The sequence below is a fragment of the Mycobacterium sp. NGS69 genome (assembly GCF_059812165.1).
The window spans coordinates 727,216-824,948 of sequence record NZ_JCALCD010000002.1 but is presented as its reverse complement, the minus strand read 5'-3'; the positions used below and the strand labels follow the sequence as shown (position 1 = coordinate 824,948).

Sequence of the window (97,733 nt, the reverse complement as noted above, 5' to 3'; positions counted from 1 at the left end):
CGCGTGGCCGATCACCTACGACCAGCTGAGCCCGTGGTACGCCGAGGCCGAAAAACTGCTGGGGGTGCGCGGCGCGCCCGATCCGCTGCGCCCCGAGTCCGCCGACGTCGGTTTGCCTGCGGCCCCACCGTTCTCATCCGACAACCAGCCGCTGGTCAACTATCTGAGCGGCCGCGGCCTGCACCCCTACCACCTGCCGATGGCCTGCGACTACACCGAGGGCTGCACCACCTGCCAGGCCCACCTCTGCGAGCGGTCGTGCAAGAACGACGCCGGCCGCAACGGCGTGCTGCCCGCGGTTACCGAGCACGGCGCGCACCTCCTGGACCAGTGCCGGGTCGTGCGCCTGGAGGCCGACCGCACCCGGGTGCAGCGGGTGATCGCCCAACACCACTCCGACATGCTGGCCTTGCAAGGCAAAGTCGTGGTGCTCGCCGCCGGCGCTCTGGCCACCCCCGTCTTGTTGCTCAACTCCCGGTCCGGCGACTGGCCGCGCGGGCTGGCCAACGGCTCAGATGTTGTGGGGCGCAACCTGATGCGCCACCTGATGGATTGGATCGAGGTCTGGCCGCAACCCGGCTGCAAGATCACGGCCGAGAACAAGGAAATCGGTTTCAACGATTTCTATTTCTGGGAGGGCCAGAAATACGGCACGGTGCAGTCGGCGGGCGCGATGGCCAATTTGGCATCCATGGACATGTTCACCAACCAGCCCGGTTGGCAGCCAAAGGCACTGCGCTTGATCAGCCCGGCGGTGCGGCCGATCTACGATCGCTTCTTCAACGGCGGGCTGGTGCTGGCCCCGATCATGGAGGACCTGCCGTATCTGGACAACCGCGTCCTGCCAAGCGACCGACCCGACGAGGATGGGCGCCAGCGGCTGCGACTTCAATACCGTTTGCACCCAAGCGAGGTCGAACGCCGCGCAGTGTTCATTCGGCAGATAAAAGAGGTGTTGAAGCCGTATCGCACCCTCACCCTGCGAACCGGCGCAAACAACTCGACCCTCGGCCACGTCTGCGGCACCTGCCGCTTCGGCACCGATCCCAAGACCAGCGTGCTCGACCCGCAGAACCGCGCGCACGAAGTGGAAAACCTTTACGTGGCGGACGCGTCGTTCTTCCCGTCGAGCAGCGGTTTGAACCCCAGTCTGACCGTCGCGGCCAACGCCCTGCGGGTGGCCGCGCACGTGGACCAGGCGCATTTCACCAGCTGACGCCCGTTGGATTCGCTTGTGCGCGAACCGATCCCCCTATGTCGGTCAGCCGGCGCGCTTGCGTCGGCCGAAGTCTTCCGCGAAATCGGCGGCGGCCGCGACGCTTTGGGCGGGTTTGGTCATTCGCGCGGCGACCTCGCGGGCCCGGGCGGCATATTGCGGGGCGAGGATGGTCCGCAGGTCCGCGACCAATGTTTTCTCGGTCGCGGTCGAAAAGCGCCGGGCGGTACCCACCTTCAGCCGTTTCACCGCGGCACCCCAGATCAGCTGAACGTCGGCCATCCAGAGGATCAAAGTCGGGACTCCCGCGCGCAGCCCCGCGGCGGTGGTGCCCGCCCCTCCGTGGTGCACGAGCGCGCGGCAGGCCGGAAAGATCGCCGCGTAATTCATCGCGCCCACCACTTTGACGTGCTCGAAACCGGGGGCGTCGCCGAAATCGGTCGCAGCGGCGCAAACCAGCGCCCGTTCGCCCAACTGCGCGCAAGCCCTGCCGATCATGGCGATCGTGCTGGCAGCGGATTCGACCGGAATGCTGCCGAACCCGAAGAAGATCGGCGGTGTTCCCTGGGCGATCCACGCGGCGACCTCGTCGTCGGCATCCGTCGGTGACTCCAGCGTCAGCGTGCCGACGAAGGGCCGCTGGCCATCGAATTTCGCCCATTCGGCCGCCAACCCGGGAAAGCACACTTCGTCATAGGCCTGGATTTCCAGCGATCCTCGTTCGGCAATCCGCCGCGGCGCGGGGCTGGTGACCTTCGGAAGGCCCAGTTCGTGGCGCTGCGCATCCTCGACTTTCTTCACCCCGCGCCACACCAGCCAGTCGTAGACCCGCATCGCCGAGCGGATGAGCGACGGCGGCAGCGTCGGAACGAGGCGGCCGTTGACGCGTATCGGGAACCACAGCAGCGTGGCCAACGGAATGTCGCGGTACTCAGCGACGTTGGTGGCCAGCTCCTGGTAACTCATGCCGGTCAACAGCAGGTCGGCCCCCTCCGTCAACGAGGTCAGCATCCTGCTCATCTCCGCCCACCGCTGCATGCCGGGCTCCCGAGACTCACGCAAAAACGCGCGCACGTCCCGAATCCTCCAGAAGTTCCGGAAGAAATAGGCCCAGAAGTTGCGCGTCGATTCCAGCCACGTCTGAATATCCGGCCCGTAGGCGGTCGCGGCGAGCCCGACCGCCTCGGCGAACCCGACCAGGTCCGGCGGGACGGCCATGCACACGTCGTGCCCGCGGCGCCGCAACTCACGGCCGACGGCGACGCCGGGCTCGACATCGCCGCGAGTCCCATAGAACGCCAGCACAAACTTCATCGCGTGATCCTGGTCCTTCACTTCCCGTGCGCGTTCTGCGAAATGAAAGCGGCAGACCCGGTGCCCAGCTCAGCCGCCCAGCAGCATAACCCCAATGCCGGCGCCATCAACCGGCTATCTGAAACTTTTGGCAGCCCCGCCGGCGGCGTCGTCAACGACGGCGATTTAGCCTCGCGCAGACCGCATTTCAGGCATCGGGCGGCAACTTGAGTTTCTGCCCCGCGGCAGCGAACACGGAAAAGTCTTTGCCAATGCTCGGCCGCGAGGATGCGCCCGAGGCTAATCTGCTGTGATGAATCGGCTCGCCCGCATGAACGCCGCCGCCGTGATGCGCGGCCGGTTCCCGGCGAATCGTCTGTCATAGGAGGCTAATCAGTGCCAACCCGGATACGCCGCGCGCGCGCATCCTCTGACGACCGCGCGTCCAACGGCGAGGCGCCGCCGGACAATCTGCTGACGTTGGTGGACCAAGGCTTCGTTGCCGGACAGCGCGCCATCGGTCAGACGGAAGTCATGCAGGTCGTGTGGGTTTATGAGCACCCGATCGATTTCGACGGCCTGAAACGTTTTCACCACAATCTCGGCTACGGGTTGTCCGGCCGGCTCATCGAGCGGTCGCCGCTGCCGTTCGGCCGGCACCGGTGGGTGGTCGACCGGGGGCCGTCGGAGATTCACTTCGCCGACCGCGCCCGTCCCCGCGCCGACCTCAGCGCATGGGCCGATGAACGCTCACAAGTTCCCGTCGATCCGGAAGCCGGGCCCGGCTGGCATCTCAGCGTCCTTCCCCTGACGAACGGCTCGACGGCGGTCACCTGGGTGATTTCGCACTACATAATCGACGGTGTCGGGGGTCTCGTCGCGGTGGCCGAGGCGATCATGGGGACCAACCGCGACCTCGGCTACCCGCCGCCGCGCTCGAGGACCCGACTGCGCGCGGCGGCCCAGGATCTGCGCCAAACCGCTCGGGACGCGCCCGACGTTGCCCGGGCGTTCGTCGCGTTGGCACAACTGACCCGCCGTCAGCGCCGCGATGCCGACCGATCGACGCCGGCGTCACGACCCGTCGCGCGCCGCGACGACGGCGGCGCCGACCCCGTCATCGTGCCGGGCATCGCAATCCTCGTCGACCTGGATCAATGGGATGCGCGTGCGAAGGCTCTCGGCGGGACGAGCACGACGCTGGCCGCCGTGATGGCCGCAAAACTCGCAGAGCACCTGGGCCGCCGACGGGCCTCCGACGGCGCCGTGACCCTGCAAATCGTCATGACCGACCGCGGCGAGGAAGATACGCGTGCGCTCGCGGTGTCCTTCGCCCGTGTCAGCCTCGACCCGACCGGGTTGACGGCCGATCTGCGCGACACCCGGGCCGCCATCAAGCAGGCGCTGAAGTCTCTGCAGAGCGCGCCGGATGAATCCTCGCAACTGGCCGCACTGTCCCCCTTCACCCCGAAGCGGATCTGGAAACGGGGGGTCGAGGCGCAGCTCAACGACCCCGACATGCCGGTCATCTATTCCAACCTCGGCGACGCCGGTTCGGTGGTGAGCCGCGCCGACGGCACCCAGTGCGAGTACGCCTGGGCGCGCGGGACGAGGCAGCACGCGACGCGGCAGCAACTCGAGCGGACGGGCGGCCACATGCAGGTGGTGTCGTGCCGCACACCGGGGATCGGCAAGATCTACCTCACCGTCGTGGCCTACCACCCGGGCGCGGAGAACACCAAGCCCGCACTGCGCGAACTGGCCGCGCGCACGCTGGCCGAGTTCGGCCTGACCGGCGACATCGAGTAAGAATTCGTTGCCTGCGCCCGCTTCGGGACGCCATGCTGAGAAGTTCCTTAAATCCTGGTCAGGCGCTGTTGTACTCCATTATGGTTTGCATCCGTAATTAAACTCGTGTCAGTTAGGGTGGTGCGGTGGTCTGGGGCAGTGTGCGCGATGTTGAGCCGACGCGGTCCGATATCGCCGTCGAGACCGGCCAGGATGCCGGCCCACCGCCCGGACCCCGACGGGCCCTCTTCCGAAGCTCCCGCCAACCATCGTCGGCCCCCCGGGCACAAGGTGGATCTGGAGCCGGTCGTCGGCGTGCGGGGCCCGCGATCTTCCGTGGCCTGCGGCGGCTTTGGATACCGCTGGTCGTACTGGTCGTGATCGCGGTTGGCGGATTCACCGTGTCTCGACTGCACGGCCTGTTCGGCTCCGAGAAGCGCCTCTCGTACGCCGATACCAGGGTCGACAACAAGCCATACAACCCCCAGCACCTGAGGTACGAGGTCTTCGGACCACCCGGGACCGTGGCGTTGATCAGCTATTACGACGAAACCGGTTCGCCGCAGCATGTCGACGCGGCGAGCCTGCCATGGTCAGTGGAATTCCCGGTCACCGCGGCGACGGGCATCGGAAGCGTCGCGGCGCAGGGTGACACCGACAGCATCGGTTGCCGCATCCTGCTCGACGGCGTGGTCAAGTCCGAGAAGGTCACCAACGAGGTGAGCGCCTTTACGTCCTGCATGCTCAAGGGCTCATGACCAACCACCAGCTACAGCACAGTCGGCTATTCGTAGCGCGAACGATCCGTCGGTTTTCGGTCGCCATCATCCTGGGGTGGTTGGCGATCATCGCGGTCTTGAATTTCTTCGTTCCCCCACTGGAGCAGGTCGAGAACCAGCATTCGGTCTCCCCGACGCTCACCAATGCGCCGTCCGCCACCGCGTCACAGCGGCTCAACGAAGACTTCAAGGCGGCTGACCAATCCGGACAATCGGGGTCCACAAGTGTGGCGACGATTGTTTTGGAGGGCCAGCAACCCCTCGGCGACGACGCCCACAGGTTTTACGATCGGTTGATTTCTCAGCTAAAAGACGATCCGAAACATGTGATACATGTCAACGATTTCTGGGGTGATGAATTAACGCGGCAGGCCGCTCAAAGCGCCGATGGTAAGGCCGCGTATGTGCTGGTGATTATCGCCGCGGGCAACGACTCGATCGAGGCCGTTCAGCATATCGTCGCGCGGACGCCGGCGCCGCCGGGAGTCAAGGCGTTTGTCACCGGGCCCGCGGCGATCATTTCGGATATGAGCCACAGCGGTGACAGAACGGTTGCCACAATTACTCTGGTAAGCATCGCGGTGATCTTCATTACGCTGCTTATCGTCTACCGGTCGGTCGTCACCGTAATTCTTTTGTTGCTGGTGGTCGGCATCGAATTAATGGTTGCCCGGGGAATTGTCGCATTTATCGGCTATCACGGGATCATCGGTCTCAGCACCCTCGCGGTCAATCTGCTGGTATCCCTCGTGATCGCGGCCGGAACCGACTACGGGATATTTTTCATCGGGCGGTATCAGGAGGCGCGTCAGGCCGGCGCGGACCGGGAAACGGCCTACTACACCACCTACCACGGGGTCACCAAGGTCGTCGTGGCCTCGGGTTTGACCATCGCCGGGGCGCTTTACTGTCTGGTCTTCACGCGGCTGCCCTCGTTCTACGTGCTGGCCGTCCCCTGCGCGGTGGCCGTGGTGGTCGCCGTCGCGGTCGCGATCACGCTGATCCCGGCCGTCCTCACGGTCGGAAGCCGCTTCGGCCTGTTCGAACCGAAGCGCAAAATCAGCTTTCGCGTCTGGCGGCGGGTGGGCACGGCGATCGTTCGCTGGCCCGCACCCATTCTCGCCGCGGCGTTGGCGGTAACGCTGGTCGGGTTGTTGACGCTGCCGGGCTACAGCCCCAGCTACAACGACCAGAAATTCATCCCCAAAGACATCCCCGGCAATTTGGGGTACGAGGCCGCGGCGCGCCATTTCCCCCCATCGGCGATGATGGCGCCCGAAATCCTGTTGGTCGAGGCCAACCACGATTTGCGCGATTCGGCCGATTTCCTGGTGCTGGATAAACTGGCCAAGGCCGTCCTGGCCGTGCCGGGCATTTCGACGGTCCAGGCCGTAACACGGCCCGAGGGAACCCCGATCAAGCACACGACGATCCCGTATCTGCTCAGCATGCAAGCCGCCGGGCAGCAACAATTCCTCACTTTCCAGCGGGCGCGCATGAACGACCTGCTCAAGCAGGCCGACCTGATTTCGGAAGCGATCAGCATCACGCAGCGCATGTATGACGTGATGAAGCAATTGGTCGCCACGACGCATGATGTCGTCGCGAACACGCATGAAATGCAGGCCCTCACCAGCGAGCTGCGAGACCACATCGCCGATTTCGAGGATTTCTTCAGGCCCATCCGCAGCTACTTCTATTGGGAAAAGCACTGCTACGACATTCCGATCTGCAACGCGATCAGAAGCATCTTCGATTCCCTCGACGGCGTTGACGCGGTCAGCGACAAGCTGATCCTGCTGGTGGCGGACCTCGACCAGGTTGACGCGCTGCTGCCGCAGATCCTCGCCCAGCTGCCGGCGACGATCGAGATCATGCAGCAGTCGCGGACCATGCTGCTCACCATGCACAGCACCATGTCGGGCGTCCTCGGCAACATGGGCGACAACAGCAACAACGCAACCGCAATGGGCAGGGCGTTCGACACCGCCCAGAACGACGATTCCTTCTACCTGCCGCCGGAAACGTTGAAGAACAAAGACTTCCAGCGAATCATGAACATCTTCGTGTCGCCGGACGGCAAAGACGTCCGCATGCTCATCCTGCAGAAGGGCGACCCGTCGTCGTCCGAGGGCCTGTCGCGGGTCGACGCGATCAAGAGCGCGGCCGAGGAGGCGCTCAAGGGAACGCCGCTGGAAGACGCGAAGATTTATCTCTCCGGCACCGCGGCGTCGGTGCGCGACCAGGTGCGGGCTTCGACAATCGACCTCATGATCGCGGGAATCGCCGCGCTCTGCCTGATTTTCATTGTCATGCTGATCATGACGCGAAGCTTTATTGCCGCCCTCGTTATCGTCGGCACGGTATTGCTGTCGCTCGGCGCCTCTTTCGGGCTCTCCATATTCGCCTGGCAGGATTTGCTGGGCATACAAATACACTGGTCAGTGCTCGTGATGTCGGTGATCGTCCTTTTGGCGGTGGGCTCTGACTATAATTTGCTGCTCGTCGCCCGCATGAAAGAGGAAATCGGCGCCGGTATAAATACCGGCATCATCCGCGCGATGGGCGGCACCGGAAAAGTCGTGACGAACGCGGGGCTGGTCTTCGCGTTCACCATGGGGTCCATGCTGGTCAGCGATCTGCGCACCATCGGTCAGGTCGGCACCACGATCGGTCTGGGTTTGCTGTTCGACACGCTGGTCGTGCGCGCGTTCATGACGCCGTCCATCGCCGCGCTGCTCGGGCGGTGGTTCTGGTGGCCGCAACAGGTTCGCCCCCGTCCCGCGAGTTCCCTGCTTCGGCCCACGGGACCCCGTCCGCTGGTACGCGCCTTGTTGCTGAGATAGCGGCAGCCATGGCGCATTTCCAGTTCAGGACCAGACCGGCAACCGTGGGGAGCATCGTGGCACAGGGTGACAGCGGGAGCAGTGGCCGCCGCTTCGACGTGTGCGACGCCGCCGCCTTCGCCGTCTGCCCGGTGCAGGCCCCATGAGCAACGAACCGCCCCGGCGCCCCTTCTTTGCGCGGATCATCCGCAGGCTTTCGCTCGTCGTCATCCTGGCGTGGCTGGCGTTGACGCTGCTTGTGACGTTCGGGGTTCCGCCTTTGGAGCGGGTCGGCGAAGAACACTCCGTGCCGCTGGCTCCCCAAGACGCGCCGTCGGTCCGCGCCATGACGAGCATGGGCAAGGCCTTCAAAGAGTCCGATTCGGACAGTTTCGCGATGATCGTGCTGGAGGGGCAGCAACCGCTCGGGGAAGACGCTCGCGCGTATTACCGAGGATTGGTTCGTGAGTTAAGAAACGACCCGCGGCACGTCGAACACGTGCAGGATCTCTGGGGAGATCGGCTCACGGCGACGGGCGTGGAAAGTCCCGACGGCAAGGCCGCATACGTGCAGCTGAATCTGGCCGGCAACCAAGGGACCACCCTGGCGCAGGAATCGGTGACGGCGGTCCGGCACATCATCAAACAGACGCCACCACCGCCCGGTGTCGAAGTCCATCTCACCGGCCCGGCAGCGCTCATCCCGGACATGGTGCGCAGCGGCAATGACTCGCTGCTGAAGATGACCCTGATAGCCGGGGCGATCATTTTCGTGGTGCTGCTACTCGTCTACCGTTCGGTCACCACCGTGATCCTGGTGGTGATCGGGGTCGGGGTCGAAGTCGGTACGGCCCGAGGGATTATCGCGTTTCTCGCCGATCACGACGTCGTCGTGCTCTCGACATTCGCGATCAATCTGCTGGTGGCGCTGTCCATGGCGGCCGGAACCGACTACGGGATCTTCTTCTTCGGCCGATATCAGGAGGCCCGGCAGGCCGGCGAGGACCCCGAATCGGCCTACTACACCACCTACCGCGGCGTCGCTCCCGTCGTCCTGGGTTCCGGTCTGACGATCGCCGGGGCGATGTTGTGCCTGAGCTTCACCCGGATGCCCATTTTCCAGACCATCGGCGTGCCCTGCGCCGTGGGCATGCTCGTCGCGGTCGCGGTGGCGGTCACGCTGGTTCCCGCCGTCCTGACGGCCGGAAGTCGCTTCGGGCTGTGCGACCCCAAGCGCCGGATCGCGCAAAAACGATGGCGAGGCATCGGCACGGCGATTGTCCGCTGGCCCGCGCCCATTCTGGTGGCGACACTGGCGGTCGCCCTGGTCGGCCTGGTGACGTTGCCGGGCTACAAAACCAGCTACGACGACCGGTCTTACCTGCCCAAAGACCTGCCGGCCAACTTGGGCTACGCGGCCGCCGATCGCCATTTCTCGCAATCGCGGATGTTGCCCGACATTCTGATGATCCAGGCCGACCACGACATGCGCAATCCGGCCGACTTTCTCGTGCTGCATAAAATAGCCAAGGCCATTTTCCGGGTTCCGGGAATTTCTCGGGTGCAGGGCATAACCCGGCCTGAGGGAACGCCGATCGAGCACACCTCGATACCTTTCCTGATCAGCCTGCAAAACGCATCCATGCTGCAGAACATGTCATTCATGAAGGCCCGCATGAATGACATGCTCACGGAGGCCGACTCGCTCGCCAGACAGATCGCGATATTGAAGCACCTGTACGAGTTGCAGAAGCAGCTCACCGCCGTCGCTCACGAGACGGTCGGCGTGGCGAAAGAGATGGAAACCATCGTGGACGAGCTAGAGGACCACGTGGCGGATTTCGACGACTTCTTCAGGCCAATTCGAAGTTACTTCTACTGGGAAAAGCATTGCTTCGATATCCCGATATGTTTTGCGATCAGGTCGATATTCCAGCTATTCGACAGCGTCGACGCGCTTCGTGACAGATTGCACATGGTCGTCAAAGACGCGGTGCAGGCGGACGAGCTGGCGGCTCAGCTACTGCAGCTCACTCCCCCACTGATCGCGATCGCGGAGGCCACGCGCGTGACGCTGTTGACGAACCACAGCACGACGTCCGGGCTTTTCGGCCAGCTGGATGACGCGAGCCGTAGCGCGACCGAAATGGGGCAGGCGTTCGACTCGGCCAAGAACGACGACTCTTTCTATCTGCCGCCCGATGTCTTCCAGAACCAGGACTTCCAGCGCGCGATGGCTTCCTTCGTGTCTCCGGACGGGAAGGCGGCGCGATTCATCATTTCGCACCGGGGCGACGCCGCGACACCCGAAGGCATATCGCGGATCAACCCGATCAGGGCGGCGGCCGAAGAGGCGCTGAAAACGACTCCGCTGGAGAGCGCCAAGATTTCCATTGCCGGAGCCGCGGCCACCTATAAGGACTTCGACGACGGCTCGAAATACGACCTGTGGATCGCCCTCGTCGGCGCGCTTTGCCTCATTTTCGTCATCATGCTCGCCCTTACCCGAAGCTTCGTGGCCGCCCTGGTTATCGTTGGGACGGTGGTGCTTTCGCTGGGAGCATCGTTCGGGCTGTCGGTTTTGGTGTGGCAGTACGTTCTGGGCGTCAAATTGCACTGGATGGTACTGCCGATGTCGGTCATCGTCCTGTTGGCGGTGGGATCCGACTACAACCTGCTCCTGGTGGCCCGCATGAAAGAGGAGATCGCCGCCGGCATAAATACCGGCATCATCCGCGCCATGGGCGGCACCGGGAAGGTCGTGACGAACGCCGGCCTGGTGTTCGCCTTCACCATGGCGTCGATGATCTTCAGTGACCTGCGGATCATCGGCCAGCTGGGCACCACCATCGGCCTGGGGCTGTTGTTCGACACGCTGGTGGTGCGCTCGTTCATGACCCCGTCCATCGCCGCGCTGCTCGGGCGCTGGTTCTGGTGGCCGCAGACGGTCCGCCCGCGCCCGGCCAGCTTCATGCTTCGATCCGAGGCGCCGCGCGCGGTGGTGCGGTCCTTGCTGCTGCACGAGGAGCGCCGCGACGACGACGCGGCCACGCTCGAACTCCCCCGGCTAACCGTGTAGGTCGCACGCAATAACGCCCGAAAATTACGGAATCGGAATCGTTGACCCAGTCAGTAATTTGGCCAAGAATTGCTCTAATTCGATCAATCCGGCCAGCGTCAAATATGTCAAAACCAGTGCCTCGTAAGCGATATAGACAGGTAGCTCGAAGAAGCTCAAGAAGAACTTCAAAACGCCCGTCGTGCTGTTATAGAGACTGTTAAACGCTGCGAGGAACTGGGCCGGCGCGTCGATGAGCTCTTGAATAATCGAATTCGAATCGGCGGCCACCGACGCGGCGTTGACGGCCTCCGCGGCCGCATAGGCGCCTCCACCCGCGGTCAACTGCTGCGCGAACTGCGCGCCATACGTCGACGCCTTCCCGACCAGCCCCTGGAAGCTCTGCGCGGCCTGGGAGAACACCTGTGCGATGGCCGCCGACACCTCGTCGGCGGCCGCGGGTATCACCCCGACGGTGGGGGCCGCCGCCGCCAGGTGTGCCGCGCTGAGCGTCGAACCAATAGCAGCCAAATCCCTCGCCGCGGCCGCCATCAACTCCGGCGTCGCCATCACATACGACATATCTATCCTCCAGCCGGTCACCGCACGACCCAGCGGCAAAGCAAGAATCACGGCTGGATCACGCCCGTCACGGAGATTACACACAAGTACAACGGCGCGCTGCAGCTTCGGCTGATCCCTAAGAACAAAACTCGGCGGCACCCCAAACTGGCTGCTAGTGCCGCTTCAGACCTAATGGCGTAGGCCCCAAAACCATGCGGTCCCCCGGGTCGTTGCGTCGCAACCGGGACGCGCGGACGGAGTCACTCCCTAAACCGTCCCGGTCGGCTTCGATGAGCCGCTACTCCATCGTCGACGGTCGGCCTCCCCGGCCCGCCACGGCCGACGGGATTGCGGGGGCCCGGCGCGTCAAAATCTCAGCTCGCGTCCCGCAGCATCGGCTGCGCGGTCGAGGGCAGCTCGACGGCCACCGTCGCCTCAGCAAACAAATCGACCGACGCCGCGATGGTGCGGTCGACGAAAGCGGCGAACTCCTCGAAGGAGATGTCGTCCTGGATCCAGCGGGACCTGCGAGCCACGAGGCCCACGCGTTGCGGATCTGAGCAACCGTGCACGATCGCGGTGACTTTGCGGTTTTGCTTGTTCCATTTGTCAGCTAACCGGGTCAGCCAGGGGCGGTCGGCGGCGCGGAACGAGCACGCGGGAGCGACCCCGATGACCAACATGTCGCCGAACGACGGCGAGACCTCGAGGTGGATGTGCAGCCGCCCGGCATCGGCGTTGGCGACACAGAAGTATTCGCCGTCGTGCTCGCCCTTGAGGAACTGCAGCCCGCAGGTGCGTACGTAGCGTTCGATCAACTTGGCGCAGAGCGACTCACTCATCATGGGATTGATCATGGGCCCCGCGGCTTTGGGGATCCTTTGAGCCGAGCTAGCCGCGGCCGAAGAATCTGCTGAGAATTTGCTGAGCCGCTGGGCCGGATGCGCGCGGCCCGGCTCAGCCCACGCGCCGCGCGACCTCGACCATCGCCGATGTGATCTGTGCGATCTCGGCGCCGGTGCAGATGTAGGGCGGCATCGCGTAGACCAGGTTGCGGAACGGGCGCAGCCAGACGCCGTGGTCCAGCGCGGCCGGGGTGGCGACGGCAAGGTCGACGGGCCGCTCGCATTCGATGACCCCGATGGCCCCGCACACCCGGACGTCGGCCACGCCGGGCAGCGCCCGGGCCGGCCCGAGCCCGTCCGCCAGTCCCGCGGCGATCTCCCCCACCCTGGATCGCCAGTCCTGGCCGAGCAGCAGCTCGACGCTGGCCACCGACACCGCGCAGGCCAGCGGGTTGGCCATGAACGTGGGCCCGTGCATCAGCGCGCCGGCCTCTCCCAAGCTGATGGTGTGCGCAATCTCGGTGGTGCACAGGGTGGCGGCCAGGCTGAGGTATCCGCCGGTCAGTGCCTTTCCGACGCACATGATGTCCGGGCTCACCCCGGCGTGGTCGGCGGCGAACAGCTCACCGGTGCGACCGAACCCGGTCGCGATCTCGTCGAAGATCAGCAGCACGTTGTGCCGGCTGCACGCCTCGCGCAGGTCCCGCAGGTACGCCGGGTCGTGGAAGCGCATCCCGCCCGCACCCTGCACGACCGGCTCGACGACGACGGCCGCCAGCTCGGGGGCGTGTTGCGCCAGTTGCGCCTCGAACGCCGCCGCGTAGGCCGGGTCGTAGTCGCGGGGTACCTGCGGGGCGAACACCTGCGGGACCAGCACGTCGGACCACAGCGAGTGCATGCCGCCGTCGGGATCACAGACGCTCATCGGAGTGAAGGTGTCGCCGTGGTAGCCGCCCCGCCACGTCATCAGCCGGTGCTTGGCGGGCCGGCCTCGGCTGCGCCAATACTGCAGCGCCATCTTCACCGCGACCTCCACCGACACCGATCCCGAGTCGCTGAAGAACACCGTCTCCAAGCCCGCCGGCGTGATCTCCACCAGCAGCTGCGCCAGCCGGGCCGCGGGCTCGTGGGTCAGCCCGCCGAACATGACGTGGTTCATCGTGGCCAGCTGCGCGGCGAGCGCGGCGTCCAGGTCGGGGTGGCCGTGCCCGTGGATCGCGGTCCACCAGGAGCTCATCGCGTCGAGCGCCTCGATGGGTTCGCCGTCGCGGATCAGCGTCAGCCGGGCGCCGCGGGCGGCGACGGCCACGACGGGCGCCACCGATTCGCTGCCGATGGTGCTGTAGGGATGCCACAGGTGCGCCGCGTCGATCGCGCTGATCTCCGCGGGCGTCAACCCGGCCCTCGTCGCAGGCATAGAGATCGAGCGTAGAGGCAGCCGGTTCGCACAATTCGCGGCCATCGGGGACCATCTATGGCCATGGCTTCGCCGCACCAGCCCGAGGGCCCCCACCCGGGCGACCACATCGCCGCCCCGCCGGCGCTCGAGCAATCCGACCACCAGGCACCCCGGGTGCTTCGCCTGCGGCTAGCGGCCTGGGACGTCATCTGCACCGTCACGTTGCTGGTGCTGCTCTTGGTCCTCGCCACGGCGACGGACTGGCCGGCGCGGCTCTTCGGCTACCTCGGGAAGGTGTGCGAGGGGGACACCTGCGGACCGGTCCCGTTCGGGATCGATTACTACATTCATCCGGTGGTGTGGGGCGGCATCGGCGCGGCGATCACCGCGGCCGGAATCGGCCCGTTCGTTTCCCTCCTGAAGGGCTGGTACATGTCCTTCTGGCCGGTGCTGGCGCTCGTCCTGCTCCTGGTCGCGTCCGCGGCGGGGTTCATCCTGACCACCTTCAGCGAGCGCTATTGGCTGTGACGGCCCCGGCCCGCGGTGTTCGCCGAGATCGACGGCAGCGCGGAAAAGTGCGAGTACGCATGACGATAACGTCAATCTCGGCGATATCCGCGGCGGACGAGGGCCTCGCGCACACGGCGGACGATCTCGTCGGGTCGATGCTCGGCGACGACCCGGATCACGATCCAGCCCAACTCGGCGAACTTGTCCAGTCGCGAAATGTCCTTCACGTATTGCCTTCGGTCGGCGCGGTGTTGGTCGCCGTCGTATTCGGCGGCGACCATGTGGTCCTCCCAGCCCATGTCCAGCACGCCGACTAATCGCCAGCCGTCGGCGACCGGTATCTGCGTTGTCGGTTTCGGCAGTCCGGCATCGATGAGAAGCAGCCGCAACCAGCTTTCCTTCGGCGAGGCCGCGCCTCCGTCAACCAGAGGCAGCACCTCCGCGAGACGTCGCAGACCGCGAGCGCCGCGATACCGCTTAGCCACGACGCAGACATCCTCGAATGAGAAGGACGTGGCACGCATGAGGGCGTCGAGCCGGGCCAGCGCCTGACCACGCGCCGGGTGGCGGCCGAGGTCGAACGCGGTGCGGGCGACCGATGTCACCGGCAGCCGCTTGACGGCGGTCACTTCGTCGGCGCCGAGCATTTCGTTGCGGACGATCAACCCGCGCTGCGGCCGGGCGTTTTTCCCCACGAGCTCGATCGGCGTGTCCGCGTCGACCCACCGCGCCCCGTGCAGCGCAGACGCCGCCGCCCCCGCGATGACGGCCCGCCGGCCCGACCACAGCCACGCGCCAAGCATGCGATCATCCAGCGAGGGCTCGTGCCACTTCGGGATGTAGACGTCACGAAAGATCGTCCGGTACCACCGGCGCAGCTGATACTCGGTCAACGCGGCGGCCCCGACCGCTTCGCTGCCCAAGAACACCTCCCCCATGGGGAGATGATGGGCGGGACTACCGACATGCTCATCGAAATCGACGCCAGCGCGGAAAAGTGCGAGTCGAGACCGCGCTAACGTCGATTTCGGCGCAGTGACGGCCAGCCCCTCGGCGCGACTCGGTCACTGAGACCCAAATCACAACTGCGCCCACGCGACTGGGGCGGCCAGTCACCGTCCGGTCACGTTACGACAAAAAATCATTCGTGGAGCTCAGCAGGCATTTTCCGCGGGCAACTTCTGTTGTAAAAGTGTCTGTAGTGACTGGTGTGAATTCGGGCAGGCCGGCCGGGTTCCGCCAAGCGTCATGCAGCGGCGTAGGGCCCCGACGGGGAGGCCTTCGCCTCCTGCAGTAGCGGCCGACGCGCGAAGTCACCGCGACGGAGGCCCAGGACCCAAGAAGGTGGGAACCCCATGAAACGCATCTCGGCTTTCGCGATCGGTCTCGCGATGCTGGTGGCCCCGTTGGCCACCGCCGGCATCGCGGCCGCCGACCCCGGCACCCGTTCGATGGACTACCAGCAGGCCACCGACGTCGTCGTCATGCGCGGCCTTTCGCAGCGTGGCGTGCCGTTCTCCTGGGCCGGCGGCGGCATCACCGGCCCCTCGCGCGGCAAGGGCACCGGCGCCATGACCGTCGGTTTCGACGCGTCGGGGCTTATGCAGTATGCGTACGCCGGCGCGGGGATCAAGCTGCCGCGTTCCTCCGGCGAGATGTACCGGCTCGGGCAGAAGGTGCTGCCGCAGCAAGCCCAACGCGGCGACCTGATCTTCTACGGTCCCGGGGGCACGGAAAGCGTCGCCATGTACCTCGGCAACAACCAGATGCTCGAGGTGGGCGACGTGGTTCAGGTATCGCCGGTGCGCGCCAATGGCATGACGCCCTACCTGGTCCGGGTTCTCGGGGCCCAGCAGACGCCGTTCCAGCAGGCGCCGCTGCAGCAAGTGCCGGTCCAGCAAGTCCCGACGCAACAGGCACCGCTGCAACAAGCGCCGGTCCAGCAGGTCCCGACGCAACAGGCACCGCTGCAACAGGCTCCGGCCCAGCAGGCTCCGCTGCAGCAGCAGGTGCAGCAGGCGCCGGTGCAGCAGCTGCCGCTGCTGCAGCAGCCGGCGCAGGCACCGGTGCAGCAGGCGCCCTACGGCATCACCCGGTAGCCGTAGACGGGGCCGTTTCTCCCCGCCCAACAGCCGCCACTTGCTCCCCTGAGCTGGCTCGCCGCAAGGCCGGCCGGCAGGAGCGGGTGGCGGTTTTCGGATAAGTTGGCGGTTGACCATGCAGACCCTGTCGCCGCCTCGCCCACCGGTTGCCGCCAAACCGGCGGCGGCGCGCGCGGCCGGGTTCTATCGCTACGACCTCGACGGCCTGCGCGGCATCGCGATCGCGCTCGTCGCCGTCTTCCACGTCTGGTTCGGGCGGGTCTCCGGCGGAGTGGACGTGTTTCTCGCGTTGTCCGGGTTCTTCTTCGGCGGCAAGATCCTGCGCGCCGCCCTCAACCCGGACCTTCCGCTGTCCCCGGTGGCCGAGGTGATCCGGCTGGTCCGCCGCCTGCTTCCCGCGCTGGTGGTGGTCCTGGCCGGCTGTGGGCTGCTGACCGTCCTGGTCCAACCGGAAACCCGCTGGGAGACGTTCGCCGACCAGAGCCTGGCGAGCCTCGGCTACTACCAGAACTGGGAGCTGGCCAACTCCGCGGCGGACTACCTGCGGGCGGGTGAGGCCGTCACCCCGCTGCAGCACATCTGGTCCATGTCGGTGCAGGGCCAGTTCTACGTCGCCTTCCTGCTGCTGGTCGCCGGGTGCGCCTACGCGTTGCGGGGCCGGCTGAGGGCCCACCTGCGCACCGTCTTCCTGGTACTGCTCGTCGCGCTGACGGTGGCCTCGTTCGTCTACGCCACCGTCGCCCATCAGGACGACCAGGCGATCGCCTACTACAACAGCTTCGCGCGGGCCTGGGAGCTGCTGCTGGGCGCGCTGGCCGGCGCCGTCGTGCCCTACATCCGCTGGCCGATGTGGCTGCGCACCGCCCTCGCCACCGTCGCGCTGGCGGCGATCGTGTCGTGCGGGGCCCTGATCGACGGGGTCAAGGAATTCCCCGGTCCCTGGGCGCTGGTCCCGGTCGGGGCCACCATGCTGATGGTCCTGGCCGGGGCCAACCTACCGGCCGGCGCGGACAACCGGTTGCCGCTGCCGAACCGGATGCTGGCGACGGGGCCGCTGGTGGCGCTGGGCGCGATGGCCTACTCGCTGTACTTGTGGCACTGGCCGCTGCTCATCTTCTGGCTGTCCTACAGCGGCCACCGCCACGCCGGTTTCGTCGACGGCGCGGCGGTGCTGCTGATTTCCGGCGCCCTGGCCTACCTGACCACCCGGCTGGTCGAGGACCCGCTGCGGTACCGGGCATCCGCCGGCGCCGCCTCGCCCGCGCCCATGCCGAATTTCCCCTCGGTCCCCTGGTCGCTGCGTCTGCGCAGGCCCACGATGGCGCTGGGGTCGATGGTGGTGCTGCTCGCCGTCACGCTCACGGCAACGTCGTTCACCTGGCGTCAGCACGTCACGGTGCTGCGCGCCGCGGGCAAGGAGCTCAGCGTCCTCAACCCGCAGGACTACCCGGGCGCGCGCGCCCTCACCGAACACGTGCGGGTCCCGGCGCTGCCGATGCGGCCCAGCGTCCTCGAGGTCAAGGACGACCTGCCGATTTCGACCCGGGACGGCTGCATCAGCGACTTCGTCAACCCCGCGCTGGTCAACTGCACCTACGGCGACGTCGCGGCCAGCCGCAGCATCGCCCTGGCCGGCGGATCGCACGCGGAGCACTGGCTGCCCGCGCTGGACCTGCTCGGCCAACTGCACCACTTCAAGGTGGTGACGTATCTCAAGATGGGCTGCCCACTGTCCACGGAGGAAGTCCCGCTGATCATGGGCAACAACGCCCCATACATGCAGTGCCGCGAGTGGGTGCAGCGGACCATGACCAAGCTCGTCACCGACCGGCCCGACTTCGTGTTCACGACGACGACCCGGCCGTGGAATATCAAGAGCGGTGACGTGATGCCGGCGACCTACATCGGCATCTGGCAAACGTTGTCGGACAACAACATTCCCATCCTCGGCATGCGGGACACCCCGTGGCTGGTCAAGAACGGCAAGCCGTTCGACCCCGCGGACTGCCTGGCCAAGAAGGGCGGCAACCCCGAGTCCTGCTCGGTCAAGCGCTCCGACGTGCTGTCCGATCGCAACCAGACGCTCGACTTCGTCACACAGTTCCCGTTGCTGAAGGTCCTCGACATGTCCGACGCGATCTGCCGCGCCGACGTCTGCCGCCCCGTCGAAGGAAACGTGCTGATCTACCACGGCGCGCACCACCTGTCGCCCACCTACGTGCGCACCATGACGGCCGAGCTGGGCCGCCAGATCGGGGCCGGCACCGGTTGGTGGTGACAGGCCGCCGGTCCCGGCCGCGGATAAGGTCAGATGATGCCGACGAAGAAACCAGCCTCGGACGAAGGCGCCGCCGCGCGGGATGCCGGCAGGTCTCAGCCCCGACTGGCCACCGTTTGGCCGGGAAATCCCTATCCGCTCGGTGCCTCGTATGACGGGGCGGGCACCAACTTTTCGCTGTTCTCCGAGATCGCCGACAAGGTCGACTTGTGTCTGATCGACGACGACGGCAGCGAATCGCGCGTCCCGCTGGACGAGGTCGACGGGTTCGTCTGGCACGCCTATCTGCCGAACATCGTCCCGGGTCAGCGTTACGGCTTTCGCGTCCACGGCCCCTTCGACCCGGCGGCCGGGCACCGGTGTGACCCCAGCAAGCTGCTGCTGGACCCGTACGGCAAGGCCTTCCACGGCGACTTCGACTTCGGCCAGGCCCTGTTCTCCTACGACCTCGCGGCCGTCACCCCGGACGGCCCGAACGCCGACGGGCTCGACCCCGGCACGCCGCCCATGGTGGACTCGCTCGGCCACACCATGACCAGCGTGGTGAGCAACCCGTTCTTCGACTGGGGCTCCGACCGCGCCCCGCTCACCCCGTACCACGAGACCGTCATCTACGAGGCCCACGTCAAGGGCATGACGCAGACCCATCCCGGCGTCCCCGAGCAGCTTCGGGGCACATACGCCGGGCTCGCCCACCCGGTGGTCATCGAACACCTCAAATCGCTCAACGTCACCGCCATCGAGCTGATGCCCGTCCACCAGTTCATGCACGACCACCGACTTCTGGACTTAGGGCTGCGAAATTACTGGGGCTACAACACCTTTGGCTTTTTCGCCCCGCACAACCAATACGCGGCCAACCGCACGGCCAGCGTCGCCGAGTTCAAATCCATGGTGCGCAGCTTCCACGACGCCGGCATCGAGGTGATCCTCGACGTGGTGTACAACCACACCGCCGAAGGCAATCACCTCGGCCCGACGATCAACTTCCGCGGCATCGACAACGCCGCCTATTACCGGCTCGTCGACACGGACCTGCGGCTGTACAAGGACTACACGGGCACCGGCAACAGCCTGAACCCCCGCCACCCGCACGTGCTGCAGCTGATCATGGACTCGCTGCGCTACTGGGTGCTCGAGATGCACGTCGACGGGTTCCGCTTCGACCTGGCCGCCACGCTGGCCCGCGAGCTGCACGACGTCGACCGGCTGAGCGCGTTCTTCGACCTGGTGCAGCAGGATCCGATCGTCAGCCAGGTCAAATTGATCGCCGAGCCGTGGGACGTCGGCGAGGGGGGCTACCAGGTCGGAAACTTCCCGGGTTTGTGGACCGAGTGGAACGGGAAGTATCGCGATACTGTGCGCGACTACTGGCGGGGCGAACCCGCGACCCTGGGCGAGTTCGCCTCCCGGCTGACCGGGTCGTCGGACCTGTATGAGGCGACCGGCCGGCGCCCCAGCGCCAGCATCAACTTCGTCACCGCCCACGACGGGTTCACGCTCAACGACCTGGTCTCCTACAACGAGAAGCACAACATGGCCAACGGCGAGGACAACCGCGACGGCGAAAGCCACAACCGGTCGTGGAACTGCGGCGTCGAAGGCCCCACCGACGACCCCGACATCCTGGAACTGCGCTGCCGGCAAATGCGCAACTTCTGGGCGACGCTGCTGGTCAGCCAGGGCACGCCGATGATCGCGCACGGCGACGAGTTCGGCCGCACCCAGAACGGCAACAACAACGTTTACTGCCAGGACTCCGAACTGTCTTGGATGGACTGGTCATTGGTCGAAAAGAACGCGGATCTACTGGCGTTCGCGCGCAAGGTGACCACGCTACGCAAGAATCATCCGGTGTTTCGCCGGCGCCGCTTCTTCGAGGGCGAGCCGATCCGAAGCGGCGAAGAGGTCCGCGACATCGCCTGGCTGAATCCGAGTAGCCGCGAGATGACGCACGAGGACTGGGGCGAGAGCATTCACAAGTGCGTGGCGGTGTTCCTCAACGGCGACGCCATCACCGCACCGAACGCCCGCGGCGAGCGGGTCGTCGACGACTCGTTCCTGTTGTGCTTCAACGCCGGTGAAGACCCGATCGAGTTCGTGATGCCGCCCGACGACTACGCCCAGGAGTGGACCGTGGAGCTGGACACGAACCATCCCGCCGGCGAGGCGGACCAGGTGGTCAGCGCCGAGGAGAAGGTCTCGCTGCCCGCACGTTCGCTGCTGATCCTGCGTAAGACCTTGTGACGCATGGCTTCACCCGTCCTGTCCACCTACCGGCTGCAGCTGCGTGGTGAATCCAGCGGGTTCGGGTTCACCTTCGAAGACGCCGAGCGCCTGCTGGATTACCTCAACGACCTCGGGGTGACCCATCTCTACCTCTCCCCCGTGCTGACCGCGGCCCGGGGATCGAACCACGGCTACGACGTCACCGATCCCACGACAGTCGCACCGGAGCTGGGCGGGGCCGACGGCCTGGCGCGGCTGTCGGCGGCGGCCCGGGCACGCGGCATGGGCCTGATCGTCGACATCGTGCCCAATCACGTCGGCATCGACGACCCCGAACAGAACGCGTGGTGGTGGGACGTGCTGCGGCACGGCCGGGCTTCGCGCTTTGCGGGGTTCTTCGACATCGACTGGGACCTCGACGAGGACGGCCGAATTGTGCTGCCAATACTGGGTTCCGACGACGACGCGGGCGACCTGAAGGTCGACGGCGACCGGCTGCGGCTCGGCGACCTCGCCCTGCCCATCGCCCCCGGCACCGGGGACGGCAGCGGCCCGCAGGTCCACGACCGCCAGCACTACCGGCTGGTGGGCTGGCGAAACGGAGTCACCGGCTACCGGCGCTTCTTCTCGATCACCTCGCTGGCCGGGCTGCGGCAGGAAGACCGCGCGGTGTTCGACGCCAGCCACGCCGAAGTCGCCCGCTGGTTCGACGAGGGACTGGTGGACGGCGTGCGCATCGACCACCCCGACGGATTGTCCGATCCCTGCGGCTATTTGGCCCGGCTGCGCGAGCTGCTCGGGCCGGACGCGTGGATCGTGATCGAGAAGATCCTCGCCGTCGACGAGGCCCTCGAGCCGACGCTGCCGGTGGCCGGCACCACCGGCTACGACGTGCTCCGTCAGGTGGGCGGCGTCTTCGTCGACCCGGCCGGCGAAGAGGCGCTCACCGCGCTGGCCGACTCGGCGGGGCTGGATTACGACGCCATGCCGGGCCTGCTCGCCGAGCTGAAGATCCGCGCCGCCACCGAAACCCTGGCCAGCGAGCTGGCCCGACTGCGGCGGGTGGTCGCGGCGACGGCGGGCACCGATCACCCGCTGCTGCCCGAGGCGGTCGCCGCCCTGCTCACGCACGTCGGCGTCTACCGCAGCGACTACCCCGGCCTGGCCGCGCTGCTGCCCACCGCGCTGGCCGAAACCCAGGCGCAGTCACCGCAATTGGGGCCCGCGCTGCAGGTGCTGGCCGCGGCGCTGGCCGAGGGCGGCGAGCCGGCCACCCGGCTGCAGCAGCTCTGCGGCGCGGTGACCGCCAAGGCCGTCGAGGACTGCCTGTTCTACCGCGACGCCCGGCTGGTCTCGCTCAACGAGGTGGGCGGCGAACCGCACCGCTTCGGCGTCGGCCTCGCGGAATTCCACCACAGCGCCGCCACCCGCGCGCGGTTGTGGCCGCACACGATGACGACGCTGACCACCCATGACACCAAGCGCGGCGAGGACGTGCGGGCCCGCATCGGCGTGCTGTCCCAGGTGCCGTCGCTGTGGACCGAGTTCCTGGCCCGCTGGGAGATCCGGGCCCCCTCGCCCGATCCCGCGACCGGACGGTTCCTGTGGCAGAACATCTTCGGGGTGTGGCCAGTGAACGGTCAGGTGACCGGGGAACTGCGCGCCCGGCTGCACGCCTACGCCGAGAAGGCCGTCCGGGAAGCGGCCTGGCACACCTCGTGGAACGATCCAAACGCCGCCTTCGAGGACGCGGTGCACCGCTGGCTGGATACCATCCTCGACGGCCCGGTGGCCGGCCAGCTGACCGAGCTTGTGGCCCAACTCAATCCGCACGCCGCGAGCGACGCGCTGGGCCAGAAGCTGCTCGCCCTCACCGTGCCCGGCACCCCCGACATCTACCAGGGCACCGAGCTGTGGGACGACAGCCTGGTCGACCCCGACAACCGGCGCGCCGTCGACTACGGCGCCCGCCGGACCGCCCTGAAAGACTTGCAGCACCCGAAGATTCGCGTCGTCGCCACGGCGCTCCGGCTGCGGCGCGCCCGCCCGGACACGTTCCTGCGAGGCGGCTACCGACCGGTGCTCGCCGACGGCGAGGCCAGCGACCACGTCGTGGCGTTTCGCCGCGCGGACGACGTGCTGGTCGCGGTGACCCGCTGGACCGTGCGGCTGGCGGAAACGGGGTGGGGCAACACCGTGCTGCCGCTGCCCGAGGGCACCTGGACCGACGCCCTGTCCGGCGCCGTGGCCAGCGGCGCGACCTCGGCGGCCCAGTTGTTCTCGGACCTGCCGGTCGTGCTGTTGGGGCGCCGGCATGACTGAGTTCCGGGTCTGGGCGCCCAAACCCGCGCTGGTGCGGCTCGACCTGGACGGCACGGTGCACCCGATGAGGCGCTCCGACGACGGCTGGTGGCACGCGGACGTCGATGCGCCGCCGGGGGCCCGGTACGGATACCTGCTCGACGACGACCCCACCGTGCTGCCCGACCCCCGCTCGCCCCGCCAGCCCGACGGCGTGCACGCCCGGTCGCAGCGCTGGGACCCCGCCGCCGCGGCCTGGACCGACGGCGACTGGGCGGGCCGGTCGGTCGAAGGGGCGGTGATCTACGAATTGCACCTGGGCACGTTCACCGCCGCCGGCACATTCGATTCGGCCGTCGAAAAGCTGGACCACTTGGTCGATCTCGGCGTCGACTTCGTCGAGCTGATGCCGGTGAACTCCTTCGCCGGCACCCACGGCTGGGGGTACGACGGCGTGCTGTGGTACAGCGTGCACGAACCCTACGGCGGCCCCGACGGCCTGGTCCGGTTCGTCGACGCTTGCCACGCGCGTGGCCTGGGGGTGCTGATCGACGCCGTGTTCAACCATCTCGGCCCGTCGGGGAACTACCTGCCGCGCTTCGGCCCCTACCTGTCGTCGGCGAGCAACCCGTGGGGCGAAGGCATCAACATCGCCGACGCCGACTCCGACGAGGTGCGCCGCTACATCATCGGCTGCGCGCTGCGCTGGATGCGCGACTTCCACGCCGACGGGCTGCGGCTCGACGCCGTGCACGCGCTGGTGGACACCACCGCCATCCACATTCTCGAGGAGCTCGCCGCCGAAACCGACCTACTGTCAAGCCAACTGGGCCGCCCACTGTCGCTGATCGCCGAAAGCGACCTCAACGACCCGCGGTTGATCACCCCGCGCGAGAGCAACGGCTACGGGCTGACCGCGCAGTGGGCCGACGACATCCACCACGCCATCCACACCGCCGTATCCGGCGAACGCCAGGGCTACTACGCCGACTTCGGTTCGCTGGCCACGCTGGCGGAAACGTTGCGGCGCGGCTACTTCCACGCCGGCACCTACTCGTCGTTCCGGCACCGCCGCCACGGGCGCCCGCTGGACACCACGGCGATCCCCGCCACCCGGCTGGTCGCCTATACCTGTACCCACGACCAGGTCGGCAACCGGGCGCTCGGAGATCGGCCCTCGCAGAACCTGACCGGCGGCCAGCTGGCGGTCAAGGCCGCCCTCGTCTTCGGGTCGCCCTACACCGCAATGCTTTTCATGGGCGAGGAATGGGCTGCGTCGACGCCGTTTCAGTTCTTCAGCTCGCATCCCGAACCGGAGTTGGCGCGGGCCACGGCCGAGGGCCGCAAGGCCGAATTCGCCGATCACGGCTGGAACGCCGACGACATCCCCGACCCCCAGGATCCCCAGACATTCCAGCGCTCCAAACTGCGCTGGGACGAGGTCGGCGCCGGCGAGCACGCCCGCCTGCTCGACACCTACCGCGAGCTGATCGCGCTGCGCCGCCGCGATGCCGATCTGGCCGACCCGTGGCTGGAGCACCTGATCGTCGAATACGACGAGGCCGAGCGCTGGATCACCATGCACCGCGGCCGGTTTCGCATCGCCTGCAACCTGGGCGCCGAGCCGGTCACGGTGCCGGTGACGGGCGAGCTGGTCCTCGCCTGGGGCGAACCGACGCTCGACGCCGAGTCCACCAAGCTGCCCGCGCATTCGTTCGCCATCCTGTCGGTGCGCGAGCCGACCTGAGCGCTCTCAGCGCACCGACGTGGCGTCGAGGCTGGTCATTTGCGCGATGACATCGAAGTCTGCATCGCGGTGGACGATGCGGGCACCATGGCGGATCGCGACCGACGCGATGAGACAGTCGTTGATGCTCCGAATCGTTTTCCCCGCGCGCCGGGCAGCCCGATAGATGTCGGCGGCCGCCCGAAAGTCGATCGCGTTGTCCAGGCCCAACGAGGGCAACCCGTTCACGAGCCGCTCGAGCATCACGTACGCGTTGTCGTTGGTCGCGCCGCTCAGGATTTCCATCGCGATGGGTTCGCACATCGCGATTTGACGCTCCTCCTCGGAGATCAGTCGGCGCACTTCGGCGGCGGCGGCAGAGCCGGTAGCGCGGAAGTATTCGATCCAAGCCGATGTGTCAACGAGGATCATCAGAACGTGGCGGGCCGTTCACTCCGCACGTCATCGAGGTCTCCGTCCCAGCCGACCCCTTCCAGCCCCAGCAGGAATTCGCGGGTCAACGGCTGACCAACCAACCGTCGCAGGGCGAGGTCAACGGCCGCTTTTTTGGTGGAGAGGCCGAACCTTCGCATTACCTCGGCGGCGAGTTCGTCGTCGATGTCGATGTTGGTGCGCGACATACACCAAGCGTACACATCGGACCGCGGACGGCCGATCACACCGCAGGCCGGTCCCTCGTGCCCGCGGCGCCAAGAGAGCTGCCTGTCAACGACGGTTTTGCCAATCGAATGGTAATGTAGTGCCATGAACGTGACCGTGGACCGACTGGGGCGGTTGGTCATTCCGAAGGCATTACGGGTCGCGCTGGGGATCACGCCCGACACACAGCTCGAATTGATTCCGGACGGATCTGGTCTGCGGATCGAGCCTGTGCAGCAGCGCGTCCGCCCGATCGAGACGCAAGACGGCCTTCCACTCCTCGGCCATGTGGAGGGTGCGGTGCTGACGGACGACGACGTGCGCCGGCTTCGCGATGACATCCAACGGTGAACTTTGGGCGTGCGACACCAGCGTCGCGGTCGCCGCTCTCGATTCGACCCACGAGGCGCACTCGGCGTGCCGTCGAGTGCTCGTTCAACGTCGCCCCGCGCTCGCGGGTCATGCGATGTTCGAGACGTATTCGGTGCTCACCCGACTTCCACTTCCGCTACGTCTGAATGCGGCCCAAGCGTCCTCGGTACTGGTGAGAGCGTTTCCAGCAGCGTGCTGGCTCGAGGCGAGTGCTACCAGCGATCTTTTCGAGCGACTTGACCACTTCGGCATCGTCGGCGGATCGGTCTATGACGCTCTCGTCGGCCATGCCGCGTCGACGAACCGACGCACACTACTCACCCGCGATCGTCGGGCAGAGCGCACCTACCGCTCACTCAACGTGCAATACGAGTTCGTTGACTGACCGTTTCGCCGCACGGCCCGGCGTGCCTGCCCCAGGGTGTCGGACCCGTTCGGAAGACTGCGGAACATGAGCAGACGCAACCGTGAGATGCGCACGGCCAAGCACAAGAACCGGCGCCGGGCAGCGTCCGCGCAAGAGCGCGTCGGCCCCAATCCGGGACCCGACCGCGCGCTGCTTCTCGAAAGCCTTGTCGTCGCGTTGAGCACGGCCGCCTCGTGCGCTCCCGAGCACGCGCCGCGTCACGCCGGAGAGCTGTTACGCGAGTTCGCGGCCTTCGCACGTGAGCTCGACGTTGCGGCTGACCTCGCCATTAACGAGGCCATCAGCGCAGCATGGGAGCACGGATGGCAACCATCCGACTTGCATGAAATCGCACGACGCAAACTCAAGCCGGCCGACGTCCGCTACCTCGATGAGGCCATCGTCGGTGAATGCCGGCGCTACGCCGCAGCGACATTGCACCCGGCCTGGCGCGCCGATCTCGCCCGTCTCGCACCCACAGCCGATTCAAGCGCACAACCGCCCCTTATGCGGCGGTGGGTCGCGTCGCACACGGTCGACCGGCGCGCGGCTGTCGCGGTCGTCCTCAAACTCCTGAATCTTCTCGGCAGACTCCCAGTGCTGGAAGTGCTCGTGCCGCCGCCAGGTACGCACCGGCACGTGACAACAGCGGTGAGTGATGCTGACGAAAGGGCTCTCGGCAAGGTGCGTGCACTATTGGCCAAAGCCGAAGCCACCGAGTTCGCGGACGAGGCGGAGGCACTTTCGGCCAAGGCCCAAGATCTCATGAGCAGGTACGCGCTGAGTGAAGCGCTGGCCCGTCACGACCGCGGCCGGAAGCCGGCCGCGACCGCGCGACGGATCTGGATCGACAACCCGTACGCCGCCGCCAAGGCGGCGTTGGTGCAAGTGGTGAGTAGGTCCAATCGTTGCCGCGCGGTGTGGGCCGAGCGCCTCGGATTCGTCACTGTCATCGGCTGCGAAACCGATCTCAACCTGGTCGAGCTGCTCAGCACGTCGCTGCTCGTACAAGCCAACCGAGCCATGCTCGGCGCGGGGCGCAACGCAAGTGCGCAAACACGTTCCAGGACATTTCGCCACTCGTTTCTTGTCGCCTACGCCCAACGCATTGGCGAACGGCTCGAGGGCGCGAGCGCATCGGTTGCCGCGGAGGCCAAAGGGGACGGTCGACTGCTTCCGGTGCTGGCGGCCAATAGCCTGGCGGCCGACGAACTCCTTTGTCGACTGTTCCCGTCGACGCTTCCTCGCGCGGTGTCAGTCTCCAACGGTGCCGGCTGGGGCGCAGGCCGCGCCGCGGCGAACATGGCCGTGTTCGACACGCGCGGTTCGATCGCGGGCTAGGTGGACGAGGCCCGGTTCACCCGCGACCAGCTGAAGCGGTTCGCCGGTGCAACCCTGCCGGACTTGATTTCCGATCGGGTCCGGCTGCTGTTCGTCGGGATCAATCCGGGCCTGAGAAGCGTTGCCGTGCAAGCCCATTTCGCTCCGCGCGGCAATCGGTTCTGGCCGGCGCTGTTCCGGGCCGGCGTCACCGATCATCTGATCGACGCGTCGTCCGGGTTTACCCCGGCCGATCGAGAATATTTGCTGGATCTCGGGATCGGCATCACGAGCCTCGTCGAGCGGGCCACCGCGGGCGCGGACGAGCTCACGGTCGCCGAATTCGTCGAGGGCAGGAACCGACTGGACAACACGGTTCGCGAGTACGCCCCGCGGGTTGTCGCTGTCCTGGGGGTCACCGCCTACCGCGACGCCTTCGGCGACCGACTGGCGAAGCCGGGCATTCAGGTGTCGCCCTACCCCGCCGCCGAGCTGTGGGTACTGCCGAATCCGAGCGGGCGCAACGCCCACGCGTCGTTGCCCAGCCTCGCGGCCGCCTACGGCGAGGTAGCCCGGGCCGCCGGCATCCCTACACGCTCGGCCGACCGGTAGCCAGTACCGCCTCGGCGATCGCGTCGGCCAGCGGATCGATCTCGCGCGCGCCCAGATCGGCGACGGTGACGCGGATTCCGGGTGCGGTGCGGATCCGGAACCGCGCCCCCGGCGCCGCGGCCCAACCCGCGCCGAGTAGCCGGGTGATCGCGACCGTCTCGTCGGGCACCGGGACCCATACGTTGAGCCCGGAGCGCCCGTGGGCGGCGACGTCGCGCCGGGCCAGCGCGGCGCGCAGTTGCGTCCGGTTATCGGCGTATTGCCTCTGGGCCCGGCCGACGAGGCGCGCTGCGGCCTCGTCGGACCACAGGCCCACGGCGAGATCCTGCAACAGGTGGCTCACCCAGCCCGGGCCGAGGCGCAGGCGGCCGTGCACGCGCTCGACGGTGCGGCGGTCCCCGGCGAGGACGGCGACCCGCAGGTCCGGGCCGTAGGCCTTGGACGCCGAGCGCACGAACGCCCAGTGGCCGGTCGATCCGGCCAGCGTCTGCAGCGGCGCCCCGGCGATGCCCGCGCAGTGGTCGTCCTCGACGAGCAGCACGTCGTCGGCGCGGGCGGTCAGCAATTCGCGCAGCGCGTCCGCGCGATCCGCGGACAGCGACGCACCGGTCGGGTTGTGCGCGCGGGTGGTGACGACCACGGCCCGCGCGCCGCGTCCGAGCGCCCGGGACAGGTCGGCAACCAGCGGGCCGTCGTCGTCGACGCGCACCGGCTCCGCCGAAAGGCCAAGGGCGGCAAGCAGATCTAGCAGGTTGGCCCAGCCCGGGTCCTCCACGGCCACCCGGTCGCCGGGCCGCAGGTGCGCGCTCAGCGCCCGCTCGATGCCATCGAGCGCGCCGCTGGTCACCGCCAGGTGATCGGCCGGGACGCCGTCCGCGGCGAGCGCCGCACGGGCGTGGTCGACCAACGCGGGCGACATCGCCGGCTCGCCGTACAGCAGCGGCCGGGGGCGCGGGACCCGGGCGGAGGCGATCGGGAGCAGCGCCGGGTCGGGGTTGCCGGTCGACAGGTCGCGCACGCCCGCGGGAACGTCGAGGCCCAGCAGCGAGCGGGGCGTCGTTGCCGGGCGGTGCCGCACCCGGGTGCCGCGCCGCCCCGCGGTCTCGACGGCCCCGCGATCGCGCAGCAGTCGGTAGGCCGCGGCCACGGTGTTGGCGTTCACGCCGAGCCGGCCCGCCAGGTCGCGGATCGGCGGCAACGCCTCACCCGGCGCCAGGGAGCCGTGCGAGATGGCCTCCTCGACGTTGGCGGCTATGGATTCCGCGCCCGTCCCCGTATATTGTACTGGCACGAGAGTAATTATGTACTAGGACAAACTAAAAGGCAATCCGTTGGAAACCGCATACCGCCCCACGCCCCGAACGACGCCCACCCGCTACCGCGAGCGCGCGCACTACGACCGCCCCACGGTCCACGCGATCCTGGACGAGGCCCTGATCTGTCACCTGGGCTACCCGGGCGCCGGCGGGCCGGTGGTGTTGCCGACGACGCACGCCCGCCTCGACGAGACCCTCTACATGCACGGTTCGACCGGCGGCGGCCCGGTGCTGGCCGCCCGGGCGGCCGCGGCATCGGGATCGGGCCTGCCGGTGTGCGTCACCGTCACCCTCGTCGACGGGCTGGTGCTGGCGCGCTCGGCCATGCACCATTCGGTGAACTTCCGCTCGGTGGTCGTGCTGGGCTCCGCGCGGGTGGTCGACGATCCCGCGGAGAAGTTGCGCGCGCTGCGCGGCCTGCTCGACCACATCCGGCCCGGGCGTGCCGACGACTGCCGCAATCCCAACGCACGCGAACTGGCCGCGACCGGCGTGCTCGCGCTGGACCTGGCCGAGGTCTCGGCCAAGGTGCGCGCCGACGGCCCGGCCGACGATCCGGAGGACCGCGCGTTGCCGCACTGGGCCGGCGTGGTGCCGCTGACCCTGACCACCGGAACCCCGGTGCCCGCCGACGACCTCGACCCCGCTATCCCGGTGCCGTCGTACCTGACATAACCACCCGCCGAGCGTGCGTGTTTGTGCGGCGGCACGCCGCGTTACGCGTGCAACTGCGCACGCTCGCGGCCTACAGGAGGTAGCGGTAGGCCGGCGAGCCGGGCTCGAGGGCCTCGACGTGAATTTCCGTCGCCCGCATCCGCGCCATCAGCCCGTCCAGGCCCGCGGCCGATCCCAGTTCGATCCCCACCAGCGCCTCACCGGTCTCCCGGTTGTTGCGCTTGACGTACTCGAACAGGGTGATGTCGTCGTTGGGCCCCAGCACCTCGTCGAGGAACCGGCGCAGCGCGCCCGGCTCCTGCGGGAAGTCCACCAGGAAGTAATGCTTGAGGCCGAGGTGCACCAGCGAGCGCTCCAGCACCTCGCCGTAGCGCGACACGTCGTTGTTGCCGCCCGAGATGAGGCACACCACCGTGGACCCGGGCTCGACGTTGGCCTCCAGCAGGCCCGCGACCGACAGCGCGCCCGCCGGTTCGGCGATGATGCCCTCGTTCTGGTAGAGGTCCAGCATGGCGGTGCACACCGCGCCCTCGTCGACCGCGGTGATCGACACCATGTCACCGGCGGCGGCCAGCGCGGCGTAGGTCAGCGTGCCCGCCCGCTTCACCGCGGCGCCGTCGACGAACTGGTCGACGTGGTCCAGCGTCACCGGCTCGCCGGCGGCCAGCGCGGCCATCATGGCCGCGGCCCCGGCCGGCTCGACGCCGAGCACCGCGGTGTTCGTGGTCCGTTCGGCCAGGTAGGTGGTGATGCCCGAGATGCAGCCGCCGCCGCCCACCGGGACCACGACCAGGTCGGGCTCGGCATCGAGTTGGTCGAGCAGCTCCAGGGCGATGGTGCCCTGCCCGGCCATGGTGCGCGGGTCGTCGTAGGGCGGCACCAGCGTGGCGCCGGTGCGCTGGACGTCGTCGAGCGCCGCCTCGGCGGCCAGGTCGTAGGTCGACCCGCCCACGATCAGCTCGATGAACTCCCCGCCGTGGTAGCGGATCCGGTCGCGCTTTTGCTTGGGCGTCTTGGCCGGCACGTAGACGCGGCCGTGCACCCCGAGCGCGCGGCAGGCGTAGGCGAAGCCCTGCGCGTGGTTGCCCGCCGACGAGCACACGACGCCCGCGGCCAGCTCCTCTTCGGACAGCTGCACCAGCAGGTTGTAGGCGCCGCGCAGCTTGTAGGAGCGCACCACCTGCAGGTCTTCGCGCTTGAGGTAGACCTGCGCGCCGGTGATCGCCGACAGCCGGTCGCTCGGCTGCAACGGGGTCGGCGTGACCACCGGGGCGATTCGCTGGGCCGCCGCGTCGATGTCGGCCGCTGAAATTACAGGCAGCGGTGACCTACTCTGGCTCAGTTCAGCGGACACCGATCAATGGTCCCATGCCGCCTTCAGCTGACCGGGCTGAGCACGAACACCGGGATCTGGCGGTCGGTCTTTTTCTGGTATTCGGCGTAGTCCGGGAAGGCCTCGACGGCGCGCTCCCACCAGGTGGCCTTCTCGTCGCCGGACACCTCGCGGGCGTCGTAGTCACGGGTGACGCCGCCGTCCTGCAGTTCGACGCGCGGGTTCTTCTTGATGTTGTGGTACCAGACCGGATTCTGCGGGGCCCCGCCGAGCGAGGCGACGACGGCGTACTCGCCGTCGTGCTCGACGCGCATGAGCGGGGTTTTGCGGATTTTGCCGGTCTTGGCCCCGACCGTGGTCAGCAGGATGATGGGTTTCCCCTTCATGTCCGCGGCCTCGGTCCCACCGGACGCGGCGTATTTGTCGGCCTGCTCGCGCGACCAATCCCAGGGCGACGGCACGTATTCACCTGTAAGCGGCATGTCACCAACTCTAGGCGGCGCTCCCGGCTAGGGCGCCGGGCCCGTGAGATAGCGCGCGAGCACCGGGCGCACCCATTCGGTCAGCGTCGCGTCGTCCATATCCGCCAGCGCCGGCACCCCAACGACGTTGCGGGCCATCGCAATTCCCAGCACCTGGGAGCCCACCAGCGCGGCCCGCTCGGCGGCGCGGTCGGGGGTGACGACCGCCAGCGCCGGAGCCACCTGCTCGACGAACACCTCGAGCAGCGCGTCGGCGGCAGCCCGGTTCGTCGCGGCCGCGCGCAGCAGCGGCAGGAAAGACCCGTGCGGGTCCCATACCCTGACGAACAGCGGCACCAGGACATCGGCCATCCGCTCGGGCGCGACGCCGGAGAGGTCGGGAAAGGTGACCTCGAGCCGGGAAACGGCGGCGAACAGGTCCGCCTTGCTGCCGAAGTAGTGCATGACCAGCGCGGGATCGACGCCGGCCTCCGACGCGATCGAGCGGATGGTGGTCCGCTCGAAGCCGTGGGCGGAGAACTGGGCGCGCGCGACGCGCTGGATCGTCGCGCGGGTGACCTTCCCGTCGCGCGTCTTAGCCGGCATGGGCGAATTGTATTCAACAACTGTTGACACCGCCAGCACCGAGGCCTACCGTCGAGTTCAACAACTGTTGAAGTCATCGAGGAGGCCCCGCTATGACCGTGACCGTCATCCAGATCGGACTCGATCCCGAGGTGATCGACTACTCGTCACCGGATTTCGCCCAATTCCCGGGGCTGTCCAGGGAGACGCTGCGGGCGGCCAACGACGACAACGTCGCGGGACTGCGGGCCGCCGGCTACGACGTGGACAACTGCCTGATCGACTTCGGTGCGGCGGGCGCCGACAAGGCCCGACATTGGCTGGAGGCCAAGCCCTACGACGCGGTGCTGATCGGAGCCGGGATTCGCCTCGTCCCCGGCAACACCCTGCTGTTCGAGTCGATCGTCAACGCCGCGCACGCGACGCAGCCCGGCTGCCGCTTCGTCTTCAACCGCGCGGCGGTCTCCACCCCTTGCGACATTCGCCGCTGGTTCCCCGCGCCGGAAGGAGCGGCCCGATGACCACCGTGCACACCGTCGACGTCCTGGTGGTTGGCGCGGGCCCGACGGGCCTGACCGCGGCCGGCGACCTGGCCCGCGCCGGGCGATCGGTGGCGGTGCTGGACCGCTGGCCCACCGCAAACCCATCGAGCCGCGCGTTCGCCACCATGGCCCGCACCCTCGAGGTCCTCGACGCCCGGGGGCTCGCCGACGACCTGTTGGCGCTCGGACACCGCGCCCCGGGCGTGAAACTGTTCGCCGGGGCCCGCATCGACCTGACCCATCTCGACTCGCCGTACCCGTTCGTGTTGGTGACCCCGCAGACCAACGTCGACGCGGCGCTGCACCGCTACGCGGCGGGCGAGGGCGCCGACATCCGTCGCGGCATCGAGGTGATCGCGCTCGGCCAGGACGCCGACGGCGTCACCGTCACCGCCCGGCCCAAAGACGACGGCGATCCGGCGCATCGGCAGACCTGGCGGTCGCGGTACGTGGTCGGTGCCGACGGCGCCCACAGCACCGTTAGAGCGTTGCTGGGCGCGGATTTTCCCGGCAAGACCGTGCTGACGTCGATCGTGCTGGCCGACGTCAAGCTCGCCGACGGCCCCACCGGCGGCGGCTTGACGGTCGGAGCCACCGGCGACGTCCTGGGGTTCCTGGCGCCCTACGACCGCCATGACGCGGACGGCTCGTGGTATCGGGCCATGGTGTGGGACCGCGACCACCAGGTGCCCGACAGTGAGCCCGTCGACAACAGCGAGATCGTCGACGTCCTTGCCCGGGCCATGCGCACCGATTTCGGCGTGATCGATGTCAGCTGGAGGTCCCGATTCCATTGCGACGAAAGACAAGTCGACCAATACCGGCACGGCCGGGTGTTCCTGGCCGGCGATGCCGCGCACGTGCACTCCCCGATGGGCGGCCAGGGCATGAACACCGGCATCCAGGACGCCGCCAACTTGGCCTGGAAGTTGGATGCCGTGCTGGGCGGCGCCGACGACCGATTGCTGGACTCCTACCACGACGAGCGACACCCGATCGGCAAACGCGTGCTGTTCCAGTCCGGATTGATGGCCCGCGCCGCCACACTGCACCCGCGGCCGGCGCGGTTGCTGCGTAACCTGTTGGCTCCCAGTCTGCTTCGGATCCCTGCGGTGCGAGACCGGGTGGCGGGCAGTTTCGCGGGCACGACGCTGCGTTACGGCCGCCGCGGGCTGGTCGGCACCCGCGCCACTCAGATACCCCTGGTCGAGGGACGGTTGACCGAGTTGCAACGCACGGGGGGATTTGTCTTGGTGCGCGAACACGGTGTCGCGCTCCTCGAGGCACCCGGGATGCTGCAGGCCGAGCGGGCCGACCGGGGTCCGGCCGTGCTGGTGCGCCCCGACGGGTACATCGCGTGGGCGGGACCGTCGGCCGAAACGCATCGGCTCCCTCGGGTGCCGGTCAAACGAGACAGCGCCTCTACTGAGGCACCTGTGGCGTGATCTTCCGCGGTCGCCGCGGCTAGGTCGCCGCCGTCCGGGCCAGCTCCGCGATGGTGTTGACGCGCCTGATTGCGGTGGCGATCTCGTCGGCGAACTCGCGCCGTCGCTGGGCGAGTTGCGGGTCCTCGAACGCGTCCACCAGCTCGCGGTGCCGGGCCAGCCGCAGCGCGGTCTTGAACAGCTCCATCGACCGCGACTCGGCGTTGGCGATCCTGCGCTGCAACTCCCACTGCTTGCCCACCTCGAGGCATTCGGTGAGAAAGACGTCCTCGTCAAACGATTCGTCGTCGTAGGCGGCCAGCCGGTCGGCGACGATGTGGTAGGCGTCCAGGAACGGACGCAACACCAGGTGCGCCAGCAGCAGGTCGGCCTTTTCCAGCAGCCCGCGCACGTCGGCGGCGGGGGCGGCCTTGCTGGTGTCCTCCACCCGCCCGATCAGGCGCACCTCGTCGGCCAGTTCCTTCTCGAACTGCGCCCGCGCGGAGAACAGGAACTCGAACTTCAGCAATTCGCGCAGGGCCAAGGCCTCGTCGCGAACGGCCGCCGGTGACACCAGCCGGTCCACCGAGTTCTCGGCGGCTTCGATGGCGGCCAGCAACGCGGTCTCGGCGATGGCGCGATCGACCATGATGTGGATGGCGGTGTTGCGGTAAAACGCCGCCACCAGGTGCTGGTCGGCGCCGATGCCCCAGACCGGTTCCGTGCCGGCGTCGTAGACGCTGACCACGCCCGAGGCGACGAGCTGGTGCAGGGTCCAGCGGATCGTCGAGCGGTTCGTCAGGTCGGCGGCGCCGGCCACGGTCCAATTCCGCGCCGCGATGTAGCTCGCCAGCGGGCGCACGGTGGCCAGCACCTCGCTGATGGACAACGACCGGTCCGCGCCGAGCAGCGCGAGGCTGACCACCGCGGTGGGGGTCACGGGGGTCGCGCGGTTGATCCGGTGCTCGACGTCCAGTGCGATGCGCTCGATCTCGGTGCCGGTCCCGGGCGCCGAGGTATCCAGGGCGCGCAACTCCTCGAGCCGCTTGCGCAGCGGCAGCGGTTCGCCGAAGTCCAGGTAGGCGCGCCCGAGTCGCTCGCCCTGCTGGCGCGCCAGCCGGACCAGGAACCGGAAATCCTCCGGCCGTTTGGCCGCACCATAGGCCTCGGTGGTCATCGCCTCCACCTCGTGCAGCTGGTCGTACACGATGGAGGTCGGCACCAAATAGACCTCGGGCCCGTCGATTTCGTCGACCGCGTCGCTGATGTAGCGCAGGATGCCGTACACCGGTGGCCGCAGCTTGCCGGTCCGGGTGCGGCCCCCTTCGATCGACCACGTGAGGTTGGCGTGGTTCTGCACCAGCTGGGCGGCGTAGGCGCGCAACACGAACCGGTACACCGGAATGTCCTTGGTCTGACGCCGGATGAAGATCGTGCCGGTGCGCTTGGCCCAGGCGCCCATCGGGAAGAAGTTCAGGTTCGCGCCGCCGAAGGTGAGCGCGGGCGAAAGCCGGTTGGCCTGGATCGACTCGGGCAGCAGCAGGCCGTCCAGGTAGGAGCGATGCGAAAAGGCAAACGCCAGAGTCGCTTTGCGGTCCAGCCTACGCAGTTGGGCGATCTGATCCTCGTCGACCAGGATGTCGTAGGCCCGCGTCAGCCAGCAACTGAAGCTGCGCCAGGCCCTGACGGCCCGCTCGTCCAGCGAGGGTGCCATCTCGCGCAGGTAGCCGGCGGCCTCGGCGCGCACGTCGTCCCGGTCGCGTCCGAGTTCCTCCGCCAACTTGGCCAGCCGCTCGTCGTACCACGGCGCCGCCAACAGCTCGACCACCTCGTCGGGGTCGGTCGGCAGCGGCATCGTCGACTCGTCCACCATGCCGGTTCGCTGCAGCAGCTTTCGCACCCCCGTGCGCCCGATTTCGCGCGCTGACACCGCCGGTCCCCCGCTCACGCCGGCTGCGCCGTCGCGGCTTCGGCCGGCTCGTGGACGTCGGGGTGCAGATCAGGAGAATAGAGTTCCTCGATCTCGCCCGCGTACTTCGCCATGATCGGCTTGCGCTTGAGCTTCATCGTGAGCGTGATCTCGTCCCCGCCCGGCTCCCACACGGTGGGCAGCACCCGGAAGCGCTTGATCTGTTCCACCCGGGACAGTTTGGCGTTGCCCTCGGCCACACCCGCGGCGATCTGCGCGATGACCTCCGGATGGGTGGCCAGCGCCGCCGGCGAGGCGTCCGAGAGGCCGCACTGTGCCGCGTACGGTCCGACCGAGTCGGCGTCGAAGACCATCAGGGCGGCGTTGTACGGTCGGCCGTCCCCAATAGTGATCATCACGCCGACCATCGGGCAGGCGGCCAGCACGGTGGTCTCAATGTTGGCCGGCGACATGTTCTTTCCGGCCGCGTTGATGATCAACTCCTTCTTGCGGTCGACCACCCGCAGATAGCCCTCGGCGTCGACCTCGAAGATGTCACCGGTGTGCAGCCAGCCGTCCTCGTCGATCGCCTCGGCGGTCTTGGCGGGTTCCTTGCGGTAGCCCCTCATCACCAGCGGACCGCGGACCAGAAACTCGCCGTCGTCGGCGATCTTGCCCTCCAGACCGGGCAGCAATTTGCCGACGGTGCCCAGGCGCGCGTCACCCGGATTGCTCACGGTGGCCACGCAACTCAGCTCCGACATCCCCCAGACCTCGGCGATCGGGATGCCGATGCTGAGGAAGAAGGCCAGTGTCTCGATGGGAATCGGCGCCGCACCGGAAACCGCCCAGCGCAGTTCCCCGAAGCCGAGCCGCTCCCGCAGCTTCGACAGCACCAGTTCGTCGGCCTTGGCCCACTCATCGGCCAGCTCGTCCGACATCTCCTCGCCGGCCACCAGGGCTTCGGCGCGTTTGGCGGCCACCGACATCGCCCACTGCAAGGCCTGCCGCTTGACTTCGTCAGTCTCGTGGGTCACGGCGAATTCGATTGCGGCCTTGAGCTTTTCCCATACCCGCGGGACGGCGCCCCACACCGTGGGCCGCACGTCGGGCAGCGCGGCGGCGATGGCGCGCGCGTCCGAGACCACCGTGACCTGGGTGCCGAACACCTCCAGGCCGTAGAGCGCCATCACCCGGTCGGCGATGTGCGCCGTCGGGAGGAACGACGTGCCCCGGTCGCCGAACCGGGCCGGCAAGACCGAGTTGAGGGCGAACATCTCGAACAGCAGGTTGGCATGCGTCATCTCCACGCCCTTGGGGTTCCCGGTCGTCCCGGACGTGTAGATGAGCGTGACGACGTCGTCGGGTTGCACCGCCCGCCAGGTGGATTCAAAGTCGAAGTCGTCGCGTGCGGCGGCATAGAGGTCCTCGACCGAGATGGTGCCCGGCGGCGAGCCGTCGATGCAGACGATGTGCTCGATGGGCGCGCCGCTGGCGCGGATGCGGTCGACGTACTGCTCCTCGCAGATCGCGACCTTGGTGCCGGCGTTGTCGAACAGGTAGGTCAGCTGCTCGGCGGGCAGCGTGTTGTAGACCGAAAACGAAACGGCGCCAAGGTGTTGGGCGCCGATCTCGAACGGGTAGAACTCGATCCGGTTGGCCATCATCAGCGACACCGTGTCGCCCCGCCCCACCCCCAGGCCCGCCAGGCCCGCGGCGACCTTGCGTACCTGCTCCGCGAGTTCGCGCCACGTCAGCGTCTGGGTGCCGCCGGGCGTCCGGAGCGCTACGGCATCGGGGTCGATGGACGCGGTGCGCTGGAAGGCCTCACAGAGGGTGGCCGGACCGTCGGTTGTCGTCATTCCGTGAGCGTACGTCGGCGGGTTGTGGCGCGGAACACATCACCTGGCATCCGGCCGCCAGAGCTGCACGGTGCTCGACGCGCCGCCGGGCAATTCGAGCAGTTCGATGGGGGTGCCGTCGGGATCGTGGATGAAGAACATCCGCACGCCGCCGATGTCGACGGGCGGCTCGGCCCGGACGTCGGGGTGGTGGCGCCGAACGATGTCGTAGGCCGCGTCGAGATCGTCGACCCGGAACGACATGTTGGTGTAGCCCAGGTGCGGGCCGCTCGGGGACTCCGGGACCGCGCCCAACGACAGCAGCTCGACCATGGCGGCGCCGATCAGCCCGCCCACCATGCGGCCCTGTTGCGCCGCCCCACCGGTCACCGAGTCCAACCCGGCCCCGGCCAGCTCGACGTCGAACACCACGTCCATGCCCAGGACCGCGGTGTAGAACGCCACGGACGCCTCGATGTCGGAGACGCCGATGCAGATGTGCGAGAAGTTCTGGACGGCGATCGGGTGGGTCATTGCTGCTCCTTAAGTTGCTAGATGGCGTACGGCACCGACGGCGCGGTGTGAATCCCGCAGGTGCAGGCGTTAATCGACGGACACGTGCAGCGCATCCCCCACTCGATGACGGCCCGCGCTCGGGCCAGCGACTCCAGCTGCGCGTCGATCTCCGCCAGCTTTGCCTCGGCCAGGGCCCGGCTGGTGGGACGTCCGGGCGCGTCGTCGGCGAACAGCAGCTGGATCTCTTCCAGGGCGAAGCCGGCGGACTTGCACAGGCGGATCACCTCGAGCCGGGTGAGCACCGAATCGTCGTAGCGGCGCTGACCGCCCAGCCGCGCCGGCGCCGAAACCAGGCCGATCTGCTCGTAGTAGCGCAGCGTCGTGGCCGCGACCCCGGCCCGGCGCGCCACCTCCCCGATCGTCAGGCTTGGGGCCATCGCCGCCTCCCGAGAACTCGATGCTTGACTTAGAGCTAACTCTAAGTCGTTGACTGGGATCATGCACCCTTCAGCGCTCGACGAACTGAGCCACGCCCGCTACGCCCTGCTCCGGTCCTTCCGCCGCGACGGAACCCCGGTCGACACCCCGATCTGGTTCGGGCTGGACGGCGACGGCCTGGTGTTCCGGACCAAGGTGGGGCCGAAGACGCGGCGGCTGGCCGCGCGCCGCGACGTCGAACTCGCCGCCTGCGACTACCGGGGCCGGGTGCGCCCGGGCGCGGCGACGCTCGCCGGGCGGGCGACGATCCTGTCGGGCGCCGACGCCGAGCGGGCCAACCGCGTGCTGCACCGGCGCTACGGCTGGCAGTGGAACGTCGTCCCGCTGATCAAGGTTCCGGGCGTGACCAACGTCCACCAGGACCTGTGCGTCCGCGAAAAGCTGCACCGCGCCCGCGACCGCCGCGTCTGGGCCGACAGCGCCATCGTGCGGGTGGAGCTGCCATGACCGCCACGAAGGCCGGACTGCCCGACCCCGTCCGCTCCCCCACCGTCCTCGAATGCTGCAGCGCCGCAGCCGGACTCGTTCGCGGCCTGGTGCGGCCCAGGCGCCTCGACCGGCGGCTCGTCCGCAGCATCGCCGACGCGGGGCTGCCCGATCCCCGCGGCACCGTCGCGGTGACCGCGCTGCCACAGGTGCCCCGCTCGGTGCCGACCGCCGCGATCGTCGAGGGCACGTTCCGCCCTGCGCGCGTGGAGAACTCGCTGACGTCGTTCATCGTCACGCACCCGAAAGCCACGTTCATCGTCGACCCCGCCGTGTGCACCGACGTCGAGCAGCGGGCGATCGCCCAACTGCCCGCGGTGCTGCGCGTCGCGGTCCGCCCGCCCGCGGACACCATTCCCACCGTCACCGCGCTGGCGCGGCTGCCCGAAACACCGCGCCTGGATTTCGCGTTGCCCACCCACGCGCATTGGGACCACGTGTCGGGGCTGCTGGACCTGCCCCAGCTTCCAGTTTTACTGCACCGCAAGGAAAACGAGTGGATCGGCGCCGGCGCGGTCGCGCCCGTGGGCGGTGTCCGCGATGCCCTGCGCGACCGGCCCCGCACCGAATACGACCTGGACGGTCCGCCGGTGCTGACCTTCGCCGCAAGCCACGACCTCTTCGGCGACAACTCCGTCCTGCTGGTGGACCTGGCCGGGCACACCCCGGGCAGCGTCGGGGTGCTCGCGCACACCCGCCGGGGGTGGATCCTGATCGCCGGCGACGCCGCCTGGCACCAACTGCAGATCGAGAAGGTCCGCCAAAAGTCAAGCTTCCCAGGGGCTTTGGTAGATGTCGATCGCGACGAGACCTTCCGGACGCTGCACCGCCTGCACCTGGCGCGGCACGCGGTGACGATCATCCCGACCCACGACCATCAGGCGGCGCAGCAGCTGCCGGCCTAAAGACCCAGGCAGCCCGGGCCCAGCAGCTCCTTGAGGTCGCCCATCAGCGCCGGCGACGGCGTCACCCGCAGCGAGGCATCCAGCTCGAGCGTGGTGATCCGGTCCCCACTGATCAGTCGCAGGTGCACCTGCGACGTCCCGGGATGGCGCGCCAGCACCTGCTTGAGCGCGCTCACCTTGTCGATGGTGCACTGGCGCGTCGGCATGCTGACCGCCAGCGGCCGGTCCGGCTGGGCGTTGGAAAAGTCCGGCACCACAAGCTCGTTGGCGATCAACGCGATCCGGTCGTCGCGGATCGCGACCTTGGCGTTGATCAACACCACCGCGTCGTCGACGATCTCGGCGCCGAAGGTGGAGTACGCGTGCGGGAAGAACATCACCTCGATGCCACCCGTGAGGTCCTCCAATTGCGCCGAGGCCCAGGGCATTCCGTTCTTGTTGACCCGCCGGTTCACCGACGCAAGGATGCCGCCAACGCGCACCTGGGTGTCGTTGGGGACGTCGCCGTCGAGGATCGCCGGGATCGCGGTGTCGACCTGCGCGGTCAGCAGGTGCGCCACCCGGTTGAGGGGGTGCCCGGACACGTACAGCCCCAGCATCTCCCGCTCGAGGGCCAGCTTGTGCTTGTCCTCCCACTCGTCGTCGGGCACCTTGATGGTGAACACGGAGTCGGTGGTGCCGGCCTCGCCGCCGCCGAAGAGGTCGAACTGCCCCATCGCCTCGGCCTTCTTGGTGCCCAGCACGGAGTCGACGGCGTCGGTGTGGACCAGGAACAGGCCCTTGCGGGCGTGGCCCAGCGAGTCGAACGCGCCGGCCTTGATCAGCGACTCGGTGACCTTCTTGTTGCACGCCGAGACGTCGATCTTGTTGAGGTAGTCCGAGAAGTCGGTGAACTTGCCCTTCTCGCCGCGGGTGCTGATCAGCGAGCTCACCACGTTCGCGCCGACGTTGCGCACCGCGCCCAACCCGTAGCGGATGTCGGCGCCCACCGACGCGAAGTTCAGGCCGGACTCGTTGACGTCCGGCGGCAGCACCGTGATGCCCAGCTTGCGGCAGTCGGCGAGGTAGACGGCGGCCTTGTCCTTGTCGTCGCCGACCGACGTCAGCAGGCCGGCCATGTACTCGGCGGCGTAGTTGGCCTTGAGGTAGGCGGTCCAGTAGGAGACCAGGCCGTAGCCCGCGGCGTGCGACTTGTTGAATGCGTAGTCGGCGAACGGAAGGATGGTGTCCCACAACGCCTTGATGGCGCCGGCGGAGAACCCGTTGGCCTTCATGCCGTCGGAGAAGCCCTCGAACTCCTTCTCCAGGACCTCGCGTTTCTTCTTGCCCATGGCCTTGCGCAGAATGTCGGCTCGGGCCAGCGAGTAGCTGGCCACCTTCTGCGCGATGCGCATGATCTGCTCCTGATACACGATCAGGCCGTAGGTCTCGGCGAGGATCTCGCGCAGCGGTTCCTCGAGCTCGGGGTGGATGGGTTTGATCGCCTGGCGCCCGTTCTTGCGGTCGGCGTAGTCGTTGTGGGCGTTCATGCCCATCGGCCCGGGCCGGTACAGCGCGAGCACCGCGACGATGTCCTCGAACCCGGTCGGTTGCATGCGGCGCAGCAGGTCGCGCATGGGCCCGCCGTCGAGCTGGAACACCCCGAGCGTGTCGCCGCGGCCCAGCAGCTCGTAGGTGGCCTTGTCGTCCAGCGGCACGGACTCCAGGTCGAGGTCAATTCCCTTGTTGGCCTTGATGTTCTCGATCGCGTCGCCGATGATCGTCAGGTTGCGCAGGCCCAGGAAGTCCATCTTCAGCAGGCCGATGGCCTCGCACGACGGGTAGTCCCAGCCGGTGATGATGGCCCCGTCCTGCGGGCGCTTCCACAGCGGGATCGCCTCGGTCAGGGGCTCGCTGCTCATGATCACCGCGCAGGCGTGCACGCCCGCGTTACGGATCAGGCCCTCCAGGCCGCGCGCTGTCTGGTAGATGGTGCGCACGTCCGGGTCGGTTTCGATCAGGCCGCGGACCTCGGCGGCCTCCTTGTAGCGCTCGTGGTTCGGGTCGGTGATGCCGGACAGCGGGATGTCCTTGGCCATGATCGCCGGCGGCAGCGCCTTGGTGATCCGGTCGGCGATGGCGAAGCCCGGCTGGCCGTAGTGGATGCGCGCCGAATCCTTCAGCGCCGCCTTGGTTTTGATGGTGCCGAACGTGATCACCTGGGCCACCCGGTCGGAGCCCCACTTGTCGGCGGCGTAGCGCACCATCTCGCCGCGGCGGCGGTCGTCGAAGTCGATGTCGATGTCGGGCATCGACGTGCGCTCGGGGTTGAGGAACCGCTCGAACAGCAGCCCGTGCGGGATCGGGTCGATGTCGGTGATGCCCAGCGCGTAGGCCACCAGGGATCCGGCGGCCGAGCCGCGGCCGGGCCCGACCCGGATGCCCACCGACCGCGCGTAGTTGATCAGGTCGGCGACGATCAGGAAGTACGACGGGAAGCCCTTGTCGCAGATGACCCCGATCTCGTAGGCCGCCCGCTGTGCGTAGCCGTCCGGCGGGCCCGCGGGAAACCGCCGGGCCAGCCCGGCGTCCACCTCGTGGCGCAGCCAGGACGCCTGGTCGTGCCCGTCGGGCACCGGAAAGACCGGCATCCGGTCGCGCGGCTGCCACACCTCGTCGTAGGGCTGGACGCGCTCGGCGATCAACAGCGTCGAATCGCAGGCGCCGGGCACCTCGTCGTCCCAGATCTGGCGCATCTCGGCGGCCGACTTCAGGTAATAGCCGTCGCCGTCGAATTTGAACCGGTTGGGATCCGACAGCGTCTTGCCCGTCTGCACGCACAACAGCGCCTCGTGGTTGTGGGCGGCGTCGCGGGTCACGTAGTGGCAGTCGTTCGTCGCCAACGGGGGAATCCCGAGCTTCCGGCCGATCTCGAGCAGCCCCTCGCGGACCCGGCGTTCGATGGACAGCCCGTGGTCCATCAGCTCGAGGAAGTAGTTGTCCGGCCCGACGATCTCGCGCCACTTGGCGGCCGACTCCAGCGCCTCGCGGTCGTGTCCCAGCCGCAGCCGGGTCTGCACCTCGCCCGACGGGCAGCCGGTGGTGATGATGATGCCCTCGGCGTGTTCGGCGATCAGCTCGGCGTCCATCCGCGACCACTTGCTGAGCTGGCCCTCGAAGGAGGCGAGGGAGGACAGCTTGAACAGGTTGCGCAGGCCGGTGGCGTTCTCGGCCACCATCGTCAGGTGCGTGTAGGAGCCGCTGCCGGAGACGTCGTCGGACTTCTGGCTGGGATCTCCCCAGGTGACGCGGCGGGTGTCGAAGCGTGAGCCCGGCGCGATGTACGCCTCCACCCCGATGATGGGCTTGATCCCGGCCCTGGTCGCCTCGTTGTAGAACTCGCTGGCCCCAAACATGTTGCCGTGGTCAGTCATCCCGACCGCGGGCATCTGCAGCCGATCGACCTCGGCGAGCATCGGCGCGATCTTCGCGGCACCGTCCAGCATCGAGTACTCGGTGTGGTTGTGCAGGTGCACGAACGACGACTGGTCCATAGGGACGCCAGTGTATGACCGACTACCGACGCTTCCCCGGCGTGTCGCGTCGTGTGTCTCTTAACTCCGCTGTTTGGCACCTGCGGATTTAAGGTGGGCGCTATGACCCAGGCCGCCGACCCGTTCGCGGGGCCGCCGTGGTCACCGCGGGAGGCCGAGCTGCTCGCGGTGACGCTGCGCCTGTTGCAGGAGCACGGGTACGACGGGTTGACGGTCGACGCCGTGGCCAGCGAAGCCCGCGCCAGCAAGGCCACGGTGTACCGGCGCTGGCCCTCGAAGGCCGAGTTGGTGCTGGCCGCCTTCATCGAGGGCGTCCGCCAGGTCGCGGTCCCGCCGGAAACCGGCACGTTGCGCGGGGACCTGCTGCAAGTCGGGGAGAAGATCTGCCACCAGGGCCCGCAGCTCGCCAGCACCGTCCGCGCGGTGTTGGTGGAGGCGTCGCGCGACCCCGCCCTCAGCGACGCGCTGCAGCACCAGTTCCTCGATCAGCGCAAGGCCCTGCTCCTGCACGTGCTGCGCCAGGCGGTCGACCGCGGCGAGATCCCCGAGGACGCGGCCGCCGACGAGCTCTGGGACGTGTTGCCCGGCTACCTGATTTACCGCTCGATCATCCCTGGGAAACCGCCCACCCGCCGCACCGTGCAAGCCCTCGTCGACGGCTTCATCATTCCCGGACTCACCCGCCACCACGGATATCAGGCCAGTTGATAGATGAGGCGCAAAGTGTACGTTCACGTCTCTTGTGCAGTACTCATCAGTACCGTAAGGTCATACCCGACGATGGCGCTCGCAGGAGCCGCGTGACCGTGGCGCCCGAGCATCGAAAGGCCGACGGATGAAGGGGATTTCGATCATGTCCCTCGTCAGACGGGGATGGATTCCACTGGTCGCGGTGCTCGTCCTCGCGCTCACCGGATTCGCCATCTACCGGCTGCACGGGATCTTCGGCTCCCACTCCAACGTCTCGGCCAACAGCGGCCTGGCCAACGAAATAGTCCCGTTCAACCCCAAGAAGGTGGTCCTCGAGGTCTTCGGCGCGCCGGGCGCCGTGGCGACCATCAACTACCTGGACGTCAACGCTCAACCGCAGCAAGTCAAGAACGCGCCCCTGCCCTGGTCGTACACCATCACGACGACGGAGCCCGCGGTGATCGGCAACGTGGTCGCGCAGGGCACCGGGAACACCCTCGGCTGCCGGATCACCGTCAACGGTGAGGTAAAGGACGAACGCACCGTGAACCAAGTCGACGCCTACACCTTCTGCCTGGATAAGTCGGGATGAGCAATCACACAGAGAGACGGCCCCGCGTGCCGCACATCATCCGGCGGCTCTCGCTGCCGATCCTGCTGTTCTGGATCGCGCTCGCCGCCATCACCAACATCGCGGTGCCACAGCTGGAAGAGGTGGGCAAAACCCACAACGTGGCACTGAACTCCCCCGACGCGCCGTCGCTGAAGGCGATCAAGCGCATCGGCCAGAAGTTTCAGGAATTCAATACCGACAGCCAGGCCATGATCGTCCTGGAGGGCGACAAGCCGCTCGGCGCGGACGCGCACAAGTTCTACGACGCGATGATCCGCAAGCTCGAGCAGGACAAGAAGCACGTCGAGCACGTCCAGGACTTCTGGGGCGACACGTTGACCGCGGCGGGGTCACAAAGCAACGACGGCAAGGCCGCCTACGTCCAGCTGTTCCTGGCGGGCAATCAGGGCTCGGCGTTGGCCAACGAGGGCGTCGGCGCCGTCCGCGACATCGTCGAGCACATGCAGCCCCCGCCCGGCGTCAAGGTCTACGTGACCGGAGCGGCGCCGCTCATCTCCGACCAGTTCGACGTCGGCAGCAAGGGCACCGCGAAGGTCACGGCGATCACCGTCGGGGTGATCGCGGTGATGTTGCTGTTCGTCTACCGTTCCCTCTTCACGATGCTGCTCGTGCTTTTCACCGTCCTCATCGAAATGTCCGCGGCCCGAGGGATAGTCGCGTTTCTGGGCAACGCCGGCATCATCGGGTTGTCGACGTACGCGACGAACATCCTCACGCTGCTGGTGATCGCCGCCGGAACCGACTATGCGATATTTTTCGTCGGCCGCTATCAGGAGGCGCGCGGGACCGGCGAGGACAGGGAAACCGCCTACCACACCATGTACCGCGGAACGGCCCATATCGTCTTGGGCTCGGGGCTGACCGTGGCCGGCGCGGTCTTCTGTCTGAGCTTCACCCGGTTGCCCTACTTCCAAAGCCTGGGCATCCCAGCCGCTCTCGGCATCCTCGTCGCACTCATCGCCTCGCTCACCCTGGGCCCGGCGGTGCTCACCCTGGGTTCCGCCCTGGGCGTCTTCGAGCCGAAACGCGCGATGCGGACCCGCGGTTGGCGACGGATCGGCACCGCCATCGTGCGCTGGCCCGCCCCCGTGCTCACCGCCGCGTGCGCGCTGGCACTCGTTGGCCTGCTCGCGCTGCCCGGATACAAGACGAGCTACGACACCCGGCCCTACATGCCCGCCAGCGCGCCGGCCAACATCGGTTACACCGCGGCCGAGCGGCACTTCTCGCGCGCCCGGCTCGAGCCCGAATTGCTCATGGTCGAAACGGATCACGACATGCGTGACCCGGCCGACATGCTGATCCTGGACCGGGTGGCCAAGGCGGTGTTCCACGTCCCCGGCGTCGCGCAGGTGCAGACCATCACTAGGCCGCTGGGGACCCCGCTCGTCCACAGCTCGCTCGCTTTCGTGATCAGCAATCAGAGCGCCGCCCAACAGGAAAACCTGTCGTACCAACGGGATCGAGCGAATGACCTGCTGACGCAGGCCGGCGAGCTGGCGAAGACGATCAACATCCTCAAGGAGCAATACACCCTTCAGCAACAGCTTGCCGCCGCCACCCACAGCGAGACTCAGAGCTTTCACGACACGGTCGACACGATCCGGGACCTGCGCGACAAGATCGCGAACTTCGATGACTTCTTCCGCCCGATTCGCAGCTATTTCTATTGGGAGAGACACTGCTTCGACATCCCCGCCTGCTGGGCGATCCGCTCGGTCCTGGACGCGCTCGACGGCGTCGACCAGCTCACGGAGAAGTTCGAGAACCTCACGGCCACTTTGGACAAGCTCGACGCGCTGCAGCCGAAACTGGTGGCACTGATACCGCCCCAGATCGACAGCCAGGAGACCAACCGCCAACTGGCGCTGGCGAGCCACGCCACCCAGGCCGGCATCAACGCCCAGACGCAGGACGCGATCGACAACGCGACGGCGCTGGGGCAGGCCTTCGACACCGCGAAGAACGACGACAGCTTCTACCTGCCCCCCGAGGTGTTCAAGAACCCCGACTTCAAGCGGGGGCTGAAACTGTTCCTCTCCCCCGATGGCAAGGCGGCCCGGATGATCGTCACCCATGACGGCGATCCGGCTACGCCGCAAGGCATCTCGCACATCGACCCGATCGTCAACGCCGCGCACGAGGCGCTGAAGGGCACGCCGATGGCCGACGCCAAAATCTATGTCGGCGGCACGGCGGCGACATACAAGGACATCCAGGACGGCGCCAAGTACGACCTGTTCATCGTGGGATTCGCCGCCCTGGCCCTCATCCTGCTGATCATGATGATCATCACGCGCAGCCTGGTCGCGGCACTGGTAATCGTTGGGACGGTGGCCCTTTCGCTCGGCGCCTCGTTCGGGCTGTCGGTGCTGGTGTGGCAGTACCTGTTCGGCATCAAGCTGTACTGGGTCGTGCTCGCACTGGCCATCATCCTGCTGCTGGCCGTGGGATCGGACTACAACTTGCTGTTGATCTCCCGATTCAAGGAAGAAATCCCCGCCGGCATAAAGACCGGCATCATCCGCTCGATGGCCGGCACCGGCTCGGTGGTCACCTCCGCCGGGCTGGTCTTCGCGATCACCATGTGCGCGTTCGTGTTCAGCGGTTTCCAAGTGCTCGGCCAGATCGGGACCACGATCGGACTGGGGCTCTTGTTCGACACACTGATCGTGCGTTCCTTCATGACGCCTTCCGTCGCAACGCTTCTCGGGCGCTGGTTCTGGTGGCCCCTAAGCGTGCGCCCACGCCCGGCCAGCACGATGCTGCAGCCCTACGGGTCGCGCGCCTCGGTGCGTCAGCTGCTGCTGTGGGAGGACGACGACACCGCGGTGATGCCTAGCCGTACAGCTCCACAAACTGCTTCAGCGACTTCTCCACGTCTCCCCTGACCGCGCGGGCCGCGGCCGAGCCCACCGGGCCGAACAACGCGCGCCCGCCCAGCTCGAGACGCAGGCCCAGCGTCGACCCGCCGCCGGCCGCCCGCACCGAGAGCGTGACGGCGTACTTCGCTCCGCCCTTGCCCGCTCCCGACATCGCCACCTCGTGCGGAGGATCCCACTTGGTCACCGTCCAGGTCACCCGGTTGCGCAGGCCCTTGGAACGCGCCACGCCGACGATCTGAGTTCCCTCCGTGATCTCGTCGGGCAGCTCGCTGCGCCACGCCTCGTGCATCACCAGCCATTCGCCCAATTCCGAGAGGTCCGAAACGTGGTCCCACATCTCGTGCGGGGTCATCGGCATGTCGGCGGTCATCTCTACGGCGGCCATGGTTCTCTCCTACGTCAAGCCGCTGCCGGTTTGCAAGGGCAATTGGCGCTGCAAGGATTTCGCAAAGAGTCGTCCTTAACATTCCGACCGGCGATTTTGGCACGAACGGGGATTCGCATGACTAAGGCATGGCTGATGATGGCCGGCGGTTTTCTGCTCTTTTGCGCCGGATTCCCCGCGATGCTCGATTGGTCGCGCTACTGGTGGTGTCTGGCGTTCTACATCGGTGGGTTCGCCCTGCTCATCGCCGGCAGGAGGCAACACGATTTGCTGGTGGCCGCCCGGGCCCGCCAAGAGGCACTCGCGCCGGTTGCGGATCTACCCCCGTCGCGTCGCAAGCGCGCCGGCGTCCTGGCCTGGGTCGGCGTCGCCTTCGCGATGCTGGTTGGGTTGGCCGGGTTGCGCGTGGCCGAGCAGGGCGTGTTGCCCGAGGCCTTGGATCCCGGCACGCCGGCGAGGGCGACGGTCGTCAACTGCGTCACGCACGGGGTCGACGGATACCGCTGCGACGCCACGTGGACCGCGGGCGGAACACCGCAGACCGGCCAGCTATACGCGCTGGCGAAGTGGGGCGGAAGCTGGAACACGACTTACAAAGATCCCCCGCCGGTCGGATCGCAGCTGGACGTTCATGTGCGTGGCCGCCGCGCCTACCAACCGCCGAACCTGGCCCTCGATATCTGTTTCATCGCCGGGGGGTTGGCGCTGATCGCGGCGGCTGGCTTTCTGTATTGGTATCTGCGGCGCAGATACAGCAGGCGCTAGCTCGCCCGCGCGTTCGCGCTAATGAGTGGGCCCGCCCCGGAATCGGTTGCCGATCCGGAGTCCGGGCAGCAGCAAGGTGCGCGGCACGAACCTGCCGCCGGTGCTGACGACCTTGGGCACGATGCCCGGCACCACGCTGCGCTTGCCGGCGAGCATCCCGCCGATGGCCGCCTCGGCGACGTCGCGCGGTGAGACCTGCGCCACCGGGATGCTGAACCGCTCGGCGTTGGCGATCTCGGCCCACTCGGTGGGCACCGGCCCCGGACACAGGACGGTGACCGACACCCCCGTTCCGTGTAGTTCCTCGTGGATGGCCTCGGAGAAGGTCTGCACGAAGGCCTTGGTGGCCGAATACACCGCCATGTACGGCAACGGCTGGAAGCCGGCGATCGAGGCGATGTTCATCACGGCGCCGGCGCCGCGCTCCACCATGCCCGGCAGGACGGCGTGGGTGAGTTCCATCAAGGCGAGCGCGTTGAGGGTGATCTCTTCGCTTTCGCGTTCCAGCGGCAGCTCGTGAAAGACCCCGCTGGTGCCGAAACCGGCGCTGTTGCACAGGCCGGCGATCGGCTCGTTGCGCAGCCGGTCCGCGAGCTTGCCGCGGCCCTTGGCGTCGCTGAGGTCCAGCGGCAGAACCTCGACGGCCACCGAGTACTCCTGGCCCACCTCGTTGGCGAGGTCGTCCAGGCGGTCGCGGCGCCGCGCCACCAGCAATAGCGGGAAGCCGCGGCGGGCCAGGCCGCGGGCCAGTTCGGCGCCGATGCCGGAGGAGGCGCCGGTGATGACGACGGTGGTGTCGGTGTCGGGTTTCGGAAGGCTCATGATTTCACCAATGTATCCCTCGGGTCGCGCGAACAAACGTCTCGCTCCGCCTGTCGAAAGACTCTGCCTCACTGGATGATTCGCCACCCCTGGCCGCGTCGGAATCTTTGAACATGGCGAACGCGCGGTTGCGCACTCGGTCCATCACCGCCGGGTTGACGGCGTCGGCGACGGCGGCGAATTGCCCGAACGGCGAGCTCGCCCGCCGGGGCCGGTGCACGATCGCGTCGGCGATCACGCCGGCCGCCTGGTCCGGCGTCAGCGCCGGGAACTTGTCGTACATGGTGGTCGGGCTGATCATCGGCGTGCGCACCAGAGCCATGTGCACGGTGGTGAACTTGACGTCGTCGTTGACCACTTCGGCCTGCAGCGCGTCGCACAGGCTGTCGAGGGCGGCCTTGCTGGCGATGTAGGCGCCGAAGCGCGGCGCGCGGGTCTGCACGCCGACCGACGAGACATTGATGATCTGGCCGAAGCCGCGCTCGCGCATGCCGGGGATGAACTTGAGGATGAGCTGGACCGCGCCGAGGTAGTTCAGTTGCATGGTCCGCTGGTAGTCGTGGATGCGGTCGTAGGACAGCTTCAGCGAGCGCCGAATCGACCGCCCCGCGTTGTTGATGAGGATGTCGACCCCACCGAGGTCGTCGAGCACCTGATCGGCCATCGCGGCGATGGCGTCCATGTCGGTCAGGTCGCACGGGTACACGTGGGCGGTACCGCCATTGCCCTCGATCTCCGAGGCGACCTTCTCGAGGTTCTCCCGGGTTCGGGCCACCAGCACCACCACGCCGCCCGCCTCCGCGATCTTCTTGGCGGCGGCCGCGCCGATGCCCGACGACCCGCCGGTGATGAGGACGGTGCAGCCCTCCACCGCGTCGCTGAGCGTGCGGCCCTGCACCACGTCCAGCAGATTCCGCAGGTAGAACGGTCGATATCGCCCGGTCGAGTTGGGGGTGTTGATCATGTTGGAGACCGCCGCGAAGGGCTTTTCCACCAAGTGGGTCAAGTCACCAAGCAGATTCATCGGCGCTCGCTCCTGAGAGGCAATGTGACGTGGGTCATAAATCCAACCTAGGGCATTAACCGACCGGCAGCGGCAGATTCGCTCACACAGCTGTCCAAATCGTGACCATTAGAGAGCAATCGGCTTGTTACACAGGGTAATCCGGGTGTGATCGTGGACTAACTGACGGGCAACGCTCAAATGTTCCAATCGGCGTTATGAAAATTCTGGCGCAATTCCGCAAACCAGAGCCGAACACGATCTACGACCGGATCGGCGGGCACGAGGCGATCGAAGTCGTCGTCGAGGACTTCTACGTTCGCGTGCTCGCCGACAGCCAACTGACGGGCTTTTTCACCGGAACCAACATGAACCGCCTCAAGGGCAAGCAGGCCGAGTTCTTCGCGGCGGCGCTTGGCGGCCCCGAGCCGTACACCGGAGCGCCGATGAAACAGGTGCACCAGGGCCGCGGCATCACGATGCACCACTTCAGCCTGGTGGCCGGGCACCTGGCCGACGCGCTCGCCGCCGCGGGGGTGCCCGCCGCGACGGTCACCGAAATACTCGGCGCCATCGCGCCGCTCGCGCCCGACATCGCGTCGTCCGAGACCACCACGGTCTAAGCGCGGCGCTCACCCGCGACCTCGGCGAGCCGCCGACGCAGATATCGAATAACGCCGGGGTCGGCAGTGAGGTCGATGGCCCTGCGGTAGGCCTCCGCCGCCGCCGCGGGCCGCCCCGCCTCGACCAGCAAATGCGCACGCGCCGTCCAGGCCGGCTGGAAGCGCGCCATCGCCGGGTCGGTGATGCCGTCAAGCGCGACCAGCCCCGCCTCCGGCCCGTCGAGGCGGCCGTCGACGACCGCCAGGGAAACCGCCGCACCCAAAGACGGCGCAACGCGCACCAGCGCCCGATGCAGCTTGCGCAACGCCGCCCAGTCCGCCCGCCCGCCGTGCACCCGGGCGCAGTGCGTCGACTGGATGGCCGCCTCGTATTGGTACCGCCCGGGCCGGCCGAATGCATGGGCCCGACGCAGCAGCGCCTCGCCGCGCGCGATCATCGCCGAGTCCCACAGCCGGGTGTCCTGGTCGTCGAGCGGAACGAACTCGCCGCCGTCGGTGCGCCGCGCCGGCCGACGCGACTCGGACAGGCAAATCAGCGCCGCCAGCCCGAGCGCCTCGGGCTCCTCCGGCAATAGGTCGGCCAGCACCAGCGCCAGGTGCAGGGCCTCGGCGGCTAACGACTCGATGGGCACACCCTGCGGCTCCAGCTGCCAATCGATCGCCCACGCACCGTAAACGGCTTCCAGCACGGCCGGCAGCCGCTCGTCGAAGTCTTCCGGGACCGCGAACGGGATGTGCGCCTCGCGAATCCTGCGCTTGGCGCGGACCAGCCGCTGGGCCAGCGTCGCGGGTGGCAACGAGAACGCCCGCGCGATCGCCGCCGAGTCGATGCCCAGCACCGTCTGCAGCATCAACGCGGTGCGGCAATTGGCGGCGATCGCGGGATGCGCGCAGACCAGCATCAGCTCCAGGCGACGATCGGGGATCGCCGCCGGGACCGGGAAATCGCCACCGATATCCCATGTTTCGGGCAGGGGGCCGGTCTTCCGGTAGGCGTGCGACTTCCACCGGTCGCGCTGCCGATTGCGGGCGACGGTAAGGACCCAGGCTTCGGGGTTGTCCGGTATCCCCTCGTCCGGCCAGCGGGCGAGCGCGCGCTCCAGCGCGTCACCAATGGCATCTTCGGCCGCGGCGATGTCGGCACTCGGCGCGGCCAGCACCGACAGCAACCGACCGTAGGACTCGCGGACCAGCTCGGCCACCCGGGCCTGCGCCTCATTCAGGGCTGTACCATCCCTTGCCGCTCGCGTAAGTGACTGCGACAGGCCGGATCTCGATCGACCCCCACCCGGCGGCCGGGCACTGCTTCGCCCACGACAGGGCGGCGTCCAGGTCCGGCACGTCGATGACGAAGACCCCACCGAGGCGTTCCTTGGTGTCGGCGAACGGCCCGTCCTGGATCCTCGGTTCGCCGTCGCGCGCGGTGAAGGTGGTCGACGCGACAGCCGATTGCAGGACCTGCGTGCCGATCAGCACGCCGGCAGCGTCGAGATCGTCGGCGTATTTGGCGAACGCCGCCCGCGCGGGCGCCATGTCTTCGGTGGTCAGCCCGAGTTCGCCGCCCTCCTGGTAGTGCATGAGCAGGCAGTACTGCATGACGATGCCCCTTTCTTCTTAATGGTTTCACCGCAATGACGATTGAGGCCACGTCCGATCGACACCACAATGCAATGCATGCCCCGCACTTTCGAAGATCTGTTGGCCGAAGCCGACTCGGTGAGCGTCGACGGCTGGGACTTCTCCTGGCTCGACGGCCGCGCGACGGAGGAACGACCGTCCTGGGGCTTCCAGCGGCTGCTGAGCGGCCGCCTCGCGACGGTGTCGGCCGCGCTGGACATCCACACCGGCGGCGGCGAGGTACTGGCGGGCGCGGGGCCGTTCCCGCCCACGATGGCGGCGATCGAGACCTGGCCGCCCAACGCGACCCTGGCGACCAAACGCCTGCATCCGCTGGGCGTGGTGGTCGTGGCGACCCGGGACGAGCCGCCGTTGCCGTTCGCCGACGAAGCGTTCGACTTGGTGACCACCCGTCATCCGATCTCGGTGTGGTGGGACGAGATCCTGCGAGTCCTCCGGCCCGGCGGCAGCTACTTCGCGCAGCACATCGGGCCCGCCACCATGGGTGAGCTGGTCGAGTACTTCATCGGGCCGCAGCCCGAGAAATGGGCCGAGTTCCACCCGGACGCCGTGCGGGCGCAGGTGCAGGCCGCGGGCCTGGAGGTGGTGGACTTGCGCATGGAAAAACTGCGCGCCGAGTTCTTCGACATCGGCGCCGTCGTCTACTTCCTGCGCAAGGTGGTGTGGACGGTGCCGGACTTCACCGTCGAGCGCTACCGCGACCGGCTGCGCGAACTGCACGAGCGGATCGAGGCCGACGGGTCCTTCGTCGCGCACCCGACGCGGGTGCTCGTGGACGTCCGCAAGCCCGGCTGATCAGCCCTCGTCGCGCAGCACGTCCAGCGCGTGCTGCAGATCGGGCGGGTAGGGGCTGACAATCTCGATCCGCCGGCCGTCCGCCGGGTGGGCGAAAGCCAGCGAGCGTGCGTGCAGCCATTGCCGTTCCAGCCCAAGCCTTTTCGCGAGTTTCGGGTCGGCGCCGTAGACGAGGTCGCCGCAGCACGGGTGGTGCAGGGCGGAGAAATGCACCCGGATCTGGTGGGTGCGTCCGGTTTCCAGGTGCACGTCGAGCAGGCTCGCCGCGTGGAAGGCTTCGATGGTGTCGTAATGGGTGAGGCTGTGCCGGCCGTCCTTGGTGACGGCGAACTTCCACTCGCCGCCGCGGTGCCGCCCGATCGGCGCGTCGATCGTCCCGCTGGACGGATCCGGATGCCCCTGCACCAGCGCGTGGTAACGCTTGTCGACGGTGCGCTGCTTGAACGCCCGCTTGAGCACCGTGTAGGCGCGCTCGGAAAGCGCCACCACCATCACCCCGGAGGTGCCGACGTCGAGGCGATGCACGATGCCCTGGCGCTCCGGCACGCCGGATGTGGTGATCCGGTAACCGGCCGCGGCCAGGCCACCGAGCACCGTGGGTCCGGACCATCCGACCGACGCGTGCGCGGCCACCGCCGCAGGTTTGTCGACCGCAACGATGTCGTCGTCGGAGTACAGGATGGTCATGCCCTCGATGTCGACGGGCGGGTTTTCCAGCGGCGCCGGCGCGTCGGGCAGGCGCACGTGCAGCCAGGCGCCGCCCGTCAGGCGGTCGGACTTGCCGGCTCGCACGCCGTCCAATTCCACGCCGCCGTCCTCGGCCAGCGCGGCCGCCGCGGTCCGCGACAGCCCCAGCAGCCGCGACAGCCCGGCGTCGACGCGCATGCCCGCCAGTCCCTCCGGGACGGGCATCGAACGCTCGGTCATCGGTGCTGATCGGCCTGGCGCCGGGCGACGGCGTCCCCGTTGGCCTTTCGGCGGCCCACGGCGTCGAAGTCGTATCCGAAGACCGACAGCACCACCAGCAGGATGGCCCCGCCGACCACCGACGGGTCGGCGACGTTGAACACCGGCCACCAGCCGACCGACAGGAAGTCCACCACATGCCCGCGCAGCGGGCCGGGCGACCGGAAGAACCGATCGACCAGGTTGCCCATCGCGCCGCCGAGGATCATGCCGAGCCCGACCGCCCACCACGGCGATACCAGCCGTCGCCCCATCCAGAAGATGCCGGCCACCACGCCGGTCGCGATCAGCGTCAGGACCCAGGTGTATCCGGTGGCCATCGAGAAGGCCGCCCCCGAATTGCGCACCAAGGTCCACGTCACGGTGTCGCCGATGATCGACACCGGCTGGCCGGGGGGCAGCAGCCTGACGGCGAGCACCTTGGTCACGATGTCGAGGGTCAGCACCACCGCCGCGACTGACAGCAGCAGGCGCAGCCGCCTCGGCGGCCTGGCGGGTGCGGGTTCGGGTTCGGCCACCTCCCGGGCCGGTCCTGAGGGTTCGTCGGACACGTCACCATCATTCCCTAACCCGAAGGTGCGCGATGATGCCACCGTGGCTAATTCGAAGGGCAGGCTCACCGTCATCGCCACCGGAGGCACGATATCGACGGGCGAAGGCGCCGACGGGGTGCGCCGACCGGCCTACAGCGGCGCCGATCTCACCTCGGGGCTGGACGTCGACGTCGTCGACCTGCTGGCCCTCGACAGCTCCGAGCTGACGCCGGCCGATTGGGACCGCATCCGGGCCGCCGTGCGCGCGGCGATCGACGGCGGGGCCGACGGCGTGGTCGTCACCCACGGCACCGACACCATGGAAGAGAGCGCCCTGTGGCTGGACCTCACCCACGCGGGGGAAGTCCCGGTCGTGCTCACCGGCGCCATGCGCAGCGCCGACGCCCCCGACGCCGACGGGCCGGCCAATCTGCGCGACGCGCTGGCGGTCGCGGCCTGCCCGGCCGCCCGCGGCCTGGGGGTGCTGGTGTGCTTCGCCGGCCGGGTGCTGCAGCCGCTGGGGATGCACAAGGTGGCCACCGAGGACCTGAGCGGCTTCGCCGGCGAACTGGTCGGCAGGGTGGACAGCGGCGAAGTGACCCTGACCGGCCCCAAAACCCGTCCGTATCTCGGTGATCTCGGCGCCGCGACCGCCCCCCGCGTCGACATCGTCGCGGCATACCTGGGGAGTGACTCGGTGGCGCTCGACGCCTGCGTGGCCGCCGGCGCGCGGGGCGTCGTGCTGGAGGCGCTGGGTTCGGGCAACGCCGGTGCGGCGGTCGTCGACGGGGTGCGCCGGCATTGCCGCGACGGCGTGGTCGTCGCGGTGTCCACCCGGGTCCCGGGCGGGCGGGTCGGCGCGAGTTACGGTCCCGGCCACGACATGGCCGCCGCCGGCGCGGTGATGGTGCCGCGGCTGCGGCCGCCGCAGGCGCGGGTGCTGACGATGGCCGCGCTGGCCGCCGGGCTACCCGTCGCCGACGTCGTCGACCGCTGGGGTTAGCAGCGCGTCGGCCTGCAGGCCACCGAGATAGTCGGGCCAGTCCAGGGAGTCGACCGGGTTGGCGCCGGTGAGGTCGTCGGTGTCGGCGGGAAACGTGCGCGCCTGACCCGGGCCGGAGCCGCGGGTCTCGAAGCGCACCGTCACCACACCGTGGCCGGCGCCCTGCACCCAGCCGTGTCCCAGTTCGCGGTGCGCTATGTCGTCTCCCACCCGCCACCCCGCGGCCTCCTCGGGCGCCGGCGCGAACATCGCCTCGGTCGCGGTCTCGATGTGCTGCGGGTCGGACGTCTCCCCCGACAACTCGAGGTCGGGGAACAGCGACTCCTGGCGGACGTCGCTCAACCCCGAAAACCCCACCCCGAGAAGGCGAATCGGGCCGATTTCGCGTGGGTCGAGCAGCAGCCGGCGGGCGACCGCGGTGAGCGCGCCGGCCTCGGTGGTCGCGTAGGGCAACGTCGCCGAGCGGGTCAGCGTGCTCATGTCGGACTTCTTCAGCTTCACCGTGACGGTGCGCGCGCCGCGGCCGTCGCGCAGCAGGCGCTGGTGCGCGTGCTCGGCGATCGGATCGATCGCGTCGCGCAGCTGCTCGAGGCTGGTCAGGTCGGCGGCGAAGGTCGACTCGGCGCTGATCTGCTTGGCCACCGCACGCTCGGCGACGGGGCGGTCGTCGATGCCGCGCGCGAGGCGGTGCAGCGCCAGCCCGACCGTCGCGCCCAGGATGTTGGCCACCTCGGCGTCGGTGAGCGCGGCCAACTCTGCGACGGTCTCGATGCCGAGCCGATTCAGCTTCTCCTCGGCGACAGGGCCGATCCCCCACAGCCGCCGCACCGGCAGCCCGCCCAGCAGCGCTTGCTCCTCGGCGCGCCGAACCACCCGCACCCCATCGGGTTTGGCCAGTCCGGACGCGATCTTCGCGATCTGCTTGCCCGAGCCCGCACCGACCGACGCGACCAGGCCGGTCTCGTCGCGAATGCGCCCCCGCAACTCCTCGCAGAACGCCTCGACGTCCTCGGCCGGCGCCCCGGCGAGCCACGGCGGCTCGCCGAAACCCTCGTCGACGGACAGCTGCTCGACGACCGGTACCAGGCTGCGCACGGTGTCGAAGACTCGGCGGCTGGCCACCCCGTAGACCACACCGCGCGGCGGCAGCACCACCGCGGTCACTCCGATCAGCCGGCGCGCCTGATGCATCGGCATGGCCGACCGGGCGCCGAACACGCGGGCCTCGTAGCTGGCGCCGGCCACGACGCCCCGCCCACCCAGGCCGCCGACCAGCACCGGCCGTCCCCGCAGGGTCGGTCGGGTGAGTTGTTCGACGGAGGCGAAAAACGCGTCCATGTCCAGGTGCAGCACCCACCGGGACTCCACATCTGCAAATGCTATTGGTCTACCGTCGTTGGGTATGGCAATGAACCTCGCGCACCGACGGATTTGCAGCTCGGATCGCTGGGCAAAGCAGGTGGAAGACGAGCTGCTCCCATGGGCTCTTGCCGATGTGGACCTTGGCGACAACACCCTCGAGATCGGGCCCGGTTACGGAGCGATTCTGCGAGTGCTGGTCGACAAGACGCCGAAACTGACCTCGGTGGAGATCGACACCCCGATGGCGCAGCGTCTGCAACGGCTCTACGGCGATCGCGCGCGCATCATCAACGGCGACGGCACCAATACCGGGTTGCCCGACAACGAGTTCAGCTCGGTGGTGTCGTTCACGATGCTGCATCACGTCCCGACCGCCGAGCTGCAGGACCGCCTGTTCGCCGAGGCGTTCCGGGTGCTTCGACCCGGCGGCGTCTTCGCCGGCAGCGACAGCGTGACCTCGCTGCGGTTCCGCCTCCTGCACTTCCGCGACACCTGCAACACGGTGTCGCCCGAAACCTTGCCGGATCGCCTGCGGGCAGCAGGTTTTCGCGATGTGGAGGTCGAGGTTCGCGGCGGACGGCAGCGCTGGCGGGCGGTCAAGGGCGCTTAGCCGCGAGAGTGCAACTGCCGACCGTCCCTCTCGGGAAACGTGTCGGCAGTTGCACTTTCGCGGTTTGGGCAGGCTGACTCACTTCTTGCCGGGGATCACCTGCGGGTGAAGCGGCTGCTGCTGGACCGGCTGCGGGTGCACGGGCTGCTGCTGAATCGGCAGCGGGTGGATCGGCTGCTGCTGGATCGGATGCTGCTGGCAGGCAAGGCACTCGATCGGTCCGTGGCCGCCGCCCTGCTGGCCGCCGCCCTGTTGCTGGCCACCGCCTTGCTGCTGGCCACCGCCCTGCTGCTGGCCGCCGCCACTCGGGTGGTCGCCATCATGGTCCGACGGCACGGGCACGGGAATCGGCACCGGGACCACCACCGGCGGGACGTTCACCGTCACGTTCGGCGGAGGCGGCGGGGTGCCGGGGTCGGCCGGCGCGGCGGGCGGCGTACCCGGGTCGGCGGGCGGCGCTGCGACGACCGGGGCGGGGGCGGTCCACACCGGCGCGCCCCCACCGCTGACCGGTCCACTCGGCAGTTGCGCGGCGTCGGGTGGCGTGGCGATGGACGGCGGCGCCGGCGCCACGGGCGGCGGCGCGACCGCGCTGGCCGACTGGGGTGTCACCGAACTGACGCTGGAGTTCGGAACGACGACGGCCGGCTTCTCTTGCTTCGAACTCGTCGAGTCGATGAGCATCATGCCGAGCCCGCCGACCACTCCGAGCCCGGCGATCACCGCCGCGGCCACCAGGACGGTCGTTGCCCGCGAGCGCGGCTGCTCGGTCACGGTGGTGGGCGGGAAGTCCTCGAAGTTTGCGGGTTCCGACAGGGATCCGTCTTCGATCGAGGGGTCACCCAACGGGCTCGACGCCCACGCCTCGGCAACCGTGAGGTCCTCGTGCGGGATGGCGGCGAAGGTAGCGGACTGGAAGTCTTCGATGGTGCTCATGGTCGGTTCCTTAACTGTGGTCGCGACCCCCGTTGGGCCGCCGTCACAGGTAGGAGCAGCAAGCCCCGCCACACCGGACACTTTTTTCGGAACTTTTTTTCGGAACCTCCGGCCGACCGGTCGCGGTCAGGCCTTACTGATGGCCACGCGCACGCCGTCGCCGATCTCCGAGCCGTCGGCGGGCTCGCCGAACTCGAAGCTGGTCGCGAGGATCTCCCCCGCGATCAAGTCGCGGTGCGTCCGCGCCCAGTCGGCGCGCTCGCCGGGCACCGACATCACGACGCTGATGCGGTCGGACACGTCCAGCCCGGTCGACTTGCGCAACTCCTGCAACTCGCGGATCCGGTCCTTCGCCCAGCCCTCGGCCTCCAGCTCCGGGGTCACAGTGCCGTCGAGCACGACCAGACCGGAGCCGTCGGGCAGCGCCGCCGTGTAATCCGGGTCGGCGGCCACCAGCCGGGCGCTGTACTCGTCGGGCTGCAGCACCGCCGGACCCGCGGTCAGGGTGCCATCGGGGTTGACGACGCCCTCGCCGGCCTTGACCGCCTTGATGGCGGCCTGCACGTCCTTGCCCAGCCGGGGCCCGGCGACCCGCGCGTTGACCGTCAGCTCGAACCGCCCGTACGTGTCGATCGCGTCGGTCAGTTCGACGCGCTTGACGTTGAGCTCGTCGGCGATCAGGTCCACAAACGGCTCGAGCCGCTGCGGGTTCTCCACGGCCACGGTCAGTTTCGGCAACGGCAGGCGCACCCGCAGCCTCTTGGCCTTGCGCAGCGACGACGCCGCCGAGCAGACTTCGCGGACCTGATCCATCGCGGCGACCAGGCCGGGATCCGCGGGCACCGCGTCCGCGTCCGGCCAATCGGTCAGGTGCACCGAACGCCCGAAGGTCAGGCCTCGCCAGATGATCTCGGTGACAGACGGGAGCAGCGGCGCGGCCAGGCGAGCGCTCACCTCCAGGACCGTGTGCAACGTGTCGATGGCGTCGGCGTCTTCCTCCCAGAACCGCGAACGCGACCGCCGCACATACCAATTCGTCAGCGCCTCGGTGAACTGGCGCAGCTGCTCGCAGGCGCCCGAGATGTCGCAGACGTCCATCGACTCGGTGAGGTCGTCGCGCAGCTCCGCCAGCTTGGCCAGGATGTAGCGGTCCAGCACTTTGGCCGAATCCGTCCGCCAATTACCGACTTTCGGCGCGTAGAGGGCCAGGAAGCTGTAGGCGTTCCACAACGGCAGCAGCACCTGGCGCACGCCTTCGCGGATGCCCTGCTCGGTGACGATCAGGTTGCCCCCGCGCAAGATCGGCGAGGCCATCAGGAACCACCGCATCGCATCCGAGCCGTCACGGTCGAACACCTCGGAAACGTCGGGGTAGTTGCGCAGCGACTTGCTCATCTTCTGGCCGTCGGAACCCAGCACAATCCCGTGCGCCACACAGGTTTTGAACGCGGGACGGTCGAACAGCGCGGTGGCCAGCACGTGCAGGGTGTAAAACCAGCCGCGCGTCTGCCCGATGTATTCGACGATGAAGTCGCCAGGATAGTGGCCGTCAAACCAGTCGCGGTTTTCGAATGGGTAGTGCACCTGCGCGTAGGGCATCGAGCCCGAGTCGAACCACACGTCGAGCACGTCGGGGATGCGCCGCATCTTGCTGCGACCCGTGGGGTCGTCGGGGTTGGGCCGGGTCAGCTCGTCGATATAGGGCCGGTGCAGGTTGGTGGGCCGCACCCCGAAGTCGCGTTCCAGCTCGTCGAGGCTGCCGTAGACGTCGATGCGGGGATAGGCCGGGTCGTCGGACTTCCACACCGGAATCGGGCTGCCCCAGTACCGATTTCGGGAGATCGACCAGTCGCGCGCGCCCTGCAGCCACTTGCCGAACTGGCCGTCCTTGACGTGTTCGGGGTACCAGGTGATCTGCTGGTTGAGCTCCACCATGCGGTCCCGGAAGTCGGTGACCGCGACGAACCACGATGACACCGCGCGATAGATCAGCGGGTTGCGGCAGCGCCAGCAGTGCGGGTAGGGATGTTCGTAGGTCTCGTGGCGGACCAACACCGCGCCGTTGGCCGCCACCGGACCGCTGCCGTTCTTCAGGTCGCGGATGATGTTCGGATTGGCGTCAAAGACGCGCTGCCCCCGGTAATCCGGGACCGTGGAGTCAAACCGGCCCTTGGAATCCACCGGAGTGGCCGGGGCTATGCCGGCCGCGTCGCAGACCGCCATGTCGTCCTCGCCGTAGGCGGGCGCCATGTGCACGATCCCGGTGCCGTCCTCGGTGGTCACAAAGTCACCACGAAGCACCTGGAACGCCTTGTCGGTGTCCATGAAGTAGGGGAACGGTGGAACATACCGCAGACCCAGCAGGTCCGCGCCCCGATACGTGCCCAGCACCTCGGGCTCTTCTCCCAGTTCGCGCGCGTAGCCGGCCAGCCGCGCCTCGGCCAGCACGAAACGGCGCTCCCCCACCCGCACCTGCACGTACGTCACGTCCGGGTTGACGGCCACCGCCAGGTTCGACGGCAGGGTCCACGGCGTCGTCGTCCACACCAGCAGGTAGGCCCCGTCGAGCTCGCCGCCCGTGACCTTGAAGCCCACCGTCAGAGCCGGATCCTGGCGGCTCTGGTAGACGTCGTCGTCCATCCGCAATTCGTGATTGGACAACGGGGTTTCGTCGCGCCAGCAGTACGGCAGCACCCGATACCCCTCGTACGCCAGGCCCTTGTCCCACAGCTGTTTGAACGCCCAGATCACCGACTCCATGTAGCTGGGATCCAGCGTCTTGTAGTCGTTGTCGAAGTCGACCCAGCGGGCCTGGCGCGTCACGTACGCCCGCCACTCGTCGGTGTAGCGCAGCACCGATTCTCGGCAGGCGTCGTTGAACGCGGCGATCCCCATGTCGTCGATCTGGGACTTGTCGTTGATGCCGAGCTGGCGTTCGACCTCGAGTTCGGCGGGTAGCCCATGGGTGTCCCAGCCGAACCGGCGCTCCACCTTGTAGCCGCGCATGGTGCGATACCGCGGCACGATGTCTTTGACGTAGCCGGTGAGCAGGTGACCGTAGTGGGGCAGCCCATTGGCGAACGGCGGCCCGTCGTAGAAGACGTACTCCGGGGCGCCGTCGCGGCGGGCGATGCTGGCCCGGAAGGTGTCGTCGCGGGCCCAGTAGTCGAGAACGTCGACTTCGAGCGCCGGGAAATCGGGCGCCCCGCCGGCCGGCTTCGGGTACGCCTTGACGTCCGCGTTCTCGGTCACGATGTGTGTCGTCTCCTGTGGCCTCGATACTCAGGCCGGGGACGACGACGCGCAAGGTGCGCGAGCGCCGCGGTACCACCCCGCTTGCCGCGCTCTCGCGCGACCGCTCGACGAGGGCTATGACGGGCCTACCCGTTCGGTTCTACTGAGCCTGTCGGCCGTTCTTCCGAAGGCTCCCCGGTGATCGCCGGATCGATGCCATTTGCTCGATTCTACTCAAACCCCGCACCCCAAGGGGCTACCTGGCCTCAGGACAGACCTGCGGCCGGGTAGCCCTTTGGAGCGAATAGAGCACCACTAGGCCCGGACTTCCAGCACACCCACACGCCACAGCGCCGCGTACACGTGACGCACGCCGATGGCCAGGAAGTGGGCGGCACCATCCACCAGCGGGTCGCTGATGACGATGGTCGTGCCCTTCTTGGGCGCGGTGGCGGGCGCGGGGGGCGGGGTCGTGTCGCGCACCACGGTCAGCTTGGGCGCGACGGTTACCACTTCGTCGTGCAGAACTGCGGTCATGATCGTCTCCTGACGGGAACCAAACGAGCGTTGATTGGACTGACGTGTCCCATCCCGTTGGGGTTCCGATCCGAGAACGCTTGGCCGGTAAGCCAATTAGCGTCGCGGCGACTCAGCCGAAAACGTCGCGCCTCAGGTCGGATCGGGACGGAACACAGCCCGGACTTCGACCCGGACTATCGCTGGAACTCATGCGTCCCTCACCTCCTCGACGGTCACGACGCGCGTTCGGTTTGCCCGCGCGATCCACGCGCACCAAAAGGAGTACAGAAACCGGCGAACGCCGGAGATCCGCACCCCTCTCGTCAGAGCTTTGGCACTACACGACGTGTCCGATTCCTCGGAAGCCACCTGGGCTCAACCCTTAAGCCGGGAGGAGCTGTCCTGACCCGGGGCGTCTTTGGACGTTCGGGGTCAGTGGCCTGTATTCGTGTAGACGCCTCACCTAACGAGGTGCATACGCGACCGATCATGCACGATCGCCACGACACGGTCAATGTGATCCGGTCGGTGTCGCCGAATCTTTATGCGGTCATTACGTGAACACACAGGCGTTAACAAGCTGCGGGCGCGCCGGACCCCGCCCCCCGCGGGCGCAGCCCGTCCAGCACCAGCGCCACCACGAAATCAGCCACCTGAGCTGCGGTGACGTCGTCGTCGGTGCTCAGCCGCCGTTGCGCCAGCTGGCCGACCAGCGCCGCCAGCGTGTACGCCACCATGCGCGGCGGGGCGCTCACCACCTCACCGCGCTCCTGGGCGGCCACGATGAAGCTTTCGATGTCGTCGATGAACCGCTCGTAGATCCCGCCGAGATGTTTTTCGAATCGCTCGCCCAGCGCGCACGGGTCGCGCAGCAGCAGCTTGACCGTCGCCTTGTCGGACTCGAAGAACTCCAGCGTCGCCCGCACCGCGACCCGAAGCGACTCCTCCTGCCCGACGCTGCGGACCGGAACCCCCAGCGCCGCAACGACGTGGGTGCGCAGCGCGCTCTCCTCGGCCGCCATCAACGCGTGGAACAACTCGTCCTTGGAGTCGAAGTACCAATAGACCGAGCCGTAGGCCAGGCCGGCCCGCTTGGCGATGTCGGCGATCGTCGTTGCGTGAAAACCCTTGCGCGCGAACACTTCCTTGGCGGCCGACATGATCTGCTCGCGCCGCTGTGACTTGTCCTCGTCGCTGACCGCGCGGCGCCGGCGGGCCGCGCTGGTCACGTATCGACCAGGCCGTCGAGCCGGCCGATGGTGTCGATGAACTCCTCGACCATGTCGAGCACCACCGAGCGGGCCGGGCGGACCCGGTCGAGCGAACCAACCACCTGGCCGACGAAGTACGTCGCCAGCTCGCGCGCCTTGGACTCCGGATTGGTGGCGGCCTGGTTGATGCGCACCTGCGAGCCGGTGACCAAGGCGGTCTGCAGCGGCATGCCGAGCGGATCGGGGGTGTCGGGCCGCGCCCACTCGTCGGTCCAGGCGGTGCGCAGCATCCGCGCCGGTTTGCCGGTCATCGATCGGGAGCGCACCGTGTCCGAGGAGCTGGCCGCCAGGAACTTCTCCTTGACCACGGGAACCGTCTCGGCCTCCTCGGTGGTCAACCACACCGAGCCGCACCACACCCCCTCGGCGCCCAGCGCCAGGGCGGCGGCGACCTGGCGGCCGCGCGCGATCCCGCCGGCCGCCAGAACGGGCACCGGTGCCACGGCATCCACCACCTCGGGCACCAGCACCATGGTCGCCACCTCGCCGGTGTGGCCGCCCGCCTCGGTGCCCTGCGCGACGATCAGGTCGACGCCCGCGGCCGCATGCCGCCGCGCGTGCTGCGTGGTGCCCGCGAGCGCGGCCACCACGACGTCGCGGTCGTGGGCGCGCTGGACGAGGTCGGCGGGCGGCGACCCGAGGGCGCTGGCAATCAGCCGGATGTCGTGCTCGAAGGCCACGTCGAGCAACGGCTCGTAGCCCTTGGGCGAGATGTTGAGGCCCCCGGACGACGCCCTGGGCGCCTCGGTGGGGGCCGCGACGCCGTAGCGGGACAGGATGTCCTCGACGAACGCGCGGTGCTCCTCGGGCAGCAGCTCGCGCGCCTGTTTGGCGTCGATGCCGCCCTGCTCGGCGCCGACGTACTTGGGCGGCAACAGCAGGTCGACGCCGTATGGCTTGCCGCCGGTCTGCTCCTCGATCCACGTCAGCTCGTTGTGCAGGCGCTCCGGACTGTGCGCGACGGCGCCGAGGATGCCGAGACCGCCCGCATTGGTCACCGCGGCGACGACGTCGCGGCAGTGGCTGAAGGCGCAGATCGGAAATTCAACGCCGAGCATCTCGGCGGCCCTGGTTCGCATTGCCCGACGCTAAGAGTTACTGACTGATAAGTCAATCGGTTAGGGGGACCGGCCGTCCGGCGGCCAGCTGGACACGCCCTCTTCCAACGGGACCTGGAGGCTGCGCAGGATCGACGAGACCATTCGCCACGCGCCGATGGCGGTGACGAGCTCTATGAGAACCACTGTGTCGCTTTGCAATTCACGCTCGCACGCGGCCCAGCTCTCGGCGCTTACCGCGCCGTTGCGCACCACGTCGTCGGTGGCCGCCAGCACCGCGCGCTCGGCGGGCCCGAAGCCCTCATATGCCCGCCAATCGCGCACGCCGATCAGGTCGCCGGCGCTCACGCCCAGCCCCGACGCGACCCGCCAGTGCTGTGTCCACTCGTAGTCGCACGCGGTGAGCCAGCCGATCCGCATGATCGCCAGCTCACGCAACCGCGGGTCCAGGCTGCCGTGCCAGAGCATGGTGGCGAGCAGGTCGTTGATGCCGCGCGCCAGCGGCGGATGGTTCAGCAGCACCTGGAAGATGCTGAGCTCCGCCATGTAGTCGGGCACCGCGGCCTCGTCGGCGGCGGCCTTGGCCACGTCAAGCGGCAGTCTGGGGACCCGGGCTTGCCCGATAGGTGGGGTCATGGTGTGAGCACTCCGTCCACTGGTGGACACCTCGCGTTCACCGGCAATGGTAGCCAGCGGCCACAGCCGTTGGACCGGGAGAATGACGGACGAAAAGCCCGGAGCCCCAACGCCGCAACGCCGGACGGCCCGATGAAAACGACGGTTCCGGCACGAGCGGTGCCGGGGGCCCGTGCGCGAATACCGTTGGCGCCCGGAGGGATACCGCGACGGCGACGGCGTCGGGCCGGCTCGTCCCGGTCGCGCCGCACGGCCGTCGCCAGCGAATGAATTCAAAGCCGCGGCCCGCCGTGATCGGCCCGTGATCGGTCCCACAGACGGCGCCCGCGCCGCTCCCCCGACACCACGGTTCGGCCTCGAACCGGGCACGGCAATCACGGCAAAGTATGAATCTCGACACAATTTCGGCAGGACTTAACTTGCAATCTTAAAGATTTCAGCGATTTTCCTGCGGAGTTTCGCAATGGCCCCTACCATGGCGTGATTACGCATCTTCGATGCAGCGCATCGGTGCGTCCAATTTGGTCTAGGGCCTCGGCCCCCGCGGGTCGGGTGGGTTCACGCTGTCCCGGACGCTCGGCGCCGACAACGCCCGTGGTCGGCGCCGGTTCGGGCAGGTAAACGCCGGAGACCTTGTCGGACAGCGTCTCTGGTAGCGATGCCGGTACGAGGCAATGGGGCGAATACCGTCCCAAAAGTATGCGTCTGGCCGGTTGGCCAAGCCGGGTGTCGACCGGCCTTGGCCAGGGCTTTGTTAAATTTTTGTACGTTCGCACGATTTTTCCACGCGTGAGAAGCGAAGCCGCTACGCTGCTGATCGCGCCATGTTGTTACGGGTGGGCTTCGATGCGGGGGTCGGTGGGTTTTTTTGCGTTGCGGCGGAGTTGCCAGCTCGCGCAAAAAAATTCGACGAGATTTCTCGAAGCTCTGATAAGAGCGAGCAGCAGTGATAGGAACTTGTGGATAGGCAAGGAGAGGTGAAGGACAGTGGATAAGGCAGGCGTGACTCCGGTCGCAGTCATCGGGATGGCTTGCCGGCTGCCCGGGGGCATCAACTCACCTGACCTCTTTTGGGAAGCGTTGCTCCGCGGCGACGACCTTGTCAAGGAAATTCCCGCCGAACGCTGGGACGTCGACTACTACTACGACCCCGAGCCGGGCGTGCCGGGCCGGTCGGTTTGCAAGTGGGGCTCCTTCCTGGACAACGTCGGCGACTTCGACCCCGAGTTCTTCGGCATCACCGAAAAAGAAGCCACCGCGATGGACCCCCAGCACCGCCTGCTGATGGAAACCGCGTGGGAGGCCATGGAACACGCCGGCCTCACCAAGGACACCATGGCCGCGGAAACGGGTGTTTTCGTCGGATTGAACTATGGCGACTACCAATTCGTCCACGCCGCCACCGACGCCTTTGACGGCCCGTACGGAAACCCCGGGACCATCTCCTGCATGGCGTCCGGGCGGATCGCCTACGCGCTCGGCCTGCACGGCCCCGCGGTCACGATCGACACCGCGTGCTCTTCCGGCCTCTTCGCGATCCACCAGGCCTGCCGCAGCCTCAACGACGGAGAGAGCAACCTCGCGTTCGCCGGTGGCGTGAACGTGATGCTGGAACCGCGCCGGTCCGCCTCCGCGTCGGCGGGGGGCATGCTGTCGGGCAGCGGGCACTGCTACGCGTTCGACGTCAAGGCCGACGGCTTCGTCTCCGGCGAGGGCTGCGTGGTGCTGCTGCTCAAGCGACTGACCGACGCGCAGCGCGACGGCGACCGGATCCTCGGTGTGATCCGCGCCACGGCCGCCAACCAGGACGGCCACACCATGAACATCGCGATGCCGTCCGGCGAGGCGCAGTCGGCGGTTTACCGTGCGGCGCTCGCGGCGGCGGGTGTGGACGCCGGCACCGTCGGCATGGTCGAGGCGCACGGCACGGGGACCCCCGTCGGCGACCCGATCGAATACGGCAGCCTCGCCGAGGTATACGGCATCGGCAACCCCTGCGTGCTCGGCGCCGCGAAGACGAACTTCGGGCACACCCAGGCGGCAGCGGGTGCGCTGGGGATGATGAAGGCGGTTCTCGCCGTCCAGCACGGTGTGGTCCCGAAGAACCTGCACTTCGAGAGCCTGCCCGACGAGATGGCCCGGATCGACACCGGATTGTTTGTGCCGCAAGAGATTACGCCGTGGCCGCTGAGCGGCGACCAGCCGCGGCGCGCGGCGGTGTCGGCGTACGGGATCTCCGGCACCAATGTGCACGCAATCGTCGAGGAGGCTCCCGAGCCCATTTCGCGCAACGGTGCGGCGACCCGCCCGGGCCGCGACGGCACCCTGCTGTTCCCGCTGTCGGCCACCTCGGACGACAGTCTGCGCGAAACCGCCGCCCGGCTGGCGGACTGGCTCGAGGCCCACGTCACCGAGGTGGCGGCGCCGGACCTGGCCTACACGCTCGCTCGCAAGCGCGGGCACCGTTCGGTGCGCACCACCGTGCTGGCCAGCGACACCCCGGAGCTGCTGACGGCCCTGCGTGACGTCGCCAACGGTGACGCCCTGTTCCAGGAGGTCGTCGGCCAGGAGGAGCGCGGCCCGGTCTGGGTGTTCTCCGGCCAGGGGTCGCAGTGGGCCACCATGGGCACCGATCTGCTGGTGAACGAGCCCGCGTTCGCGGCGGCCATCGCCGAGGTCGAGCCGCTGATCGCCCACGAGTCCGGGTTCTCCGTGACCGAGGCGCTGACCGCCCCCGAGAAGGTCACCGGCATCGACCGGGTGCAGCCGACGATCTTCGCGATGCAGGTCGCGCTGGCGGCCACGATGAAGGCCTACGGCGTCCGCCCCGGCGCGGTGATCGGCCACTCGATGGGCGAGTCCGCGGCGGCCGTCGTCGCCGGAGCGCTGTCGCTCGAGGACGGGGTGCGGGTCATCTGCCGCCGCTCGCGGCTGATGACCAAGATCGCCGGCTCGGGGGCGATGGCGTCCGTGGAACTTCCTGCCCAGCAAGTGCTTTCGGAGCTGATGGCTCGCGGCGTCAACGACGCCGTGGTGGCGGTCGTCGCGTCGCCGCAGTCCACCGTCATCGGCGGCGCGACCGATTCGGTCCGCGAGCTGGTGTCGGTCTGGGAGCAGCGCGAGGTGATGGCCCGTGAGGTGGCCGTCGACGTGGCGTCGCATTCGCCGCAGGTCGACCCGATCCTCGACGAGCTCTACGACGTGCTGGCCGAGATCGAGCCGCTGACCCCGGAGGTCCCGTACTACTCGGCCACCTCGTTCGACCCGCGCGAGGAGCCGTACTGCGACGCGAACTACTGGGTCGACAACCTGCGCCACACGGTGCGGTTTTCGGCCGCGGTGCAGGCGGCACTGGAAGACGGCTACCGCGTCTTCGGCGAGCTGTCGCCCCATCCGCTACTGACCCACGCGGTCGACCAGACCGCCCGCAGCCTCGACATGACCGTGGCCGCACTCGCGGCGATGCGGCGCGAACAGCCGCTTCCCCACGGCCTGCTTGGCTTGCTGGGTGACCTGTACGCCACCGGCGCCACGGTCGACTTCTCCGTGCTGTACCCGGGCGGGCACCTGGTGGACGCGCCGCTGCCCGCGTGGACCCACCGGTCGCTGCTGCTGAGCCGCGAGGGTCACAGCTCGCGCGCGCTGGCCTCCAGCGTCGCGGTGCACCCGCTGATGGGCCAGCACGTGCGCCTGCCCGAGGAGCCGGAGCGCCACGTGTGGCAGGCCGAAATCGGCACGGCGACGCTGCCCTGGCTGGCCGACCACCAGGTGCACGGCACGGCCACGCTGCCGGGTGCGGCCTACTGCGAGATGGCGCTGGCCGCGGCCCGCACCGTCTTCGGTGACGCATCCGAGGTTCACGACGTCCGCTTCGAGCAGATGCTGATGCTCGACGAGGAAACCCAGATCAGCCTCACCGCCACCGCGGAGACGCCCGGCACGCTCGTCTTCGCGGTGGAAACCAACGAGGACGGCGTGCAGGCACGTCGCGCGTCGGCCGTGTTGCACGACGTCGACGACGAAGACGTGCCGGCCGCCCAGGACATCGACGAGCTGCTGGAGACCCACCCGAGCCGGCTGGAGGGCAGCGACCTCCGCGACGCCATGGACCTGTGTGGTATCCAGTACGGCCCCGCCTTCACCGGCCTGGCCGGCGCGCACACCGCCGAGGGAACCGGCACCACCGTGCTCGCCGAGATCGGGCTGCCCAGCGTGATCCGGACGCAGCAGACGAACTACGGGGTGCACCCGGCGCTGCTGGACGCCTGCTTCCAGTCGGTCGCCGCGCACCCCAGCGTCGCGAACGCCAGCCTGGGCGGCCTGCTGTTGCCGCTCGGTGTTCGCCGGCTTCGGGTCCACGGCCCCGTCAGCACCGCGCGCTACTGCTACTCGCGGGTGACCGCGGCGAGCGGCGGAGCCGTCGAGGCCGACCTCGACGTGCTGGACAAGCACGGAACCGTGCTGCTGACCGTCCGCGGGCTGCAGATGGGCACCGGCGTCTCGCCCAGCGGCGAGCGGGCCAAGGTGATGGCCGAGCGCCTGCTGACCGTGGAATGGCAGCAACGCCAGTTGCCCGAGGCCGCCGCCGAGATCGGCGCGTGGCTGCTGATCAGCACCTCCGACGCCGCCGACCTGGTGGCGACGGCGCTCACCGACGCGATGAAGCTGCACGACGCGGAAGCCAAGACCCTGTCCTGGCCGCAGCAGGCCGACCACCAGGCGATCGCCGGGCTCCTGCGCGACGAGCTCGAAAAGGGTGAGTTCGCCGGCGTGGTCGTGGTCACCGAGCCGAAGAACGGCAACCCGGACGACGAAAGCGCCGTGCGTGGCGGCGATCTGGTGCACCACCTGGTGCGCATCGCCCGCGAGCTGCCGGAACTCCAGGGCGAGTCGCCCCGCTTGTTCGTCGTCACCCGCAACGCCCAAAAGGTGTTGTCGGAGGACGTTCCCAACCTCGACCAGGGCGGCCTGCGCGGCCTGCTGCGGGTGATCGGTGCCGAGCACCCGCACCTGCACACCACCCACATCGACGTCGATGAGCAGACCGGCGCCGAGCAGGTGGTGCGCCAGCTGCTGATGACGGGCCCCGGAGAGGACGAGACGGCCTGGCGCAACGACGAGTGGTACAGCGCGCGCCTGTGCCCCACCCCGCTGCGTCCCGAGGAGCGGCTGTCCACCGTCGTCGATCACCAGACCGCCGGGATGCGCATGCAGATCCGCACGCCGGGTGACCTGCAGACGATGGAGTTCGCCGCGTTCGACCGGGTTCCGCCGGGACCCGGTCAGATCGAGGTGGCGGTCACCGCGTCGAGCATCAACTTCGCCGATGTGCTGAACGCCTTCGGCCGCTACCAGAGCCTCGACAACATCCTGCCCCAGCTGGGCACGGATTTCGCGGGCGTGGTCACGGCCGTCGGACCCGACGTCACCAACCACAAGGTCGGTGACCACGTCGGCGGCATGTCCCCCAACGGCTGCTGGGCCACGTACGTCACCTGCGACGCGCGCCTGGCCACCACGCTGCCCGAGGGGCTGAGCGACGCGCAGGCGGCCGCGGTGACCACCGCGCACGCCACCGCCTGGTACGGCCTGAACGAACTGGCCCGCATCCAGGCCGGCGACAAGGTGCTGATCCACTCCGGCACCGGCGGCGTCGGGCAGGCGGCCATCGCCATCGCCCGCGCGGCGGGCGCCGAGATCTTCGCCACGGCCGGGAGCGAGCAACGCCGGCAGTTGTTGCGGGACATGGGAATCGAGCATGTCTACGACTCGCGCTCCGTCGAGTTCGCCGACGCGATCCGGCGCGACACCGACGGCTACGGCGTGGACATCGTGCTCAACTCGGTGACCGGCGCCGCGCAGCTGGCCGGGATCAAACTGCTCGCGCTCGGTGGGCGGTTCGTCGAGATCGGCAAGCGCGACATCTACGGGGACACCAAGCTGGGTCTCTTCCCGTTCCGTCGCAACCTGGCGTTCTGGGGCGTCGACCTCGGGCTGATGTCCGTGAGCCACCCCAGCCAGGTCAGTCAGGTCCTGAGCACCGTCTACCGGTTGACCGCCGAGGGCGCGTTGCCGATGCCCGAGAGCACGCACTACCCGCTCTCCGAGGCGGCCACGGCGATCCGCGTGATGAGCGCGGCCGAACACACCGGCAAGCTCATCCTCGACATCCCGCGGGTCGGTCGCAGCAGCGTGGTGCTGCCGCCGGAGCAGGCGCCGGTCTTCCGGCGCGACGGCTCCTACATCATCACCGGGGGCCTCGGTGGCCTCGGGCTGTTCCTGGCCGAGAAGATGGCCGCGGCCGGCGCCGGCCGGATCGTGCTCACCTCGCGGTCCGAGCCCTCGCAGAAGGCGCTTGAAACGATCGAGCTCGTCCGAGCGATAGGTTCTGACGTGATCGTGGAGTGCGGCGACATCGCCCAGGCAGACGTCGCAGCGCGATTGGTGGCCACGGCGACCGCCACCGGCCTGCCGTTGCGGGGCGTGCTGCACGCGGCCGCGGTGGTCGAGGACGCCACCCTGACCAACATCACCGACGAACTGATCGACCGCGACTGGGCGCCGAAGGTGTACGGCGCGTGGAACCTGCACGAGGCCACCGCATCCGCGGACCTGGACTGGTTCTGCTCGTTCTCGTCGGCAGCGGCGCTGCTGGGCTCGCCGGGCCAGGGCGCCTACGCCGCGGCCAATAGCTGGCTGGACGCCTTCACCCACTGGCGGCGCGCGCAGGGCCTGCCGGCCACGGCGATCGCCTGGGGTGCCTGGGGCGAGATCGGCCGCGGCGCGGACTTCGCCGAAGGCAGCGGCGCCGCGATCGCTCCCGATGAGGGCGCCTATGCGTTCGAGGCGCTGCTGCGCCACGACCGGGCGTACACGGGCTACAGCCCGCTCATCGGGACACCGTGGATCGCGTCCTTCGCGGAACGCAGCAAGTTCCTCGAGATGTTCAAGTCGGCCGGCGAAAAGCGTTCGGGCTCAAGCAAACTGCGCGCCGAGCTGTCCGACCTGCCGCTCGACGAGTGGCCCACCCGGTTGCGGCGCCTGCTCTCCGAGCAGATCGGGCTGATCCTGCGCCGCAACATCGACGTGGACCACCCGCTTGCCGAGTACGGCCTCGACTCGCTGGGCAACCTCGAGCTGCGCACCCACATCGAGGCCCAGACCGGCGTCCGCATCACCTCAGCCGACATCACCACCGTGCGGGGTCTGGCGGATCACCTGTTCGCGAAGCTGTCGCCGAAGGAGGAGACCGCTGCCGCACCCGCGTGAGATACGTACTACGTCAACGTCGACTGTTTTGCTTAGGCCGGTATTAAGGAGGGAAACGTGTTCATAGGTGGAGGCTCTGAGCACGACAGCCTGCGAGTTGGCAACGCGTACGACTGGTACCCCGGCGCGGGATCAGTCGTCACGTGGCAGCCCACGCCCGGCTGCATCGCGAAGGCTAGGCAGGCCCCGGTGAGCCCGGTGCCGCCCAGCTCGATGCAGGCGGGTCACATTCGTGGGTTCGTCGAGTTCGGCGAGCGCGGTCTCGACTACTCGCGAGCGATCATGGGTTCCTGGGATGTGCCCGGCCGCTGCGACATCCGCGCCATGAGCTACGTGATCAACGCGCACCTTCGGCGTCACGCGACGTACCACAGCTGGTTCGAGTACACCGAAGACAAGAACATCATCCGCCACACCCTGAAGAACCCGCGCGACATTCAGTTCGTCGCGAAGGAGTACGGCGTGATGACGGAGCGCGAATGGCGCGACCACGTACTGGCCACGCCCGACCCGCTGCAGTGGGACTGCTTCAGGTTGGGCATCGTCCAGCACGACGACCGCTTCTCGCTGTACGCGGTCGTGGACCACCTGCACTGCGATCCGATGTTGCTCGCGGGGCTGTATGTCGAGATCGTGATGAATTACACCGCGCTCATCGAGGGCAAGGCGCCCGTCACGCTGCCGCCGGCGGCGAGCTACGACGACTTCTGCGTGCGCGAGCACCAGATCGTGTCGGGGATGACGTTGGAGTCTCCCGAGGTGCGCAAGTGGATCGAGTTCGCCGAAGCCAACGGCGGGACCCTGCCCGACTTCCCGCTGCCGCTGGGCGACCAGTCGATTCCCTGCGGCGGTGACACCCACGTGGAGCGGCTGCTGGGCCCGGATCAGACGGCCCAGTTCGAAGCCCTCTGCCGGCAGGCGGGCGCCCGGTTCAGCGGTGGCCTGTTCGCCTGCGCCGCCCTGGCTCACTACGAATTGAGCGGCGCGGAAACGTATTACGGGCTTACCCCCACCGACAAGCGGAAGAGCCCGGCGGACTTCATGACGGTGGGCTGGTTCACCGGCGTGGTGCCGTTCACCGTTCCCGTCGACCCGAACTCGTTCGAGGAAACGGCCCGCGCCGCGCAGGCCTCCTTCGACGCGAACATGGATCTGGCGAACGTGCCGTTCGACCGCGTGCTGGAATTGGCGCCCTGGCTACGTAAGCACGGACCCCAGTTCACCATGATGAGCTACATGGACGCGGGCCTTCCTCCCCTGTCCGGCATCGTCGCCACCGCCCTGGACGGCGTGAACGCGACAGCGTTCACCGATGGCCGCAGCCCGGCGTACATGTACTCGACGGTCTTCCGGCTGTTCGACGAGGTCTCGATCATGGTGTCCTACCCGAACAACCCGGTTGCCCGCGAATCCGTGATTCGCTACACGGAGGCCTTGAAGTCGGTCTTCGACCGGGTCGTCGCGGGCAAGCTGGCCGCGATCCCGGTTCGCGTAGCCAGGTAAGCTGCGAAGCGCTTCGTCCTCGTGCGAAGTGGAAGGCTGAGCTCCGTCGATGAAGTTTGTCTTGGCGGCCCACGGTACCCGCGGCGACATCGAGCCCGGCGCCACGGTCGGCGTGGAACTGCGGCGCCGCGGGCACGATGTCCGAATGGCGGTGCCGCCGAACCTGGTTGACTTCGTCGAGTCGGCCGGGGTGCCCGCCGTCCCCTACGGTCCGGACACGCGCGAGCAGGTGGTGGCCGTCGCCGACTTCACCCACAACGCGTTCAAGCCCCAGAACCCGGTCAACTTCATGCACACCTTCAGGTCGCTTTTCGTCGAGGGCTGGGCGGAGATGAGCCGGACGCTCACCTCGCTGGCCGACGGGGCGGACCTGCTGCTGACGGGCCAGACGTACCACGGGGTGGTGGCGAATGTCGCGGAATACCACGACATTCCGGTGGCGGGCCTGCATCACTTCCCGGTGCGGGTCAACGGTCAGATCGGCGTTCCGTTTCTGCCGTCGCCCGCGCCGGCCGTCCGCACCACGCTGTCGGCGGGCTGGTGGCTGTATTCGCGTTTCACCAAGCCCGACGAGGACGCGCAACGCCGCGAACTGGGTCTGCCGCGCACGACGGTTCCCGCGTGGCAGCGGATGGCCGACGGCGGAACGCTCGAAATCCAGGCGTACGACCGAGCACTGTTCCCCGGGCTCGCGGCGGAATGGAATGGCAAGCGCCCCTTCGTGGGTTCGCTGACCCTGGAGTTGGCCGCGGACACCGACGACGAGGTCGCGTCCTGGATCGCGGCGGGAAAGCCGCCGATTTACTTCGGTTTTGGCAGCACGCCGGTCCGGTCCCCCGCCGAGACGGTGGCCATGATCGCCGACGCCTGCGCCGAGTTGGGCGAACGGGCGCTGATCTACTCCGGCGCCGAGGGTTCGCAGCCCACCGCGGATCATGAGCACATCAAGCTGGTCGGACATCTCAACTACTCCGCGATCCTGCCCACCTGCCGGGCGGCCGTGCACCATGGCGGGGCGGGCACGACGGCGGCGAGCCTACGAGCCGGACTTCCGACGCTCATCCTGTGGGACGTGGCCGACCAGTTCATCTGGGCCACTCAGGTCAAACGGCTGAAAGTCGGTTCCGCCAAGAAACTTTCGCACATGACCCGCAAATCGTTGGTCAGGCAGCTCCGCAAGATCCTGGCACCGGACTGCGTGGCCCGGGCCCGCGAGATCGCACCGCAGATGTCCAGACCGGCCGTGGGCGTGGTGGCCGCCGCTGACCTCCTGGAGCAGTCCGTCCGCGTCGGCGTCTGAAATCGACTGCTACGGTTGCCGGCTGGCGGCGGCGTCGCGCCCGACGAGCGGGAACGACTTGTACCACTTGCGGTGGTGCGCCGCCCCCATCTCGCGCAGGATCCCCATGGCCGCGAACCAACCGTGCGTCTTGCGCAACCCCAGGATCATCGCGCGGCTGGAGCCCCAGTGGTACTTCAGGCCGCCGAAGTGGACCTTCGCGGTCCGGCGCCCGAAATGGTTGACGTAGGCCATTTCCGTCGTATAAACACCGAATCCGGCTTTGCGCGCCCGCAGCGCGAGGTCGAGATCGAGCCCCCAGCCGTAGCGCCCGAAGGTGCCGAGATCCATTCCCCCGATTGCGTCCCAGCATTCCCGGGACATCGCCAGCGCTGTCCCCTCGATGGCGGGCACCACCCGATACCGCGGCCGCGGAACGTAACTCGCGGCATCCGGTATTCCCTCGATCACCGCGAACGGGAACCCGATGTTGAACAGCGGCCCCACCATCCCGACGTCCGCGGGCAGGCGCGGGTCGAGCAGGGCGGCGACGAATCCGCGGGAGAGCCGGGTGTCGTTGTTGAGCGTCATGGCGTGGGAATAACCCTCCGCGAACGCGGTCCGCATCCCGAATTCGCTGCCCCCGGCCCACCCGAGGTTCCTACCCGGCGTGGCCACGCGTTCGTTGCCGATCTTGGGGTAGTCGCCGCGGTTGTCGACGATCAGGTAGTCGGCGCCCTCGCGCTCCAAATCGGCTATCAGCGCGTGTGTGTACTCGTGCTGCCCGTAAACCGGCACGGTGATCAGTAGGGACACCACCGGAGCGTACCGCGAGCCGGGCGACCCCACGGGGCGTTCGGACATCAGCCGAATCCGTCGCGTCGGGCGGCCTTTTCCAGCAGATCGGCGGCGCCGGCGACGCTCTCGGCGGGCTTGGTCATCCGCGAGGCGATCTCACGCGCCCGGCTGACATACGCGGGCGCGAGGACCGAGCGGAGGTCGGTGACCAGCGTTTTGCGGGTGGTGCTGGCGAACCGACGGGCCGAGCCGACTTTCAGCTGTTTGATCTGGGCCGCCCAGATCGGTTGATCGGAGGTGATCCAGAGGATCAGCGTGGGGACGCCCGCGCGCAACCCCGCGGCCGTCGTGCCGGAGCCGCCGTGGTGCACGACCGCGCGGCAGGTCGGAAAGATCGCGGCGTGATTGACCGCCGCGACGACCTTCACATGATCGAAATCCGGAACGCCGCCGTCCCGGGCGCGCGAGCAGATCAGGGCTCGTTCGCCCAGCTCCGCGCAGGCCCCGCCGATCATGGTGACGAGATCCGCAAGCGACCCGATGGGCATGCTGCCGAACCCGAAATAGATCGGCGGCGTTCCCGCGGTGATCCACGACGCCACCTCGTCGTCGGCATCGGTCGGCGACTCCATGGTCAGCGCGCCGACAAACGGCCGCCGGGCACCCCATTCCGCGGCCAGCCCGGGAAAGCAAAGCTCGTCGTAGGTCTGGATCTCCAAGGCTCCGTGTTGTGACATGCGTTGCGGCGCAGGGCAAGTGGCCTTCGGCAGGCCCAAATCCCGGCGCTGCGCGTCCTCGGCGCCCCGGGTGAACCGCCAGTACATCCAGTCGAGGGTCTTCATCGTCGAGCGCACCAGCGGCGCGGGCAATCGCGCGGGAAAAGCCACCTGGCCGTTGGGCCGCATCGGGTAGAAGTGCAACGCGGCCAAGGGAATGTCGTAGCGCTCAGCGACATTGGCGGCGATTTCCTGATAGAGCTGGCCGGTCAGCAGCAGGTCGACCCCGGCCGCGAGCGGCTTGAGCGCGGCACCCAGTTCCCCGTAGCCCGCCCTGACCGGCTCCATGGCCTCGCGCGCCAGCTTGACCGGATTTTGGATCTTCCACGAGTTATGCAGGAAGTCCTCGTCCAGCTGCTGCTGGGAATCCCGCTGCCCGTAGGCGACGGCGGGCAGCCCGGCCGACTCGACGAAGCCAATCAGGTTGGGCGGCACCGCCACCCGCACCTCATGCCCGCGGCGCTGCAGTTCCCGGCCGATGGCGGCGCACGGCTCGATATCGCCGCGAGTTCCGTAGCTCGCCAACGCAAACTTCATGACGGAGTCGAGCCCATCAATCCTTGACGAAGTGGTAGACGCGGTAGGAGAACCCCCCGGCGCGGCGCAGATCCCAGTCCATCACCCCGACGCCGTACCGGATCAGGGAATTCATGAAGCCGGGCAGGCGGTCGCTGATCTGCTGCTGGGTCCGCCGCGTGTTGGCGTCCAACCCGCGCTTGGCCTCCGCGTCGACGTCCCGCTCCGAGACCTTCCGCAGCGGCGCGTTGGCCAGCGCCGCCTCCCATTCGGCGACGACGGGAGCGCGGCGCGAATCGGTGTACAGGAAATGCCCGCCGGGCCGCAGCACGCGAGCCACCTCCTCGAGGAAACGACTGAAGTGGGGGTACTGGTGGGAGGCCTCGACGTTGACCACCGCGTCGAACGAGCCGTCGGGGAAGGGCAGGTTTTCCGCATCGCCTTGCACGAAATCCAGGCCGGGAAGCTGGTGGCGTTCCCGGCACTTGTCGATGCTCGCGGGGTTGAGGTCCAGCCCCGTGTAGGAGGCCGGCCCCAGGTTTCGCACGATGTAGGAGGCGCCCCCGCCGGCTCCGCAACTGACCTCCAGCACCTTCTTGCCGGTGAGATCGGTCTGCGAGGCGGTCACGTGATAGAGCTGGATGCAGTAGCGGTTGGGTTCATCGGATGCCGCCAGCGGCAGGCCCATCGGCGGATCCTCTTCGTAGCCGAAGTTGAAGAAGACCACGTCATCGCCGACCTGGCGGGTGCCGAGGGGCAAGAAGTACTTCGTGGTGAGCTTGCCGACCAGTGGGTTGGATTGCAGGCGGTATTTGAGAGCCACGGGGAGAGTGTTGCACGGATCCGCGGCACTACACGCCGAATAGCCGCCTTGAGCAGTTTGTGACCTGAAATTGCGGGCCTGACCAGCGCGTTACTGCCAAGATCACAGCAATGTCACGGTCGCCGCGCAGATCTTGATTACCCCACGCGAGTGTGGGCCGGATTGTAGGGTGGGTTGGGTGTCGAGCCGGATTGGCACGGGCGAGGCAGCCAAGCCTGGGGGAATCTTCGACCGCATAGGCGACATCGTCGTGCGGTGGCCCCTGCTTGTCATCGCCGCGTGGATCGGGGTCGCGGCCACCCTCGCGCTGGCGTTTCCGCCGCTACCGGTTCAGGCCAGCAAGCACGAGCCGAAGGCCCTCCCGGACAACGCCCCCACGGTGCTCCTCAACCAGGAAATGGCGAAAGACTTCGCCACACCCGGCGCCGACTCCGCGGCTAAAGGCCCCGGAGACACCAAAAAAGGCGGGGACGCAGCCGGGGACGGGGGCGGTGACAACCCGTTCGGCGGCGGCGGTTCCCTGCTGATGATCCTGCTCAGCGACGAGAACGGCATCTCGCCCGCGGACGAGGCCGTCTACGCCAAGCTGGTCGACAAGCTGCGACAGGACAAATCCGACAAGCTGACGGTGCAGGACTTCCTGTCCAGCCCCCAGATGCGCGAAGTCCTGGCGAGCAAGGACGGCAAGGCCTTCATCCTGCCGATTTCGTTTCCCGGTGCCGGCACCGCGCCGTCGACGATCGCGGCCTACCACCACGTCAAAGAGATTGCCAAAGAGGTCACCGCGGGAACCTCGCTGACCGCGCATGTCAGCGGACCACTGGCCACCATCGCCGATGCGACCGCCATGGCGCTGGAAGACGCGCACTTCATCGAGATCTTCACCGTGGCGGCCGTGCTGCTCATTCTCTTTATGATCTACCGCAACATCATCACCATGTTGGTCCCGTTGATCAACATCGGTGCGTCCATCGGAACGTCGCAGGGCGTCTTGTCCGCGGCGAGCGAGATCGGCCTGACGGTGGGCCTGCAGTCCCTCGTCCTGATGACCGCGGTCATGGTCGGAGCGGGAACGGACTACGCCGTCTTCCTGATCAGCCGCTATCACGACTACGTGCGGCACGGCCACCATTCCGATGAAGCGGTGAAGATGGCGCTGATGTCGATCGGCAAGGTGATCGCCGCGTCGGCGGCCACCGTCGCGGTCGCGTTCCTCGCGATGGTTTTCACCAAGCTGGACGTGTTCTCCACCGTCGGCCCGGCCATTTCGATATCCGTCATCGTGGCGTTCCTCTGTGCGGTGACCCTGTTGCCCGCCCTGTTGGTGCTCGCCGGGCGTCGCGGCTGGATCAAACCCCGACGCGAGCTCACCACTCGCGTGTGGCGGATCATGGGAACGCGCGTCGTGCGCCGGCCAAAAATCCACCTGATCGGCAGCCTGATCGTGCTCATCGGGTTGGCCAGCTGCACCAGCGTGATGCGCTTCAACTACGACGACCTCAAGACGATGCCCTCGTCGGTGGACAGTTCCAAGGGATATGACGTGATGAACCGCCATTTCCCGGCTAACTCTCTGACGCCCATGGTGCTGTTCGTCAATTCGCCATCCCACGACCTGAGGACGCCGGCCGCCCTTGCCGACCTCGAGCAGATGGCCGCCCGGGTGAGCCAGCTGCCCGACATCACGATGGTGCGGGGGCTGACCAGGCCCAACGGCGAACCGCTGGAGCAGACCAAGATCTCGTTCCAGGCCGGCGAGGTCGGCAACAAGCTGGACGACGGATCCCGCCAGATCACCGAGCACGGGAGCGATCTGGACCGGCTGGTCAACGGCTCCAATCAGCTGGCTGACGCCCTGGCCATGCTGCGCGATCAGGTCAGCGGCGCCGTTTCCAGCCTCGGCCCAGCGGTCTCGGCGCTGACGGCGATGGAGCAGATGGCGGGCGGCGACAGCACCATCGCCGCGCTCGACCAGGGCGCCGCCCTCACCGGGCGGATGAAGACGCTCGGCGACAACCTCAACATGTCCACCACGAACACCGAAAACATCGCCGCGTGGGCCACCCCGATGTTGAACGCCCTCAACAACAGCCCCGACTGCAATGCCGATCCGGGGTGTGTGAGCTCGCGGTCGGGGTTGGCCGCGATGGTGCAGGCAAACAATGACGGCACGCTGAACTCGATCAAGATCATGGCCCGCAACCTGCAAGCGGCCGGGAAATCACAAACCGTGGGGCAGACGCTGAACACCGCTCAGCAAACCCTGACCCAGGCCTCCAGCGCCATGAAGACGATCCGGGACCTCCAGTCCACCATGGCCAACGCGCAGCAGGGCGCCAACGCCCTCGCCGACGGCAGCCGCGCCATCGCCGGCGGGGTGAAGCAACTCGTCGATTCGACCAGGCAGATCGGTAGCGGCCTCAACGAGGCGTCGCAGTTCCTGCTCACCATGAAACACGACACCGACAACAAGCCATCGATGTCCGGTTTCAACATCCCGCCGCAGATCTTGACGCGGGACGAGTTCAAGCAGGGCGCCGCGATCTTCCTGTCCCCCGATGGCCACTCGGCGCGCTACCTGATCCAAAGCGCGATCAACCCGTTCACCACCGACGCGATGGACCAGATCCCGAAGATCATCAAGGCCGCGCAGTCGGCGCAGCCGAACACCGAGCTGTCGGACGCCAAGGTGGCAGTGGCGGGCTTGCCGAGCGGGCTTGCCGACACGCGTGACTACTACAACAACGACATCGGTTACATCGTCTTCGCCACGATCATGATCGTGTTCCTGATCCTGGTCGGCTTGTTGCGAGCGATCGTTGCACCGCTCTACCTCATCGGTTCGGTGCTGCTCTCGTACTTGTCGGCAATGGGCTTGGGCGTCTTGGTGTTTCAGCTACTGCTCGGGCAGAACCTGCACTGGAGCCTGCCCGGGCTGTCGTTCATCCTGCTCGTCGCGGTCGGCGCCGACTACAACATGCTGCTCATCTCGCGCATCCGCGACGAGTCGCCGCACGGCGTGCGGGTCGGCGTTATTCGCACGGTGGGTTCGACCGGAGGTGTGATCACCTCGGCCGGCCTGATCTTCGCCGCCTCGATGTTCGGGTTGATGAGCGCCAGCATCTACACGATGGCCGAGGCCGGCTTCATCCTCGGGATGGGCATCCTGATCGACACCTTCCTGGTGCGTTCGATCACGGTGCCGGCCATGGCCGCGCTGATCGGACAGAAGAACTGGTGGCCTTCACACCTCGGCAAGACCCCCGCCCAGGTTGTCGCGGCGCACCAGAAGAAGCAGCAGCAGCTGGATCAGCTGACCGACCAACTGGTCAAGATGAAGGTGATTCCCAGCCCGGCCGCCTTAGCCCCGGCGGCCGCTTCCCCTGCGGCGAACGGGTCCCATGAACCGTGGATTCCCGACGACCTGCTCGTTCGCCTGAAACTCGTCCCGCCCGGGCACAAGCCGCGCAGCAAGTCGCGGCGGACCCGGCCCGCCGGCGTTGCCAAGACGCCGCCGGGCGTCACCAAGAACGGGAAACGGTCTAAGCGCCAACGCATTTCCAACCACGCGCTTCCGCTGTTCGACCTCAGCGGCCTGCCGGGCCAGACGATCGACGACCTCCGCGATTCGGCGCCCGATTACGCCCCGGCCCCCAACGGCAACGGCAAGCGCAAGGGCGACGGCTACCTCGGCCACTCGCTGCCGCTGTTCGGCCAGGACTTCCTGTCGCCGCGACCAGTCACCGTCGGCGCCAACGGGAATGGGCATTCCAACGGCAACGGACACAGCGAACCATCAGCCGACGACGACCTCGGCAACCCGCTGCCGCTGTTCGGTGCGAGCGCCCCGTCGCAGCGGGCCAGCAACGGCAACGGGCACGGCAAGCACCCGCTGCTCTAGCCTCGGGAGCCTTGCTAGCCGTCCAACCGGACGAACTCGTCCTGCCGGTAGAGCTCGGCGCACTGCGATCGTCTGATCTTGCCGCTGGTGGTGATCGGTATCGAACCCGGCGATACCAGAACCAGATCCGCCACCTTCAGCCCGTGCGACTTCGAAATCGCCGACGTGACTTCGCGTTTCACGCCGCGCAGCTTATCCGCGGCCTCCTCCTCGGAGCCGCCGCGCTTCTTCATCTCGATGATCGCGACCAGCTTCTCGACGCCCTTGTCGGGCACCGCGATGGCCGCGCAACGTCCCGCGGTGATCTCCTGGATCGTCGCCTCGATGTCGTCGGGCGAATGGTTGCGCCCATAGACAATCAACAGGTCCTTGATCCGGCCGATGATGAACATCTCGCCGGTGGAGAAGAAGCCCGAGTCGCCGGTTCGCAGCCACGGGCCTTCGGGTGTGCCCGGCGACGGCTCGACGATCTTCGCGCGGAACGTGCGCTCGGTCTCGTCGGGCTTCTGCCAATACCCGGCGGCGACGTTCTCGCCGTGCACCCAGATCTCGCCGACCGTCCCCTCCGGGCACTCGCGACCGGTGTCGGGGTCGACGATGCGGTGCAGCATCGATTTCGGGTCGCCGTAACTGACCAGTGGTGTGCCGCTTCCGGTTTCGCACCGCACCGCCTCGCCGCCGGGCAGCTTCTCGGAATCGAAGTAACCGATCTCGGGCGGGTCGCCCACCTGGCGGGTCGACATGTACACCGTGGCCTCCGCCATGCCGTAGCAGGGCCGCAGCGCCCGGGGGTCGAAGTTGAAGGGCGCGAACCGGTCCGCGAATCGCTTGAGGGTGGCCGGCTGCACCCGCTCGCTGCCGTTGAGGATCGTGTGAACGACGCTGAGGTCGTGCCCGACCATGTCGTCGTCGGAGGTCTTGCGCACCGCGAGCTCGTAGGCGAAGTTCGGCCCGGCCGAGATCGTGCAGTCGTTCTGGGCCAACATGTGCATCCAGCGGGCCGGTCGCTGCAAGAAGCCCACCGGGCTGGACAGCACCGTCGGTACGCCGGCCAGGATCGGCATGATGATCCCCAGCAGCAGACCCATGTCGTGGTAGAGCGGCAGCCAGGTCACCACCGTCAGGCCGGGGGGCGCCACCCCGCCCTCCGGGGCGAAGAAGTCGCCCATGATCTGCTCGAAGTTGGCGAAGACGTTCTTGCTGGAGACCATGACACCCGCGGGCGTACGGGTGGAGCCGGAGGTGTACTGCAAGTAGATGAAGTCCGACCCGTCGTTGGCGCCGGGTCGGGGCCGCGGGCCGGTGGGCCGCTGCCGAGTCTCGAGGTCCAGCAAATCGAGTTCGACGATCGTGGGCGCGGATTGCCCCTGCTGCGACTGCACGGACGCGGCAACGTTGTCGATGACCGCGGACGTCGTCAGGACGACAGCGGGCGAGGTGTCGGCCAGCACCGAGATGGTGCGTTCGTCGTGCGCACCGCCATAGGGAACGGAGAGCGGAACCGCGACCAGCCCGGCCTGCAGGGCGCCAAGGAAACCCAGGACGTAATCGAGTCCATTGGGAGCGAGGATGAGCGCCCGATCGCCGGTCGACGCGCTGGCTCTCAGCTGTTCGCCGAGGTTGACGACGCGCTTGTACAGCTGCGACCACGTCAGGGTGTGTGGGACGCCGTCCCAATCCTGGTCGTAGTCAAGGTATGTGAAAGCTGCGTCGTTGGGCTGCAGGCTCGCGCGTTCGCGCACCACAGCGGGTATGGATGACTGAACCACGGAGAACACACTACCTTCGTCGAAAGCGTTTACGGCCCGGAACGGGCAGCTTACAACCGCACCGCCCCGCGGTTTCCCCCCACGCACAAAGCGCTCCGCCCCTGGTGGCGAATAAACTACCGTGTACGCGGTGGACAATCGACTCGCACACATGGACCAGGCGTCTTTCCTCGGTCTGCGGGCGCTTGGCTACGGGGCGCACGTGCAGTTCAACTGGATCTACAACCGCCCCGCAAACATTGACGGATTGCGGCGCTTCCACCGAAATCTCGGATACGGGTTGCTGGGGCGGCTGGTCGAACCGTCGCCGCTGCCTTTCGCCCGTGATCGATGGGTCGTATCCCGGGGACCCAAAGACATCGAGATCACCGAAACACCGCGCTCCCGTGCGGATCTGAACGCGTGGCTTCATGAGCGGGCGTGCCTGCCCCTGGATCCCGAATACGGGCCCGGTTGGCATATCGGGGTCCTCCCCCTCGATGACGGGGGGACCGCGGTGTGCCTGACGGCGTCGCACACCCTCGTCGACGGCCTCGGCATCCTGCAGGCGATCTCCGACGCGGCAACCGGACGGACCCGCCACCTGGGCTACCCATCCCCCGATTCGCGCCGCCTCGGGCGGGCCGCGCTGCAGGACGCCCGGCAAACGATCGCGTCGGCTCCCGAGCTGGCGCGGGCGATGGCGGCGGTGGTACGCATCGCCCGGCGCCGCCGCAAGGACGTGGTGGCCTCGATGACGTCCGCACCGCCTGCGCCGCGCCGGGCCGCCCACGATCCGCCCGTCCTGGTGCCCCACCTGACGGCCTATGTCGACGTGGCGGACTGGGACGCGTGCGCGAAAGGCATTGGCGGAAACAGCTTCACGCTTCTCGCGGGATTCGTGGGCAGGCTCGGGGCGCGAGTGGGACGCGTCTGCGACGACGGAACCGTCACGCTGGCGTTCCCGGTCAGCGACCGCACCGAGGACGACACCCGCGGCAATGCGGTGGTGTTCCCCACTATTTCCGTCGACCCGACCCACCTGTCCTCCGGTCTCGGGGAGGTCCGTCTCAAGTTCAAGCAGGCGTTCGCCGACCTGACGGAGATCACCGAGGAGCTGCTGGGACCGCTGCCGCTCGCGGCGCTGGCTCCCAAATGGGCCGCGCGCCGCGCGGCGGGAATGGGATTGGGCGCCGCCAGCCATCCCATCGGCTGCTCCAACGTCGGGGACATGCCCCCGGCGACGAACCGCCCGGACGGGACCGATGCCGACTACGCCTGCGGGCGGCTGATCGAACCGGGCATCAACCAGCGTGCCCTCGAGCGCATGGGTGGCCAGCTGTTCGTCGCGTCGGGGCGGGTCCACGGAAAGATCTTCCTCGCGGTCAACGCCTACCTCGCCGGCCGGACGAACTCCCAAGCCGCGCTGCGCGAGGACGTCTCACGCACATTCGACGAATTCGGCCTCACCGCGGAAATCCACGGCTAGCGCGCGGGCGCGGGAAAATTCGCGAAACGGCGCCCGCGCCAACGCCTTCAGATGTGCGGCGCGCTGCGGCCCGAAGACCGCGATCTCCACGGCCAGCGCCAGCCACGCGGGAAACCACCAGAGTCGCGCGAGGATTCGGATCGAGCGGGGAGACGCCGGGTCGACGGCGAGCCAACTGAGAATGCGCAGCTGATCGAGCAGGTAGCCGCGGGACTTCATCAGGTGCGTGGTTTCGGTCCCCTTCATGTGACTGCGCACCGACAGTTCCCGGGGCACAAAGCAAACGGTCGACCGCAGCATCAGGCGCAACCAGAAATCCACGTCGACGAGCTGGTAGATGTCGGTGCGCAGGCCCCCCGCATCGAGCGCCAGCTGGCGGCGAAACATCACGCAGGTGGGTTCGCCCACCCAATTTTCCTTGGCGCCGCGCAGCGCGACCTGGCGCACCAACGACGGTCCGTCGTTGCGTTCCCGCAGGTTACGGAAGCGGGAGTGCATGTTGCCGTATCGGCGCTGCCACCGCTCGTCGTCGCCCACCACCTGCCGGGGCGCGAACGCGAGCCCGACCGCCGGGTCCTCGAAGCACCGCGCCAGCGTCGCCAGGGCGCCGGGCAGCAGCCAGTCGTCGCCGTGCACGAACTGGACGCACGTGCCCCGGGCCAGCTCCAGGCATTTGTTGTGGTTCCCGTTGAGGCCGAGGCGGGGCCGATTCTTGACCAGCCGGTCCCCGGGCCGCAGCAGCGCGGCGGCGACGGCGGCGCCGTCGTCCGACGAATCGTCGTCGGCGACGATGATCTCGAAGTCGACGCCGTCCTGGTCCAGGATGCTGCGCAGGCAACGCTCGATGGTGGCGCCGTTGTTGTACATCGGCACGCAGACTGAGACCAGCGGGGTTGGCGGCGGATCGTCAGCCTGATCGGGATTCACCGATGTGGCGCCCTCGGCAGCGCTATCAGAGAGCGGCAACACCCTGGGTCACCCACACGACCCCCCCGAGACCCAGCACGGCCTGGGTGATCTTCAGGCGGTAAGTCAGCAGCCAGGTCTGCATCTTCAGCATGAGCGCCAAGGTCTTCTCAGGCCTGATCAAGTAGCTGACCAGGGGAATCTCGATGACCGCGAGCACCATGAACGTGAAGACGATGAAGACGGAGAACTGCGTGAAGATGCCCGTCCCCGAGGCCATGATGAAGGTCAGCAAAATCACGCCCTCGTAGGGGGGAAACGTCGATGCGGCGCCGACCACGAACGCCGGCCAGAGCGCATCGCCGCTCAGCATCGCCTGGGTGCGCACGCCTAACCGCGCGAACAGGCTCTTGGGGCGCTCGTCCTCCACCAGGACCGCCGTGTTGCCGCCACCCACGGTTGTCTCGATTGGCGGCCCAACCGGGACCCGGGCCGCCGCCCGTTCGCGGGCCAACATGACCGCCAGGATCACCAGTGAGAGCACGCCGACGGTGATCATGAGGCGCGGGCCGGAGAAGATGATGACCGCTGCCCTGACCTCTGCGATAGCGGCTGAGGCGGCTCGGATGGCCGCCAACGCGACGTCACGCATCCCTAGCAGCACAATTGTTGCGATCGCGACGCCCGATACGATGCCGCCCAGCCAGAAAGCGAACAGGTTCAGCATGGGTCGCCGCCGGGACAACATCACGACGGCAAGCCCCAGCCGCACGGGATCGATCGCCATCCCCAAGCCGGCTACCACCAGTAAGGCCCACATCATTGAGGACGCTACATTGCTGCCGCGTATCCCGTGGCGTTACTGGCGAATTCGTTCGTTGGCCCACGATGTGCGCACCGCCACCACCACAGCGTCGAACATGTCGGCGAACCGTGCGACGTGGCGATTAGGCGCCCGATCAACGCGGGCCCCGCGCCCACGTGTGAGCACCCCGGGAGCGGGCTACTTATTGCGCTACCCGTCCCGGGAGTGATCCACGGGTTCCGACGGCACCTTGGATGGTTCAATAGGGGCCAATGGCGGCTTAACGTGCGCATACGCCGTGCTCACGGGTATCCGCGCCAGGAAACTAGGAGGGGCGGCATGAGGGCGCTCATCTGCGGCATCTCAGGCCAGGATGGTGCGTACCTGGCGCGCCTGCTGCTCGACAAGGGCTACGAGGTGTGGGGAACCTCACGCGACGCGCAGATCGGTGGATTCGCGAATCTCGCGAGCCTGGGCATTCGGGAACGCGTGCGCCTGGAGTCCATGGCAGCTAACGATTTTCGCAGCGTCCTGAACGTGCTGCGCAGGACCAATCCGCAAGAGGTCTACAACATGGCGGGGCAAAGTTCGGTCGGCCTGTCGTTCGAGCAGCCCGTGGAAACGCTCGAAAGCATCGCCGCGGGGACGCTGAATCTGCTTGAAGCGATACGGTTTCTCGACACTCCGATCCGCTTCTATAACGCCGGGTCAAGTGAGTGCTTTGGCGACACGGCAGGTCGCGCGGCGAACGAAGAAACGCCGTTTCGTCCCCGCAGCCCCTACGCCGTGGCGAAGGCGACGGCGCATTGGCTGGTTGCCAATTATCGCGACGCGTACGGATTGCACGCGAGCACCGGCGTGCTGTTCAACCACGAGTCCCCTTTGCGCCCGGAACGTTTCGTGACGAAGAAGATCGTCGCGGCGGCGGTCCGCATCGCCAAGGGCGCCCCCTCCCGTCTTACGCTGGGCAACGTCGAAGTCAAACGAGACTGGGGCTGGGCTCCCGAATACGTGGACGCGATGTGGCGCATGCTGCAACAGTCGCGCGGCTCGGATTTCGTGATAGCCACAGGCGAGAGCCACACGCTGGGAGAGTTTGCGGAGACTGCGTTCGCGCAGGTCGGACTGGACTGGCGCGTGCATACGGACCTTTCGGAGGCACTGGTGCGCCCGACAGACATCGCAGAAGGGCTTGGCGATGCGTCGCGGGCACGGGAAGTGCTCGGCTGGTCGCCGACCTACCGGATGCCCGATGTCGTCAAGGCAATGGTGGAGGCCGAGTGGGCTTTGAGTGAGCGCCGGTGAAAGTCGCGTTCGACCACCAGATCTTCGCTTTCCAGCGATATGGCGGCGTCTCGCGCTACTTTTTCGAGCTCGCTCGCCGCCTGCCGGACCACAGCGTGTCGGAGGTGTCCATCGTGGCTCCGCTGCACGTCAACAACTATCTGACGGCGGATTCCGCCCGCCCCTTCACGCGGGGCAGGTATGTCCCGTACACCTTCAAAGACACTGCGCGCGTCATAGGGGCCGTCAACCGGTTCGCCGTGCCGATCGCACTGCGGAAAGCGAATCCAGACATCCTCCACGAGACCTACTACGCCATCAAGCCCATCGGTAGGGCACGGCGCCGCGTTGTCACCGTCTACGACATGATCCACGAGCTGTTCCCCGAAGAGTTTCCCGACGCCGCGCAAGCAACCGCTGCCAAGCGAGCCGCCATCAATCGCGCTGACCACGTCATCTGCATTTCCGAAAACACGCGCCGAGATCTCGTGAGTCTCTTCGGCGTCGACCCGGCGCGCACAAGCGTTGTCCACCTGGGTTATTCGGTGGACGTTGACACGCCTGCCGAGCAGGAACATACGGGCAGGCCCTCCCTGCTCTATGTGGGAAACCGCTACGGCTACAAGAATTTCAAATCTCTGCTGCAAGCCTTTGGTAGCTCTCCGATATTGCGGGAATTCGACCTGGTGGCTTTCGGCGGACAGCCAGTGCTGTCTGATGAGCTCGAAGAGATCGAGCGACTCGGTGTTACGGACAGGGTGCGGTTCGAGTCAGGGTCGGATCGTGAGCTCGTCACGCGCTACCGGTCGGCCACCGCGTTCATCTATCCGTCCAAGTACGAGGGATTCGGGATTCCTCCGCTCGAAGCCATGAGCTATGGGTGTCCGGTCGTGTGCAGCGATGCGGGCCCCATCCCGGAAGTGGTGGCCGACGCCGGCGCCTATTTCGATCCCAACAGCGTCGAGGACCTCCGGGCGACCCTGGAACGCGTCGTGACAAGCGACGAATTGCGGACGGATTTGCGGGAACGCGGCCACGCCCGGCTAGCGTCCTTTTCGTGGGATGAGTGCGCGGCGGCGACCGCGCAGATCTATCGCGACCTGGTGTAACTCTCGCCGCAGGCGACTCCTACGCCGGGTTTCAGCCCGTGACGGCAGCTATCAGCCGCTCGTGGTCGGCCCAGGCGCGGGAACCGAGGGCGCGGCGCGGCAACCAAGACAGAAGTCCTGAAACACGTGGCGACATTAGGAAACGCAGGGCCAGCGGGTTGATTTTTGCTCGCGTCCAGATATGGAACGTTCCCGCGCTGTACAGGCGCATGCCGAAGCGCTTTCCTATGAGCTCCAGCGTTCGTTTCTGATAGAAGCTGATGTGCTGTCCGGTGGCAAAGCAGTAGTACCACCACGCGTCCGGAGCGGGAGGCTCGCCGGAGAACAGCTCCGTCGAAAAGATGATCGTGTCGGTGCCGGAGCTACCCAGCAGCTCGTCTACGAAGGCCACCGGGTCTGGCAGGTGCTCCAGCACTTCGAAGGCGGTAACGGCGGTGTACGGCGACTCCCCTTCCTCGCTCATCTCGAAGCCCCTCGCGACCAGGTTGGGGCTGTATTTGTCGGCCCAGTAGTAGTCGAAGCCGATATCCCGCATCAGGCGGGTGAAAATGCCATAGCCCCCGGCCGCGTCCAGGAACCGACCCCGGTGGTCAAACAGGAAAAACAAGACCAGCGACGTCACCCGTGCCAAGTCGAGGTTGCGGACCAGAATTCCCGTGTCTGCGGACGCCACGGGGCTGTCATAGGCTTCTTCCAGCCAGTAAGGCTCTTCCGTCTGCAGTCCGCCGCAGTTAGCGCAGAAGTAGTAGCGACATTCGTGCTTGCCAAGCACCTCGTGCTCGAACGCCGTCCTGGCAGCGGAACCGCAAATTCGGCACTGCACGGACATACCCACCCTCCCAAACGTCTTCCGCATATCGACGAGTGCGGAAGAAGGCAGTCATAGCTCGACGCCATGGCCAGCGACCGGCTGCGCCTAGCCGGTCGACCGTATCCACAATGTAACTAACCTGGGCGCCGTTCGGCGCCCGTTTGCCAGCTGTAGCACCAACTCGCGCTGTGTACGACCTCTACTATGAAGCGACGACAATGCAGGGCGTAGCGGAGTAGCGCCAGTGGGCCCACGATCCAAGGACTTGGGGAGAGGTCTGCATCGACAGGGGTGAGAAATTGGTGAAGCGAGCGCTGATAACTGGAATTACGGGGCAGGATGGCTCCTACCTCGCCGAACTGTTGCTCAGCAAGGGCTATGAGGTCCACGGGCTCATCCGCCGAGCCTCCACGTTCAACACCTCGCGGATCGATCACCTCTACGTTGACCCGCACGACCCCGATGCCCGCTTGTTTTTGCACTACGGGGACCTCATCGATGGAACCCGCTTGGTCACTTTGCTCAGCACCATCGAACCGCACGAGGTATACAACCTCGCGGCGCAGTCGCACGTGCGCGTCAGTTTCGATGAGCCCGTGCACACCGGCGACACCACCGGCATGGGATCCATGCGACTGCTCGAGGCCGTCCGGCTTTCCAAGGTGCATTGCCGCTTCTATCAAGCGTCCTCGTCGGAGATGTTCGGCGCGTCGCCGCCACCGCAGAACGAGCTAACGCCGTTCTATCCGCGCTCGCCGTACGGTGCCGCGAAGGTCTACTCGTATTGGGCAACCCGCAATTACCGGGAAGCGTACGGATTGTTCGCGGTGAACGGCATCTTGTTCAACCACGAATCCCCAAGGCGCGGCGAAACGTTCGTGACCCGCAAGATCACCCGGGCCGTGGCGCGCATCAAGGCCGGCGTTCAGTCTGAGCTGTTCATGGGCAATTTGGACGCGGTCCGCGACTGGGGATACGCGCCCGAATACGTCGAAGGCATGTGGCGGATGCTCCAGGCGTCCGAGCCGGAGGACTTCGTTCTCGCCACGGGACGCGGCTACACCGTGCGTGAGTTCGCCCAGGCGGCATTCGAGCACGCCGGACTGGATTGGCAGAAGCACATCAAGTTCGACGAGCGTTATCTGCGGCCCACGGAGGTGGACGCGCTGATCGGCGATGCGTCGAAGGCCACCGAAACGCTTGGCTGGATGCCGTCGGTTCACACCGCCGAATTGGCGCGGCTCATGGTGGACGCTGACATCGAAGCGTTGGAGTGCGAGGGCAGGCCATGGATCGACAAGCCCATGGTCGCACGGCCGTAAAGAGCCGGCTAACGGTTCGACGAGCGCTTAGGCATCCTCCTGGCGAGCAGCTTGACGGCTGAGACCGCGGTATTGAACCGAAACGGCGAGTTGTCTGAGTGCGCAACACGGAGTTTCGCCTCCAGCTCATCTATGTCAGAGCTCGCCAGCGCGATCGCCGGATGGGTAAGGGGCCATTGCAATTCTTCAGCGTCCAGCGAGGAGTAAACGGTGTCCCCCGTCGTGTGCGTCGCTTCGGCGTGAAAGCCGACGTTACGTACAAGGTTCCGCGCCGGGGCAACGGAAAGGCCCGCCTGAGCCCATATGCTGTAAACCCATTGGTAATCCCAGGTATCGATGTTGCCGTCGTAGACGCTTTGAAAGACGGATTCCCACTGGAAGCGCTCGCTCAACCTCGGAAGATGCTGGTCAAAGAGCCGCCGGTCCCTGATCTCCGGCCAGTGCGTCATGTTGAGGTCATACTTCGCCCAGGCACGTCTCCAGGTGGCCCAGCCCCACACGTGCGGATATCTCGAGAAGTAGTAACTGTCCGTCGTCGTGGCCCGTCCGAACAAATGGTTGTCCCCGGAGATCATCATGACGCGCTCGTCGCTCTCGTAGCGATCAAGCAGTTCGGCGCAGTAGGCAAAGAAAGATGCAGAGGGCACGCAGTCGTCCTCGAGGATTATCGCCCTGTCGACTTGCTCGAAGGCCCAGGTGATCCCGGAAGAGACACGTAACCGGCACCCCAGGTTAGTGTCCGAGAAATTTGTCTGGACTTCGCAGTCCCAGTCGACTTCTTGGGCGATTTCGCGTGTCTCTGAGCACTTCTCAACCTCGCCGGGCCTATTCGCACGGGGTCCGTCGGCAACGATCAGCAGCTTCTCGGGCTTTGCGGCCCGGATCGTCTCGAACACCTGCCGCGTGGTTTCCGGCCGGTTGAAGACGATGAAGACGATTGGGGGCGTCGTTGTCACAGTCCGGTCCTCGGGGTGGTTCTGGGCTTGAAGTATTCGATAGTTCGCGCGACGCCCTGTTCGAACGGGACTTGGGGGCGCCAGCCCAGCTTTGACTCGGCCAGGCTGATGTCCGGCTTGCGCTGTTTCGGGTCGTCGGGAGGTAGGGGCTGGTAAACGGTGGGCGAGGCCGATCCGGTCATTTCCTTGATGAGGGTTGCGGCCTGCCCGGCGGTGAATTCTGCCGTGCTCCCAAGGTTGACGGGTCCGATGAACGATGGGTCGCTGGCGGCCATTCTCACGAGTCCCTCGATGAGGTCGTCGACGTAGCAGAAGGACCGGGTTTGGCTGCCATCCCCGAAGACGGTGATCGGTTCACCCGCCAGCGCCTGGGTGATGAAGGTGGCGACGATGCGGCCGTCCGCGGGGTCCATCCGCGGGCCGTAGGTGTTGAAGATGCGGACGACCTTGATTCGGACGCCATAGCGGCGCGCGTACTCGAGCATCAGCGTCTCCGCGATTCGCTTGCCCTCGTCGTAACAGCTCCGGGGGCCGAAGCAGTTGACGTTGCCCCAATAGCTTTCGACTTGGGGATGGACCGTGGGATCGCCATAGACCTCGCTGGTGGAGGACTGAAGTATCGTCGCTCCCTTCTGGTGCGCCAGTTCGAGGAGATTTTTCACGCCGGTGTAGTTCGTCTCGAGGGTGAACAGCGGATCGCGCTGATACGTCAGCGGCGACGCGGGACAGGCCATGTTGAAGACGACGTCCAGCGGGCCCGCCGTAGCCGCATCGATCGGCTCCGTGATGTCGTGCTCGAAGAAAACAAAGCCCGGGTCATCCTCGAGGTGACTGATGTTCTCGCGACCACCCGTATAGAAGTTGTCGAGTCCGAGAACCTCGACGCCGTCGCGGCGAAGGCGATCACAGAGGTGGGATCCCAGGAAGCCGGCCGCGCCGGCGACGAGGGCTCTCATTCGTTTCTTTCTCCTAAGTTCTAGTTCCGGCCCATGCCGTAGTACTCAAAACCCTCGGCCCGCAGGCGCTTTGGGTCATAGATGTTTCGGCCATCGAACACGACGAAACCTCGCATTATCGACTTGAGGCGCTGCCACGACGGCCGCTGGAACTGCTTCCATTCGGTGACCAGAAGCAGGGCATCTGCGCCCTCGACGGCCTCGTACATATTCTCGGCGTACTCGATCGAATCCCCCAGCGCCTTTTTCGCCTGCACGGTCGCTTCGGGATCATAGGCCCGTAGTGTCGCCCCCATCTCGACCAGCCGCCTCGCGATGACGATGGAGGGGGCCTCGCGCATGTCGTCGGTCTGGGGCTTGAAGCTGAGGCCCCAAAGCCCGAAGCGCAGGCCTTCCAGGGTCGTCGCAGGCGACTGGCCTGAAAAATGGGTCACGATCTTGGACACGAGGGCGGATTTCTGCCCGCTGTTGACCTCGTCGACCGCACGCAGCAGACGCGAGTCCGAGCCCAGGCTCTTGGCGGTATGTATAAGCGCCTGAACGTCTTTCGGCAAGCAGGAGCCACCATATCCCACCCCGGGGAACAGGAATTCATAGCGGATTCGCCTGTCCGCGCCGATCGCCTCCCGCACCGCCGAAATGTCTGCGCCGGCCTTCTCGCACAGGTTCGAGATCTCGTTGATGAAGGAAATCTTGGTCGCAAGGAAGCAGTTCGCCGCGTATTTCGTCATCTCGGCGCTCCTGATGTCCATGGCGATCAAGGGATTGAAAGTGCGCAGGAACGGCTCGTATACCTCACGCATAATGTCGAGGGCGCGCTTTGAGTCGCTGCCTATCACCACGCGATCGGGCTTCATGAAGTCCGCGATCGCCGTCCCCTCCTTTAAGAATTCGGGATTGGACACGACGTCGAACTCGTGCCTGGCCTTCTTGCCGACGATCGCGCGCACCTCGTCGGCAGTGCCGACGGGCACGGTGGACTTGTCGACAACGACCTTGTAGCGGTCCATATACGACCCGATGTCATCGGCCACGGAGTAGACGTAGGACAGGTCGGCCTCGCCACCCTCGCTCATGGGCGTCGCGACGGCGATGAAGATCACGTCTCCGTGCTCCACCCCGCGCTGTTTGTCGGTCGTGAAGTCGATGGACCCCATCTCCCGGCTGCGTTCGATGAGCTCGGCCAGTCCCGGCTCATAAATCGGAACCTCACCCTCGAGAAGCCGGTCTACCTTCGCCTGGTCGATATCGACGCAGACGACCTCGTTGCCGCTGTCCGCCAGGCACGCGCCCGTGACCAGCCCGACGTAGCCGCACCCGATCACCGAAATCTTCAAGATGGCCCCTTCATCCTCTAAGTCGATCGCCGCCCATAGTCTCGCAAGTGCGACGTTCCCATGTGGTTTTAGCGAACGATCGTCGGTGGCGCCTGAGAGGTGAGGACGAGCAGCAGCAGGTCACCGCCGTCCGAGTGGATGTCGCAGACGCGACTCGCCACCAGGGCAGCGGCGCCTCCGTCCGGCAACATCAGTGCGGCCCGGTGGGCCGAAGACTTACCTCCGGTGATGATTTCGTCACCGGCTCCGCTACCGACGATGTAGGACTGTCATCAGGATCTGGGGGGCCTTGCGCCCGGGCCAGCCCGTCGTCGCTGCCACGCGGGGAAACTGGTCGACGCGCGTAGGAAACGATGATGACGGCGCACGTGACCAGCCATATGAACGGGGTCAAAAACGTCGTGGAACCGGTAACCGTACGGGTCCCGATACCGGGAATCTCAACAGTGCTAATCGGGATAGGCAGCGCGACCTGGGCGACGCTGAGTGCCGCGGCCACACTCACGCAGATGCCAACCGCGCGACGGCGGTCGCCCCGCCTTGCGAGCCGGTCGAATAGCCCGCTTCCGGGCGGCCCGTCGGGGTCTCGAGCGACGAGTGCGGCGACCGGCAAAACGCATACCAGGTAGTAATAGAGGGTTTGTGGCGGGAAGAGTGTGGCGGTGACCAGCAGCACAATGCCGACCATGACCGGCGGCATACGTCGTCCCAGCGCCAGCACGCAAACGACCACGGCGACCAGAACCACGTACCCGACCGCGGATCGCGGACCAATGAGAAAGTCCTCCGGAATCCTGCCGCCGGTCTGAGCGAGCTTGATGTTATCCGGGATCAGGAACACGGCTTTGCTGAAAGAGACGTTCCGACCACTGAAAAGCACCGCATTGGAACCATTGAAGTCGCGGAAGTTGTGGATCGACTCCCCAATTGTCCCGGGAAAGCCCCCCGGCCACGCTAGATACGCGGCGATATTGGAGACCAGGATGCCGGCGATGGCGAGGCCGCCCCACCGCCACCGTCGGGCGGCGAACAACGTCACAGCCAATACAGCGAACGGCGGCTTCACCAGCGCCGCCAGCACCACCATGATCGTGACGAGGCCCCATTGCCGCCGGCACAGCCCGACCAGCAGAACCAGCGCGATTGGTACCAGGAACCCCGTCGAGTTTCCCCGATCGATCACCATCCACGCCGGTACCGCCGCGGCGCCCAACGCCACGAAGACCACCACCCGTTCCAAGCCGGATGCCCCGCGGGCCGCCCAGACCGCGGGAGAAAGGACCGAGATCGTCAGCGCGACCAGATAACCGACCAGCCCCAGCCGCGGGGCGCCCAGCAATTTTCCGAGAAGCCCGAACAACAGGTGTGGGATCATTCCGGCTGCCGGATACTGCATCCGCACCAGCGGGTGCGGCGGCAGCAACGGGTAGGGCGCCCAGGGATCGGGTCGCAACACGGCTTTCACAACCA

The 97,733-nt window shown here is 67.4% G+C and carries 78 protein-coding genes and 1 riboswitch (1 of these 79 running past the window's edge); of the genes, 37 read left to right on the top strand and 41 right to left on the bottom strand.

The window, feature by feature from the left end; all coding sequences use genetic code 11:
* The coding region (locus AC5Y2S_RS09205) for a GMC oxidoreductase (RefSeq protein WP_499955628.1) at positions 1 to 1,216 on the top strand (1,216 nt) is incomplete at its 5' end.
* A gap of 45 nt (positions 1,217 to 1,261) precedes the next feature.
* On the opposite strand, the gene AC5Y2S_RS09200 is transcribed toward AC5Y2S_RS09205, so the two are convergent.
* A complete protein-coding gene (locus AC5Y2S_RS09200) occupies positions 1,262 to 2,530 on the bottom strand; it encodes a glycosyltransferase (protein WP_499955626.1) in 1,269 nt (422 codons plus the stop codon).
* Between the two features lie 3 nt (positions 2,531 to 2,533).
* Here AC5Y2S_RS09200 and AC5Y2S_RS09195 point away from each other — a divergent pair, with 3 nt between their 5' ends.
* The 5 genes from AC5Y2S_RS09195 (at position 2,534) to AC5Y2S_RS09175 (ending at position 10,980) form a co-directional block, all read left to right on the top strand.
* The gene (locus AC5Y2S_RS09195) at positions 2,534 to 2,740 is read left to right on the top strand and encodes a hypothetical protein (RefSeq protein ID WP_499955624.1); all 207 of its coding nucleotides are present in this window, start codon (positions 2,534 to 2,536) and stop codon (positions 2,738 to 2,740) included.
* A gap of 165 nt (positions 2,741 to 2,905) precedes the next feature.
* Complete coding sequence (locus tag AC5Y2S_RS09190) at positions 2,906 to 4,318, top strand: condensation domain-containing protein (protein ID WP_499955622.1); 1,413 nt, start codon at positions 2,906 to 2,908, stop codon at positions 4,316 to 4,318.
* Between the two features lie 320 nt (positions 4,319 to 4,638).
* The gene (locus AC5Y2S_RS09185) at positions 4,639 to 5,055 is read left to right on the top strand and encodes an MmpS family transport accessory protein (RefSeq protein ID WP_499882354.1); all 417 of its coding nucleotides are present in this window, start codon (positions 4,639 to 4,641) and stop codon (positions 5,053 to 5,055) included.
* Entirely contained in the window at positions 5,052 to 7,922 is a 2,871-nt protein-coding gene (locus tag AC5Y2S_RS09180; protein ID WP_499955620.1) for an MMPL/RND family transporter, read from the top strand. Before AC5Y2S_RS09185 ends, AC5Y2S_RS09180 begins: the two co-directional genes overlap by 4 nt.
* Before the next feature lie 142 nt (positions 7,923 to 8,064).
* The gene (locus AC5Y2S_RS09175) at positions 8,065 to 10,980 is read left to right on the top strand and encodes an MMPL/RND family transporter (RefSeq protein ID WP_499955618.1); all 2,916 of its coding nucleotides are present in this window, start codon (positions 8,065 to 8,067) and stop codon (positions 10,978 to 10,980) included.
* Positions 10,981 to 11,004: 24 nt separating this feature from the next.
* On the opposite strand, the gene AC5Y2S_RS09170 is transcribed toward AC5Y2S_RS09175, so the two are convergent.
* The 3 genes from AC5Y2S_RS09170 to AC5Y2S_RS09160 form a co-directional block, all read right to left on the bottom strand.
* Positions 11,005 to 11,592: a PE family protein gene (locus AC5Y2S_RS09170; protein ID WP_499955616.1), complete on the bottom strand. Its 588-nt coding sequence runs from the start codon at positions 11,590 to 11,592 to the stop codon at positions 11,005 to 11,007.
* 305 nt (positions 11,593 to 11,897) lie between these two features.
* Complete coding sequence (locus tag AC5Y2S_RS09165; protein ID WP_499955614.1) at positions 11,898 to 12,365, bottom strand: hypothetical protein; 468 nt, start codon at positions 12,363 to 12,365, stop codon at positions 11,898 to 11,900.
* 115 nt (positions 12,366 to 12,480) lie between these two features.
* The gene (locus tag AC5Y2S_RS09160) at positions 12,481 to 13,785 is read right to left on the bottom strand and encodes an adenosylmethionine--8-amino-7-oxononanoate transaminase (protein WP_499955612.1); all 1,305 of its coding nucleotides are present in this window, start codon (positions 13,783 to 13,785) and stop codon (positions 12,481 to 12,483) included.
* A gap of 63 nt (positions 13,786 to 13,848) precedes the next feature.
* On the opposite strand from AC5Y2S_RS09160, the gene AC5Y2S_RS09155 reads away from it, so the two are divergent.
* Positions 13,849 to 14,295 (top strand): hypothetical protein, encoded by a 447-nt coding sequence (locus AC5Y2S_RS09155; RefSeq protein ID WP_499955610.1) that lies wholly within the window; start codon positions 13,849 to 13,851, stop codon positions 14,293 to 14,295.
* Between the two features lie 71 nt (positions 14,296 to 14,366).
* Here AC5Y2S_RS09155 and AC5Y2S_RS09150 read toward each other — a convergent pair whose 3' ends face one another.
* Positions 14,367 to 15,215, bottom strand: a complete 849-nt coding sequence (locus AC5Y2S_RS09150) for a type IV toxin-antitoxin system AbiEi family antitoxin (RefSeq protein WP_499955608.1) — start codon at positions 15,213 to 15,215, stop codon at positions 14,367 to 14,369.
* Between the two features lie 417 nt (positions 15,216 to 15,632).
* Between AC5Y2S_RS09150 and ripD the strand changes: the two genes are divergently transcribed.
* The 5 genes from ripD (at position 15,633) to treZ (ending at position 24,934) form a co-directional block, all read left to right on the top strand.
* Positions 15,633 to 16,376, top strand: a complete 744-nt coding sequence (ripD, locus tag AC5Y2S_RS09145) for an NlpC/P60 family peptidoglycan-binding protein RipD (RefSeq protein ID WP_499955606.1) — start codon at positions 15,633 to 15,635, stop codon at positions 16,374 to 16,376.
* 118 nt (positions 16,377 to 16,494) lie between these two features.
* Positions 16,495 to 18,657 carry an acetyltransferase SucT gene (sucT, locus tag AC5Y2S_RS09140; RefSeq protein WP_499955705.1) on the top strand — a complete coding sequence of 721 codons (2,163 nt, stop codon included), beginning with the start codon at positions 16,495 to 16,497 and terminating at the stop codon, positions 18,655 to 18,657.
* Between the two features lie 33 nt (positions 18,658 to 18,690).
* Entirely contained in the window at positions 18,691 to 20,904 is a 2,214-nt protein-coding gene (gene glgX, locus AC5Y2S_RS09135; RefSeq protein ID WP_499955604.1) for a glycogen debranching protein GlgX, read from the top strand.
* A gap of 3 nt (positions 20,905 to 20,907) precedes the next feature.
* Positions 20,908 to 23,208, top strand: a complete 2,301-nt coding sequence (gene treY / locus AC5Y2S_RS09130; protein ID WP_499955602.1) for a malto-oligosyltrehalose synthase — start codon at positions 20,908 to 20,910, stop codon at positions 23,206 to 23,208.
* Positions 23,201 to 24,934 carry a malto-oligosyltrehalose trehalohydrolase gene (gene treZ, locus AC5Y2S_RS09125; RefSeq protein WP_499955600.1) on the top strand — a complete coding sequence of 578 codons (1,734 nt, stop codon included), beginning with the start codon at positions 23,201 to 23,203 and terminating at the stop codon, positions 24,932 to 24,934. Before treY ends, treZ begins: the two co-directional genes overlap by 8 nt.
* A 6-nt stretch (positions 24,935 to 24,940) precedes the next feature.
* Here the strand turns inward: treZ and vapC are convergent, their stop codons facing one another.
* Positions 24,941 to 25,345, bottom strand: coding sequence for a type II toxin-antitoxin system VapC family toxin (vapC, locus tag AC5Y2S_RS09120; RefSeq protein ID WP_499955598.1), 405 nt, complete (start codon positions 25,343 to 25,345; stop codon positions 24,941 to 24,943).
* Complete coding sequence (locus tag AC5Y2S_RS09115; protein WP_197504313.1) at positions 25,345 to 25,554, bottom strand: type II toxin-antitoxin system VapB family antitoxin; 210 nt, start codon at positions 25,552 to 25,554, stop codon at positions 25,345 to 25,347. The genes vapC and AC5Y2S_RS09115 overlap by 1 nt, the downstream gene beginning before the upstream one ends.
* Before the next feature lie 124 nt (positions 25,555 to 25,678).
* Here AC5Y2S_RS09115 and AC5Y2S_RS09110 point away from each other — a divergent pair, with 124 nt between their 5' ends.
* From AC5Y2S_RS09110 to AC5Y2S_RS09095, 4 genes are all read left to right on the top strand, one after another.
* Complete coding sequence (locus AC5Y2S_RS09110; RefSeq protein ID WP_499955596.1) at positions 25,679 to 25,924, top strand: AbrB/MazE/SpoVT family DNA-binding domain-containing protein; 246 nt, start codon at positions 25,679 to 25,681, stop codon at positions 25,922 to 25,924.
* Complete coding sequence (locus tag AC5Y2S_RS09105; RefSeq protein ID WP_499955594.1) at positions 25,908 to 26,330, top strand: PIN domain-containing protein; 423 nt, start codon at positions 25,908 to 25,910, stop codon at positions 26,328 to 26,330. Before AC5Y2S_RS09110 ends, AC5Y2S_RS09105 begins: the two co-directional genes overlap by 17 nt.
* A 66-nt stretch (positions 26,331 to 26,396) precedes the next feature.
* The gene (locus tag AC5Y2S_RS09100) at positions 26,397 to 27,692 is read left to right on the top strand and encodes a DUF2786 domain-containing protein (RefSeq protein WP_499955593.1); all 1,296 of its coding nucleotides are present in this window, start codon (positions 26,397 to 26,399) and stop codon (positions 27,690 to 27,692) included.
* A complete protein-coding gene (locus AC5Y2S_RS09095; protein ID WP_499955591.1) occupies positions 27,693 to 28,283 on the top strand; it encodes a mismatch-specific DNA-glycosylase in 591 nt (196 codons plus the stop codon).
* Here the strand turns inward: AC5Y2S_RS09095 and AC5Y2S_RS09090 are convergent.
* A complete protein-coding gene (locus AC5Y2S_RS09090; protein ID WP_499955589.1) occupies positions 28,261 to 29,574 on the bottom strand; it encodes an aminotransferase class I/II-fold pyridoxal phosphate-dependent enzyme in 1,314 nt (437 codons plus the stop codon). The two genes, AC5Y2S_RS09095 and AC5Y2S_RS09090, sit on opposite strands and share 23 nt — an antisense overlap.
* 40 nt (positions 29,575 to 29,614) lie before the next feature.
* Between AC5Y2S_RS09090 and AC5Y2S_RS09085 the strand changes: the two genes are divergently transcribed.
* The gene (locus tag AC5Y2S_RS09085) at positions 29,615 to 30,274 is read left to right on the top strand and encodes a pyridoxamine 5'-phosphate oxidase family protein (protein WP_499955587.1); all 660 of its coding nucleotides are present in this window, start codon (positions 29,615 to 29,617) and stop codon (positions 30,272 to 30,274) included.
* Positions 30,275 to 30,344: 70 nt separating this feature from the next.
* Here the strand turns inward: AC5Y2S_RS09085 and ilvA are convergent, their stop codons facing one another.
* From ilvA to AC5Y2S_RS09070, 3 genes are read right to left on the bottom strand one after another with little or no spacing between them, the layout of a single operon-like run.
* Complete coding sequence (gene ilvA / locus AC5Y2S_RS09080) at positions 30,345 to 31,628, bottom strand: threonine ammonia-lyase (RefSeq protein ID WP_499955585.1); 1,284 nt, start codon at positions 31,626 to 31,628, stop codon at positions 30,345 to 30,347.
* A gap of 23 nt (positions 31,629 to 31,651) precedes the next feature.
* Positions 31,652 to 32,089, bottom strand: coding sequence for a nitroreductase family deazaflavin-dependent oxidoreductase (locus AC5Y2S_RS09075; RefSeq protein WP_499955583.1), 438 nt, complete (start codon positions 32,087 to 32,089; stop codon positions 31,652 to 31,654).
* Positions 32,090 to 32,116: 27 nt separating this feature from the next.
* Positions 32,117 to 32,674, bottom strand: coding sequence for a TetR/AcrR family transcriptional regulator (locus tag AC5Y2S_RS09070; protein ID WP_499902022.1), 558 nt, complete (start codon positions 32,672 to 32,674; stop codon positions 32,117 to 32,119).
* A gap of 92 nt (positions 32,675 to 32,766) precedes the next feature.
* Between AC5Y2S_RS09070 and AC5Y2S_RS09065 the strand changes: the two genes are divergently transcribed.
* Complete coding sequence (locus AC5Y2S_RS09065) at positions 32,767 to 33,174, top strand: hypothetical protein (RefSeq protein ID WP_499955582.1); 408 nt, start codon at positions 32,767 to 32,769, stop codon at positions 33,172 to 33,174.
* Positions 33,171 to 34,640 carry an FAD-dependent oxidoreductase gene (locus AC5Y2S_RS09060; RefSeq protein ID WP_499955580.1) on the top strand — a complete coding sequence of 490 codons (1,470 nt, stop codon included), beginning with the start codon at positions 33,171 to 33,173 and terminating at the stop codon, positions 34,638 to 34,640. Before AC5Y2S_RS09065 ends, AC5Y2S_RS09060 begins: the two co-directional genes overlap by 4 nt.
* A 19-nt stretch (positions 34,641 to 34,659) precedes the next feature.
* Here the strand turns inward: AC5Y2S_RS09060 and AC5Y2S_RS09055 are convergent, their stop codons facing one another.
* From AC5Y2S_RS09055 to AC5Y2S_RS09040, 4 genes are read right to left on the bottom strand one after another with little or no spacing between them, the layout of a single operon-like run.
* Complete coding sequence (locus AC5Y2S_RS09055; RefSeq protein WP_499955578.1) at positions 34,660 to 36,549, bottom strand: lysophospholipid acyltransferase; 1,890 nt, start codon at positions 36,547 to 36,549, stop codon at positions 34,660 to 34,662.
* Positions 36,550 to 36,563: 14 nt separating this feature from the next.
* Positions 36,564 to 38,390 carry a fatty acid--CoA ligase FadD11 gene (gene fadD11, locus AC5Y2S_RS09050; protein ID WP_499955576.1) on the bottom strand — a complete coding sequence of 609 codons (1,827 nt, stop codon included), beginning with the start codon at positions 38,388 to 38,390 and terminating at the stop codon, positions 36,564 to 36,566.
* Positions 38,391 to 38,429: 39 nt separating this feature from the next.
* A complete protein-coding gene (locus AC5Y2S_RS09045) occupies positions 38,430 to 38,903 on the bottom strand; it encodes a VOC family protein (RefSeq protein WP_499955574.1) in 474 nt (157 codons plus the stop codon).
* Between the two features lie 17 nt (positions 38,904 to 38,920).
* Positions 38,921 to 39,322: a helix-turn-helix domain-containing protein gene (locus AC5Y2S_RS09040; protein WP_499955572.1), complete on the bottom strand. Its 402-nt coding sequence runs from the start codon at positions 39,320 to 39,322 to the stop codon at positions 38,921 to 38,923.
* A gap of 61 nt (positions 39,323 to 39,383) precedes the next feature.
* On the opposite strand from AC5Y2S_RS09040, the gene AC5Y2S_RS09035 reads away from it, so the two are divergent.
* The gene (locus AC5Y2S_RS09035) at positions 39,384 to 39,830 is read left to right on the top strand and encodes a PPOX class F420-dependent oxidoreductase (RefSeq protein ID WP_499955570.1); all 447 of its coding nucleotides are present in this window, start codon (positions 39,384 to 39,386) and stop codon (positions 39,828 to 39,830) included.
* Positions 39,827 to 40,774 (top strand): MBL fold metallo-hydrolase, encoded by a 948-nt coding sequence (locus tag AC5Y2S_RS09030; RefSeq protein WP_499955568.1) that lies wholly within the window; start codon positions 39,827 to 39,829, stop codon positions 40,772 to 40,774. The genes AC5Y2S_RS09035 and AC5Y2S_RS09030 overlap by 4 nt, the downstream gene beginning before the upstream one ends.
* Here the strand turns inward: AC5Y2S_RS09030 and dnaE are convergent.
* Entirely contained in the window at positions 40,771 to 44,307 is a 3,537-nt protein-coding gene (dnaE, locus tag AC5Y2S_RS09025; RefSeq protein ID WP_499955566.1) for a DNA polymerase III subunit alpha, read from the bottom strand. The genes AC5Y2S_RS09030 and dnaE overlap by 4 nt on opposite strands.
* Positions 44,308 to 44,409: 102 nt before the next feature.
* Between dnaE and AC5Y2S_RS09020 the strand changes: the two genes are divergently transcribed.
* The 3 genes from AC5Y2S_RS09020 (at position 44,410) to AC5Y2S_RS09010 (ending at position 48,522) form a co-directional block, all read left to right on the top strand.
* Entirely contained in the window at positions 44,410 to 45,015 is a 606-nt protein-coding gene (locus AC5Y2S_RS09020; RefSeq protein ID WP_499955564.1) for a TetR/AcrR family transcriptional regulator, read from the top strand.
* 127 nt (positions 45,016 to 45,142) lie between these two features.
* Entirely contained in the window at positions 45,143 to 45,589 is a 447-nt protein-coding gene (locus AC5Y2S_RS09015) for an MmpS family transport accessory protein (protein ID WP_499955562.1), read from the top strand.
* Positions 45,586 to 48,522 (top strand): MMPL/RND family transporter, encoded by a 2,937-nt coding sequence (locus AC5Y2S_RS09010; protein ID WP_499955560.1) that lies wholly within the window; start codon positions 45,586 to 45,588, stop codon positions 48,520 to 48,522. The genes AC5Y2S_RS09015 and AC5Y2S_RS09010 overlap by 4 nt, the downstream gene beginning before the upstream one ends.
* On the opposite strand, the gene AC5Y2S_RS09005 is transcribed toward AC5Y2S_RS09010, so the two are convergent.
* Entirely contained in the window at positions 48,470 to 48,901 is a 432-nt protein-coding gene (locus AC5Y2S_RS09005; RefSeq protein ID WP_499955558.1) for a type II toxin-antitoxin system Rv0910 family toxin, read from the bottom strand. The two genes, AC5Y2S_RS09010 and AC5Y2S_RS09005, sit on opposite strands and share 53 nt — an antisense overlap.
* Positions 48,902 to 49,018: 117 nt before the next feature.
* Between AC5Y2S_RS09005 and AC5Y2S_RS09000 the strand changes: the two genes are divergently transcribed.
* Entirely contained in the window at positions 49,019 to 49,666 is a 648-nt protein-coding gene (locus AC5Y2S_RS09000) for a hypothetical protein (protein ID WP_499955556.1), read from the top strand.
* 18 nt (positions 49,667 to 49,684) lie between these two features.
* Here the strand turns inward: AC5Y2S_RS09000 and AC5Y2S_RS08995 are convergent, their stop codons facing one another.
* Positions 49,685 to 50,488 (bottom strand): SDR family NAD(P)-dependent oxidoreductase, encoded by an 804-nt coding sequence (locus AC5Y2S_RS08995; protein ID WP_499955554.1) that lies wholly within the window; start codon positions 50,486 to 50,488, stop codon positions 49,685 to 49,687.
* 4 nt (positions 50,489 to 50,492) lie between these two features.
* The gene (locus AC5Y2S_RS08990) at positions 50,493 to 51,512 is read right to left on the bottom strand and encodes an SDR family NAD(P)-dependent oxidoreductase (RefSeq protein WP_499955552.1); all 1,020 of its coding nucleotides are present in this window, start codon (positions 51,510 to 51,512) and stop codon (positions 50,493 to 50,495) included.
* Positions 51,513 to 51,709: 197 nt separating this feature from the next.
* Here AC5Y2S_RS08990 and AC5Y2S_RS08985 point away from each other — a divergent pair, with 197 nt between their 5' ends.
* Positions 51,710 to 52,114, top strand: coding sequence for a group I truncated hemoglobin (locus AC5Y2S_RS08985; protein WP_499955550.1), 405 nt, complete (start codon positions 51,710 to 51,712; stop codon positions 52,112 to 52,114).
* Here the strand turns inward: AC5Y2S_RS08985 and AC5Y2S_RS08980 are convergent.
* Together AC5Y2S_RS08980 and AC5Y2S_RS08975 are read right to left on the bottom strand one after the other, a co-directional pair.
* Positions 52,111 to 53,316: an RNA polymerase sigma factor gene (locus AC5Y2S_RS08980; protein ID WP_499955548.1), complete on the bottom strand. Its 1,206-nt coding sequence runs from the start codon at positions 53,314 to 53,316 to the stop codon at positions 52,111 to 52,113. The two genes, AC5Y2S_RS08985 and AC5Y2S_RS08980, sit on opposite strands and share 4 nt — an antisense overlap.
* A 13-nt stretch (positions 53,317 to 53,329) precedes the next feature.
* Entirely contained in the window at positions 53,330 to 53,710 is a 381-nt protein-coding gene (locus AC5Y2S_RS08975; RefSeq protein WP_499955546.1) for a YciI family protein, read from the bottom strand.
* Positions 53,711 to 53,788: 78 nt separating this feature from the next.
* Between AC5Y2S_RS08975 and AC5Y2S_RS08970 the strand changes: the two genes are divergently transcribed.
* Positions 53,789 to 54,547, top strand: coding sequence for a methyltransferase domain-containing protein (locus AC5Y2S_RS08970; RefSeq protein ID WP_499955545.1), 759 nt, complete (start codon positions 53,789 to 53,791; stop codon positions 54,545 to 54,547).
* Here AC5Y2S_RS08970 and AC5Y2S_RS08965 read toward each other — a convergent pair whose 3' ends face one another.
* Positions 54,548 to 55,474 (bottom strand): RluA family pseudouridine synthase, encoded by a 927-nt coding sequence (locus AC5Y2S_RS08965; RefSeq protein ID WP_499955543.1) that lies wholly within the window; start codon positions 55,472 to 55,474, stop codon positions 54,548 to 54,550.
* Positions 55,471 to 56,064 (bottom strand): signal peptidase II, encoded by a 594-nt coding sequence (gene lspA / locus AC5Y2S_RS08960; RefSeq protein WP_499955541.1) that lies wholly within the window; start codon positions 56,062 to 56,064, stop codon positions 55,471 to 55,473. Before lspA ends, AC5Y2S_RS08965 begins: the two co-directional genes overlap by 4 nt.
* A 43-nt stretch (positions 56,065 to 56,107) precedes the next feature.
* Between lspA and AC5Y2S_RS08955 the strand changes: the two genes are divergently transcribed.
* Positions 56,108 to 57,049 (top strand): asparaginase, encoded by a 942-nt coding sequence (locus tag AC5Y2S_RS08955; RefSeq protein ID WP_499955539.1) that lies wholly within the window; start codon positions 56,108 to 56,110, stop codon positions 57,047 to 57,049.
* Here AC5Y2S_RS08955 and AC5Y2S_RS08950 read toward each other — a convergent pair.
* Positions 57,014 to 58,417 carry a DNA polymerase IV gene (locus AC5Y2S_RS08950; RefSeq protein ID WP_499955537.1) on the bottom strand — a complete coding sequence of 468 codons (1,404 nt, stop codon included), beginning with the start codon at positions 58,415 to 58,417 and terminating at the stop codon, positions 57,014 to 57,016. The genes AC5Y2S_RS08955 and AC5Y2S_RS08950 overlap by 36 nt on opposite strands.
* A 34-nt stretch (positions 58,418 to 58,451) precedes the next feature.
* Between AC5Y2S_RS08950 and AC5Y2S_RS08945 the strand changes: the two genes are divergently transcribed.
* Positions 58,452 to 59,021 carry a class I SAM-dependent methyltransferase gene (locus tag AC5Y2S_RS08945; RefSeq protein WP_499955535.1) on the top strand — a complete coding sequence of 190 codons (570 nt, stop codon included), beginning with the start codon at positions 58,452 to 58,454 and terminating at the stop codon, positions 59,019 to 59,021.
* Positions 59,022 to 59,099: 78 nt separating this feature from the next.
* Here the strand turns inward: AC5Y2S_RS08945 and AC5Y2S_RS08940 are convergent, their stop codons facing one another.
* The 6 genes from AC5Y2S_RS08940 to AC5Y2S_RS08915 form a co-directional block, all read right to left on the bottom strand.
* Positions 59,100 to 59,957, bottom strand: coding sequence for a hypothetical protein (locus AC5Y2S_RS08940; protein WP_499955534.1), 858 nt, complete (start codon positions 59,955 to 59,957; stop codon positions 59,100 to 59,102).
* A gap of 126 nt (positions 59,958 to 60,083) precedes the next feature.
* Positions 60,084 to 63,209 carry an isoleucine--tRNA ligase gene (gene ileS, locus AC5Y2S_RS08935; protein ID WP_499955532.1) on the bottom strand — a complete coding sequence of 1,042 codons (3,126 nt, stop codon included), beginning with the start codon at positions 63,207 to 63,209 and terminating at the stop codon, positions 60,084 to 60,086.
* Between the two features lie 297 nt (positions 63,210 to 63,506).
* Positions 63,507 to 63,728, bottom strand: a complete 222-nt coding sequence (locus AC5Y2S_RS08930; protein ID WP_499955530.1) for an Rv1535 family protein — start codon at positions 63,726 to 63,728, stop codon at positions 63,507 to 63,509.
* Between the two features lie 290 nt (positions 63,729 to 64,018).
* Positions 64,019 to 64,188, bottom strand: a riboswitch (M-box (ykoK) riboswitch).
* Between the two features lie 94 nt (positions 64,189 to 64,282).
* On the bottom strand, positions 64,283 to 64,939 hold the full coding sequence (locus AC5Y2S_RS08925) for a TetR/AcrR family transcriptional regulator (protein ID WP_499955528.1): 657 nt from the start codon (positions 64,937 to 64,939) through the stop codon (positions 64,283 to 64,285).
* Positions 64,936 to 66,060 carry an NAD(P)H-dependent flavin oxidoreductase gene (locus tag AC5Y2S_RS08920; protein WP_499902050.1) on the bottom strand — a complete coding sequence of 375 codons (1,125 nt, stop codon included), beginning with the start codon at positions 66,058 to 66,060 and terminating at the stop codon, positions 64,936 to 64,938. Before AC5Y2S_RS08920 ends, AC5Y2S_RS08925 begins: the two co-directional genes overlap by 4 nt.
* Before the next feature lie 39 nt (positions 66,061 to 66,099).
* On the bottom strand, positions 66,100 to 66,663 hold the full coding sequence (locus AC5Y2S_RS08915; protein ID WP_499955703.1) for a carboxymuconolactone decarboxylase family protein: 564 nt from the start codon (positions 66,661 to 66,663) through the stop codon (positions 66,100 to 66,102).
* Between the two features lie 999 nt (positions 66,664 to 67,662).
* On the opposite strand from AC5Y2S_RS08915, the gene pks2 reads away from it, so the two are divergent.
* The 3 genes from pks2 to AC5Y2S_RS08900 are packed head-to-tail and all read left to right on the top strand — an operon-like array spanning position 67,663 to position 76,747.
* Positions 67,663 to 73,944 (top strand): sulfolipid-1 biosynthesis phthioceranic/hydroxyphthioceranic acid synthase, encoded by a 6,282-nt coding sequence (pks2, locus tag AC5Y2S_RS08910; RefSeq protein ID WP_499955526.1) that lies wholly within the window; start codon positions 67,663 to 67,665, stop codon positions 73,942 to 73,944.
* 57 nt (positions 73,945 to 74,001) lie between these two features.
* Positions 74,002 to 75,447: a condensation domain-containing protein gene (locus AC5Y2S_RS08905; protein WP_499955524.1), complete on the top strand. Its 1,446-nt coding sequence runs from the start codon at positions 74,002 to 74,004 to the stop codon at positions 75,445 to 75,447.
* Positions 75,448 to 75,496: 49 nt separating this feature from the next.
* Complete coding sequence (locus AC5Y2S_RS08900) at positions 75,497 to 76,747, top strand: glycosyltransferase (protein ID WP_499955522.1); 1,251 nt, start codon at positions 75,497 to 75,499, stop codon at positions 76,745 to 76,747.
* 9 nt (positions 76,748 to 76,756) lie between these two features.
* Here the strand turns inward: AC5Y2S_RS08900 and AC5Y2S_RS08895 are convergent, their stop codons facing one another.
* The 3 genes from AC5Y2S_RS08895 to AC5Y2S_RS08885 are packed head-to-tail and all read right to left on the bottom strand — an operon-like array spanning position 76,757 to position 79,606.
* Positions 76,757 to 77,590 carry a glycosyltransferase family protein gene (locus tag AC5Y2S_RS08895; RefSeq protein ID WP_499955520.1) on the bottom strand — a complete coding sequence of 278 codons (834 nt, stop codon included), beginning with the start codon at positions 77,588 to 77,590 and terminating at the stop codon, positions 76,757 to 76,759.
* Positions 77,590 to 78,837, bottom strand: coding sequence for a glycosyltransferase (locus AC5Y2S_RS08890; protein ID WP_499955518.1), 1,248 nt, complete (start codon positions 78,835 to 78,837; stop codon positions 77,590 to 77,592). The genes AC5Y2S_RS08895 and AC5Y2S_RS08890 overlap by 1 nt, the downstream gene beginning before the upstream one ends.
* A 16-nt stretch (positions 78,838 to 78,853) precedes the next feature.
* A complete protein-coding gene (locus AC5Y2S_RS08885; protein WP_499902614.1) occupies positions 78,854 to 79,606 on the bottom strand; it encodes a phthiotriol/phenolphthiotriol dimycocerosates methyltransferase in 753 nt (250 codons plus the stop codon).
* A gap of 256 nt (positions 79,607 to 79,862) precedes the next feature.
* Between AC5Y2S_RS08885 and AC5Y2S_RS08880 the strand changes: the two genes are divergently transcribed.
* A complete protein-coding gene (locus AC5Y2S_RS08880) occupies positions 79,863 to 83,540 on the top strand; it encodes an MMPL/RND family transporter (protein WP_499955701.1) in 3,678 nt (1,225 codons plus the stop codon).
* Positions 83,541 to 83,554: 14 nt separating this feature from the next.
* On the opposite strand, the gene AC5Y2S_RS08875 is transcribed toward AC5Y2S_RS08880, so the two are convergent.
* Positions 83,555 to 85,309, bottom strand: coding sequence for an AMP-binding protein (locus tag AC5Y2S_RS08875; protein ID WP_499955516.1), 1,755 nt, complete (start codon positions 85,307 to 85,309; stop codon positions 83,555 to 83,557).
* A 130-nt stretch (positions 85,310 to 85,439) separates the two neighbouring features.
* Here AC5Y2S_RS08875 and AC5Y2S_RS08870 point away from each other — a divergent pair, with 130 nt between their 5' ends.
* Positions 85,440 to 86,777, top strand: coding sequence for a hypothetical protein (locus AC5Y2S_RS08870; protein WP_499955514.1), 1,338 nt, complete (start codon positions 85,440 to 85,442; stop codon positions 86,775 to 86,777).
* Here the strand turns inward: AC5Y2S_RS08870 and AC5Y2S_RS08865 are convergent.
* Positions 86,730 to 87,704, bottom strand: coding sequence for a glycosyltransferase family 2 protein (locus AC5Y2S_RS08865; protein ID WP_499955512.1), 975 nt, complete (start codon positions 87,702 to 87,704; stop codon positions 86,730 to 86,732). The two genes, AC5Y2S_RS08870 and AC5Y2S_RS08865, sit on opposite strands and share 48 nt — an antisense overlap.
* A 25-nt stretch (positions 87,705 to 87,729) precedes the next feature.
* Entirely contained in the window at positions 87,730 to 88,503 is a 774-nt protein-coding gene (locus AC5Y2S_RS08860; protein WP_499955510.1) for a GAP family protein, read from the bottom strand.
* A gap of 324 nt (positions 88,504 to 88,827) precedes the next feature.
* On the opposite strand from AC5Y2S_RS08860, the gene AC5Y2S_RS08855 reads away from it, so the two are divergent.
* Both AC5Y2S_RS08855 and AC5Y2S_RS08850 read left to right on the top strand, forming a co-directional pair.
* A complete protein-coding gene (locus tag AC5Y2S_RS08855) occupies positions 88,828 to 89,793 on the top strand; it encodes a GDP-mannose 4,6-dehydratase (RefSeq protein WP_499955508.1) in 966 nt (321 codons plus the stop codon).
* On the top strand, positions 89,790 to 90,881 hold the full coding sequence (locus tag AC5Y2S_RS08850; protein ID WP_499955506.1) for a glycosyltransferase family 4 protein: 1,092 nt from the start codon (positions 89,790 to 89,792) through the stop codon (positions 90,879 to 90,881). Before AC5Y2S_RS08855 ends, AC5Y2S_RS08850 begins: the two co-directional genes overlap by 4 nt.
* A gap of 31 nt (positions 90,882 to 90,912) precedes the next feature.
* Here AC5Y2S_RS08850 and AC5Y2S_RS08845 read toward each other — a convergent pair whose 3' ends face one another.
* Positions 90,913 to 91,710, bottom strand: coding sequence for a class I SAM-dependent methyltransferase (locus tag AC5Y2S_RS08845; protein WP_499955504.1), 798 nt, complete (start codon positions 91,708 to 91,710; stop codon positions 90,913 to 90,915).
* Between the two features lie 284 nt (positions 91,711 to 91,994).
* On the opposite strand from AC5Y2S_RS08845, the gene gmd reads away from it, so the two are divergent.
* Positions 91,995 to 93,014 (top strand): GDP-mannose 4,6-dehydratase, encoded by a 1,020-nt coding sequence (gmd, locus tag AC5Y2S_RS08840; RefSeq protein WP_499955502.1) that lies wholly within the window; start codon positions 91,995 to 91,997, stop codon positions 93,012 to 93,014.
* A gap of 8 nt (positions 93,015 to 93,022) precedes the next feature.
* Here the strand turns inward: gmd and AC5Y2S_RS08835 are convergent, their stop codons facing one another.
* The 4 genes from AC5Y2S_RS08835 to AC5Y2S_RS08820 form a co-directional block, all read right to left on the bottom strand.
* On the bottom strand, positions 93,023 to 93,970 hold the full coding sequence (locus AC5Y2S_RS08835; RefSeq protein WP_499955500.1) for a methyltransferase type 11: 948 nt from the start codon (positions 93,968 to 93,970) through the stop codon (positions 93,023 to 93,025).
* The gene (locus AC5Y2S_RS08830) at positions 93,967 to 94,926 is read right to left on the bottom strand and encodes a UDP-glucuronic acid decarboxylase family protein (protein ID WP_499955499.1); all 960 of its coding nucleotides are present in this window, start codon (positions 94,924 to 94,926) and stop codon (positions 93,967 to 93,969) included. Before AC5Y2S_RS08830 ends, AC5Y2S_RS08835 begins: the two co-directional genes overlap by 4 nt.
* A gap of 20 nt (positions 94,927 to 94,946) precedes the next feature.
* Positions 94,947 to 96,263 carry a UDP-glucose dehydrogenase family protein gene (locus tag AC5Y2S_RS08825; RefSeq protein WP_499955497.1) on the bottom strand — a complete coding sequence of 439 codons (1,317 nt, stop codon included), beginning with the start codon at positions 96,261 to 96,263 and terminating at the stop codon, positions 94,947 to 94,949.
* A 190-nt stretch (positions 96,264 to 96,453) separates the two neighbouring features.
* Positions 96,454 to 97,733, bottom strand: the 3' portion of a protein-coding gene (locus AC5Y2S_RS08820) for a hypothetical protein (protein WP_499955496.1). It continues 256 nt past the right edge of the window; only the last 1,280 of its 1,536 coding nucleotides appear in the window; the start codon falls outside the window, past its right edge — the gene reads right to left on this strand; its stop codon occupies positions 96,454 to 96,456.

Excerpts from the sequence above, each read along its gene's own strand:
- AC5Y2S_RS08830 (WP_499955499.1), bottom strand. The coding sequence starts at position 94,926 with ATGAGAGCCCTCGTCGCCGGCGCGGCCGGCTTCCTGGGATCCCACCTC.
- AC5Y2S_RS09180 (WP_499955620.1), top strand. The coding sequence starts at position 5,052 with ATGACCAACCACCAGCTACAGCACAGTCGGCTATTCGTAGCGCGAACG.
- AC5Y2S_RS09010 (WP_499955560.1), top strand. The coding sequence starts at position 45,586 with ATGAGCAATCACACAGAGAGACGGCCCCGCGTGCCGCACATCATCCGG.
- treY (WP_499955602.1), top strand. The coding sequence starts at position 20,908 with ATGGCTTCACCCGTCCTGTCCACCTACCGGCTGCAGCTGCGTGGTGAA.
- vapC (WP_499955598.1), bottom strand. The coding sequence starts at position 25,345 with ATGATCCTCGTTGACACATCGGCTTGGATCGAATACTTCCGCGCTACC.
- AC5Y2S_RS08930 (WP_499955530.1), bottom strand. The coding sequence starts at position 63,728 with ATGACCGCAGTTCTGCACGACGAAGTGGTAACCGTCGCGCCCAAGCTG.
- AC5Y2S_RS09060 (WP_499955580.1), top strand. The coding sequence starts at position 33,171 with ATGACCACCGTGCACACCGTCGACGTCCTGGTGGTTGGCGCGGGCCCG.
- dnaE (WP_499955566.1), bottom strand. The coding sequence starts at position 44,307 with ATGGACCAGTCGTCGTTCGTGCACCTGCACAACCACACCGAGTACTCG.
- AC5Y2S_RS09000 (WP_499955556.1), top strand. The coding sequence starts at position 49,019 with ATGACTAAGGCATGGCTGATGATGGCCGGCGGTTTTCTGCTCTTTTGC.
- AC5Y2S_RS08990 (WP_499955552.1), bottom strand. The coding sequence starts at position 51,512 with ATGAATCTGCTTGGTGACTTGACCCACTTGGTGGAAAAGCCCTTCGCG.
- AC5Y2S_RS09160 (WP_499955612.1), bottom strand. The coding sequence starts at position 13,785 with ATGCCTGCGACGAGGGCCGGGTTGACGCCCGCGGAGATCAGCGCGATC.
- AC5Y2S_RS09020 (WP_499955564.1), top strand. The coding sequence starts at position 44,410 with ATGACCCAGGCCGCCGACCCGTTCGCGGGGCCGCCGTGGTCACCGCGG.
- AC5Y2S_RS09075 (WP_499955583.1), bottom strand. The coding sequence starts at position 32,089 with ATGCCGCTTACAGGTGAATACGTGCCGTCGCCCTGGGATTGGTCGCGC.
- glgX (WP_499955604.1), top strand. The coding sequence starts at position 18,691 with ATGATGCCGACGAAGAAACCAGCCTCGGACGAAGGCGCCGCCGCGCGG.
- AC5Y2S_RS09200 (WP_499955626.1), bottom strand. The coding sequence starts at position 2,530 with ATGAAGTTTGTGCTGGCGTTCTATGGGACTCGCGGCGATGTCGAGCCC.
- ripD (WP_499955606.1), top strand. The coding sequence starts at position 15,633 with ATGAAACGCATCTCGGCTTTCGCGATCGGTCTCGCGATGCTGGTGGCC.
- AC5Y2S_RS09070 (WP_499902022.1), bottom strand. The coding sequence starts at position 32,674 with ATGCCGGCTAAGACGCGCGACGGGAAGGTCACCCGCGCGACGATCCAG.
- AC5Y2S_RS09100 (WP_499955593.1), top strand. The coding sequence starts at position 26,397 with ATGAGCAGACGCAACCGTGAGATGCGCACGGCCAAGCACAAGAACCGG.
- AC5Y2S_RS09035 (WP_499955570.1), top strand. The coding sequence starts at position 39,384 with ATGCACCCTTCAGCGCTCGACGAACTGAGCCACGCCCGCTACGCCCTG.
- AC5Y2S_RS09115 (WP_197504313.1), bottom strand. The coding sequence starts at position 25,554 with ATGTCGCGCACCAACATCGACATCGACGACGAACTCGCCGCCGAGGTA.
- AC5Y2S_RS08965 (WP_499955543.1), bottom strand. The coding sequence starts at position 55,474 with ATGACCGAGCGTTCGATGCCCGTCCCGGAGGGACTGGCGGGCATGCGC.
- AC5Y2S_RS09045 (WP_499955574.1), bottom strand. The coding sequence starts at position 38,903 with ATGACCCACCCGATCGCCGTCCAGAACTTCTCGCACATCTGCATCGGC.
- AC5Y2S_RS08890 (WP_499955518.1), bottom strand. The coding sequence starts at position 78,837 with ATGAAGTTTGCGTTGGCGAGCTACGGAACTCGCGGCGATATCGAGCCG.
- AC5Y2S_RS08995 (WP_499955554.1), bottom strand. The coding sequence starts at position 50,488 with ATGAGCCTTCCGAAACCCGACACCGACACCACCGTCGTCATCACCGGC.
- AC5Y2S_RS09155 (WP_499955610.1), top strand. The coding sequence starts at position 13,849 with ATGGCTTCGCCGCACCAGCCCGAGGGCCCCCACCCGGGCGACCACATC.
- AC5Y2S_RS09110 (WP_499955596.1), top strand. The coding sequence starts at position 25,679 with ATGAACGTGACCGTGGACCGACTGGGGCGGTTGGTCATTCCGAAGGCA.
- AC5Y2S_RS08975 (WP_499955546.1), bottom strand. The coding sequence starts at position 53,710 with ATGCAGTACTGCCTGCTCATGCACTACCAGGAGGGCGGCGAACTCGGG.
- AC5Y2S_RS09040 (WP_499955572.1), bottom strand. The coding sequence starts at position 39,322 with ATGGCCCCAAGCCTGACGATCGGGGAGGTGGCGCGCCGGGCCGGGGTC.
- AC5Y2S_RS09175 (WP_499955618.1), top strand. The coding sequence starts at position 8,065 with ATGAGCAACGAACCGCCCCGGCGCCCCTTCTTTGCGCGGATCATCCGC.
- AC5Y2S_RS08860 (WP_499955510.1), bottom strand. The coding sequence starts at position 88,503 with ATGTGGGCCTTACTGGTGGTAGCCGGCTTGGGGATGGCGATCGATCCC.
- AC5Y2S_RS08970 (WP_499955545.1), top strand. The coding sequence starts at position 53,789 with ATGCCCCGCACTTTCGAAGATCTGTTGGCCGAAGCCGACTCGGTGAGC.
- fadD11 (WP_499955576.1), bottom strand. The coding sequence starts at position 38,390 with ATGACGACAACCGACGGTCCGGCCACCCTCTGTGAGGCCTTCCAGCGC.
- AC5Y2S_RS08985 (WP_499955550.1), top strand. The coding sequence starts at position 51,710 with ATGAAAATTCTGGCGCAATTCCGCAAACCAGAGCCGAACACGATCTAC.
- AC5Y2S_RS09030 (WP_499955568.1), top strand. The coding sequence starts at position 39,827 with ATGACCGCCACGAAGGCCGGACTGCCCGACCCCGTCCGCTCCCCCACC.
- AC5Y2S_RS08855 (WP_499955508.1), top strand. The coding sequence starts at position 88,828 with ATGAGGGCGCTCATCTGCGGCATCTCAGGCCAGGATGGTGCGTACCTG.
- AC5Y2S_RS09015 (WP_499955562.1), top strand. The coding sequence starts at position 45,143 with ATGAAGGGGATTTCGATCATGTCCCTCGTCAGACGGGGATGGATTCCA.
- AC5Y2S_RS09105 (WP_499955594.1), top strand. The coding sequence starts at position 25,908 with ATGACATCCAACGGTGAACTTTGGGCGTGCGACACCAGCGTCGCGGTC.
- AC5Y2S_RS08940 (WP_499955534.1), bottom strand. The coding sequence starts at position 59,957 with ATGAGCACCATCGAAGACTTCCAGTCCGCTACCTTCGCCGCCATCCCG.
- AC5Y2S_RS08895 (WP_499955520.1), bottom strand. The coding sequence starts at position 77,590 with ATGTCCGAACGCCCCGTGGGGTCGCCCGGCTCGCGGTACGCTCCGGTG.
- treZ (WP_499955600.1), top strand. The coding sequence starts at position 23,201 with ATGACTGAGTTCCGGGTCTGGGCGCCCAAACCCGCGCTGGTGCGGCTC.
- AC5Y2S_RS08945 (WP_499955535.1), top strand. The coding sequence starts at position 58,452 with ATGGCAATGAACCTCGCGCACCGACGGATTTGCAGCTCGGATCGCTGG.
- AC5Y2S_RS08845 (WP_499955504.1), bottom strand. The coding sequence starts at position 91,710 with ATGTCCGTGCAGTGCCGAATTTGCGGTTCCGCTGCCAGGACGGCGTTC.
- AC5Y2S_RS09065 (WP_499955582.1), top strand. The coding sequence starts at position 32,767 with ATGACCGTGACCGTCATCCAGATCGGACTCGATCCCGAGGTGATCGAC.
- AC5Y2S_RS08920 (WP_499902050.1), bottom strand. The coding sequence starts at position 66,060 with ATGCGAACCAGGGCCGCCGAGATGCTCGGCGTTGAATTTCCGATCTGC.
- AC5Y2S_RS08900 (WP_499955522.1), top strand. The coding sequence starts at position 75,497 with ATGAAGTTTGTCTTGGCGGCCCACGGTACCCGCGGCGACATCGAGCCC.
- AC5Y2S_RS09150 (WP_499955608.1), bottom strand. The coding sequence starts at position 15,215 with ATGGGGGAGGTGTTCTTGGGCAGCGAAGCGGTCGGGGCCGCCGCGTTG.
- AC5Y2S_RS09165 (WP_499955614.1), bottom strand. The coding sequence starts at position 12,365 with ATGAGTGAGTCGCTCTGCGCCAAGTTGATCGAACGCTACGTACGCACC.
- sucT (WP_499955705.1), top strand. The coding sequence starts at position 16,495 with ATGCAGACCCTGTCGCCGCCTCGCCCACCGGTTGCCGCCAAACCGGCG.
- AC5Y2S_RS09005 (WP_499955558.1), bottom strand. The coding sequence starts at position 48,901 with ATGGCCGCCGTAGAGATGACCGCCGACATGCCGATGACCCCGCACGAG.